81 protein-coding genes, 5 tRNA genes, 1 pseudogene and 1 riboswitch (2 of these 88 cut by a window edge) are annotated in these 115,343 nt (G+C 72.5%); of the genes and pseudogenes, 25 read left to right on the forward strand and 62 right to left on the reverse strand.

Annotation, left to right across the window (positions count from 1 at the left end; all coding sequences use genetic code 11):
- Window positions 1-143: the 5' portion of a hypothetical protein gene (locus HNR25_RS05665; RefSeq protein WP_184633670.1), read on the reverse strand. The gene continues 22 nt to the left of window position 1, outside the view; the window shows 143 of its 165 coding nt (coding positions 1-143); it begins with the start codon at window positions 141-143; its stop codon lies off the left edge, out of view.
- 256 nt (window positions 144-399) lie between these two features.
- Here HNR25_RS05665 and HNR25_RS05670 point away from each other — a divergent pair, with 256 nt between their 5' ends.
- Together HNR25_RS05670 and HNR25_RS05675 are read left to right on the forward strand one after the other, a co-directional pair.
- Complete coding sequence (locus HNR25_RS05670) at window positions 400-2,406, forward strand: hypothetical protein (RefSeq protein ID WP_184633671.1); 2,007 nt, start codon at window positions 400-402, stop codon at window positions 2,404-2,406.
- 212 nt (window positions 2,407-2,618) lie between these two features.
- Entirely contained in the window at window positions 2,619-3,869 is a 1,251-nt protein-coding gene (locus tag HNR25_RS05675) for a hypothetical protein (protein ID WP_184633672.1), read from the forward strand.
- Between the two features lie 120 nt (window positions 3,870-3,989).
- Here the strand turns inward: HNR25_RS05675 and HNR25_RS05680 are convergent, their stop codons facing one another.
- The gene (locus HNR25_RS05680; RefSeq protein ID WP_184638876.1) at window positions 3,990-5,135 is read right to left on the reverse strand and encodes a UDP-N-acetylglucosamine--N-acetylmuramyl-(pentapeptide) pyrophosphoryl-undecaprenol N-acetylglucosamine transferase; all 1,146 of its coding nucleotides are present in this window, start codon (window positions 5,133-5,135) and stop codon (window positions 3,990-3,992) included.
- A 294-nt stretch (window positions 5,136-5,429) separates the two neighbouring features.
- Here HNR25_RS05680 and HNR25_RS05685 point away from each other — a divergent pair, with 294 nt between their 5' ends.
- The 3 genes from HNR25_RS05685 to HNR25_RS05695 all read left to right on the forward strand — a co-directional run bounded on the left by HNR25_RS05685 (window position 5,430) and on the right by HNR25_RS05695 (window position 7,181).
- Window positions 5,430-6,068, forward strand: a complete 639-nt coding sequence (locus tag HNR25_RS05685) for a DUF6879 family protein (RefSeq protein WP_184633673.1) — start codon at window positions 5,430-5,432, stop codon at window positions 6,066-6,068.
- Between the two features lie 60 nt (window positions 6,069-6,128).
- A complete protein-coding gene (locus tag HNR25_RS05690; RefSeq protein ID WP_184633674.1) occupies window positions 6,129-6,398 on the forward strand; it encodes a hypothetical protein in 270 nt (89 codons plus the stop codon).
- A gap of 318 nt (window positions 6,399-6,716) precedes the next feature.
- Complete coding sequence (locus tag HNR25_RS05695) at window positions 6,717-7,181, forward strand: hypothetical protein (protein WP_184633675.1); 465 nt, start codon at window positions 6,717-6,719, stop codon at window positions 7,179-7,181.
- 154 nt (window positions 7,182-7,335) lie between these two features.
- Here the strand turns inward: HNR25_RS05695 and HNR25_RS05700 are convergent.
- The 14 genes from HNR25_RS05700 to HNR25_RS05765 form a co-directional block, all read right to left on the reverse strand.
- A tRNA-Lys gene (locus tag HNR25_RS05700) sits at window positions 7,336-7,408 on the reverse strand.
- Between the two features lie 162 nt (window positions 7,409-7,570).
- Entirely contained in the window at window positions 7,571-10,864 is a 3,294-nt protein-coding gene (locus tag HNR25_RS05705; protein ID WP_312862382.1) for an AfsR/SARP family transcriptional regulator, read from the reverse strand.
- A 488-nt stretch (window positions 10,865-11,352) separates the two neighbouring features.
- On the reverse strand, window positions 11,353-12,327 hold the full coding sequence (locus tag HNR25_RS05710; RefSeq protein WP_184633676.1) for a putative endonuclease domain-containing protein: 975 nt from the start codon (window positions 12,325-12,327) through the stop codon (window positions 11,353-11,355).
- Between the two features lie 174 nt (window positions 12,328-12,501).
- Window positions 12,502-13,299, reverse strand: a complete 798-nt coding sequence (locus HNR25_RS05715) for a cupin domain-containing protein (protein WP_184633677.1) — start codon at window positions 13,297-13,299, stop codon at window positions 12,502-12,504.
- Window positions 13,296-14,354 (reverse strand): DUF6807 domain-containing protein, encoded by a 1,059-nt coding sequence (locus HNR25_RS05720; RefSeq protein ID WP_184633678.1) that lies wholly within the window; start codon window positions 14,352-14,354, stop codon window positions 13,296-13,298. Before HNR25_RS05720 ends, HNR25_RS05715 begins: the two co-directional genes overlap by 4 nt.
- Window positions 14,355-14,509: 155 nt before the next feature.
- Window positions 14,510-16,474 (reverse strand): ABC transporter substrate-binding protein, encoded by a 1,965-nt coding sequence (locus tag HNR25_RS05725; RefSeq protein ID WP_184633679.1) that lies wholly within the window; start codon window positions 16,472-16,474, stop codon window positions 14,510-14,512.
- Between the two features lie 50 nt (window positions 16,475-16,524).
- Window positions 16,525-17,595, reverse strand: coding sequence for an ABC transporter ATP-binding protein (locus HNR25_RS05730; protein WP_184633680.1), 1,071 nt, complete (start codon window positions 17,593-17,595; stop codon window positions 16,525-16,527).
- Window positions 17,579-18,760: an ABC transporter ATP-binding protein gene (locus tag HNR25_RS05735; RefSeq protein WP_184633681.1), complete on the reverse strand. Its 1,182-nt coding sequence runs from the start codon at window positions 18,758-18,760 to the stop codon at window positions 17,579-17,581. The genes HNR25_RS05730 and HNR25_RS05735 overlap by 17 nt, the downstream gene beginning before the upstream one ends.
- Window positions 18,761-18,773: 13 nt before the next feature.
- Window positions 18,774-19,937, reverse strand: coding sequence for an ABC transporter permease (locus tag HNR25_RS05740; RefSeq protein ID WP_184633682.1), 1,164 nt, complete (start codon window positions 19,935-19,937; stop codon window positions 18,774-18,776).
- 3 nt (window positions 19,938-19,940) lie between these two features.
- Window positions 19,941-20,942, reverse strand: coding sequence for an ABC transporter permease (locus HNR25_RS05745; RefSeq protein WP_184633683.1), 1,002 nt, complete (start codon window positions 20,940-20,942; stop codon window positions 19,941-19,943).
- 166 nt (window positions 20,943-21,108) lie between these two features.
- Window positions 21,109-22,224 carry a Gfo/Idh/MocA family protein gene (locus HNR25_RS05750; RefSeq protein WP_184633684.1) on the reverse strand — a complete coding sequence of 372 codons (1,116 nt, stop codon included), beginning with the start codon at window positions 22,222-22,224 and terminating at the stop codon, window positions 21,109-21,111.
- Between the two features lie 665 nt (window positions 22,225-22,889).
- A tRNA-Lys gene (locus tag HNR25_RS05755) sits at window positions 22,890-22,962 on the reverse strand.
- 175 nt (window positions 22,963-23,137) lie between these two features.
- Complete coding sequence (locus HNR25_RS05760; RefSeq protein ID WP_184633685.1) at window positions 23,138-23,326, reverse strand: hypothetical protein; 189 nt, start codon at window positions 23,324-23,326, stop codon at window positions 23,138-23,140.
- Between the two features lie 103 nt (window positions 23,327-23,429).
- The gene (locus tag HNR25_RS05765; protein WP_184633686.1) at window positions 23,430-24,410 is read right to left on the reverse strand and encodes an N-acetylglucosamine kinase; all 981 of its coding nucleotides are present in this window, start codon (window positions 24,408-24,410) and stop codon (window positions 23,430-23,432) included.
- Between the two features lie 823 nt (window positions 24,411-25,233).
- On the opposite strand from HNR25_RS05765, the gene HNR25_RS05770 reads away from it, so the two are divergent.
- The 3 genes from HNR25_RS05770 (at window position 25,234) to HNR25_RS05780 (ending at window position 28,356) form a co-directional block, all read left to right on the forward strand.
- Window positions 25,234-26,292: a MurR/RpiR family transcriptional regulator gene (locus HNR25_RS05770; protein ID WP_184633687.1), complete on the forward strand. Its 1,059-nt coding sequence runs from the start codon at window positions 25,234-25,236 to the stop codon at window positions 26,290-26,292.
- Window positions 26,289-27,266, forward strand: a complete 978-nt coding sequence (locus tag HNR25_RS05775) for an N-acetylmuramic acid 6-phosphate etherase (RefSeq protein WP_184633688.1) — start codon at window positions 26,289-26,291, stop codon at window positions 27,264-27,266. The genes HNR25_RS05770 and HNR25_RS05775 overlap by 4 nt, the downstream gene beginning before the upstream one ends.
- Before the next feature lie 304 nt (window positions 27,267-27,570).
- Window positions 27,571-28,356: a SanA/YdcF family protein gene (locus HNR25_RS05780; RefSeq protein ID WP_312862383.1), complete on the forward strand. Its 786-nt coding sequence runs from the start codon at window positions 27,571-27,573 to the stop codon at window positions 28,354-28,356.
- A gap of 7 nt (window positions 28,357-28,363) precedes the next feature.
- On the opposite strand, the gene HNR25_RS05785 is transcribed toward HNR25_RS05780, so the two are convergent.
- The 3 genes from HNR25_RS05785 to HNR25_RS05795 form a co-directional block, all read right to left on the reverse strand.
- The gene (locus HNR25_RS05785; protein WP_184633689.1) at window positions 28,364-29,842 is read right to left on the reverse strand and encodes a hypothetical protein; all 1,479 of its coding nucleotides are present in this window, start codon (window positions 29,840-29,842) and stop codon (window positions 28,364-28,366) included.
- Between the two features lie 96 nt (window positions 29,843-29,938).
- Complete coding sequence (locus tag HNR25_RS05790; protein ID WP_184633690.1) at window positions 29,939-30,574, reverse strand: SanA/YdcF family protein; 636 nt, start codon at window positions 30,572-30,574, stop codon at window positions 29,939-29,941.
- 129 nt (window positions 30,575-30,703) lie between these two features.
- Entirely contained in the window at window positions 30,704-34,321 is a 3,618-nt protein-coding gene (locus tag HNR25_RS05795; protein WP_184633691.1) for an NB-ARC domain-containing protein, read from the reverse strand.
- Window positions 34,322-34,678: 357 nt separating this feature from the next.
- On the opposite strand from HNR25_RS05795, the gene HNR25_RS05800 reads away from it, so the two are divergent.
- Window positions 34,679-36,949 (forward strand): UvrD-helicase domain-containing protein, encoded by a 2,271-nt coding sequence (locus HNR25_RS05800; RefSeq protein ID WP_184633692.1) that lies wholly within the window; start codon window positions 34,679-34,681, stop codon window positions 36,947-36,949.
- 21 nt (window positions 36,950-36,970) lie between these two features.
- Here the strand turns inward: HNR25_RS05800 and HNR25_RS05805 are convergent, their stop codons facing one another.
- Window positions 36,971-37,573 (reverse strand): YdeI/OmpD-associated family protein, encoded by a 603-nt coding sequence (locus HNR25_RS05805; RefSeq protein ID WP_184633693.1) that lies wholly within the window; start codon window positions 37,571-37,573, stop codon window positions 36,971-36,973.
- Window positions 37,574-37,801: 228 nt separating this feature from the next.
- Here HNR25_RS05805 and HNR25_RS05810 point away from each other — a divergent pair, with 228 nt between their 5' ends.
- Together HNR25_RS05810 and HNR25_RS26765 are read left to right on the forward strand one after the other, a co-directional pair.
- On the forward strand, window positions 37,802-38,629 hold the full coding sequence (locus HNR25_RS05810; protein ID WP_184633694.1) for an EI24 domain-containing protein: 828 nt from the start codon (window positions 37,802-37,804) through the stop codon (window positions 38,627-38,629).
- 337 nt (window positions 38,630-38,966) lie between these two features.
- Window positions 38,967-40,289: a lytic polysaccharide monooxygenase gene (locus tag HNR25_RS26765; RefSeq protein ID WP_312862384.1), complete on the forward strand. Its 1,323-nt coding sequence runs from the start codon at window positions 38,967-38,969 to the stop codon at window positions 40,287-40,289.
- A 132-nt stretch (window positions 40,290-40,421) separates the two neighbouring features.
- Here HNR25_RS26765 and HNR25_RS05820 read toward each other — a convergent pair whose 3' ends face one another.
- From HNR25_RS05820 to HNR25_RS05835, 4 genes are all read right to left on the reverse strand, one after another.
- Window positions 40,422-41,534 carry a D-alanine--D-alanine ligase family protein gene (locus HNR25_RS05820; protein ID WP_184633696.1) on the reverse strand — a complete coding sequence of 371 codons (1,113 nt, stop codon included), beginning with the start codon at window positions 41,532-41,534 and terminating at the stop codon, window positions 40,422-40,424.
- Window positions 41,535-41,687: 153 nt separating this feature from the next.
- Complete coding sequence (locus HNR25_RS05825; protein WP_184633697.1) at window positions 41,688-42,893, reverse strand: trans-sulfuration enzyme family protein; 1,206 nt, start codon at window positions 42,891-42,893, stop codon at window positions 41,688-41,690.
- Between the two features lie 70 nt (window positions 42,894-42,963).
- The gene (locus HNR25_RS05830) at window positions 42,964-43,974 is read right to left on the reverse strand and encodes an NAD(P)H-dependent glycerol-3-phosphate dehydrogenase (RefSeq protein WP_184633698.1); all 1,011 of its coding nucleotides are present in this window, start codon (window positions 43,972-43,974) and stop codon (window positions 42,964-42,966) included.
- 31 nt (window positions 43,975-44,005) lie between these two features.
- Window positions 44,006-44,896: a lysophospholipid acyltransferase family protein gene (locus tag HNR25_RS05835; protein WP_184638882.1), complete on the reverse strand. Its 891-nt coding sequence runs from the start codon at window positions 44,894-44,896 to the stop codon at window positions 44,006-44,008.
- 222 nt (window positions 44,897-45,118) lie between these two features.
- Between HNR25_RS05835 and cofC the strand changes: the two genes are divergently transcribed.
- Complete coding sequence (gene cofC, locus HNR25_RS05840; protein ID WP_184633699.1) at window positions 45,119-45,766, forward strand: 2-phospho-L-lactate guanylyltransferase; 648 nt, start codon at window positions 45,119-45,121, stop codon at window positions 45,764-45,766.
- A gap of 103 nt (window positions 45,767-45,869) precedes the next feature.
- Here cofC and HNR25_RS05845 read toward each other — a convergent pair whose 3' ends face one another.
- From HNR25_RS05845 to leuC, 3 genes are all read right to left on the reverse strand, one after another.
- On the reverse strand, window positions 45,870-46,148 hold the full coding sequence (locus HNR25_RS05845) for an HU family DNA-binding protein (protein WP_184633700.1): 279 nt from the start codon (window positions 46,146-46,148) through the stop codon (window positions 45,870-45,872).
- Window positions 46,149-46,445: 297 nt separating this feature from the next.
- Window positions 46,446-47,036, reverse strand: a complete 591-nt coding sequence (leuD, locus tag HNR25_RS05850) for a 3-isopropylmalate dehydratase small subunit (RefSeq protein WP_184633701.1) — start codon at window positions 47,034-47,036, stop codon at window positions 46,446-46,448.
- 42 nt (window positions 47,037-47,078) lie between these two features.
- On the reverse strand, window positions 47,079-48,476 hold the full coding sequence (gene leuC / locus HNR25_RS05855) for a 3-isopropylmalate dehydratase large subunit (RefSeq protein ID WP_184633702.1): 1,398 nt from the start codon (window positions 48,474-48,476) through the stop codon (window positions 47,079-47,081).
- Between the two features lie 205 nt (window positions 48,477-48,681).
- On the opposite strand from leuC, the gene HNR25_RS05860 reads away from it, so the two are divergent.
- Window positions 48,682-49,371 (forward strand): IclR family transcriptional regulator, encoded by a 690-nt coding sequence (locus tag HNR25_RS05860; protein ID WP_281387668.1) that lies wholly within the window; start codon window positions 48,682-48,684, stop codon window positions 49,369-49,371.
- 905 nt (window positions 49,372-50,276) lie between these two features.
- Here the strand turns inward: HNR25_RS05860 and HNR25_RS05865 are convergent.
- Complete coding sequence (locus HNR25_RS05865) at window positions 50,277-51,449, reverse strand: PQQ-dependent sugar dehydrogenase (RefSeq protein ID WP_184633704.1); 1,173 nt, start codon at window positions 51,447-51,449, stop codon at window positions 50,277-50,279.
- 124 nt (window positions 51,450-51,573) lie between these two features.
- Window positions 51,574-52,641 carry a TlpA disulfide reductase family protein gene (locus HNR25_RS05870; RefSeq protein WP_184633705.1) on the reverse strand — a complete coding sequence of 356 codons (1,068 nt, stop codon included), beginning with the start codon at window positions 52,639-52,641 and terminating at the stop codon, window positions 51,574-51,576.
- A 100-nt stretch (window positions 52,642-52,741) separates the two neighbouring features.
- On the opposite strand from HNR25_RS05870, the gene HNR25_RS05875 reads away from it, so the two are divergent.
- The gene (locus HNR25_RS05875; protein ID WP_184633706.1) at window positions 52,742-53,440 is read left to right on the forward strand and encodes a MerR family transcriptional regulator; all 699 of its coding nucleotides are present in this window, start codon (window positions 52,742-52,744) and stop codon (window positions 53,438-53,440) included.
- Between the two features lie 78 nt (window positions 53,441-53,518).
- Here HNR25_RS05875 and HNR25_RS05880 read toward each other — a convergent pair.
- The 4 genes from HNR25_RS05880 to gltX form a co-directional block, all read right to left on the reverse strand.
- A tRNA-Glu gene (locus tag HNR25_RS05880) sits at window positions 53,519-53,591 on the reverse strand.
- Window positions 53,592-53,668: 77 nt separating this feature from the next.
- Window positions 53,669-53,741, reverse strand: a tRNA-Glu gene (locus tag HNR25_RS05885).
- A gap of 67 nt (window positions 53,742-53,808) precedes the next feature.
- Window positions 53,809-53,880, reverse strand: a tRNA-Gln gene (locus HNR25_RS05890).
- A 274-nt stretch (window positions 53,881-54,154) separates the two neighbouring features.
- A complete protein-coding gene (gene gltX / locus HNR25_RS05895) occupies window positions 54,155-55,609 on the reverse strand; it encodes a glutamate--tRNA ligase (protein WP_184633707.1) in 1,455 nt (484 codons plus the stop codon).
- 430 nt (window positions 55,610-56,039) lie between these two features.
- On the opposite strand from gltX, the gene HNR25_RS05900 reads away from it, so the two are divergent.
- On the forward strand, window positions 56,040-56,693 hold the full coding sequence (locus tag HNR25_RS05900) for a hypothetical protein (RefSeq protein ID WP_184633708.1): 654 nt from the start codon (window positions 56,040-56,042) through the stop codon (window positions 56,691-56,693).
- A 214-nt stretch (window positions 56,694-56,907) separates the two neighbouring features.
- On the opposite strand, the gene HNR25_RS05905 is transcribed toward HNR25_RS05900, so the two are convergent.
- Entirely contained in the window at window positions 56,908-57,708 is an 801-nt protein-coding gene (locus HNR25_RS05905) for a fumarylacetoacetate hydrolase family protein (protein WP_184633709.1), read from the reverse strand.
- A gap of 257 nt (window positions 57,709-57,965) precedes the next feature.
- Between HNR25_RS05905 and HNR25_RS05910 the strand changes: the two genes are divergently transcribed.
- Window positions 57,966-58,916 (forward strand): DUF3152 domain-containing protein, encoded by a 951-nt coding sequence (locus tag HNR25_RS05910; protein ID WP_246463526.1) that lies wholly within the window; start codon window positions 57,966-57,968, stop codon window positions 58,914-58,916.
- A gap of 51 nt (window positions 58,917-58,967) precedes the next feature.
- On the opposite strand, the gene cimA is transcribed toward HNR25_RS05910, so the two are convergent.
- From cimA to gatB, 9 genes are all read right to left on the reverse strand, one after another.
- Entirely contained in the window at window positions 58,968-60,560 is a 1,593-nt protein-coding gene (gene cimA, locus HNR25_RS05915) for a citramalate synthase (protein ID WP_184633711.1), read from the reverse strand.
- Between the two features lie 332 nt (window positions 60,561-60,892).
- Window positions 60,893-62,011 carry a branched-chain amino acid aminotransferase gene (locus HNR25_RS05920; protein WP_184633712.1) on the reverse strand — a complete coding sequence of 373 codons (1,119 nt, stop codon included), beginning with the start codon at window positions 62,009-62,011 and terminating at the stop codon, window positions 60,893-60,895.
- A gap of 280 nt (window positions 62,012-62,291) precedes the next feature.
- A complete protein-coding gene (locus HNR25_RS05925) occupies window positions 62,292-63,359 on the reverse strand; it encodes a 3-isopropylmalate dehydrogenase (protein ID WP_184633713.1) in 1,068 nt (355 codons plus the stop codon).
- A 723-nt stretch (window positions 63,360-64,082) separates the two neighbouring features.
- Complete coding sequence (gene serA / locus HNR25_RS05930; protein WP_184633714.1) at window positions 64,083-65,675, reverse strand: phosphoglycerate dehydrogenase; 1,593 nt, start codon at window positions 65,673-65,675, stop codon at window positions 64,083-64,085.
- 322 nt (window positions 65,676-65,997) lie between these two features.
- Window positions 65,998-66,993, reverse strand: coding sequence for a ketol-acid reductoisomerase (gene ilvC, locus HNR25_RS05935; RefSeq protein ID WP_184633715.1), 996 nt, complete (start codon window positions 66,991-66,993; stop codon window positions 65,998-66,000).
- 136 nt (window positions 66,994-67,129) lie between these two features.
- Entirely contained in the window at window positions 67,130-67,654 is a 525-nt protein-coding gene (gene ilvN / locus HNR25_RS05940) for an acetolactate synthase small subunit (protein ID WP_184633716.1), read from the reverse strand.
- 47 nt (window positions 67,655-67,701) lie between these two features.
- Entirely contained in the window at window positions 67,702-69,558 is a 1,857-nt protein-coding gene (locus tag HNR25_RS05945; protein WP_312862713.1) for an acetolactate synthase large subunit, read from the reverse strand.
- Window positions 69,559-69,926: 368 nt separating this feature from the next.
- A complete protein-coding gene (locus HNR25_RS05950) occupies window positions 69,927-72,629 on the reverse strand; it encodes a putative bifunctional diguanylate cyclase/phosphodiesterase (RefSeq protein WP_184633718.1) in 2,703 nt (900 codons plus the stop codon).
- A gap of 1,093 nt (window positions 72,630-73,722) precedes the next feature.
- Window positions 73,723-75,273, reverse strand: a complete 1,551-nt coding sequence (gatB, locus tag HNR25_RS05955; RefSeq protein ID WP_184633719.1) for an Asp-tRNA(Asn)/Glu-tRNA(Gln) amidotransferase subunit GatB — start codon at window positions 75,271-75,273, stop codon at window positions 73,723-73,725.
- A gap of 772 nt (window positions 75,274-76,045) precedes the next feature.
- Between gatB and HNR25_RS05960 the strand changes: the two genes are divergently transcribed.
- Both HNR25_RS05960 and HNR25_RS05965 read left to right on the forward strand, forming a co-directional pair.
- Window positions 76,046-77,269: a Cys-Gln thioester bond-forming surface protein gene (locus tag HNR25_RS05960; protein WP_184633720.1), complete on the forward strand. Its 1,224-nt coding sequence runs from the start codon at window positions 76,046-76,048 to the stop codon at window positions 77,267-77,269.
- A 479-nt stretch (window positions 77,270-77,748) separates the two neighbouring features.
- A complete protein-coding gene (locus tag HNR25_RS05965; protein WP_246463527.1) occupies window positions 77,749-78,963 on the forward strand; it encodes a thioester domain-containing protein in 1,215 nt (404 codons plus the stop codon).
- A 214-nt stretch (window positions 78,964-79,177) separates the two neighbouring features.
- Here the strand turns inward: HNR25_RS05965 and gatA are convergent, their stop codons facing one another.
- The 7 genes from gatA to mnmA all read right to left on the reverse strand — a co-directional run bounded on the left by gatA (window position 79,178) and on the right by mnmA (window position 88,810).
- Window positions 79,178-80,680, reverse strand: coding sequence for an Asp-tRNA(Asn)/Glu-tRNA(Gln) amidotransferase subunit GatA (gene gatA, locus HNR25_RS05970; RefSeq protein ID WP_184633721.1), 1,503 nt, complete (start codon window positions 80,678-80,680; stop codon window positions 79,178-79,180).
- The gene (gene gatC, locus HNR25_RS05975) at window positions 80,677-80,976 is read right to left on the reverse strand and encodes an Asp-tRNA(Asn)/Glu-tRNA(Gln) amidotransferase subunit GatC (RefSeq protein WP_184633722.1); all 300 of its coding nucleotides are present in this window, start codon (window positions 80,974-80,976) and stop codon (window positions 80,677-80,679) included. Before gatC ends, gatA begins: the two co-directional genes overlap by 4 nt.
- 230 nt (window positions 80,977-81,206) lie before the next feature.
- A complete protein-coding gene (locus HNR25_RS05980; protein ID WP_184633723.1) occupies window positions 81,207-83,288 on the reverse strand; it encodes a putative bifunctional diguanylate cyclase/phosphodiesterase in 2,082 nt (693 codons plus the stop codon).
- A gap of 364 nt (window positions 83,289-83,652) precedes the next feature.
- Complete coding sequence (gene ligA / locus HNR25_RS05985) at window positions 83,653-85,830, reverse strand: NAD-dependent DNA ligase LigA (RefSeq protein ID WP_184633724.1); 2,178 nt, start codon at window positions 85,828-85,830, stop codon at window positions 83,653-83,655.
- Between the two features lie 21 nt (window positions 85,831-85,851).
- A complete protein-coding gene (locus HNR25_RS05990) occupies window positions 85,852-86,874 on the reverse strand; it encodes a methionine synthase (RefSeq protein ID WP_184633725.1) in 1,023 nt (340 codons plus the stop codon).
- Window positions 86,875-87,023: 149 nt separating this feature from the next.
- Window positions 87,024-87,572, reverse strand: coding sequence for a DedA family protein (locus tag HNR25_RS05995; RefSeq protein ID WP_184633726.1), 549 nt, complete (start codon window positions 87,570-87,572; stop codon window positions 87,024-87,026).
- A gap of 152 nt (window positions 87,573-87,724) precedes the next feature.
- The gene (mnmA, locus tag HNR25_RS06000; RefSeq protein WP_184633727.1) at window positions 87,725-88,810 is read right to left on the reverse strand and encodes a tRNA 2-thiouridine(34) synthase MnmA; all 1,086 of its coding nucleotides are present in this window, start codon (window positions 88,808-88,810) and stop codon (window positions 87,725-87,727) included.
- A 129-nt stretch (window positions 88,811-88,939) separates the two neighbouring features.
- On the opposite strand from mnmA, the gene HNR25_RS06005 reads away from it, so the two are divergent.
- Window positions 88,940-90,124, forward strand: a complete 1,185-nt coding sequence (locus tag HNR25_RS06005) for a DUF695 domain-containing protein (protein ID WP_184633728.1) — start codon at window positions 88,940-88,942, stop codon at window positions 90,122-90,124.
- A 26-nt stretch (window positions 90,125-90,150) separates the two neighbouring features.
- Here HNR25_RS06005 and HNR25_RS06010 read toward each other — a convergent pair whose 3' ends face one another.
- The 10 genes from HNR25_RS06010 to glgP form a co-directional block, all read right to left on the reverse strand.
- Window positions 90,151-91,326, reverse strand: a complete 1,176-nt coding sequence (locus HNR25_RS06010) for a cysteine desulfurase family protein (protein WP_184633729.1) — start codon at window positions 91,324-91,326, stop codon at window positions 90,151-90,153.
- 132 nt (window positions 91,327-91,458) lie between these two features.
- The gene (locus HNR25_RS06015; RefSeq protein WP_184633730.1) at window positions 91,459-92,403 is read right to left on the reverse strand and encodes an electron transfer flavoprotein subunit alpha/FixB family protein; all 945 of its coding nucleotides are present in this window, start codon (window positions 92,401-92,403) and stop codon (window positions 91,459-91,461) included.
- A 30-nt stretch (window positions 92,404-92,433) separates the two neighbouring features.
- Window positions 92,434-93,213, reverse strand: coding sequence for an electron transfer flavoprotein subunit beta/FixA family protein (locus HNR25_RS06020; protein ID WP_184633731.1), 780 nt, complete (start codon window positions 93,211-93,213; stop codon window positions 92,434-92,436).
- Window positions 93,214-93,454: 241 nt separating this feature from the next.
- On the reverse strand, window positions 93,455-95,479 hold the full coding sequence (locus tag HNR25_RS06025) for a serine/threonine-protein kinase (RefSeq protein ID WP_246463528.1): 2,025 nt from the start codon (window positions 95,477-95,479) through the stop codon (window positions 93,455-93,457).
- A 399-nt stretch (window positions 95,480-95,878) separates the two neighbouring features.
- The gene (locus HNR25_RS06030) at window positions 95,879-96,415 is read right to left on the reverse strand and encodes a YbaK/EbsC family protein (protein ID WP_184633732.1); all 537 of its coding nucleotides are present in this window, start codon (window positions 96,413-96,415) and stop codon (window positions 95,879-95,881) included.
- An 80-nt stretch (window positions 96,416-96,495) separates the two neighbouring features.
- Complete coding sequence (locus HNR25_RS06035; protein WP_184633733.1) at window positions 96,496-97,305, reverse strand: enoyl-CoA hydratase/isomerase family protein; 810 nt, start codon at window positions 97,303-97,305, stop codon at window positions 96,496-96,498.
- 175 nt (window positions 97,306-97,480) lie between these two features.
- Window positions 97,481-98,326 (reverse strand): energy-coupling factor transporter transmembrane component T family protein, encoded by an 846-nt coding sequence (locus HNR25_RS06040; protein WP_184633734.1) that lies wholly within the window; start codon window positions 98,324-98,326, stop codon window positions 97,481-97,483.
- The gene (locus tag HNR25_RS06045; RefSeq protein ID WP_184633735.1) at window positions 98,323-99,996 is read right to left on the reverse strand and encodes an ABC transporter ATP-binding protein; all 1,674 of its coding nucleotides are present in this window, start codon (window positions 99,994-99,996) and stop codon (window positions 98,323-98,325) included. Before HNR25_RS06045 ends, HNR25_RS06040 begins: the two co-directional genes overlap by 4 nt.
- Window positions 99,993-100,586 (reverse strand): ECF transporter S component, encoded by a 594-nt coding sequence (locus HNR25_RS06050; protein ID WP_184638888.1) that lies wholly within the window; start codon window positions 100,584-100,586, stop codon window positions 99,993-99,995. The genes HNR25_RS06045 and HNR25_RS06050 overlap by 4 nt, the downstream gene beginning before the upstream one ends.
- A gap of 131 nt (window positions 100,587-100,717) precedes the next feature.
- A riboswitch (TPP riboswitch) is annotated at window positions 100,718-100,824 on the reverse strand.
- Window positions 100,825-101,007: 183 nt separating this feature from the next.
- Window positions 101,008-103,662: an alpha-glucan family phosphorylase gene (glgP, locus tag HNR25_RS06055; protein ID WP_184633736.1), complete on the reverse strand. Its 2,655-nt coding sequence runs from the start codon at window positions 103,660-103,662 to the stop codon at window positions 101,008-101,010.
- A 576-nt stretch (window positions 103,663-104,238) separates the two neighbouring features.
- On the opposite strand from glgP, the gene HNR25_RS06060 reads away from it, so the two are divergent.
- The 4 genes from HNR25_RS06060 to glgB all read left to right on the forward strand — a co-directional run bounded on the left by HNR25_RS06060 (window position 104,239) and on the right by glgB (window position 112,163).
- Window positions 104,239-106,212 (forward strand): alpha-1,4-glucan--maltose-1-phosphate maltosyltransferase, encoded by a 1,974-nt coding sequence (locus HNR25_RS06060; RefSeq protein ID WP_184633737.1) that lies wholly within the window; start codon window positions 104,239-104,241, stop codon window positions 106,210-106,212.
- Between the two features lie 101 nt (window positions 106,213-106,313).
- Window positions 106,314-108,215, forward strand: a complete 1,902-nt coding sequence (treS, locus tag HNR25_RS06065) for a maltose alpha-D-glucosyltransferase (protein ID WP_376767471.1) — start codon at window positions 106,314-106,316, stop codon at window positions 108,213-108,215.
- 20 nt (window positions 108,216-108,235) lie between these two features.
- A complete protein-coding gene (locus HNR25_RS06070; protein WP_184633738.1) occupies window positions 108,236-109,663 on the forward strand; it encodes a maltokinase N-terminal cap-like domain-containing protein in 1,428 nt (475 codons plus the stop codon).
- Between the two features lie 307 nt (window positions 109,664-109,970).
- A complete protein-coding gene (gene glgB, locus HNR25_RS06075; protein WP_184633739.1) occupies window positions 109,971-112,163 on the forward strand; it encodes a 1,4-alpha-glucan branching protein GlgB in 2,193 nt (730 codons plus the stop codon).
- A gap of 70 nt (window positions 112,164-112,233) precedes the next feature.
- Here glgB and HNR25_RS06080 read toward each other — a convergent pair whose 3' ends face one another.
- Entirely contained in the window at window positions 112,234-112,911 is a 678-nt protein-coding gene (locus HNR25_RS06080; protein ID WP_184633740.1) for a hypothetical protein, read from the reverse strand.
- Between the two features lie 526 nt (window positions 112,912-113,437).
- Between HNR25_RS06080 and HNR25_RS27205 the strand changes: the two are divergent.
- Together HNR25_RS27205 and HNR25_RS25695 are read left to right on the forward strand one after the other, a co-directional pair.
- A pseudogene (locus tag HNR25_RS27205) lies at window positions 113,438-114,091 on the forward strand (Tn3 family transposase); the annotation flags it as partial.
- Window positions 114,092-114,104: 13 nt separating this feature from the next.
- Window positions 114,105-114,290, forward strand: coding sequence for a transposase (locus tag HNR25_RS25695; protein WP_246464736.1), 186 nt, complete (start codon window positions 114,105-114,107; stop codon window positions 114,288-114,290).
- 256 nt (window positions 114,291-114,546) lie between these two features.
- Here HNR25_RS25695 and HNR25_RS06090 read toward each other — a convergent pair whose 3' ends face one another.
- On the reverse strand, window positions 114,547-115,343 hold the 3' portion of the coding sequence (locus tag HNR25_RS06090) for a CPBP family intramembrane glutamic endopeptidase (protein ID WP_184633741.1). It continues 175 nt past the right edge of the window; the window shows 797 of its 972 coding nt (coding positions 176-972); its start codon lies beyond the right edge, outside the window; the stop codon is at window positions 114,547-114,549.

Genomic DNA, 115,343 nt, shown 5'->3' on the forward strand with positions numbered 1-115,343 from the left:
AGCCCCGCCGCCCCGGCGACGAACAGCAGCGTCGCGAGTGCCCGCTGCCGGGCGGAGGCGGGTTCGCCCTTGGACGCGCGGGACCGCATCGCCACCAGGACAGCTGCGAAGGCCAGCAGCGCAACCGCGGTCAGAAAACCCATCCGTCCTCCGCCCTCCGTTCGTGGGCGGGCCGGAGACCTGCCCGGCTCCCGGTACGGGAACCGCGGCCGGCCCGCGTCGGGAGGTTAGCACCACCCGGAATCGGGGCGACCGACGGAGAGTGAACCGTCTGCGACGGTGCGGCGGTGGGAACCGCCCGGCGTTCCGGCGCGGACGGGTGTGAGCACACGTACTCATCCGCGGGCCGCCCGGCCGGCCCACACCGGTGGCCGAACCCGGTCAGGAAGGAGCAGCCCCATGCCCGAGCCGGCGCGACGGTCCCAGATGGGGCGGGTCGCGACGAGCGGCTACAATACCCCGGTGATCGACGCCACCCCCTCCTTCAGGCGGCTGGTTGCCCTGCCCGCTCTGCTCGTGCTCGCCGTGCTCGCTTTTCTGCCGAGTGAGGCGCGGGCCGACGTCGAGCCGCCCGCCACCCCGGCCCAGCATTACGCCGACCGGCTCGCCGAGGAGCCGGAGGGGGCCGCGGTCGTGGTCGACCAGGCCTCCGGCGGACCGCTGACGCCTGCGGAGATGACCGAGGGGCTGCACACCGCCTTCGGCGAGCTGGGGCTGCCCTACTACGTCGTGGTGACCCCGTTCCTCGAGGTCGGCTCGGAGATCGCCCCTGCGCTGCACGACCGGCTGGGCGCCGACGGGGTGTATGCGGTACTCGAACCGCAGGGAACCGTACGGGAAGTCGAGTCCTACGGGACCGACGCCGACACGGGCAGCGCCCGGCACGTGGCGCTCACCGACCCCGATCTCGACTACAACACCCCCGCGACCGAGGTGGCCGAGGTGCTCGTCGCGGCGCTGAAGGATCCCTCGGCCGCCGAGCAGCTGCAAGCCGAACGCGAGCGGCCGTGGCCGTTCCGCACCGACGCCTTCGCGGGGCTGGACCCCAGTCGGCGTGGCGGCCCCGAATCCCTCGGCTTCCTGCTCGGAGCCGTCGGCGGGACCGTCGTGGCCGTCGGCGTGTGCTGGGGTGTGCGGTCGGCACGCCGCGGCCGGCTGCGTCCGGCGGTGGTGGTGGGGGCCGGTTCCGTGCTCGTCGCCGCGGTCGTGGTGAGCGCCCCCGCGATGTGGGTGGCAGCGGCTCCCACCGGTGACCACGAGAAGCCCGACGCCCAAGAGCTGGCCCGGATGCAGGAGCCCTACGTGCTCTCCACCGGGCGCGTGGAACATATCGTCGAGACGCTCGGCGACGATCCCCTGTACGTCGATCCGCTGGTCGGACTGCCGCGCGAGGGCCTGGACGGCGCCGCAGATGAGTTCGGCGGCGCGCCGGTACCGGTCTACGCGGCGGTGGTACCTCTGGCTCAGGAAGACGAGTCCGGTGGCGACCACGAGGTGCTCGCAGCCGCGCTGGCCGCGGTGGCACAACGCGAAGGCGTCTACCTCGTCGCCGGCAGCGTCAGCGGCGACACCACCCGTGTCGGGGCCGCCACATACGGCCTGGGCGCCGGCTTCTCCTTCGACTTCGCGATGCGGGAGGCCGAGGCCGCAGCCCCGGCCGACGCCTTGAGCCGGGCCGTCACCGCGCTCGACGATGTCGAGCTGACACCGGGCGGTTCGTACACCCCGGGGTTCGCCGACCGGGAGCCGAGCGTTCCGGCACCGCGCATGGAACGCTACTGGAGCGAAGGGGTGGCGCCCGGATTCCTGGTGTTCGGTCTGCTCGTGGCGCCCGCCGCCATCGGCCTGGGCATTGTGCTGCTGTACGCCCGCCGGGTGTGGCGCGGCGGCGGCACCGTCGTCGGCGACCGCGTCCTGCGCCGCCTTGCCGGGCGCGAAACCGCACGGCTGCGCGCTCTTCTGGCCCGGGGTGAAGATGCGCTTCCCGAGGCACTGCTCCCTCAGGCCGACGCCGCCCTGCTGACCGCCGAAGCCCGACCCCGGACCCTGGACCTGCTGGGGGTGGTGGTGCTGGCGCGGCGGACGCTGGCCGAAGCCGAGGATCCCCGCGCCGCCCCGTTCGAGCCGTGCGGGGTGAACCCGCTCCACCCGTGGGCCACCGAGCGAACGCGGACCCCGGTCGGCCGCAGCGGCAAGGGCGAGGTGTGCGCGCGCTGCTCGGAACTCAGCCCGGGGGCGCGTTCCGCGCGCGTGCTGCGGTTGCGGTCCGGCGGCACCGCGCACGCCTATGACGCCGATCCGGACGACCCGTGGATCCGCCACGGTTTCGGCGCCGACGACCCCGCCGCACTGGTCGGGGAACTGCTGAAGGAACGTCCCGATGGAGACGTCGAACAGCCGAGGTGACGGGGGTCGAACCCTGGTGGGGCGCACCTTCGCGAGACACGGCCCGCAGCACGCTGATCCGCCGGCGCGGGAGTCGCGTCGCGGCGGGGTGCCGGGCGGCCCGGCTCCGTGAGCCGTCGGGGGCTCCACCGCGGCAGCCGTACCCGGCGCTTGCGGGGCGCCTCCAACCCGACGAACGGCCGGATCCGATCCACGAAGAAGGGGAGAGCACCATGTCAGCTAGAACCGTAGCCGTCTCCGTGCTGGCCTTGCTGGCGGTGCTGTTCGAACCGGTTGCAGCCACCGCTGCGGCCTCCCCGGACGCAGAAGCCGGCGACTCGGCTCTCACCCCGGCCGAGGAGGTGGCCGAGTCCTTGGCCGAGTCCCCGGTCCACGTGGACCCGGCCTACGACACGGCGTTTCCCGAGCAGGAGCGCGAGCGCATCGCCGGACGAATCGAGGAGGGGCCGCTCGACCTGTACGTCATCGTGATCCCGTTGGCCCCGGGCGACGCCTGGGACGGTGATCCCGAAGCGCTGCTGAGTGCTGTGAACGATCGCATGGGCCGGGGTACGCGTCACATGCTGGCCTACGAGCAGGTCCTCGACGGCCGACTGGTCGGCGCGGACTTCGGCACGCAGGCCGCGGACGAGGCCCTTTACGGCGCCATGACCTCCGATACCGTCCATCGGCCGGACGAGGGGGTCTCGATCGCCGACCGGGTGGATTCGGCCCTGGATGCGGCCCGCTCCGAGGACCCCGCAGCCGCCTACGAGGAGGCAACGGCCGACGACGACCCCCCGCCCGCGACCGGGCGGGTGGGACTGCCGCTGTGGGTGCTGTGGGCCGGCCTCGCCGCCCTAGGGCTCCTCCTGGCGGCGATGGCCATCATCGGGCTCTTCGTGCTGCGGCGCCGCGGCGCCTCGGCGGCGGTTCCCCAGCACGCCGCCTTCGACAATGCCGACCGCGCCCGGCTCCAATCCCTGGTGGAGCGCGGCGAACGCGACCTCATCGAGTTCGGCGAGCGGCTCAGCGCTGCGACCGGCGTGTCCGAGAGCCACCTGTCGCGCGCGCTGGACGCGCGGGACGCCGCCGCGCGGGTCCACGACCGGATGAAGGCCCAGGGGCCCGCACTGGCCGACGCGGCCGGCGTACTCGTGCTGCTGGATCTGGCCGAAGACGCGCTGGCGGGGCGCGACAAGCCGCGCCGGCCCTGCTATGCCAACCCGCTGCACGGCAACGGCACGCGGTCGGTGCAGTGGCGGGAGTTCGGCGGCAGCCGCACCGTCGAGGTCCCGCTGTGCACCGCGTGCGCCCGCGCGGTCAACAAGCGGGGCCGGCCGAGCGTGCTGCCCGCCGAGCACGACGGCCGCACGGTGCCCTATTACGAGGTACCCGCAGAGGAAAGCGTGTGGGCGGCGACCGGCTTCGGCGCACTGACCGACGACCTCGTGAACCGGATCCTCAGCGGCCGACCCGGGTGAATCCCGCTCGGCGGCGGCGCGGGGCCGCGTGAACACACGCGTCGAGGGTGTCTGCGGGGACGCTTTCGACGTCGAGGGTGTCTTCGCCGACACCCTCGACGCGGACATCCCCCCGCCGGGTCAGCGGCCCGCCGCCGCGAGGACGACGTCCACCAGGCGGTCTGCGGCGTCCGGTCGGCCGTGCCCGCGCGCCTTCGCGGCGACGTCGGCGCGGCGCTTTGGATCGGTGAGCAGCGGCTCCAGCTTCCCGCGGAGCGCATCCGCCGACACCTCCTCCAGCAGCGCGAGCGCGGCGCCCGCCTCCTGCAGGTGGCGGGCGTTGTGCCGCTGCTCGTCACCGGCCGACGACGCCAGCGGAACGAACACCGCGGCCTTGCCCAGCGCGGTCAGCTCGGCGATCGTCCCGGCGCCGCTGCGGGAGATCACCACGTCGGCCATCGCCAGCACGTCGGGCAGTTCCGATCCGACGAACGCGGTCACATGGTGGCGCGCAGCCAGCGTCGGATCCAGGTCGCGGGTGGCCGCACGCAGGTCGTCGACGTTGGCTTCGCCGCACTGGTGCACGACGTTGGCGCGCTCCAGCAGCCACGGCAGCACGTCGCGGACCGTGGTGTTGATCTGCACCGACCCCTGCGCACCGCCCGTGACGTAAACCGTGGGCAGGTCCGGGTCGTAGCCGTCGAAACCCAGTTCCTCTGCGGCCCGGTCGGCCTGTCCCTCCAGCACCGCCGGACGCACCGGGTTTCCGGTCACCACCGCGTTCGCGCGGGCCGAGTCGGGCAGCAGCTTCAGCGTGGACTCGGAGGTGACCGCCATCCGGGCGCCCGCGCGTGCAAGTACCTTGTTGGCCAGCCCCAGCAGCACGGTCTGCTCGTGCACGACCAGCGGCCGGCGGGCCATGCGGGCGGCCAGGCCCACGGGAATCGCGACATAGCCGCCGGTGGCGAGCACGGCGTCCGGGCGGAAACCGGAGACGACCCGGCGGGACTGGAAGACGCCGCGCAGCGCCTTGCCCATGTCGCGGATGTTCTCCGCCGACGCGAGCTTCAGCGGGTTCTTCGACCGGCGGACCTTGCCCGTGTCGACCGCCTGGAACGGGATGTCGTTGCCGGCGGCCACCCGGCCCTCCAGGCTGTCCCCGGCGCCCACCCACAGCACCTCCAGGCTCCGGCCCTGCGCCTGAAGCCGCGCACGCAGCGCGTTCACGGCGGTCAGCGCGGGGTAGGTATGGCCCCCGGTACCCCCGCCGGTGACGATCAGACGCATCACGCGCGGGGAATCGGTGTCGTTCACACTGGTCCTCTCTAGCTGGTGCTGTGCCCGCAGCCCTTCGACGACTCGCGCCGATGCCCCGTTGATCGCGGGTGTGGTCGTCGTCGGCGCTGAACTCGGTCGACGGTTCGCGTTCGACGAGCAAGGGCCGCGTCGGCGGGCGGGAGATCCCCCGATAGCGCGCACGCCCGATTCACCCTGTGCGATGATCATTGCGCGAACGGTGATTCGCGCTGGCTTCTCACACCGGGCAACCCGGTCTCCCCCGACCCTTTCCGGACGCAATCTATGAGCCATAGCATCTTCGATCGAATCCGGGCGGCCGACGGCACGGTACTCGACCGGCCGACCTTCCACGCCGACAGCGACCGGGCGGAGGAGAAACTCGACGGCGGCGTGATCTGGAAACTGGAACGCGCGCAGTACTTCAACGAGCTCGACGACCCGGCGTGGGACGCCTTCGTGGCCGACGACTGGGCCCGAGCACTAGGGATCTTCGCAGGCGAACGCGACTGGATCCGTGCGGACGTCGCCCGCTACTCCCACCAAGGGCTGGTATTCCGCCGACTGCGGATCGTGGAGGAGCCACCGACGCCCTACGTGCAGTGGGAATCGCACAGCCACCGGATCTTCGTGGAGTGCGGGCATTCGATCCGGGCGTTGGACGCCGCGGAAGTGGCATACCTGGAGTCGTCCGCCGCGCTGCCGGAGCTGATGGTCTACGGCGAGCAGGTGCTCTACCAGGTGCGCTACGACGAGACGTGGACTCCCATAGGCGCGAAGCGTGTCGACGACGCCGAGCTGGTGGCAAACGCGGCCGAAGCCCTCGCCGGGCTATGGAAACGCGGCGAGCCCTTCCGCGACTATTTCCGCCGGGAGATTGCGCCGCTGCCTCCGCCGGAGGGCGGCCACCAGGAAACCGTGTAGGGATCTCGCATGAAGGGGAGGTTGGGCCTGGCCCGAATCACCCATTCTGAGGAGACTTCCATGGATCGCCCCTGGGACGTCGACCCCTCGGCCACGTTCGAGCGACGGTTGGGCAAGACCGCCGCCGAAGTGGGCGCCAGCCGCGTCGGCAAGGACTGCCCCGAGTTCTGGGAACTCGACAACGGCGACGTCGCGATCATCGGCCGCGACGCCACCGATACCCTCGGAGGTCGGCTACCGGAGGGCGTCGGCATGGCGGAGGACGAGCGAATCGTAGTCGTACCCGGCGCGCAGTTCCGCTCGACGGTGCCGGACGTCGTGGAGGAGTGATGCCCTTCCGGCCCTCGACGCGGGCCGCCGATCTGGACGAGCCCGCGCCGGGACCGGTGAGGGGCCGCCTGACGGTGCGGGTGCGCTCGGTGGCGAGCAGGCTCGGCCGCTCGGGCCGGAAGGTGCGCTGCGGTGCGGCCGGGGCCGGGCAGCGTGTCCGCAGGGCCGCTGTCGACCTCTACCGTGACCGCAGAACCACCGCCGGCCTACCCGGAAACCGGTGCTAACCCCGATTCGCCGCGCGATCACGCCGTATAGCTTCGGGTGGACCGGTGGCCGGTACGGCCGCCGCAGCGCCGAACGAGCGAGGTGGGTCTGATGCGAAGCGCGGTACACACGGGTGCGGCGACGGCGGCGCTCATGGCGGGCGTCGCGCTGGCGGCGGGGTGCGCGGCCGACGACGGCGGCGGAGGCGACGGCGGGGCTTCGGACGCACCGTCCCAGGAGCAGGGCGCCGGCCAGGGGCCCTCACCCGAGTCGGCTGCCGAAGGCGGGATGGACGGCGTCTGGGAGTCCACCGTGGACGACAGCGACTACACCACCCTGACCGTCCTCGGCGAGGACGTCCGCACCGACGGCGACGCGGCCTGCTCCGGCACCCTCGACCCGGCGGACTCCGGCCCCGCCGCCACGATCGAGCTGGACTGCCCCGATACCGAGTCCCGGTCGGGCTCGGCGGAGCTGAACGCCGAGGGTGACCACCTCATCGTGAACTGGGACGGCACCGACGGTTTCCCCGAGGCCTTCGCCCGCACCGACGAGGAGCCCGTCATCGAGGGGTGACCGGACCGGGACCGGTCGCGGCGCTCGGGCGGTCCAGCGCGAGGGTTTCGCCGGGCCGGCAGACCCCGGGGCCCGCGCTGCCGCGCTCCGCCCCGGAAAAGCGAAAGCCCGTGCGGAGGCGGCGCGGAGGCCGCCGGCCGCACGGGCCGGGATGTGCGCCATCAAGGACTCGAACCTTGAGCCCACTGATTAAGAGTCAGTTGCTCTGCCACTTGAGCTAATGGCGCTAAAGCGGCGGCCCGCAGGCCGCCGATGCGGGGGGATCGCGCCCCCTCTGCGTTTCCCAGTTTACCCGATCCCGCAGGTGCCTCCTTCCAGGGCGGCGTGCCGTCTGCGTCACACGGGCGCGGCCCACGCCCGCGCGCCCCGGGATCCGCCCCTACTCCGCCCTACTCCGCCGGTGCGGTGCCCGACGCGGCGTCCGGTACCGCCTCGGGTGAATCGGCGCCGATCTCGTCGGCCTCGGCTCGGGCCCGGGCGGCCGCCGCGTCCTCACCCACCGCCTCGTAGGCCCGCGCCAAACCGCTCAGCCCTTCGGCGAGGAACGCCGGCCAGCCGCGCGTGCGCCAGACCTCCACCGACTCCTCCAGCGCCTCGACCGCCTCCTGCGCCCGGCCCGCATCCAGCAGTGCGCGTCCCTGCAGCCCCAGCGCGTCGGCCAGGTGGTGGTTCATGCTGTAGCGCCGGCTCAGGTCGACAGTCCCGGCGGCGGTGGCCAGAGCCTGCGGATCGCCGACCGCCAAGTGCAGGCGCGCCAGGTAAAGCAGGGAGAAACCCTCGGCGTAGCGGTCGCCCAGCGCCCGCGTCATCGCCAGCGACCGCTCCAGGTTGGCCCGGCCCCGCTCCAGGTCGCCCGCCTCGCACTGCGCGGCTCCGAGGAACTGCATCGCGGTGGACTCGAACCGCGGATTGCCCAGCAGCCGCGCCAACTCCAGCGCCCGCTCCAGGTGGGCCACCGCCTGCGCCGGATCCCCCAGACCGTGCGCGGCCACCGCCATGACCTGGTACGCGCGCGCCCGGCCGCCCGTGTAGCCCTCCCCCTCGGCCAGTTCCAGAGCCTCCTCGGCCGAACGCACCGCCCGACGCGCCGCCCCCTGGGAGACCTGCGCCCACGTGCGCATCACCAGCGCGTCGGACATCCCGCGCCGGTCCCCCAGCCGCTCGAACAGCTCCCAGACCCGTTCTGCCTGCTCGGTCATGGTGCCCATCGCCGTACCCGAACCGTCCCCGCTCTGGCGGGCCCAGGTGGCCACGTCGGCGAATCCGCGGCGCAGGACGGCTTCGCCGCGGATGTCGCCCGCCGCCCGGCAGGCCGCGATGGCCGCCTCGTGGGTGCGCCGCCAGTCGGCGAAGCGCCCGCGCACTCCGAAGTACTTCTCCATACACCCGGCGAGGTCCCAGGCGGCCTCGTGCCGGCCCAGGCGGCAGGCCTGCTCCACCGCCGCCACCATCGCCGCCGACTCGGCCTCGAACCACGCCATGGGCTCGCTGAGCAGCTGCGCCGCCTCGGCCGCCGACAAGGGCCACCGCAGCGCGGGGCTGTGCATCGTGACGTAGCAGGGCCCGGTGATGTACTCGGTGGCCTGCTCGGCCAGCCACAGCCACGCGCCCAGCGCCCGCTGCAGCGCCGCGGCACGCTCCGTGGGCGCGTCCTCCTCCTCGCAGCGCTCGCGGGCGTAAAGCCGCACCAGGTCGTGCATGCGGTAGCGCAACTGCCCGGTGCTGTCGGCGCCGGCCACCGCCAGCAGCTGCGCGTCGACCAGGTCCTCGACGGCGGCCTCGGCTTCCGCCGACCCGATTCCGGCCAGGGCGCCGGCCGTCCACGCGGCCACATCGCCGGTCTCGAGCGTGCCCAGCAGCCGGAAGAGGCGGCGGGCGGGCTCGGCCAGTCCCGCGTAGCTGAGCGCGAAGCTCGCGCGCACACCCAGATCGCCGACGGCCAACTCGTACAGCCGCCGCCGCTCGTCGCCGAGCATCCGCACCAGGTGCGACAGCGGCCACCGCGGGCGGGCCCTCAGCCGCGCTCCGGCGATGCGCACCGCCAGCGGCGCGTGCCCGCACAGCCGCGCGATCTCCGCGGCGGCCTCGGGCTCGGCGGCGACACGCTCCCCGCCTACGATGCGCGCGAGCAACTCCACAGCCTGGCCGGGGTCGAAGACGTCCAGGTCCACGATGTCGGCGCCTTCCAGCCCGGTCAGCCGGATGCGGCCGGTGATCAGCACCGCGCAGCCCGGCGCGCCCGGCAGCAGCGGGCGGACCTGCCGTTCGGAGCCGGCGTCGTCGAGCACGATCAGCATGCGGCGCCCGGCCAGCATGCTGCGGAACAGGGCCGAGCGCTCCTCCAGCGGCTCGGGCAGCGCCGCGCCCTCCACACCCACGGCGTGCAGGAAGCCCGCCAGTACCTGGGCGGGATCGGCAGGCTCCTGCTGGGCGCCGCGCAGGCCGGCGTACAGCTGCCCGTCGCCGAAGTCCGCGGCGCAGGCGTGGGCGGCCCGCAGGGCGAGCGCGGTCTTGCCGATCCCACCCATGCCGGAGACCGCCGAGACCGCGACAGGGCGGGGCGCGCTGCCGGGTTCGGCCTGCTCGCCGATGCGGGCGCGCAGCTGCGCCACCTGCTCGTGGCGTCCCGTGAAGTCGGCGATGTCGGGCGGGAGCTGCGCGGGCGCCGGCCGCGGCGACGACGGCGCGCCCTCGGGCGCGGCTTCCCCGATCTCGCCCGCCGGCGCCGACGCCTCGGGCGCGCCGCGCTCGGACTCGGCCCCCGCTTCGCCCGTTCGGGGCGCCGGAGCGCTCGACGACGGGCCGGCGCCCGCACTCTGCGGCCCGGCCGGCGCGTCCAGCTCCGGGTCGTTGCGCAGGATCGCCTGCTCCAGTGCGGCCAGGTCGCGTCCGGGCTCCAGGCCCAGCTCCTCGACGAGCAGGTCCCGGCCTTCCCGGAAGGCTCTCAGCGCCTCACTGGAGCGCCCTGTGCGGTGGTAGGCGAGCATGAGCTGGGCGCGCAACCGATCGCGGAAGGGGTACTGGGCCACCAGCGCGGTGAGCTCGGCGACCACGGCGCCGTGGCGCCCCAGCCCCAGCTCGGTGTCGAACCGCATCTCAGCGACGCGCTGGCGCAGCTCGTTGAGCCGGGCCGCCTCCTCGCGGACCAGCGGCAGCGCCTCGTGCCCGGCGAACGCAGGGCCGCGCCACAGCCCCAAGGACTCGCCCAGCAGCCGGGCGGCTTCCCGGGGGCGGCCGCACTCCAGCGCGTGCTCGCCCTGCCCGGCCAGCTGCTCGAAGCACAGCGCGTCGACGCGCACCGGGTCCACGACCATCCGGTATCCCTGGGCCGCGCGCTCGATCGGGAATTCCTCCCCCAGGCTCTGGCGGAGGTGGTGGATGTAGACCTGGAGGCTCTTGGTGGCCGAGCGCGGCGGGGCCTCGGGCCATAGCGCGTCGATCAGCTGCTCGGCGGCGACCACCACGCCCGGCCTGCTCAGCAGCGCGGCGAGCAGGTCGGTCTGCTTGGGCGCCAGGCGCAGGTGGCCGCCGTCCTCCCGGACCTGCACAGGGCCGAGAACCTCGAAGTCCATATCCAACTCCTCTACGGCCGACGCGGACGCCGCAGGGCCGCCGCCCGCCAACCGGGTCGTCGCGCACGCCCCGCGGGACCACGCCGCCGACAGCAGCGGCGCTGGGATCACGCTGACCGGCACCTCAACCGCATCCCAACCGGTTCCCAGCCGCGCATCACCAGGCTGTGCAGCAGCCGGGGCGAAGCCGCAGGTCGCCTCGCCCGGCTGCGCTCGGGCCCGCGGCCGTCACGACCGGCGGGTGCGGGCACAGAATCAGGCACTGCGGCGGCTGACCGGCGAGGGAGTCGCCGCACGCCTTCCGAGGACGGCGGTCGGGCACGGCCCGGCCGGGAAGGCGGAGGTGTCGGACCGGCGGCCGTCCCATGATCACCGGGGCGTGGACGATCATGGGGCGGCTCGCCGCTGCGTTCAGGGGGCGTTCCGCCGCAACCCTAGCGCCTCACCGGACCGTCGCGGGGCCCCATCGGCGCCGATCTTGTAGCTAACGACACGGGAAAACGGTTTCACGCACCGTAGCTACAAGATCGACGGGAAGTGGGGGGGGTTCCGGGCAGTGGGCGGGGCGGGGCCACCGGAGACGGACGGGACGGCGACGGTCAGCGGCGGGCGGTGCCGACGACTGCGGCGCGGATGTAGGCGGGGTTGTAGAGGTCCTGCCAGGTGAACCGGACGATACGCGCTCCGGGGTAACGGGCCTGCAGGGCGTTCTGGCGCTTGCGGTCATAGGCGAGCGTCGCGGCCTGCCCATGAGGCCCGATCCCGTCGCACTCGCCGATGACCTGCAGTTCCTCCCACCACAGATCCGCGACGGCGAAAACCCGTCCGTCGGTGTCGGCGAACGGGTGCTGAAGGGCGCTGGGCGCCAGTCCTCCGTCGACGCAGATGAGCCGGACCCGGGTCTCCAGCGGGCTCTGCGCTCGTTCGTCGGCCAGTGCCCACCAGTCGGCCACGCGGCGGCACCCCCTGCGGCCGCGGTTGCGGGCGTGGAGTTCGGGTAGATCGGTGCGGCGGACGAGCCCGCGGTTGAGCGCGGAATCGGTCAGGCAGACGCCGGTGTCGCGGTCGACGTGCAGGAGCGTGTCGCGCAAGGTGCGGCCCGGTGTGGTCAGGCGGATCCCGGATCCGGTGGCGGTGACCTCGTCTTCGCCGGTGTCCCACGTGTGCAGGGTGATGCCGCGTACGTGCCGCTGGGCGCCCAGGGCGGGTATGACCATGTGCATCTCGTGCCCGTCCCACGGGGGAAACCCGTGCATGCCCCAAAGGCGGGCTGCGGTCGCACCGCCGGCGAACGCGGCGGGGCCGAGCGAAAGCTGGGCGGCCATGACCCGCTGACGGAATCGCTCGCTGTCGTCGGCGGCCTCGTACGCGCCCCGGACGGCGTACACCCGCGGATGCACTTTCTCCCAGTGCTGTCCGCGCAGGAGCCGCCGGATGAGGCCGTCGTCGACACCGCAGGCCGAGGCCTGGTGCCAGGTGATGGAACCGTACTGGCGCGCGGCCAGCGCCGCAGCGCGGTGAGCGGCGGCGGGCAGAGCGGCGGCGCCGGACGCGGGCCGAGGAGGAGTGCGCATACCGTCGAGGCTGCCGGGCCGCCCCACCCGGACTCCACTCGGATCTTCCCCCTGTGGAAACCGCACGTGTCAGCCCCGCCCCTCCCATCGATCTTGTAGCTACCGTCACTAGAAACCGGTTTCACGCACCGTAGCTACAAGATCAACGGGAAGTGGGGGTGGTGGTGGCGGCACTCAGCCCACCGGGTGGGCTCCGTCCAGGTCCCAGACCTTGAGCATGCCGCACATGCCGGTGCGGCGCGGGCCCGCCGCAGTGTCGGCGGTGTAGACGGCCGAGTCGCCCAGGTGGGCGCCGTCGCCCCCGGCGAGGCCGGCGATGTGCGCGCGGGTGGCCTCGGCCTGGCGGTGCGGGCCGCGCTCCCAGTGGTGGTGCCATCCGGCCGCCTTGTCGCGGACCAGCCCCACCGCCGCCGCATACAGCTCGTCCAGCGCCCCGGGCCCGTGCCGGCGCACCCGTTCGCGCAGCCGCAGGTAGCCCTCGATGGCCAGGTCGCGGCGCTGCCGGGCGGCCGCGGCCATGGCGGCGTGCGCCGAAGCGGCGTCGGGGAAACCGGTCCAGGGCGGGATGGCCGTCGCACGCGCGTAGGCGTCGGGGTCGGCCAGGATGTCGGGCGGGTAGGTCAGCACCGCGTCGCCGGCCTCGGGCAGCCCGGCGTTCTGCATGACCACCAGCAGCTCCAGGTCGCCGCTGCCGTTGACCAGCCGGTGCACCGTGCCCGGCGTGAACCACAGCAGGGTGCCCGGCGCCAGCGGGGTGCGGGAGTAGCCGGCGCCGCTGAGGGTCTCCAGCGTCCCTTCGCCGTGCACGACCACATACCCCTCGGTGGAGGCGGTGTGCAGGTGCGGGGAGCCGCCGGCCAGCCCGTCGGGGGTGGGCCAGTCGTAGACGTGCAGGTGGGAGACGGCGGTGCCGCCGGGGAAGCCGGGGATCGCGCCGGCGTGGCCGGTATCGGCCGCTTCGGATGCGGTCATCGGGCGCCCACCCCGGCCGTGCCCTCGCCCGGCGCCGCAGCAGCAGCGTCGGCGCCGCGGGCGGCGAGGCCCGGACGGCCCAGCTCGGCCAGGGCCGACTCGGCCAGTTCCGCGCTGCCCTCCCGCTCGCGGTCGCCGTCGGCGACGACCACGGCGTAGCGGTAGGACAGCGGCACGCCGGGCGGGGCCGCGACCTCCTCGTCGAAGAACGGCGCCGGGCACACGGTGGCGAAGATGCCGCTGCGCACGAACCACTTGACGGGGTGGCCCGGGTTGTCGGGCGCGTCCGCGAACACCAGGGTCGAGGCGCCGTCGTACTCGTCGTGGCGGCCGGCGAAACCCATCCAGGGCGCGCGCACGCCCATCATGTCGTCGCCGCCTTCCTGCTCGGGGGTGTAGACGCGCCCGCCGCTGAAGGACCGGGGTCCGCGCCAGAACAGGCCGCCGTAGCCGGCGTTCTCGCGGCCTTCGGTGGTGGGGCTGCCGATCAGCACCGCCTCGTCGGTGCGGTTGGTGAACTCGGTTTCGAAGACCAGGGTCCAGGCCGAGCGGGCGGGGTCGGCGCTGACGCGGAACCCGCGGCGCTCGGTGAACCAGGTGTCGCCCTGCTCGGTGATCCACGCCAGCCGCTCGGCCACAGCGGCCTCTCCGCCGGCGGTGCTGATCAGGTCGAAGCCGGTGTGGCTCATGGAGCCGTCGTTGGGCAGCTGCCGGTATCCGCGGTCGCGCAGGTAGGTGGGGCCGCCCCAGAAGTTGGCGGGGCCGACGTTGGGCAGCGACCAGGCGATGCCCTTGTGCCAGACGTGGTCGTGGGGCCGGTACAGGCTGACGGCGTCGCCGCCGAGTGTGTGCAGCGGGTGGAAGTAGGGGCGCGGCGACTCCAGTTGGGCGTCCCAAGGCCGGTAGACGTAGCGCAGAAGCTGGGATCCGTCGTAGGTCACGCGCAGCGAGCGGTCGTGCTCGTGGACCAGGCCCAGCCCGCGGGCTGCGGGTTCGGCCCCGCTCGCGGACGCCTGCTGCGCCGGGGTCGCGGCGTCTGGGTGCTCGGTGGTCATCGCCCCTCCGGAAGGATCGGTCGTTCGTGCGGTTCGGGTGCGGTCGGTCGGTGCCGCAGGCGGCCCGCCCCGGTGGGCGGTCCCGCTGCGGCATTGGGGCCCGCGCGCACGGGCGGTCCGGGCGGGTCCGGCCCGTGCGCGCGGCGCCGATGCGGCTACTGCTCGATGAAGAACTGCTCCGGGTTGGCCGGAGCCGGGGTGTTGTACACGGAGGCTTCGGGCAGCTGCTCGGGGACGTTGCGGAAGTCGGTGGACACGATGCCGTAGCCGGGCTGGGTCAGGCCGATGCCCATGGCGTAGAACCGCTCCCGGCTCTCGGCCAGGAAGTCGACCATGAGCTCCTCCCGCTTGCTCGGGTCGGGCTCGGCCTGCAGCTCGTCGTACATCTCGAGGTGGTCCTTGATTTCCTGCGGCGGCTCCTGGGCGCGGGGGTCCGCGCCGTCGGAGGCGTACCACTGGGCCCACGGGATCGCGAAGTTGGATTCGCCGGAGTGCAGGGGCGCGTACCAGCGCGGGTCGTACATGGCGTCCAGCAGGCCGGCGTCGCCGGACCACACGTTGACCTCGTGCTCGTTGTTCTCCCGGCTGTCCTGCCAGGAGGAGCGCTCCTCGACGTCGAGTTCGACGTCGACGTCCAGCTCCTTCCAGGTGTCGACGACCATCTCCATGGAGTCGATGATGTCGGGCCGGTAGTCGCCGGGGGCCGAGAGGGTGAAGCTCAGCGGGGTGCCGTCCTCGCTGACGCGGACGCCGTCGCCGTTGCGTTCGCCGTAGCCGGCGTCGTCGAGGATGTCGCCGGCCTTGTCCAGGTCGAATTCGGTGTACTGCTTGGCCAGGTCCTCGTTGAAGAAGGGGGTGTCGCGGCGCGGCGCACCCTGCCAGGGTTCGCCCTGGCCCTGGTAGACGACGTCGATGATGTCCTGGCGGTTGATGCCGTGCGACATCGCGATGCGGAACCGCTTGTCGCGGAAGATCTCCCGCAGGCCGTCGTCGTCGACGGTCTGGTTGAAGGAGATCATGTTGGTGTTCATCTCCGAGACGTCGAGGTCGATGAACTCGTAGCCGCCGGATTCCCGGTTCTCCGCCAGCACCGGCCGGTTCTCGGCGGTGTTGAAGTGGCGGGTGTGGAAGTCGAAGTCGCCGTTGAGGGCGCGGGTCAGCATGACCTCCTCGTCCTGCATGATCTCGAATTCGACGCTGTCGAGGTAGGGCAGCTGGTTGCCGGCGCTGTCGACCTTCCAGTAGTAGGGGTTGCGCTCCAGCACCATGCGGCCCGAGTCGGCCAGCGGCTCGACGACCTCCCACGGGTACAGCGTGGGCAGATCCGGGTTCTGCCAGGTCAGGGCGGAGTCGGTGACGCCGGCCTTGACGTCGAACATCTCCGTCCAGCTGTCGAAGCCCTCTTCCTCGGCGAGCTCGTCGGCGTTCTCGTTGTGGTCGATGTGGAACTCGCCGAGGTAGTGCACGGGCTTGTTGACGAGCTGGTACTGGATGAAGTCGTGCGCGGCCCACAGCGCGTCGGGGTCGTCCAGGGTGATCTCGACCGTGTAGTCGTCGATCTTCTCGGCCGTGGGCGGGTTCTGGTTGGCCATCGGGGTGAGGTCGGCGTTGTTGAAGACGTCGTTGGCGGCGAAGACGATGTCGTCGGCGGTGAAGTCGTCGCCGTCGGACCACTTCATGCCTTCGCGCAGGTCGTAGGTGACCGTCGTGGCGTCGTCGCTGTACTCGAAGTCTTCGGCGATGTTGGGGACGGTCTCGGTCCACTCGGTGTTCCACCGGGTGAGGTTCTCGTAGCCGACCGTGCGGCCCAGCCACGGCCAGTCGCCGATCCCCAGGGTGGCGGTGTTCCAGGTGCCGCCGTAGTTGCCGACTTCCTCGACGGGCTCGACCGTCACCGGGTTCTCGGGCAGGCGCTCCTGCAGGGGCGGAAGGTCGCCGGATTCGACCCGCTCGGCGAGTTCGGGCGCCTGGCCGTCGGCCTCGCTCCGGCCGCCGTCCTCCTCGCCGGGGTCGAGGTCGAAGAAGTCGCAGCCGCTCAGGCCGAGGGCGAGGGCGGCCGCGGCGGCGGGGACGGCGAGGGCTCGCCTCCGCGGCAGCAGCCGGGGTTCGCGTACGCGCATTGCGGTTCTCCGTTCCTGTGGGGGATGTCCGGGGGTGGGATGGCCAGGGGTCAGCCGACCCCCGAGAGTGCGAGGTCGTCGGCGTGGTGGCAGGCGGCCATGCGGCCGGGGGACACCTCGCGCAGCGGGGGGATCTCGGTGGCGCACCGGTCGGTGGCGTAGGCGCAGCGGGTGTGGAAGGGGCAGCCCGCGGGCGGGTCGGCGGGGTCGGGGAGTTCGCCGCGCAGGCGGATGCGGTCGCGGCTGCCGCGCACCCGCGGGTCGGGCACGGGCACGGCCGAGATCAGCGCTTCGGTGTAGGGGTGCTGCGGGCGGGCGTAGATCTGCGCGGTGGAGCCGGACTCGACGATGCGGCCCAGGTACATCACCGCCACCCGGTCGCACACGTGCTCGACCACCGACAGGTCGTGGGACACGAACAGATAGGTCAGTCCCATCTCGTCCTGGAGGTCCTGCAGCAGGTTCAGGATCTGCGACCGCACCGACACGTCCAGGGCGCTGACGGCCTCGTCGGCCACCACCAGGCGGGGTTCGCACACCAGAGCGCGGGCGATGCTGACGCGCTGGCGCTCGCCGCCGGAGAACGCGTGCGGGTAGCGGCGCAGATGGTCGGGGCGCAGGCCCACCCGGCGCAGGACGGCGGTGACGCGGTCCTCCAGCTCGCTGCCGCCGATGCCCATCAGTACGCGCAGCGGTTCGCCGATGATGTCGAGCAGGGTCATCCGGGGGTTGAGGGAGGAGTGGGGGTCCTGGAAGACCATGCGCACCTCGCGCCGGTAAGCGGCCAGGTCGGCGCCGTCGGCCCGGGACGCCTCCAGGACGCGGCCGCCGGAGGAGCGGTAGCGGACCTCGCCTCGGGCTTCGGGGCGTACGCCCATGACGGCCGCGCCCAGGGTGCTCTTGCCGCAGCCGGACTCGCCGACCAGGCCGAGGGTTTCGCCCTGTTCGACGCGCAGGTCGACCCCGTCGACGGCCTTGACGACGCCGGCTTCGCTGCGCCGGCTGCGTTTGCGCAGGTTGAAGTGCACCCGTAGGTCGCGGGTCTGCAGCAGCGGCGCGGTGTCGGTACCGCCTGCGTTGTCGCCGGCGGCGGCCGGGCCGGCGTCAGTCGGTGTCGGCATCGGCGGCGTCCTTTCCGGTGCGGGGGGTGGGGCGGGCGTCGCCTCCGGTACCGCCGGCCTGTGCGCCGTCCTGCTCACCGGTGGTCCGGTCGCCGGCGCCGCCGTAGAGCAGGCAGCTCACTCGGCGGCCGCCGCCGACGTCGATCGGCGGCGGGTCGACGGTGTCGCACAGCCCCGGCATGGCCGAGTCGCAGCGGTCGCGGAACACGCACCCGGTGGGGCGGTGCGCGGGGTCGGGGACGGTGCCGCGGATGGCGGGCAGGCGGTCGCGGCGCGGGCCGCCCATGCGCGGGATCGACTCCAGCAGCGCGCGGGTGTAGGGGTGCTTGGGCGCGTGGAAGACGTCGTCGACGGTGCCGCGCTCCACGACGTTTCCCAGGTACATCACGGCGACGTCGTCGGCGATCTCGGCGACCACGCCCATGTCGTGGGTGATGAACATCATCCCCATGCCGCGCCGTTCCTGCAGGTCGGCGAGGAGGTCGAGGATCTGGGCCTGGGTGGTGACGTCCAGCGCCGTGGTCGGCTCGTCGGCGATGAGCAGCCGCGGCCGGCACGACAGCGCCATGGCGATCATGACGCGCTGGCGCATCCCGCCCGACAGCTGGAAGGGGTAGGCGTCGACGAGTCGTTCGGGGTTGGGGATGCCGACCTGGCCGAGCAGGCCGACGCTCATCGTGCGGGCCTCCTTCTTGCTTACGGGGGTGTGCACGCGGATCGCCTCGCCGATCTGGTTGCCGACGCGGTGCACCAGCGACAGCGAGGCCATCGGCTCCTGGAAGATCATGGAGACGTCGCGGCCGCGCACTCGCCGGATCCGCGTGCCCTTGGGGCCGAGCGAGGCCAGGTCGAGCGGTTCTGCGGTGACCGGCGGCGCGGTTCGCGGGGCGTGGCCATCCCCGGTGTCCGCGCCGCCGGCGTCTGGATCGGGGTGCAGCAGCACCCGCCCGCCGGTGATGCGTCCCGGCGGCTCGACGAGCTGGAGGATGGAGCGGGCGGTGACGCTTTTGCCGCAGCCGCTCTCGCCGACGACGCACAGGGTGCGCCCGCGGCGCAGGGTCAGATCCACGCCGTTGACGGCCGGGACCTCGCCGTGGTCGGTGCGGAACCGCGTGCGCAGGCCCCGCACCTGCAGAAGCACGTCCTGGTCGGTACCAGTGGCCATTTCTCGCACCTGCTTACTGGTAGGGGTCGGCGGAGTCGCGGATTCCGTCGCCGATGAAGTTCAGCGCCAGCACCGCCACCGTCACGGCGACGCCGGGCAGCAGCGTCCAGGGGGCGCCGGCGATCGAGTGGATGTTCTGCGCCTCCTGCATCAGCACGCCCCAGCTGACGACCGGGGGCTGCAGGCCCAGGCCGAGGAAGGACAGCGCGCTTTCGGCCAGGATCATCAGCGGGATGGACAGTGTCAGCGACGCGACGATGTGGCTGGTGAAGGACGGCAGCATGTGCCGGCGGATGACGCGGGAGCGGCCGCAGCCGTCCAGCCGGGCGGCCAGCACGAAGTCCTCTTCGCGTAACGAGAGGAAGCGGCCGCGCACGACGCGGGCGAGATCGGTCCAGCCGATCAGGGACAGGATCACCGTGATCGCGAAGTAGGTGGTCAGCGGCCCCCACTCGCGCGGAACCGCCGCCGACAGGCCCATCCACAGCGGGATGGTGGGGATGGACATGGTGAACTCGATCAGGCGCTGGATGAGGTTGTCGGTGCGCCCGCCGAGGTAGCCGGAGACGCCGCCGAGGACGACGCCCAGCACGAACGACAGCGCGACGCCGAGCAGGCCGATCGACAGCGAGACCCGGGCGCCGTAGACGATGCGGGAGAGCATGTCGCGGCCGTTGCGGTCGGCGCCCAGCAGATACACCCGCTCGTCGGGGTCCTTCGTGCCGAACAGGTGGGTGTCGGCGGGGATCACGCCCCACATCTCGTAGGGGGTGCCTTCGACGAAGAATCCGAGTTCGACCTTGTCGGAGGTGTCGACGGTGTATTCGCGGGCGAGGGTCTCCTCGTCGCGCACGGAGTCGTAGCCGTAGACGTAGGGCCCCAGGTCGAGGCCTCCGCCGGAGGTGTCGACGACGTGCACCCGCTGGGGCGGGGCGTGGGTGTGGGCGGCGCTGTAGTCACCGGAGGTGGTGGGGGCGACGAATTCGCAGAAGGCGCCGATCAGAGCCAGGAGGCACACGAGGGCGGCGCTGGCCATGGCCAGGCGGTGCCGGCGCAGCCGCAGCCCGATCAGCCGCCACTGCGAGGCGGCGCCCAGGGCGTCGGCGGGGGCGCTGTCGGCGGTTTCGGCCGTGTCGCCGGAGGTGCCGCGGCGTTTCAGGGGCGGGGTGAAACCCATGGGTCAGGCCTCCTCGGCTTGGGCGTGCCGGATGCGCGGGTCCCACCAGGCCAGGAGCAGGTCCGAGATGAGCGTCCCGACCAGCGTCAGCACGCCCAGGACGAGGATGAACGCCCCGGCCAGGTACATGTCCTGGTTGCGCAGCGCCTGCAGCAGCAGCGGACCGGTGGTTTCGAGGCTGAGCACGATGGAGACCATGACCTCGCCGCCGACGATGGTGGGAAGCACCCACCCGATCGTGGAGATGAAGGGGCTCAGGGCCATGCGCACGGGGTACTTCAGGATCACCCGCCACTCGGGCAGGCCTTTGGCGCGGGCGGTGACGACGTAGGGTTTGCGCAGCTCGTCGAGCAGGTTGGCGCGCAGCACGCGGATGAGCACGGCCGTTCCCGCGGTACCGATGATGAGGACCGGCGCCCACAGGTTGGAGACCACGTCGAGGATCTTGCCGAGGTTCCACGCGGAGTCGGCGAATTCGGGCGAGACGATGCCTCCTACGCTCTCGCCGAAGTAGGCGAATGCGATCCACACGAACAGCAGGGCGAGCATGAAGTTCGGGGTGGCCAGGCCGATGAATCCGAGGAAGGTGAAGACGTAGTCGCCGAGGGAGTGCTGGCGCACCGCCGAGTAGATGCCGATCGGGATGGCCAGCCCCCAGCTGACGACGATCGTGGCCAGCGCCAGGGCGACGCTGATGCCCACGCGGTCCCAGATGAGGTCGGAGACGTCGCGCTGGTACTGGAAGGACTGGCCGAAGTCGCCGTGCAGAACGATGCCGCCGATCCAGCGGAGGTACTGCACGAACATCGGGTCGTCGAGTCCGTAGCGCTGCTCCAGCGCGCGGATCTGGGTCTGGTCGACCGACTGGCCGCGCGCGGAGAGCTCGGCGATGTAGGTGGTCAGGTAGTTGCCCGGGGGCAGCTGGATGATCAGGAACGCCACCAGCGAGATGGCGAACATGGTCGGGACCATGTAGAAGAGCCGGCGGATCACCAGTGCGCGCATGCCGCCTCCTTCCCGGGCAGGGGCGCACGTGTGCCGAAGGGGCTCCGCTCCCGACGGATAGCGCTTACCGAACGCACCGGCGCGCGCTCTCCGCCGGGAGCGCCCGCGTGCGCCCGCCGGAGCGGCGCGGGAGGCCCCGGTGCCCGCCCGGACGTGCGGATAGCGCTTACCATGGCGTGCCGCCTCCGTGCATGCGGTCGTAGAAGCGGCTGCCCTGGCGGAGCTCGCCGGCGCTGATCGCGCGATGCTGGGCGGCCGAGGCGTAGATGCCGGCCACCAGCCGCATGGTGCGCAGCGACTCGGCGGAGGTGACCGGCGGGGCCTCCTTGGCCTTCAGCGCCGAGAGCACGTGGGCGATCTGGGCGGAGTGGCCGCTGTTCACACCGGACTCGCCGGCCTCCCACGCTGCCGTGACCTCGTCCTCGCAGCCCGGCGCCGGCGTGACGGTCCAGTCGTCGTCGCCGTAGCCGTAGAGGTGGCTCAGTTCGACGGTGGCGCGCTCGAAGTCGATGCGCACATAGCTCTCCTCGCGCGGGGAGAGCACGCTGTTGATGATTCCGGCCACCGCGCCGTTGGCGAAGCTGACATGGCCGACCGAGAGGTCCTCGGTCTCCATCGACCGGGCCTGGCGCTGAGCGGTCGCCGAGACCTCGCTCCAGTCGCCCAGCAGCGCCAGGAGCAGATCCATCTGGTGAATGCCGTGGCCCATCGTCGGTCCGCCGCCCTCGGTGTCCCACCGGCCGCGCCAGGGAACGTCGAAGTAGGCCTGATCGCGGTACCACAGCGTGTGGCACACCGCCACGAGCGGGCGCCCCAGCACGCCGTCCCCGGCCATCGCCCGCACGCGCCGCGCACCCGAACCGAACCGGTGCTGGAAGAGAGTCGCGAACCACGGACCGCGGCCGGGCGGCCCCTCCGCGGCGGCCATCTCCTCCATCTCCGCCAGGCTCAGCGCCGGGGGCTTCTCCACCACGGCGCTGGCACCGGCCCGCAGGCAGGCCAGGACCTGGCCGTGGTGCGTTCCGGGGGGCGTGCATACGTGCACCAGATCGGGCTGGACTTCGCGCAGCATCCGCTCCAGATCGCTGTAGCGCTGCGGGATGCCGTAGCGGTCGGTGAACAGCGCGAGGTTGTCGGGATCGACGTCGACGGCCGCGACCAGAGCGGCCTGCTCCGGCAGCGACTGCAGCGCCTCGACGTGGAACCTGGCGATGTTGCCCGTACCGACGACGGCCACGCGCAGGCGGTCGGGCGCCTCGGCCGTCTGGTCGGGTATGTGCATTGCTCTCCTCCAGGGGGTGGACCGAGGGGATCCGATCCGCCGCCGCGGGTCACCTCGGCCGGGATGCGGCAGGGGCGCTTCGGCGGCTCGTGGGGCGGTCGGGGCCGGGGGATCAGGGCTGGACCGGGAATCGATGTGGATACCGAAACTATCGAAGATAGTGTCGCAATCTCTGGCGATCGAATTTACGGACACGGCCCATCGTGGTCAATACCTCAGTGAGAGCTGAGTCACGAGAGAGCTGGAAGGGCAGCGCATCACGCCGAGACGTGGCGCCCCCGCACCGTCCACCTGAGCGTCACCACGATCCTGAGTCGACAGGCATGCCCGAATGAATCGATAGTTTCGGGCAGGAATGGCGTAGGCATGGCCGAGGAATCGCATCGCGGGGCGTGTCCACCGGTCGGCCCGCCGCGCGGCGGGCCGGAGGGGCGATCCGCCCGGCGGCCGGTTGAGGGGATTCGACGTCGTCCGGTGGGAGGGGTGATGCCGGTACACGGCATCATGTCGGATCGCGGTGATCGGACATGCGACGACGGAGCGCCTGCCGGAGGTCGCCGACCAGCACGGGCAGACTCACGGGGCCCCGGGGGTCGCCCCCCGGAACAACACAACGGCCCGCGGGGAAGGCGACCGGAGGCCGCCGACCAACACGGGCCAGCGCGTGCGCCATCCAGGACTCGAACCTGGAACCCACTGATTAAGAGTCAGTTGCTCTGCCGCTTGAGCTAATGGCGCGTTCCGTAGAGGCGGGGATCGCGGTTTCCCGCCTGTCCCGGCTTGCGACGAGTTAAACCTTAGCAGCCTCTCGGGCCGCTCGCGAACCGAATACACCGCGCACGGCCGCGCGGCCCCCGCGCCGCAGCGACCGGTGGGTGAGGGCCGCGGACCGGCGTCGGGCGGCGGCCGGCACTCAGGACCACGTGATGACCACGCCGACGATGATGCCGATGGCCAGGAGTGCACCTACCCCCGCGAGGACGTAGGGGGTGACCGACCGCTTGGGAGCGGCGTCGGGCTCCTTGTTGTCCGTCACGAACCGGCGGAACATCATGGTCGATCCGGTCGGGTCGCCCTGCTCTTCGTTGCTGTTGTCAGACATGGCAACGACCTTAGCGACTCGCGGGCACCGCTGACGCCCCCAACGGACGAAATTTCCGGTTTGACCCGACCGGGATTTTCACCGTGGGTCACCGGACGGCGGCCTAGGGGACGGGACGCGGACCGCTCCGGCCGTCGGCCGCTGCCGCGCGCCGCAGCAGCGCGGCGTGGGCGCCGCGGGGCGCTCCGGAAGCGCGCAGGGCCAGCCCCGCCGCGCCGAACGCGCCGTCGACCGCGCGCAGGGGTGCGCCGGCGCCGCGCTCCCGCAGGCCGGCGCGGACGGCGTCGGCGACCGGCCCGCCCTCCAGAATCGACCCGGCCAGCACGACCGGCCCGTCGGCCGCGTCCGGCGCGGCCGCGGCGAGCGAACACAGCAGGCGCTGGGCGGCGTCGGCGACGATCCGCTCCGCGGCGGCGTCTCCCTCACCGGCGGCGGCCGTCACCGCGGGCGCCAGCTCCCCGAGTTCGGCGGGGCGGCACGTGTGGGCGGCCCGCACCAGCGCCGCGGAGTCGCCGGCGGGCACCTCCAGCCGGGCGGCGATCCGCGTGTGCAGCGACGTGGGCCCGCCGCGCCCGTCGAGGGCGGCCAGGCCCGCGCGCAGCCCTTCCAGAGCCAGCCACACCGCCGATCCCTCGTCTCCCAGGAGCCAGCCGTGGCCGTCGCACCGGGACTGCACGGCGCCGCCGGTGACGCGAGCCGCGACCGCCCCGGTACCCGCGATGAGCACGGCGCCGGTGCCGCCGGAGGTGCCGGACGCGAAGGCCACGGCGATGTCGTCGGTGACGACGGGGCCGCCCGGCAGTCCGATGCGGTCCCAGGCCGCCTGCGCGATCCCGGCGGCCCGGGCGCCCCCGCCTGTGGAAGCTCCCGCCAGGCCGAACACCGCGTGTGCGACGTCGGCGGAGTCCAGGCCCGCCAGCGCGCCGCGCAGCGCCTGTTCGAGCGCCGCGGCGGGATCGTCGCCGGAGAAGGTGTTGGCGCCGGGCGCCCGGCCGTAGCCGAGCGCGGCGCCGTCGGCAGACACCGCCGCACACCGGGTGGAGGTCCCGCCGGCGTCGAGGCCGAGGACGACTCGCTGTGCCATGGCGCCGATCCTAGCGCCGGCGTCGCAGGGGGTCCCGGCGGCGGGCCGGGCGCGTGCGGCGCAGGGGCGGCGGTGCGGGCGTCGTCCGGGGCCCGGGGCGGCTGAAAGCGGGCGGCGGGCGGGTGAAAGCGAATCGCCAGTGTGCTGAAAGCCGGAGGCGTCACGGTGGTGGGTACAGGCGGTCCCGGCTGGTACTTCCCCGCTACCGGTACACGCCTCGGGTTCGAGCCGGGACCGCTGGGGGCGTCTCGGCTCCCAGGGGCCGGAGGACGGCCGGCTCGTGGGTGGACGCGGTTCCTTCGGGAACCGCCGTGCCTGGTGGGACGAACCGGGGAGGGTTGACTCCCGCCAGGCACACTCCGCACCCGGTGCCGGATCGGTGCGGCCTCTCCGGATACCGGCCCGGGTGCGGGCCCGTCCTGCGACCGGTCGCCGCGGACGCCCGCCGTCCCGGCGTCCCGGCTCGTCTCAGCACGGCATCGGCGCCGCCGGGCCGGAGAGCGCTCGGCTCTCGCCGCGACGAGGGGCGCGGCGAGAGCCGAGCGCGCGCTTTCCGACGCTGCGCGACCCGCCGTTCACGCACCGGACTCCTTGCAGGTGGACGCGCCTACCGGCCCGCGCCCCGCTCCTCCGGAATCCACAGACCTGCGGCGCCCCCTGCCCCCAGGCGCGTACGTAAGCGATCATGGTGTGGAGAATCGCACGGCACGACGCCGCGGGAGCTCGGCCGTTCGCACGCCGGGCGCCTGCGACCGGGGAGAACGCGAGGATTCCCCGGATCCCGCATTGACGGCAGCAGTCGACCCGAAAGAAACGTTGCAACATGGCGAAAACGGCGAAGCCGACTGATTCGGACGGCGGGACGCCCCTGGACGGCACCTCCACCGGCCGGTCCGGACACGGCGACTCACCGGCGCCCACCACGGTGCTGCGCATCCGCTCCCTCCTGCCCTCCCTCGCGCCCGCCGAGCAGCGTGTCGCCCAGCGCATCGTCGACGGCCCCGAACACGTCGCCGCCTCCTCCATCACCCAGCTGGCCAAGGACTGCGGGACCTCCGAAGCCACGGTCATCCGGTTCTGCCGCACCATCGACTTCACCGGCTACCGCGAGCTCCGGCTGGCGCTGGCCACCGAAGCCGGTCAGGCGCGCGGCGCCGGCACCGGCACCCGTGACGTCGCCGGCGACATCGACCCCGACGACACCCTCGTCACCGTCGTCGAGAAGATCGCCGCCACCGACGCCCGCGCGGTCGAGGACACCGCCGCCCAACTCGACACCGGGGTCCTGCAGACGGTCGTGGACCGCATGGCCGCGGCGCGCCGCGTCGACATCTACGGAGTCGGCGCCAGCGCCTTCGTCGCCGCCGACCTGCAGCAGAAGCTGCACCGCATCGGGGTGACGTCGTTCGCCTGGTCCGACACGCACGTGATGATCACCAGCGCGGCCCTCCTCGGCGAAGGCGACGTCGCCCTGGCGGTCTCCCACACCGGCTCGACCATCGACACCATCAACGCGCTCGCCGAAGCGCGCCGCCGCGGCGCCACCGCCGTGGCCGTCACCAACTTCCCCCGCTCCCCCATCAGCGAGGCCTCCGACCACATCCTGACCACCGCGGCACGTGAAACCACCTTCCGTTCCGGCGCCACGGCCAGCCGGCTCGCCCAGCTCACCGTGATCGACTGCCTGTTCGTCGGGCTGGCCCAGTCGCGCTACGCCGACAGCCGCACCGCCCTGGCCACCACCTACGACGCCGTGCGCGGTCTGCGGGTGGGCGAGACCCACCGGCGTCCGGGGCAGCGCGCGGCGGGCGGTCCCGCTGAGAGCGCGGGCGCCGCGGGACACGGCGCGGCCCACGATCCCCGAAACGGGACCCGGCCGTGACGCCCCGGCGCGGCACCGCCGAGGGCGGCGGTGCCGCCGCGCCGCGGGGGCCCCGGGAGATCGTGCGGGCGCCGACCGAGCGGCGCAACGGTGCCACGTACGACATCGACCGGCTGCCGACCCTGGAGATCCTGCGCGAGATCAACGCCGAGGACGCCACTGTGCCGAGCGCGGTGTCGGCCGCCCTGCCCCGCCTCGCACAGGCGGTCGACCTCGGTGTCGAGGCGCTGCGCAGCGGCGGCCGCATCCACTACTTCGGTGCGGGTACACCCGGCCGCATCGCCACCATGGACGCCGCCGAACTGCCGCCCACGTTCGACGCCGACCCCGCGACGGTGCTGGCCCACCACGCCGGCGGCGCCGCGACCCTCGGGCAGGCGGCCGAAGGGGTCGAAGACGACGAGGAGCTGGGCCGCTCCGACGCGACCGGTGTCGGTGCGGGCGAGCTGGCGGTGGGGATCACCGCGAGCGGACGCACACCCTATGTGGCCGGAGCCCTGCGCGCGGCGCGGCGGGCGGGGGCGGCCGCCGTGCTCGTCAGCGCCGACCCCGATGCGCCGCTGGCCCGCGACGTCGACGTGCACGTGTGCGTCGACACCGGAGCCGAGGTGATCGCGGGCTCCACCCGGATGAAGGCGGGAACGGCGCAGAAACTGGTGCTCAACGCGTTCTCCACGGCCGTGATGGTGCGTCTGGGGCGCACCTACTCCAACCTGATGGTGGGGGTCGACGCCACCAACGCCAAGCTGCGCGGCCGTGCGGTCACCGTCCTGGCCGAGGCCAGCGGCACGGACGAAGACGCCTGCGCCGCGGCTCTCGACAGCGCCGGCGGTGACACCCGCACGGCCCTGGTCGCGCTGCTGTCCGGGGTCTCCACGCCGCGCGCCGCCGCCGAACTCGCCGCCTGCGAGGGCCGCGTCCGGGACGCTCTGGAGCGCATCGGCGCCGGATCCGCGGGTGCACCGGAGACGTAGGACCGACGGGTGCGCGGTGCGGCCCGATGCGCACGGTGGACCCGGCCAGGCGACTCGGCAACCGGTCGCGTCCGGCTTCGGCCCGCTCGGACCACCGCGGCAGGTCGACGCCGAGAGCCTCGTCGGCGCCCACCAGCCGCGCCAGGGCGTCGGCGCCCGGGGCGGCGTCGCTCCGGCCCGCCTCCTCCGCGGTCTCCAGGTGGGTTCCGGGACCTACCGGCGCCGGGGCCCGGCGTGCAGGCGCCGCCGGAGCTTTCCGGCGCCCGCGGGGAACCCCGGCCGCCGCTCGGGCGTCGGTCGGGGTGTGAGCGATGAGCGCGGGGAATCCGCAGGAGCCGAGCCGCCGGGGGTGCCGGAGGGGCCGGAGGCACGGGACGAGTCGACGACGGTGGAGGGGGGAGCTGCGCGCCGGCGCCGGCGCGCCCTCCGGCGGCGGATGCCGGGGGTGCGCGGCTGGGCGGTGCTGTTCGCGGTGGCGGCCCTGGTCGGGGCCGCGCCCTGCGCCTGGATGAATGCGGCGACGTCGGCGCAGCGCGCGGATCCGGTGGCGGCGGAGTCCGCACCGGTGGCGCTCGTACTCGGCGCGGGCCTGCGCGCGGACGGGACGCCGACGACGCTGCTGGCCCGGCGCCTGGACGCGGCCGCGCAGCTCTATGCGACCGAGCGGGTCGAGGCGGTGCTGGTCAGTGGCGACAACAGCGTGTCCGGCTACAACGAGCCCGACGCCATGCGGGCCTATCTGACGGCGGCCGGGGTTCCGCGCGGCAAGGTCGCCGCCGACTATGCGGGGTTCAGCACCTGGGAGTCGTGCGTGCGGGCGCGGCGGATCTTCGGTGTGCGGTCCGCGTCGGTCGTCACGCAGAACTTCCACCTGCCGCGCGCGGTCACGCTGTGCTCCCGCGCCGGGATCGACACCCAGGGGGTCGGCGACGCCAGCTACCGCGCGCGGACGTTCGCGACGGTCTACGGCTACGTGCGCGAGTTCCCTGCGGCGTTCATGGGCGCCTACCAGGCCCTTGTGCGACCGGAGCCGCAGTTCCTGGGCCCCGCGGAGCCGGGTGTCCGCGAGGCCCTGGCGGAGTCGCGTTAGACCGCGGTCAGCGGGCACCGCCGAAGAGGCGGGAGAGGATACCGCCCTGCTGGGGCTGCTGCGGCGAGCCCGCGTCCTGCGGGGCGTCGCCGGCCGTAGCGGCCGATCCGTCCTCGGAGTCGGCCTCGGGCTCGTCCGCCCCGGTGAAGGCGCGGAACTCGTCGCGGTTGTCGGGCAGTCCCCAGGCCGCGACGGTCTCGCCCAGGGCGGCGCCTTCCCAGCCCTGTTCGGGTACTTCGGCGAGCTCCCACAGCACCTGGAGGGTCTCCTCGTCCAGCTCGGCCGTGAGGTCGACGGTGTCCTCGGCAGACGTGCGCGGCCCCAGGACGGTCTCCAGCGCGGCGCCGGCGACCGCCGCGAGCGTGGCGCCTTCGGAACCCGCCAGCGCCGCCGGCAGCGCCCCGATGCGTTCGTCGGTGCCGCGGGCGCCGGCGCGGCCCAGCGCCAGGAAGCCCAGCGCCTCGGGCGGGGTCTCGCCGCAATGCGGCCACCCGTCGCCGAACAGGCCGCGGTATCCGGGCCGGGTGCGCCCGCCGTTGGCGATCCGGGTGAAGCACTCCTCAGGAGCCTTCTCGCCGTGGATCTGCACCGTCGCCACGGCCGCGGTGAAGGAGTTGTACAGGTGTCCCGACGCCATCTCGTGGGCGAGGGCGACGGTCGCGGCGGGATCGTCGGCGGCGCCGAGCATGCCCAGGGCGAAGATCTCGGCGGAGAGCAGGTCGCTGGAGGGGGTGGCGGCGGCCGAGGCCGCGGCCAGCGGACCGGCCGGGGCGGTGGGGGCGGAGTCGCGGACGAGGTCGGCGGGCTTGCCCATGCGCTGGAGCAGGACGGGGCAGACCTCGGCGGCGGCGCCGGGCAGGAACGCGAGGACGTAGCAGGCCCACTCGGCCGGCGGGTCGATGCCGCGTCGGTTGTCGCGGCCGTCGAGCAGGGTCAGCAGGTCGCCGGCGCGCGCCAGGACCGCGTCGTAGACGTCGAGCTCGGCCTGCAGCAGTGCCGCGCCTTCGTCGCGGGCGACGGCGTCCAGCCGCACCCGCATCCGCCGGAACCGCTGCTCGTCGGGGGCCTCGTGGACCCAGGTGCGGTACTGCTCGCGGACCTTTTCGAGGTCGGTGCCCGCGGCCCAGGCCACCTCGTCGCGCCAGAGGGCGTCGTCGGTGCGCTCGGGAACGTCGGCGGTGGCGGCGGGCACCAGGAGTTCGAGCAGCAGGCTGAGCGGGCGGGAGCGCCAGTCGGGCGGGGTGTCGGGGTGGCAGGCGAGGGAGACGAGGAAGTCGGCCGCCCGCGGGGCGGCGGTGTAGCCGGCCCCGGGGAAGCGGAGGAGGTCGAACAGGGCGGCCACCGCGTCGTCGACGCCGCGCTGGGCGTCCTCGCCTCCGGCGATGTCGCGCAGCAGGCCCGGGATCTCGCCTCCGCGCGGAGCGAGCCCGCTCCAGTCGATGTCGTCCAGTCCGTGCAGGGGTCCGGAATCCGTCGTCGCGTCCATGCCCCGCATTATCGCGCCCACGGCGCCCTCACCGCCAATCCGGCGTGCCAGCCTGTGGACGGTGCGCCCGGAAAGGCGCCGGGGGCGGGTTCCGGGTCACGACAGCGCGTCGCGCAGGTCGGTGCGCAGCGGTTCGGATGCGGCGGGCGCGGGCTGCAGGACGGAGTCGCCCATGGCGCGGGCGTTGGCTCCGGCTTCGCGCAAGTAGCCCACCGCCGTCGAACGCGGGCGCCGCCGGAAACTGGGGTCGCCGACCCCGTAGGCGTCGATCCCCGCGGCCCGGAACAGGGCGACGGAGCGCGGCAGGTGGAAGTTCTGGGTGACGACGATGGCGCGGTCCACGCCGAAGGTGGCGCGCGCCCGCACGGCGGAGTCCCAGGTGCGGTAACCGTGCGGATCGGCCACGATCCGGTCTTTGGACACGCCGCGTTCGGCGAGCGCGGCGACCATGGTGTCGGTCTCGTTGCCGGCGTCGGCGCTGTTGTCGCCGGAGACCAGCACCGCCCGCACGGTGCCGTCGCGGAACAGCGTCGCCGCCAGTTCCAGCCGCCCCTCCAGCAGCGGCGAGGGACCGCTGGGCCACACGGCGGCACCGAGCACGATCGCGACCGGCCGGATGGGCACCGCGCCGGGCCGCCCCCGGCGTCCGGCGCTGGCCATGCGCGCCCACGCGGTGGGCGTCAGCGCGGCCGCGCCCACGGCGGCCGCGGACGTCCAGATACCCGGTCTCATGTCGGCACCCCTCCCTGTCGTCCGGCCAGCACGACCCTAACGCCTCCCCGGCTGCATGGGGGCATCGCCGGTGAAGCCCGCTGATCTCGCGTTTCGGGCCGTGTGGTCAGCCGGACGGGATCGGCGCGGTTACGGCGGATCGTCGGCCGCTGATTCGGTTTCGGGGGCCGCGCCGGCGCCGGTGCCGTCGCCGGAACGCTGCCGCGGGGGGCGGTCGGCCTGTCCGTCGGGGTCGGGTCCGGGGTCGACCGGTCCCTCGCCGGCCTCGCGGTCCTCGCGGGTCTGCCCGGAACCTCCGGAATCGCGGGCCGTCTCGGGCTGCCCGGATCCGCCCAGCGCCGGCGCGGCGGCATCGGAGCCGGAGCCGGGCTCACCGGCCCCCTCCCCCTGCTGCACGGGGATCGTCCGTCCCGCGGGCGGAGCCCCCGGGGCGGGGCGGTTCCGGGGGAAGAGCGGTTTCTGCGCACGCGGGCCGCCCTGGATGCGGGCCAGGAGGTGGTCGGCCTCGCGGGTGTGCCCGACGAGGCCTTCGTCGTCGGCCGCGTCGCGCGCGGCGGTGAGATGGCCGACCGCGTCGGCCGTATTGCCGGTCTCGTCGAGGATGCGCCCGTAGAGCACCTGAGCGCCGACGCGCCCGATCCGGTCGCCGAGGCGCTGGAAGGCCGTGTAGGCGCGCTCGGCGTCGACCAGCGCATGGCGGGGGTGGCCGCTCGCCGCCAGTGCCTCGGCCGCCGCGCGGTGGGAGCGGGCGTGCCAGAGCTGATCACCGAGCTCGCCGAAGCCCTCGGCGGCGGCGCGCATGGTCCGGGCGCACACGTCGACGTCCTGGCCCGCGTACAGCCGCACGCGCCCCAGCGCGAGCTCGCTGCGGTGCTTGCCCCAGGTGTCGCCCATGCCGCCCAGCGCCTCGGAGGCCTCCGTGAGCATCGTGATGCGCCGCTGCACCGACCACTCGCGCCGCTGCCGGGCCGCGGCGCGCAGGCTTTCGCGCCCGTAGAGCGGCAGGGCGGCGAACCAGTCGCGCTGGGCGGCGTGGTACTCGCCCAGATAGGGCGGGGCCCACTCCTCCAGTTCGCGCCAGCCGTAGTTGCGCAGCACCCAGTGGTAATGCATCTCCTTCGGCTTGACGCTGAAGGCCTCCTTGGTGACGTAGCCCTCGACCCACTGCCGGCGCTTCTCGGAGTGGGTGTGGCTGAACACGAATTCGACGACTGCGTACTGCTCGTCCAGGCGCCGGGTGTCCAGCTCGGCCATGGCGCGCTGGCAGCGCGCGGTGTACCAGTGCTCGTCGGCCTGCAGATAGTGCCGGCGGATCTCGTCGAGCATGAACCAGGCGTTGAGTTCGCGTCCGCGGGCCGCCAGGGTCTCCGCGAGCGCGATGCGGGCGTTGCTGTACTCCTCCCAGTCGCCCTCGTACCGGAAGATCATGCAGGCCAGGCGCAGCAGCGCCTGGGCACGGCGGTGCTGGTGGTCGTCGTGCGGGGGCTCGGGCCGCTGCGGCGCGCGGGCGGGGGCGCGGTCGCGCGGGTAGTGGTCGCTGCGGCGCCGGCCCCACTGGGCGTGCACTTCGGCGAGGTCGCGCAGCACCCGCGCGCGCCACCAGTCGTCGCCCTGCTCGACGAAGGTGCGCTCGGCCTTGTTGAGCGATTCGGCGCCGGCGTCGAGGTGGCCGCGGCGCTGCAGGTTCACGCCGAGGGAGCGCCAGGCGCGCGCCCTCCAGTGCGGAGGGTTGCCGCCGCCGGCGGTGCCGCCGCCCTGCCCGCCGATCTGCTCGAAGACGCGCTGGGCGGTCTCGGCGTCGTCGATGCCGGCCTCGTAGTCGCCCATCTTGCCCGCGATCTCGGCGCGGTCCAGGTGTGCGAGCCCGCCGGCCAGGCGGTCGCCCACCCGGTAGGCCATGCGCAGCTCGGTGCAGGTCGCCTCGTCCCAGTCGGCCCAGTACACCTGCCACACCTGGCACAGCGCGGCGAAGGCGTGGGCCAGCCGCCACCCCAGTTCGGGCAGGTCGTGGTCTTCGGCCAGCCGCATGCACATCATCAGCGACTCGCGCTCTTGGGACAGCCACTGGCGGGGACGGCCGGCGGGCACGAGCCGCAGTTCGCGCGGCGGGGTGAGGTCGGTGCTCTCCGCGAGCACCGCGGGGTCGTGGGTGCGGGTGACCTCGGCGGCGGCCTGCTCGGCAAGCCAGGTGTAGGCCGACACCAGGCGCCGCGCCACCTCGCGGTCGCCGGTCTCGCCCCAGTTGTCGCGCTCCCACTGCGTGAGGTCGAACTCGCGGGCGTCGATCATCCGCAGCGTCTCGCGCACGAGATCGTGGACGCGGTAGGTGCTCTCGCCGGTCTCGTTGCTTTCGGTGGGCAGCAGCAGGTAGCGGCGGACCAGGCCGTCGATCAGCCCGCCGGCGGTGTCGCGGGGCACGCCCAGCAGCACCGCCGCCGACCAGTCGCTGAACTTGTCGAGGTCGGAGTCGGCGATGCGTTTGAGCAGCAGCCGCTGCTGGGGCTCGCACAGCTGCAGGCTGAACGCGAAAGAGGAGGCGAACCCGTGGCGTCCGCCCAGCAGCGGGCTGCGGGCGATGTCGTCGAGCTCGGCCAGGACCTCGCGCGGGCTGGGGTCGGCGAGGTCGAGCAGCCGACCGCCGCACAGCCGGATGGCCAGCGGCAGCCCGCCGCAGCGGCGGACGATGGCGGCGCGGTCCCGGATGATGCGCGCGGCCTCTTCCGGGCTCTCGCCCAGGTCGGGCTCTGCGATGCGGTCCAGGAGCTCCTCGCCTTCGCTCTGGCTGAGCTCACCGAGTTCGTAGGCTTCGTACTCGAAGTCGGCGCGGCTGAGCGTGCGCCGCGAGGTGATGATCACGGCACAGCCCGAACCGCTGGGGATGAGCGGCTCGACCTGGGCGGCGTCCTTGGCGTTGTCCAGGACGATGAGGATCCGCTTGCCGTAGATCAGCCCGCGCCAGGTGCGGGAGAGCTCCTCGAGTGTGGCGCCGGAGGGGATGCGGCCCTGCATGGAGTGCACCAGCGACTCCAGGACCTTCTCGGTCGACCGGGGAGCGCTCTTGGGCAGCCGGGGCGCGGACCGCTCGACGGGTTCGCTGTCGGCGCGCTGGGTGCCGAAGCCGAAGAGGTTCTGCAGCCGCTTGCCGATCTCCCGGGCGAGGCCGGGGTCGGTGGCCTCGGGCGCGCCCGCGTCGGCGGAGTCCTGGTAGCCCGACAGTTCCACCCAGCGGACGCCGTCGGGGAAGCGGTCGACGACATCGTGGGCGATCTGGATCGCGACCTGGGTCTTGCCGGTGCCGGGGATCCCGTTGATCACGATCACCAGCGGAGTGCTGCGCGCGGCCCGGCCGCCGATACGGGCGGGCAGGTCGAGGACGGCGCGCACGCCGCTGCGCGGGAAGGCGCGGAAGCGGCGGCGCAGCCGGCTCATGAGGGCGCTGTGGCCCGTGAAGCGCAGGCTCTTGGGCGGCAGTTCGATCGGCGGGGGCTTGTACGCGGCGGCGACGGGCCTGCGGCCCCGGTTGAGCAGCGGCTCCAGGAAGACGGTGACGGCCGCGGTGGCCAGCGCCCCGGCGATCGACAGCCCCCATACGACCCTGCGGGGGAAATCGTCCAGCAAGTCGGGTGCCATCTGCAGCAGCAGGGCACCGGCGATGAAGACGACGGGCGCGACGACTCCCGTCAGTCCCCGCAGAAGCGGCCGGCGGGCCGAACCGGCCTGCGGCTGGCGCGCCCTCTCCTGCTGCATTTCGACAGCCCACCTCTGCGGTTTGCCGGTTGCGCCCTTTCGGTCTTCGGTGCAGCGACCGGAAGGTGTCCGAACCCAACACCGTACCGCGCCGCCCCGGGCTCGGCCGGAGCCGTGCCCGGATTCCGCGGTGGTGACGATCCGGTACCGGCACAGCGAGGAAGGTGCGGCGGCGGGGCGAGGACGGGGCGCGGTCCGGGGCGGTGCGGGCGGGATCCGGCCGTCCCGGCCGGACGCGGAAGCCGCGGGAATTGCGCGAATGCGGCAGCAATGTCACAAGCGTCGGATACGAAAACGAGGGAAAGGCATCGAACGCGCGGGATTCACCGCCCGGATACGTCTGCGAAAGGGAGGCCCATGCCGCAGTTGGCGATCGACGCGACGTGTCTTCCGCAGTACGACAAGCTCGACAAACCCACCCGCGAGCGCCTGCTCGCGGCGACGCGCACATTCCGCGAACTCTCGCTCGGCGCCCTGCTCACCCACCCCGACCTGCGGATCCGCTCGCTCCCCGAGGGCCAGGACCCGCGTATCCGCACATTCCGCATCAGCGACTCCTGGACGGGGGTGATGCTGGCTCCGGAGTCGGGCGAGACGTTCCTGCTCGTCCATCTGCTTCCGCGCAACGGTGCCGAAAACTGGGCCGCCGACCAGCGCCACGACGTCAACCCCGTCATGGGCACCCTGGAGCGCCGCGACGCGGCGGCGCTGGAGCGGGCGCCGGGCACGCCGCCCAGCGGCGGGCCGGTCGCCGGCGGCCGCTCACCCGCCCCCGCTTCCGCGGATCCGGCGGCGGCTGCGGACGGCCCCGCAACCCGCGCCCCTTCCTCCCGGCCCTCCCCCGGTTCGGCCCCCGTGCCCGCCGGCGCCGCCCCGCCCTCTCCCCGTTCCTCCTCCGGCGCCCTCCTCTTCGACCGCGTCCGCGACCGCGACCTGGAGCGCCTGGGCGTCGACCCCGAGATCCGCGACTTCTGCCGCAGCATCACCACCCCCGACGAGCTGCACGGCTGGGCCCCGGCGCTGCCCCAGGACCAGTACGAGGTACTGCGGGCCCTCGCCGAGGGCCATTCCGTGCAGCGGGTGCGCGACGAGGTCGTCGTGCCGCGCCGCCCCGCTGTCGGCACCGTCGCCGCCGACGACTACGACACCGCCATCCGCCGCACCCGCGAACGCGTCATCGTCGTCAGCGACAACCACGAGATCGAGGACGTCCTCGCCGGCGAGTTCGACGCCTGGCGTATCTACCTGCACCCCGTGCAGCGGGAACTCGCCTACCGGCCGCGGTTCAACGGCCCCGCCAAGGTGTCGGGCGGCCCCGGCACGGGCAAGACGGTCGTCGCGCTGCACCGGGTCAAGCACCTGGCCGAGCACCTGCCGCTGGGCGGGCGGGTGCTGCTGACCAGCTTCACCAACGCGCTGGTGGAGTCGCTCAAGCGCAACCTCGCGATGCTGCTGCCGCCCGAGGTGGCCGCGGACGTCGACGTCGTCACCACCGACAAGCTCGCCCTGGACACGGTCAAACAGGTCCACCCCGACGTACGGCTGCGCACCGACACCCGCGGGGTGTTCGCCAACTACGCCAAGCAGAACCGGCTTCCCTGGCCCGTCGACTTTCTGTTCTCCGAATACCGGCACGTGGTCACCGCGCACGGGATCACCACGCTGGAGGGCTACCTCGACCCCGATGCGCGGGCCGGGCGCACCACGCCGCTCAACGCCGACCAGCGCCGCGACGTCTGGCACGCGATCAGCAGCGTGCGCGCCGCGATGCGCACCAGCCGCCGGCTGCCCGCAGAGGACCTGCACGCCGAAGCCGTCCGCATTCTCGGCGAGGGCTCCGAGCCGCCCTACACCAACGTGGTCGTCGACGAGGCCCAGGATCTGCATCCCGCGCAGTGGCGCACCCTGCGCGCCGCCGTCGCCCGCGGGCCCGACGACATGTTCATCGCCGGCGACAACCGCCAGCGCATCTACGACAACGCGGTATCGTTCAGGCGGTTGGGGATCGAGATCGTGGGGCGGTCGTTCCCGCTGCGGGTCAACTACCGCACCACCCGGCAGATCCTCGTCTGGGCCGACGGCATCCTGCGCGACGGCCCGGTCACCGAGCTCGGCGAATCCGCGCCCGAACCCGGCGGTGCGGCACGCTGCGTACTCAGCGGACCCGAGCCCGAGCTGTTCGGCGCGCCCGACGAACCCGCGGAGCTGGACGCTCTGGCGGAACGGGTGCGGATATGGCTGGCCGACGGCATCGCGCCCGCCGACATCTGCGTCACGGCGCGCACCAACAAGCTGCGCGACTCGGTGGCCTCGCACCTGCGGGCGCGGTCCCTGCCTGCGGCGGCCTTCAACCCCAGCAGCCAGTCCGTCGCCGACGGCGGGCAGAGCGTGCGGGTGACCACGATGCACGGGGTCAAGGGACTGGAGTTCCGCGCGATCGCGGTGTTCGCGGCGACAGCCGCGGCGCTGCCCCAGCTCGACCGGGTGACCAGCCCCGCTCTGGACGAGAACCAGCACCGGGCCGACCTGGACGCTCAGCGGTCACTGCTGTACGTGGCCTGCACACGGGCCCGGGAGCGCCTCTACGTGAGCTGGCACGGCGCGCCGAGCCCGTTCCTGCCGCTGTGACCCGGCAGGCGCGGCGGCCGATCAGCCGCCCTCGGGCTTTTTGCGCGGGGGCGGCCGGGGCGGGTCGCCGGCGGCGAGGCGCGCCGCGTAGTCCGCGATCTTGTGCGCGCGGGTCCGGGGCCGCTTGACCTTCTGCAGCGAGTACAGGATGTGGTACTTGCCGCGCTTGTCCAGAGCGGCGTAGGCGCGCGCGGCCGCAGGGTCGGCGTCGAGGGCGGCCTGCAGGTCGTCGGGCACCCGAGCGGTGCTCGGCGGCTCGTAGGCCGCCTCCCACCGGCCGTCGGCCTTGGCCCGCTGCACGTGTTCGAGTCCGGCCGGGCGCATGTGCCCGGCGGCGATCAGCTCCTCGGCCCGGTCGCGGTTGATTCGGGACCAAGCGCTGCGCGGCCGGCGCGGCGTGAAGCGCTGCGCCCACCAGCCCTCCGGTGCGCGGGCCGAACTGGTCTGCCCGTCGATCCACCCGAAGCACAGGGCGATGTCCAGGGCCTGGGCCCGGGTGACCGAGGCGGCGCCGGTGCCCTTCTTGGGCATGGCGAGCCAGATGCTGCTCGCGCTGTGGTGGTGCTCGTCGAGCCAGTCCGCGAAATCCTCGGCGGTGGCGAACACCCGGGGTTCGTCGGTCATCCGGCGCGATCCCTCCTTCGGGGGCGGTTCCGGGGCCGCGGTACACGCGCCGCGGCGCTGCGGCCGAGTCTGCCCCGGCCCGACGACATCGCCGCCGGCCCCGGCCCGGGCGTCCGCACGCGCCGAGCCCCGTTCGCGCCCGCGCCGGTGACTCGGACCGGCCGCGGTCCGGGCGCCGGGCCCCACGCGAGGTGCGGGGCCCGGCGGCGACGGACTATCGTCTGGCGCGTGAGTTCTCCCCTCCGTGACTTCTTCTCCGGTGTCGGCGTCCTGTTCCAGGGTGCGGGCGTGGTCCTGCGCAATCCGCGCCTGTTCGTGTTGGGCATCGTCCCGCCCCTGATCACGTCGCTGCTGTTCGCGGCCGCGCTGGTCGCGCTGCTGTTCGGCGTCGAGGACCTGAGCGTGTGGCTGACCCCGTTCGCCGCGGAATGGGATCCGGGCGTGCAGACGGCCGTGCGCGTGCTCGCGGGCGTGCTGCTGGTGGGCGGTGCGGTACTGGTCATGGTCGTGGCGTTCACCGGGCTGACGCTCGCGCTGGGGGCTCCGCTCTACGACAGGATCGCCGAGAAGGTCGAGGACGATCTCGGCGATGCCCCGCCGGAGCCCGACGAGCCGCTCACCGTCTCGGTGATGCGGTCGGTGCGGCAGTCGCTGGGGCTGATCGCGGTCTCGGCCCTGGTCGCCGTTCCGCTGTTCGCGGCCGGTTTCGTCCCCTTCGTGGGCCAGACGGTGATTCCGGTGGTCGCGGCGATGTTCGGCGGGTGGATGCTCACCATCGAGCTGCTCGGCGCGGGCTTCGAGCGGCGCGGGATGCGCCGGATCAAGGACCGCCGGCGGGTGATGGGCCGGCGGCGGATGCTCGTTCTCGGGTTCGGGATCCCCGGATACGTGCTGCTGGCCGTGCCGTTCCTGGCGATCGTGGTGTTCCCGGCGGCCGCCGCGGGCGGCACGATCCTCACCCGGCGGCTGCTGGCCGCGTCCCCGCAGGACGGCCCCGGATCCGGGCCGGTTCCGCCGCATGCGGCCCCGGAGCGCTCCGCCGGTCCGCCGCGCTGACGTCGCCCCGGGGCGCACCGCCGCTCCCGGAACCGGTGCCGCCCGCAACCCGCGCCTCTCCGGTCGCGCATATGGCGTTGAGGTGACGGTCCTATTACCTAGTGTTGCGGATCCCTGTGGCACACGCCACGCTGGGGATCGCCTCTGGGATAGTTCGGCGCGCTGTGGGAGCGCTCCCAAGATCTGGGGGTGCTCCCACCTCCGCACAACCGCTCCGGAGAAGCCAGACAGACGCGAAAGCGACACCATCCACCCCATCCCGGCCTCTGAATCCCCCACCCGGATTCCGGCGAGCGCCCCGCGCGACCACCGGGATACGAACAAGAGGAGTGCAACGGTGAACCTTGCACGCAGATCCGCCCTGATCGGCGGGGCCGCGACCCTCGCCGCCGGCTTCGTCGTGGCGCTGCCCACCGACTCGGCCGAGGCCCACGGCGGCTTCACCTTCCCCGCCACCCGCACCTACGCCTGCTATCAGGACGCCATCGACGGCGGCAGCGGCGGCAGCCTGAACCCGCAGAATCCCATGTGCCAGCAGGCCCTCGACCAGAACGACTACCCCTTCTGGAACTGGTTCGGCAACCTGATCAGCGACGCCGGCGACCGGCACCGCGAGATCATCGCCGACGGCGAGCTGTGCGGTCCCAGCGACGACTTCGACGCGTTCAACGCCCCCGGCGACTGGCCCGCAAGCGAGGTCCAGTCCGGGCAGACGGTGACCTTCGAGCACAACGCGTGGGCACGCCACCCCGGGACCTTCAGCCAGTACGTCACCAAGGACGACTGGGACCCGAGCCAGCCGCTGGGCTGGGACGACCTGGAGCCGGCGCCCTTCGACGAGGTCACCAACCCGCCCCTGCGCGACGGCGGCGTCGAGGGCCCCGAGTACTACTGGGACGCCACGCTCCCGGACAAGAGCGGCCGCCACGTCGTCTACTCGATCTGGGAGCGCTCGGACAGCCCCGAGGCCTTCTACAACTGCTCCGACGTGATCTTCGACGGCGCCTCCGGCGGCGGGGACGACGGGGACGGCGCCGACGACGACACGCAGGCGCCCACCGCGCCCGGCACACCCACCGCCGGCTCCGTCAGCGGCGACGCCGTGGAGCTGAGCTGGAGCGCCGCCTCCGACGACGTGGGCGTGACCCGCTACGAGGTCTACGACGCCGCCACCGGCGAGGTCGTGGCCACCACGTCCGGCGGCACCTCCGCGACGGTCGGCGACCTGTCCGCCGAGACCGACTACAGCTTCTCCGTAGTCGCCCTGGACGCCGCGGGCAACGAGTCGGACTCCTCGGCCGAGGTATCGGTGACCACCGACAGCGCCGACAACACCAGCGGCCAGTGCACCGTCGACTACAGCATCGCCAACGAGTGGTCGGGCGGCTACACGGCCGAGGTCGAGCTGACCAACGACGGCGACACCGCGATCGACGGCTGGTCCCTGCACTGGCACCTGGGCGACGGCGCCACCCTCACCAACGGCTGGTCGGCGGACTTCCAGGAACAGGAGGGGCACGTGACCGCCTCCGGCTCCGACTGGAACGGCGACGTACCGGCCGGCGGATCGGTGACCTTCGGCTACAACGCCGAGGCCGAGGGATCCGTCGAGGAGCCGACCGAGTTCGAGCTGAACGGGGCGCCCTGCTCGACGTCCTGACCCGCAATAACCAGCCCCGATGATCCTGCGGCCGGGGACGGCAGGGCCCGGCCGCGGGATTCCCCGGGCGGGAAGGCGAAGGTGCGTCGGGGCACCGCCTTCCCGCCCACCCTTCATACCGGGGGCGAGCCGCTAGCCCGCCTGGGGACCGCGGTCCAGGGCCGCGCGGATCATCCGGTCGACCAGGGACGGGTAGTCCAGTCCCGCCTCCGCCCACATCTGCGGGAACGCCGACGAGGGCGTGAACCCCGGCATCGTGTTGATCTCGTTGACGTAGACGCGCCCGTCGTCTGCGTAGAAGAAGTCCACCCGGGCCAGCCCCGCACAGCCCAGCGCCTCGAAGGTGCGGGCGGCCTCGCGGCGGATCTCGGCGACGACCTCGGCGGGAAGCGCAGCCGGGATGGTCAGGCTGCTCGACGACAGGTACTTGGCTTCGAAATCGTAGAAGTCGTAGCCGTCGGCGACGTGGATCTCGGCGGGCTGGGAGACGTCCGGGGCACCGCCGTCCGGGGACTCCAGCACCCCGCACTCGACCTCGCGCCCGGACACGGCCGCCTCGACGATGACCTTGGTGTCGTGCCGGCGGGCCTCCTCCACGGCGGCGGTGACGGCCTCGGGGTCGGCCGCCTCGCCCACCTTGCTGATGCCCACGCTGCTTCCGCCGCGCGCGGGTTTCACGAACACCGTCCCGTCCAGCTCCGCGATGTCGTCGAGGACGCGCTTGCGCTCGGTGCGCCACGCCCGGTCGGGCACCGCGACGTAGGAGCCGGTGGGGATCCCGTGCCCGGTGAACAGCGTCTTGGTGAAGACCTTGTCCATCGACGCGGCACTGGCGAACACGCCCGCACCCACGTAGGGGATGCCCATCATCTCGAACAGGCCCTGGACGGTGCCGTCCTCGCCCAGCGGGCCGTGCAGCAGCGGCAGGGCGACGTCGATGCCGCCCAGCCGCCGCGGGCCGTCGCCGTCGTCGACGAGGAGGTCGCCGCCGCCGTCGAAGGGCACGGACACCTCGGAACCGGAGGCGTCGACCTCGGGCAGGCGTCCGTCGACGATCGCGAGTTGCGCGGGGTCGGCCGAGTACAGCACCCACGAGCCGTCGCGGGCGATCCCGACGGGCACGATTTCGTAGCGGTCGGTGTCGATCGCCGAAATCACGCCCCCGGCGGTGACACAGGAGATCTCGTGCTCGGGGCTGCGTCCGCCGAAGATCACGGCGACCCGGATTTTACGCTGCTCGGCCATGCTGTCAGACCCTATCTCGCGCTCGTCGGACTGCGGAACCGATCGGTCCCGGTTGCACCTGGTCGTTCCCTGCCGCCGCACGGACCTCCGCGCGGTTCCCGGTTCCCGCCGCAGGCCCGGGGCCCCCTCCCGGCGGCCCCGGCGGCGCCGGCCTCACCGCCGGGCGCAGGCGTCCAGGGCGGCGAGGGCGTCGGATACGAGGTCGTCCGGGTCTTCCAGTCCGATGGAGAACCGCACGGCCGCGGGACCGATGCCGGCCGCCTGCAGCGCCGCGTCGCTCATCTGGCGGTGGGTGGTGGAGCCGACGTGGCCGGCGAGGGTGTGGGTGCCGCCCAGCGACGCCGCGATGGTGGCGGTGTCCAGTGCGTCGGCGAAGGCCATGCCGGCCTCCCGGCCGCCCTGCGGGGTCACGGTCACCACGGCGCCGTAGCGGCCCTCGTCGAACAGGCGGCCGGCGAGCGCGTGGCCGGGGTGGCCGGGCAGGCCGGGGTAGTCCACCCGTTCGACCGCGGGGTGTTCGGCCACCGCCGCGGCGAAGACGGCGGCGCTCGCGCACTGGCGGGCGACGCGCAGCGGCAGCGTCTCCAGGCCGCGGTGCAGCAGGAAGGCCTCGTCCGGGGCCAGGCAGGGGCCCAGGTCGATGCGGGCGGAGCGCACCTTCGCCATCGGCTCGGTCCCGCCGACGGCCACACCGCCGGTCGCGTCGCTGTGCCCGCCGATGTACTTGGTCGCCGAATGCACGACGACGTCGGCGCCGTGCTCCAGGGGACGGCACACCGCAGGCGTGGCGAAGGTGGAGTCGACCACGAGGACGGCGCCGGCCTCGGCGGCGATACCGGCCAGTTCGGGCAGGTCGGCCACCGTCATGGCCGGGTTGGCCAGGGTCTCGGTGAACACGACCGCGGTTTCGGGGCGAACGGCGGCGCGCACGGCGTCGGCGTCGGTGATGTCGACGAAGTCGGTCTGCACGCCGAAGCGGCGCAGCAGGCCCTCCAGCAGCGAGTAGGTGTTTCCGTAGATCGAGCGGGAGGCGACGACGTGCGCGCCGGCCCCGGTCAGCGCGAGCAGCGTGGTGCTGACAGCGCCCATGCCCGAGGAGAAGGCCTCGCCGCGCACCTCGCGGCCGCATCCGGCGCCCTCCAGCGCCGCCGTCGCCGACGCGAAGGCGGTCGCCGTGGGGTTGTCGATACGGGCATAGGAGTAGCCGGGCGCTTCTCCGGCCAGGACGTCGGCGTAGTCCTGCGAGGCGGCGAACTCGTAGGTGGTGCTGCGGTGCACCGGCGCGCGCAGCGGACGCTGCGGCGGGGCGGGTTCGGCGGGCAGGCCGAGCGCGCGGGTGTTCTCCCCCTGCTGATGCATGGTGTGGCGGCTTCCGTTGTCGGGCGGCTGGGGACGGGTGTGTCGGACGGGCGCGGCTGCCGGACAGGGCTCACATCCCGTAGCGCTCCGGTTTGGCCGTGCGCGACATGAACGCCGCCAGCGCCTCGGCGGGCGAGAGGTCGTGGTGCATCATCGCCACGACGGCCTCGGTGATGGGCATCTCCACGTCGGCGCTGCGGGCCAGTTCGGACACCGACTCCGAGGACTTCACACCTTCGGCGGTCTGCGAGGTTTCGGCGGCGACCTGTTCCAGCGTCATGCCCGAACCGAGCTTCTCGCCGAAGGTGCGGTTGCGCGAGAGGGGCGAGCCGCAGGTGGCCACCAGGTCGCCGAGCCCGGCGAGCCCGGCCAGCGTGTGCTCGTCGGCGCCCAGCGCCACGGCCAGCCGCACGGTCTCGGCCAGTCCGCGGGTGATCAGCGCGGCCTTGGCGTTGTCTCCGAAGCCCATTCCCACGGCTACGCCTACGGCGACGGCGATGATGTTCTTGACGGCGCCGCCCAGCTCCACGCCGATCACGTCGGTGGCGGTGTAGGGCCGGAAGTAGGCGGATTTGCACAGGTGCTGCAACCGCACGGCGGTGGGCTCGTGCGGGCAGGCCATCACGGCGGTGGCGGGCTGGCGCTCGGCGATCTCGCGGGCGAGGTTGGGGCCGGAGACCGCCGCCACCCGGTCGGCGGGCACGCCCAGGACCTCGCGCACGACCTCGCTCATCCGCCGGCAGGTGCCCAGTTCGACACCTTTCATCAGGCTGACCAGGACCGCGTCGGGTTCGATGTGCTCGTACCACTCGGCGAGGTTGCCGCGCAGCGTCTGGGACGGCACGGCCAGCACGACGTACGCGGCCCCGTGCAGCGCCTTGGCGGCGTCGGTGGTGGCCGTCAGGGCGGGGTTGAGGGCTATGCCGGGGAAGTAATCGGGGTTCTCGTGGCGCTGGTTGACGGCGTCGACGACGTCGGTGCGCCGCCCGTGGACCACGACGTCGGCGGCGCCCGCGTCCGCCACCACGTTGGCGAATGCGGTCCCCCAGGATCCGCTGCCCATCACCGCGACCTTGGTCATCTGCTACTCCCCCGTTTCGTCGCGCCGCCGCTCACCGGCGGGGCGTGCCCTCGCCGTCGGAGCCGTGCTCGCCGGCGCCGCCGTCGCCGGCCGCCTTCGCGCCGTCCTCGCCTGCGGGGCCGGCCGCTGCAGGGCCGGCGGCGGCGGGGTCGGCGGGGTCGGCCGCAGCGGAGACCTCGGGTGTCGTGGAGCCGGCTGCGGCGGTCCGGCGCCCCTTCTTCATGTCGTAGGGCTCTGCGGGCGGCACTTCGCCGCGCAGCCCGGCCTGCAGGTCGGTGATGGCGCGCATGATCTCGCCCGTTGCCTCCCGGAGCACGGTGGCGGTCATCGGTCGTCCGCGGTAGGCCGACAGGTCCACCGGGGGCCCTGCGGCCATCTGAACGCGCTTGCGGGGGAAGGGCCGCAGCTTGGCGGTGCCGTAGCGCAGCAGGTGCTGCTCGCCCCAGTGGGCCAGCGGGACGACGGGAACGCCGGCGGTCAGCGCGAGGCGGGCCACGCCGGTGCGCGCGGCCATCGGCCACAGGTCGGGGTCGCGGGTGCAGGTGCCCTCGGGGTAGAAGATCACCGAGGAGCCGTCGCGGGTGAGGGCGGTCTCGGCCTCCTGCAGCGCCTTGATGGCGTCGGTGCTGCCGCGTTTGACCGGAATCTGGCCGGTGCTGCGGGCCACGGCGCCGACCACGGGAATGCGGAAGACGCCCTCCTTGGCGGTGAAGGTCGGCCAGCGCCGCCCGGCGACGTAGAGATAGTGGGAGATGGTCAGGGGGTCGGCCATCGACAGGTGGTTGGCGGCGAGGATCACGCCGCCTTCACGCGGGATGTTGTCCTCGCCCTGCCACTCGCTCCTGGTGACCGCTCCCAGGACGGGGCGGACGATCGAGGCCACGACCGCCTTGACCCACCGGGATTCGCGCTGCTTTGCCACGGACTCCTCCGATTCGACCTTCATCGCCGCTTCCGCGCCGGCCCGACCCGCGTCGGCGAATCCGGCGGGGGCCGGCGGCCGGGTGCGGCCGGTCCAGTCTAGGCGGCCGGGAAGATGGCCCACGTCGCGCCCGTTGCAACCGGCGAGCGGGCGGGGCGGCACCCGGCGCGGGCAGCGGCCGCCGCGGGAGTGCCGAGCGATCCGCGAGCCGAGGGAGGGACGATGTCGCTACGGGACCCGGACCGGCCCTGGTCGCTGGTGATTCCGGTGAAGCGCCTGGAGCGCGCCAAGTCCCGACTGGCGGGCGCCGCTGACCTGCCGCGCTGCGAGCTCGCGCTGGCGGTGGCCTGCGACACGGTGATGGCGGCTGTGGCGGCGGAGCGGGTGGGCGCGGTGTTCGCCGTCACCGAGGACGGGCGGGCCGCGGCGGCGCTGGAGGCGCTGGGTGCGCGGGCGGTCGGCGGCGAGCCGGGCACGGGGCTCAACCCCGCGCTGGAGTACGGCGCCGCCGAGGCCGGGCGGGCGAACCCCGGGTGGGGGCGTTGCGCTCTGTCGGCCGACCTGCCCGCGCTGCGGCCGGGCGAGCTCGACGGCGTGCTCGCGCTGACGCAGGAGGCCGGGCACGCGTTCCTCAGCGACACGCCGGGGGTGGGCACCACGCTGTATGCGGCGCGGGCCGGGGCGCGATTCGCCCCGGCGTTCGAGGGCGGCTCGCGGCTGCGGCACCTCGCGGGCGGGGCGGCCGAACTGGACGGGTCGGCGGCGCCGAGTGTGCGGCGCGACGTGGACACCCCCGCCGATCTGCGCGAGGCCGCCCGGCTGGGCGTGGGGCCGCACACGGCCAAGCTGCTCGCCGGTGCCGGATGGTGAGGTCCCGCGGGCCGGAGCGGGACCGCTGCGCACGCAGAAGCGCCCGGCCCCACTGCGGGGATCCGGGCGCGACTGCGTCCTCAAGCCTCGGCTGTGCCGGGGATCACTGCTCTCCGTTCACCAGGGCCTTGAAATCGGACCCCGGGCGGAACTTCGGCACGTAGCTCGCCGGGACGTCGATAGTCGCCCCGGTAGCGGGGTTGCGGGCCTCACGAGCGGCCCGTTCGCCCCTCTCGAAGACCCCGAAGCCGGTTACGGCGACTTTCTCGCCGGATGCCACGGTCGACTGGATCGTGTCCAGCACCGCGTTGACGGCCTCGGTGGCGGTCTTCTTGTCGCCCATACGGTCAGAGATCGCGTCGATCAGGTCACGCTTGTTCATTGGTTCCTCCGGTTCCCCCTTGCTCGCACGAAATTAGGGGACAGCATGCCCTGGACACAAACACAAACGCCCCTGAATTCAGCGTGTCGGGGGGTCTTCGACCTGCGGAACGTTCTCGCGCGTCATCCGGAGGAGCCGTTCGGAGGCGCAGACAGGATCCCTTTTGACCCCTTCCGTGAAGCCCAGAAGCCTACGTATGGCGGGAATCCGGACATCCGGCGGCGGAGAGCCGGCGGCCCGTGGAGCACCGTCCGCAACCGGCGTGTCGAATCAAGGTAAAATTCCGGGATCGGCGGCCTACTGCGTGGCGGGAAGCCAAGCGTGGCGCTGCTTCTCGAACGCGTCGACGTCGTCGGTGTGACGCAGCGTGAGCGCGATGTCGTCCAGGCCCTCCATCAGCCGCCAGCGGGTGTAGTCGTCGAGCTCGAACGGCTGGACGACGTCGCCGGCGCGGACTTCGCGCTCCTGGAGGTCGACGGTCACCTGCGTGGCGGGGTCGGCCTCCACCGCCTCCCACAGCCGCTCGATGACCTCGTAGGGCAGCACGACCGCCAGCAGGCCGCCCTTGAGGGCGTTGCCGCGGAAGATGTCGCCGAAGCGCGGCGCGAGCACCGCTTTGAAGCCGTAGTCCTGCAGCGCCCAGACGGCGTGCTCGCGCGAGGAGCCGGTGCCGAAGTCGGTGTCGGCGATGAGGACGCTGCCCTGGGAGAACTCCGGCTTGTTCAGCACGAACCCGGGATCGTTGGCCCGCCAGGCGGCGAAGAGGCCGTCTTCGAACCCGGTGCGGGCGACCCGCTTGAGGTAGACGGCGGGGATGATCTGGTCGGTGTCCACGTTGCTGTGGCGCAGCGGCACGGCGCTGCCGGTGTGGACGGTGAACTTCTCCATGTGCGCTGTCAGCTCTTTCGTGCCTGTGGTTGTGCGGGCGGGCTACAGGTCGGCGGGCGAGGACAGGGTGCCCTGCACTGCGGTCGCGGCGGCCACCAGCGGCGAGACGAGGTGGGTGCGGCCGCCCTTGCCCTGGCGGCCCTCGAAGTTGCGGTTGGAGGTCGAGGCGCTGCGCTCGCCCGGCTGGAGCTGGTCGGGGTTCATCCCCAGGCACATCGAGCAGCCGGCCTCGCGCCACTCCGCGCCGGCGGCGGTGAAGACCTCGCCCAGGCCCTCGGCGTTCGCCTGCTCCTTGACCCGCATGGAGCCGGGTACGACCAGCATGCGGACACCGTCGGCGACCGTGCGGCCCTCGATGACCTCGGCGGCGGCGCGCAGGTCTTCGATGCGCCCGTTGGTGCAGGAGCCCAGGAAGACGGTGTCGATCCCGATGTCGCGCATCCGCGTGCCCGCTTCGAGGCCCATATAGGCCAGGGCCTTCTCGGCGGCGGCGCGCTCGGCGGGGTCGGCGAAGTCCTCCGGCGCGGGAACGGCGCTGTCCAGCTGCACGCCCTGTCCGGGGTTGGTACCCCAGGTGACGAACGGGCTCAGCGCGGCGGCGTCGAGGACGACCTCCTTGTCGAAGACCGCGTCCTCGTCGGTGCGCAGGCTCCTCCAGTGCTCGACGGCGGCGTCCCAGTCGGCGCCCTGGGGCGCGTGCGGGCGGCCCTGCACATAGTCGAACGTGGTCTCGTCCGGGGCGATCATCCCGGCGCGGGCGCCCGCCTCGATGGACATGTTGCAGACGGTCATCCGGGCCTCCATGGACAGCTCCCGGACGGCCCGGCCGCGGTACTCGATGACGTAGCCCTGGCCGCCGCCGGTGCCGATCTCGGCGATGACGGCGAGGATGATGTCCTTGGCCGTCACGCCGGCCGGCAGCGAGCCGTCCACGGTGACGGCCATGGTCTTGAAGGGCGGCATCGGCAGGGTCTGGGTGGCCAGGACGTGCTCGACCTGGCTGGTGCCGATCCCGAAGGCCAGTGCGCCGAAGGCGCCGTGGGTGCTGGTGTGGCTGTCGCCGCAGACCACGGTCGTACCCGGCTGGGTCAGCCCCAGCTGCGGACCGACGACGTGCACGATGCCCTGGTCGAGGTCGCCCATGGGGAACAGGCGGACCCCGAAGTCCGACGCGTTCTTGCGCAGCGTCTCGATCTGGGTGCGCGACACCTTGTCGGCGATGGGGCCGAGGATGTTCTCCGTGGGGACGTTGTGGTCCTCGGTGGCGATGGTCAGATCCGGACGCCGCACGCGCCGACCGGCCAGGCGGAGCCCTTCGAACGCCTGCGGACTGGTGACCTCGTGGACGAGGTGCAGGTCGATGTAGAGCAGGTCGGGCTCTCCGTCGGCACGCCGGACGACGTGCTCCTCCCATACCTTTTCGGCCATCGTGCGAGCCATGTGCGACGCCTCCTCGCGTCTCGTCACTTCACTGGAGGGTCCCTCTCGCCGCCGCGGGCCGCCGCAGCTCCGGCGGCGGCATCGCACCGGTTCGCGCGGCGGAACGCAGCACGTCGGACGATTTGCATTCCAAATAGCGAGACGGCAATATCAAGCCATGGACAACTCTAACCCATCCAGCGGCGTCGGCGTGCTCGATAAGACGATGTCGGTGCTCGACGCGCTGGAATCGGGCCCGGCTTCGCTGGCCCAGCTCGTCCGGACCACCGGCCTGGCCCGCCCCACCGCCCACCGGCTCGCCGTCGCCCTGGAGCGCCACCGCATGGTCACCCGGGACAGCCAAGGCCGGTTCGTGCTGGGGCCGCGGCTGGGCGAGCTGTCCATCGCCACCGGCGAGGACCGGCTGCTGGCGGTCGCTTCGCCCGTGCTGGTGCAGTTGCGCGACCTCACCGGCGAAAGCGCCCAGCTCTACCGCCGCCAGGGCGACGTGCGCGTGTGCGTGGCGGCCGCCGAGCGCACCAGCGGGCTGCGCGACACGGTTCCGGTGGGCAGCGAACTGCCGATGGCCGCCGGGTCGGCGGCCCAGGTACTGCTGGCGTGGGAGGACAGCGAACGCATCCGGCGCGTTCTGGTCAGCGCCAAATTCACCGGCAACAGTCTGGCGCAGGTGCGCCGCCGCCGGTGGGCGCAGAGTGTGGGCGAACGCGAGCAGGGTGTGGCTTCGGTGTCGGCACCGATCTCCGGGCCCGGCGGGCGGGTGATCGCGGCGGTGTCGGTATCGGGGCCCATAGAGCGGCTCACGCGCGCGCCCGGGCGACTGCACGCCCAGGCGGTCGCCTCGGCGGCGGAGAAGATCAACGAGGCCCTGCACGCCCAGGACTCGGTTCCCAAATGACGGGAACGGGAAAATGCGACGCGTTTCACGGTGTCCGTTTTCGGACAATCGCCCTCGCCTCGCAGTAGCCGAACCGCTGCCGCGCCGCTCTCGTGGCGCGGCGGGGCCTCCTGCTACCTCGTACGGATACGCCGAATTCCCCGTTTCCGTTCGTTCGCCGTTGCCGCTGGGCGGCCGCCGCATACGCGACGCCGCCCCGGCTCGCACGTACGTTCCGCGATGGGGCAGACGAGCGCGAAGCGGGAGGCGTCACGCTCTATTCGGTCGAGGTGGCGTCGGCGGAGAACCGACTGAGCAGAAAGAACTCCCCCTCGGCGCACACCCGATCGCCCGCGACTGCGGGCGCCCCTGCCACACCGGCAGCGGAACCGGCGACGGCGAAGACGTCCGGTGGACGGTCACCGAGGGCGATCGCCTGCACGTGCTGGAGCGCAGAACGCGCAACGCCGATGGCTGCATGATCCCGTACTACGGCGACGACGAGATCATCGTGCCCTGCGGAATCAGCGCAGAAATCAGCAGGTCACAACTTTCGGATCTCCGCATGGATCGGGTCCTCGACTGCGAACTCCAGGCCACCCGGAATCCCGGCGGCCTGGATCGCCGAGAACCACAGCGACAACAGCGAATCCGTCGCCTTCCAGGTTTCTCCGAAACGGGAATTCTCCGACGTGCGGAGCATCGTGTCGCCGGGCGGTGGCCGGCACGGGCAGCCCGGGTTCGGACGCCGTCTTCGTCGCCAAGAAGGCGACGGCCGCGGGCGAGGCGGCCCCTCTCTCCGGCGGAGAACCGCCGGCGGAGCTGTTCGAGGCCGATACGATCCTCGGCCTCTACGGGCCGGATCCCTCACCGGGCCGCTACGTCGAGCTGTCCCGACGAAGCACGGGGCCGCGACGGCGGCGTTCTCACCCCTCCAGCGGGATGCGCAGGATGCGGTCGTCCTCCTCTGCGGGGTCGCCGCGGGAGTCGCGGTTGCTGGTGCTGACCAGCAGATCGCCGCCGCCGGAGACCGGGGTGACGGTGCGCAGCCGACCGTAGTCGCCCGTGAACAGCGCCTCCGGCTCGCCCGCGGGGTCGCCCTCGGATCCGGTGAGCGGAACGCGCCAGATGCGCTCTCCGCGCAGCGCCGCCACCCACAGGGAGTTTCCCGCGATCGCCGCGCCGCTGGGCGAGGCCTCCTCGACGCTCCAGGTGACGACGGGGTCGATGAACTCGTCCGGCGCGTTGTCGCCGCCGGTTCCCTCGACCTCGGGCCAGCCGTAGTTGCCCCCCGCCTCGATGACGTTGACCTCGTCCACACGGTCCTGGCCGAACTCCGTCGCGAACAGGGTTCCGTCGGCATCCCAGGCCAGGCCCTGGACGTTGCGGTGGCCGTAGCTGTAGACGAGGTCGTCGAACGGGTTTCCGTCGACCGGATCCCCGTCGGGGGTCATGCGCAGGATCTTGCCGCCGAGGCTGTCGGTGTCCTGGGATCGGGTGCCGTCGCCGGCGTCGCCGGTGGCGGCGAAGAGCATCCCGTCGGGACCGAAGGCGATCCTGCCGCCGTTGTGGAAGGCCGCGCTGGGGATACCCTCGACCAGCGTCCGGGACTCGCCGAGCGAAGGCGGACCGCCGCCGGAGCGGTCCAGCGCGAACCGGGCGATGCGGTTGCCGGAGTCGGCGGTGAAGTAGGCGAACAGTTCCTCGGGCCGCTCCTGACCGGGGCGCACGGCGATGCCCAGCAGGCCGCCCTCACCCTGTCCGCTCGCCGCGCCGACCGTGCCGACCTCGGCGGTCGCGCCGTCGGGGCTCATCCGCAGGATGCGGCCGGAGTCGCGCTCGGAGACCAGGGCGCCTCCGCCCGGAAGCGCCGCCACTCCCCACGGGACCTCCAGGCCGGTGGCCACGGTCTCCGGTTCGCCGGGCGGGACCATGCGCGTCGAGGCCTCCCCCTCCCCACTCGGCGGCGCCCCGCCGCCGTACCCGCCGGGACCGCCGTCGCCGTCGCAGGCGCCGGCGGCGAGCAGGACGGCGGCGGCGCAGGCCCGGGCGCGCAACCGGCGCCGCCCACAGCCGGGCGGATTCCGCGCGTGTTCCATACTGCGTTACTGCCCATCCGCGGCCGCACTCCAACGGACCGCAATCGACCGCCTGCGGCTGCCGCTCGCCGGCGCCGACGCCGACAGAGGAATCCTTCCGGCACCCCCGGGCGGTTCGCGGCGGTCATACCTGCGCTCGGTCGGCCGCAAGGGGCCGGTGGATCGGGATTCCGGCGGCATCGAGCTCGTCGCGCAGGGCGAAGTAGGCGTCCCCGAACGGGTCCTCGCCACGCAGGCCCATCAGGCCGCGGCGGACGGCGACGTCGTGCGGAGCCAGTTCGGCGGCACGGGTGTAGTGGCGGTCGGCGGCGCCGGAGGCACCGCGCCGGTGCAGCTCGACGGCGAGGCGGGCGTGGGCGCGGGCGCGCCCGCCCTCGTCCCCGGGAACGCGGAAGCCGGGAGCGGTGCCGGCCCCGCCGAGGCCGGTTTCGTCCTCGTGCACCCAGCGGCGCAGCGCACCCAGGGACGCCTCGGCGCTGAGACCGTTCATCTCCTGGAACAGGTCGGTGGCGACCTGGCTGTCCTGCGGTCGGGCGACGGCGCCGGCCTCGTCGATCCACACCACGGTGGGCACGTTGACGACGTCGTAGAGCGCGGCCGCCTCCCCCTCGGTGTCGACGAGGGCGGGGTGGTCGGGCGCGGCCTCGTCGATCCACGGGCGGGCGTCGCCGGCGTCGCGGTCCATGGCGACGGTGACGACGGTCAGTCCGTGCGGGGAGAGTTCGCTGTGGCGCTCCTGCCAGGCCGGAAGGTCGTAGCGGCAGCCGCACCAGGACGCCCACATCACCAGGGCGACCTTGCGGCCGCGGTAGTCGCTGAGGCGGTGGGCCCTGCCGTCGCGATCGCGGAGTTCGACGTCGGGTGCCGCACCCGCGTGCGCGGGGGTCCGGGGCATGGGCACCACGGCCAGCAGCCCGTGGTCGTGGTCGGCTACCGCGAGGCGCCCCTGCAGCTTCGCGAAGGCGCCGACGTCGACGCGGTCGGCGTGCTCGACGCCGGCGGCCGCTGCGGCCGGGATGCAGGCGTCGCCGCGGCACCAGCCGCGGGGGCGGCGCTCCCAGCCGAGTACGGGCCGGTCCAGCGGTGCGAACAGGCGCCGCTCGGCGCTCGGTGCCGTTCCGGCGGCTATCGGCTCCGGTTCGGCCTCCAGTACATCGGCGCTGTCGCCGCCGAGGACCGTGTAGTGCTGCATGCCGCCTCCCGTGGGCCCGCATTCGGATAGTGCAACTCTCCAATATTGGAGAGTAGTACTATCCAATGGAGTCGACAAGAGGCGGGAGAACACGGCAGGGATGCGGATCTCCGAGTTGAGCGAGCGCAGCGGCGTCCCCGTGGCGACGGTCAAGTACTACCTGCGCGAGGAGCTGCTACCCAAGGGCGAAGCGGTATCGGCCACGCAGGCGCGCTACACCGAGGAGCACCTCAAGCGGCTGCGCCTGGTGCGGGCGCTGGCGGAGGTGGCCGAGATCCCGCTCGGACGCATCCGCGCCGTCCTCCAGGCGGTCGACGACCCCGAGCTGGACCTGCACACCTTGCTGGGCGTCGCCCAGTACGCCTTCACACGGCCGGCGGCGGAGCCCGCCGCCGACGACCCCGCCTGGCAGCGCGCCGAGCGCCGCACCGCCGAACTGCTGGCCGAGCTCGGATGGCAGGCCGGCGACGCTTCCCCCGCGCGCGGGCGCCTCGTCCGGGCCGTCGCGGCACTGGAGCGGCTGGACGCCCCGCCGTCCCCGGAGACGCTGCACGGCTACGCGGCCGCCGCGCACCGCACCGCCGAGCTGGACTTGGATCGCGTCGACCCGGTGATGCCGCGCGACGAGACCGTGCAGAGGGTGGTGACGACGTCGGCGCTGATGGAGCAGACCCTGTCCGCACTTCGCCTGCTCGCTCAGGAGGACGAGTCGGCACGCAGATTCGGCGGTACCCCGGGCCGCGGTTCCCGGCCGCAGGGCCGGGGCGCCCCCGACGACGGCGGCGCGGACGGGGACTGAAGGCGCCGGCTCGGCGGCGCGCGTCGGCCCGGAAACACAAAACGGCCCCCGCCCGCAGGCGGAGGCCGTTCCGATCTGTACCCCTGAGCGGATTCGAACCGCCGTTACCGCCTTGAGAGGGCGGCGTCCTAGGCCACTAGACGACAGGGGCTCCGGTCGCACAGAACCGTGCAGTCCTGCTTTCCGCAGTAAAAAAGCCCCCGCATAGCGGGAGCTTATCCCTCTGCGTACCCCCGAGCGGATTCGAACCGCCGTTACCGCCTTGAGAGGGCGGCGTCCTAGGCCACTAGACGACGGGGGCCTGGATCGCTCTATGGCGACCGGACCGAGAACGGTCCGTCACGGCGTCCGCTCAGCGGATGCCACTGCTGGGGTACCAGGACTCGAACCTAGACTAACTGAACCAGAATCAGTCGTGCTGCCGATTACACCATACCCCAGTGCTTTCGGAGGCGGGGATCCGTTCGCCGGTCCCTTTCCCCCTCGGCGCAGGAAATACTCTAGCGGACATCGGGAGTGCTCGCGAATCGGTGGTCGAACCCGGGGGCCGCGGCACCACACACCCTGCGTCATCCCAGGTCATCGCATCACACGGAAACCGGTTCGACCCCGCGCGGGCCCGCACGCGCCGCCGAGGCGGCCGTGCGGGCCCGTGTGACCGTGCCCACGCTCGTGGTCGCAGCGCACGCCGGCGCGATCCGGGCGCCGCGGCGCTCACTCCGCCGCCGCAGCCGTCCCCGCCTCTTCGGCGCGCACGCGCTCCAGCGCCGCGTCGATGCGCACCAGAGTGCGCTCGCGGCCCAGCGCCTGCAGCGACTCGAACAGCGGCAGGCCCACGGTGCGCCCGGTGACCGCCACCCGCACCGGCGCCTGGGCCTTGCCGAGTTTGAGGCCCAGCTCGGTGCCCGCCGCCTCCAGTTCGGCGCGCAGCGCCTCGGGCTCCCAGGGCAGGGCCGGGTCGGCCAACCGCTCGCGGGCGGCGGCCAGCATCGGCGCCGCGGTCTCCGGCTTCATCGCCTTGGACCAGCTCTTGGCGTCCTCCACCGGCTCGTCCAGGAACAGGAAGTCGACGTTGGCCGTGATCTCGCCGAGCACGGCCACCCGGCTCTGGGCCAGCGGGGCGATGGCGCGGAAGGCGTCCTCGTCGTAGTTCTCCTGCGGCCACGGCGCCGCCTCGGGGTCCAGCCACGGCCGGCAGCGGTCGACGAAGTCCTCGACCTCCAGCGCGCGGATGTATTCGCCGTTGAAGGCGCGCAGCTTCTTCTCGTCGAAGAACGCGCTCGCGCTGTTGACGTCGGAGACCGCGAACAGCGGCTCCATCTCGGACCACGGCATGATCTCGCGGTCCTCACCGGGCGACCACCCCAGCAGCATCAGGTAGTTGACCATCGCCTCGGGCAGGAAGCCTTCGTCCCGGTAGGTCTCCAGGGCCACCTTGTCGCGGCGCTTGGACAGCTTCTGGCGCTTCTCGTTCACGATCACCGGCAGGTGCGCCCACGCCGGCGCGGTGTGGCCCAGCGCCTGCCACAGCAACTGCTGCTTGGGGGTATTGGACAGGTGCTCCTCGCCCCGGATGACCCGGTTGATACCCATTTCGACGTCGTCGACGACGTTGGCCAGCACGAACAGCGGGGATCCGTCGGCACGCGCGACGACGAAGTCCTCGATCGAGGCGTGGTCGAACTCCACCCGGCCGCGGATCGCGTCATCGACCACCGTCGGCCCGCCCTCGGGCACCCGGAACCGCAGCGCCCGGCCCGGGCCGGGCTCCAGGGCGCGGTCGCGGCAGAAGCCGTCGTAGCCCAGGTTGGGGTTGTCGCGCCGGGCCTGCACCTGTTCGCGGGTGCAATCGCAGTAGTAGGCGCGCCCCTCCTGATAGAGCCGCTCGGCGGTCTCGCGGTGCTTTCCGGCGTAGTCCGACTGGAAGTAGGGGCCTTCGAAGTGCGGATCGGCGTCGCCGATACCCAGCCAGGCCAGCGCCTGGAGGATGCCCTCGGTCCATTCCGGCTTGTTGCGTGCGGCATCGGTGTCCTCGATGCGCAGCACGAACCTGCCCTCGTCCTGCTGCCGGGCCAGCGCCCAGTTGAACAGCGCAGACCGCGCCCCGCCGACGTGGAACATCCCCGTCGGCGACGGTGCGAAGCGCACGCGAATCGGATTCTCAGTCACACGTCCCAGCGTATCGGGGACGCCGGTGAGCCGCGGCGGCGTGCAGGATCGGGGGCGGGGTCCGGGAACCACGCCTCGGATGCGGTCGGCAGAACCCGGCGTCGAAGACGCATCCGGCCGGTCCTCGTCGACCGGTAGGGGCGGCCGAGGCCACGCGTCGGAATCCGGTGAAGAAACTCGGCACCCGTTTCGGGCACGCACGCGCTTCATGGATTCCGGCAGCCACGATTCGGCACGCCGCTCCTCCAGCATGACCGTTCACGGGTGTGTCTCGGATTCAGGAATAACAGGCGTGTCCACAGCATCCGGAAAACCCCAGCGGTCCCCTTTTCGGGCCGGGAACGGCAGGCTCCGGCGGCCTATCCCCGCGACCTCGCTCCCGACCGCCGGTGCCACCAGCATCCAGCCCTCATACGGTTAGGGTTCTTCCATGGAGGAACCGACCCCCCATCCGCTCCACCGCAGACTCGTGCGGATGCAGCTTGGATTCCAGAGTCGGCCGCTGCGAACGGCCCTGGTCGCCGGCGTCCTCAGCGGAGTCCTGTTCGGTGCCGCCACCGGACTGCTCGAGGGAACCGGCCAGATGACACCGTCGGTCGAGGGTGGGGCTGAGCTCGCCTGGTCGGCGTGGGCCGTGGGCACGGTCGGCGGGGTGTGCTTCGGCGTGTTGATGACCGTCTTCTACTGGCGGTCCGCCCGCCGGCTCGACGCCGCACCCTTGCCGCCGGAGACCGACCCCGACGCACTCATCGCTGCGCGCCGGCGGCTGCGCCAAGGGCGTCGTAGCCACGCCCCGGAGGTCGACGGGCTCGTCGTCCATCTGGCCGCGCAGATGAGCGCGGCCAAACGCTGGTCCGATCCGCGGTGGCTCGCCTGGTTCTGCGGCGTCACCTTCACCCTCGGGCTCGGCTCCAACATCGCCGCGATCCTGCTCGCTCCGCAGGACGTGCAATGGGTGCATGTTGTCGGCGCAATCCTGTTCGGATCGCATTTGTGCGCCCTGCCGTGGGCGGTGCGCTCGGCACGGCGAGCGCGCTCGCTCGCTGAGAGCATCGGGGGATCCGAACGCACCGACGAGCGGTGAGGGCCTGTCGGAGCGACAACGCGCACCGGCGGGCCGCCCCTTGGACAGGTACGCGGTGTAGGAGCCGTCAGTCAGCCGCCTGCGTGCCGGTCACGTCCGGGCGACTGCCGTCAATCGCACTGCGGCGGTAGCCGCCCCCACGCCCCAGGGCCCCGACCGGCGGTGCAGCCGTCGGCCAGGCAGCCCCGGATCGAGAACACCGGGCCACTGCCGATCACTCCCGGGTGATCACCCGGTTGGACAGCTCGCCGACGCGCTCGACCGCGACGCTCATCTCGGAACCGACCTCCACCGGACCGACGCCGGCGGGGGTGCCGGTGAGCAGGACGTCGCCCGGCAGCAGGGTCATGAACGAGCTGACGTAGGAGATCACCGCGGGGATGTCGTGGATGAACCGCGAGGTGCGGCCGTCCTGGCGGACCTCCCCGTCGACGGTAGTGGTCACCCGCAGGTCGCTCGCCTCTTCCAGGGAGAGTCCGGTCTCGATCCACGGGCCGATCGGGCAGAACGAGTCGAAGCCCTTGCCGCGGGTCCACTGCTTGTCGGACTTCTGCAGATCGCGCGCCGTGACGTCGTTGGCCACGGTGTAGCCGAAGACGACCTCCGCGGCACGCTCGCGCGGAACCTCGCGGCACGGGCGGGAGATCACCACGGCGAGCTCGCCTTCGAAGTCCACCCGCTGGGAGATCGGCGGGTAGAACACCGGGTCGCCCGGACCGGTGACCGCCGTCGAGGGCTTGAGGAAGACCACCGGCTCCTCGGTGCTCTCACCGGTGATGTCGCTCATCTCGGCGACGTGGTCGGCGTAGTTCTTGCCGATGCACACCACCTTGCTCGGCAGCACCGGCGACAGCAGCCGCACGTCCTCGACCTTGGCGCGTTCCCCCGTGAGCTGGATCTGCCCCATCAGCGGATGCCCGCTGATCCGCGACACGTACTCCTGGCCGTTCTCCTCGTCGGTGTCGATCAAGCCGTACCCGACATCGTCGCTCACGGAGAATCTTGCGATGCGCACGTCTGCTGCCTGCCTGTTCTTGCCGATTCGACAGTCCTTCGTCCGCGACCAGCGTACCCAGGTGCGCGGCGGGCGGCGGCGTATCCGGACCCCGGAGGGACTCCGCAAGACGGGACGGCACGCGCTTTTCAGTCACAATGGACACGACATGGTTTCCTCGCCGCTTCTGCGATCCTGGAACCGCTTCCGGAAGCCGCCGCCGCGCCGCCCGGAGCCGCCTCGGTCTACCGCCGTCCACCCGCAGAAAGGCCCACCGCTTGTCCCCGTCCTCTGGGAACTCCGACCGCAGCCTCCGCGAATCGCGTAGCCGGCGGCGCACCGGACTCGCGCTGCTGCTCGGCCTGGTCGTGCTCGCCGCCGGAACCGGCCTGCTCGTCGTGGACCGGCAGGCGCCGCAGGTGCTGACGGGAGACGATGCCGGCAGCGCCACCGGCGGCGCGCAATCCGGCGGCTCCGGTTCCGGCTCCGCATCGGCCACCGCCACGGCGCCGCAGCCGTCCGGGGACGGCGACGCGCCGGATTCCGGTGGCACCGGCGGCGGATCCGGCGGCGGCGACGCGTCGACCGCCACGCCGGCCGAGGAGCGGACCGGCGGGCAGCCGGAGGAAGAGGGAACGGATACGCCCGCACCGCAGGACCGCCCCTCCGACGAGGAGCTTCCCGCGGTGATGGGCTCGGTCGAGGACGAAGTCGACGAAGCCGGCGGCGAACTGGAAGTCGTCCCCGGCGAAAGCGACCCCGCCGGCGAGGGGCCGCGGACGCGCTACACCGTCGAGGTCGAGGAGGGCCTGCCCGGCGACGCGGCCGACTTCGCCGCCGCCGTCGAGCAGATCCTGGCCGACGAGCGCGGCTGGCGCGGCGAGGACGGGATCTCGATGCAGCGCGTGGACGGGGAGCACCCCGACTTCCGGGTGGCGCTGGCCGCCCCCGAGACCGTCGACCGGATGTGCGCCCCGCTGCAGACCATGGGCCGTGTCTCCTGCACCACGAACGACCGGGCGATCATCAACCAGAACCGGTGGGTCTCGGGCGTGGAGCACTTCGACGGCGACCTGCGCACCTACCGGATCTACGTGATCAACCACGAGGTCGGCCACGCACTGGGCCGCGGCCACGTCTCCTGCCCCGGGCCGGGTGAACCGGCGCCGGTCATGCAGCAGCAGACCTTCGGCCTGCAGGGCTGCGAGCCCAACGGCTGGGTGCAGTGAAGCCCCGGTCCCGCGCCGGGCCTGCGGCCGCCGGTCGAAGCCGCGCCGGGGTCAGTCCTGCGGGTAGCCCTGGCGCAGCAGGCCGTAGGACATCGCGTCCTTGAGCGCGATCCAGGAGGCGTCGATGACGTTCTCCCCGACCCCGACCGTGGTCCACTCGCCGCGGCCGTCGCCGAAGGTCACCAGGATGCGGGTGACCGCGCCGGTACCGGAGTTGCCTTCGAGGATGCGCACCTTGTAATCGGTCAGCTCCAACCCCGCCAGCGCCGTGTAGACGCCTTCCATCGCGCTGCGCAGCGCCCGGTCCAGCGCGTTGACCGGACCGTTGCCTTCGGCGGTGGCGATCACGCGCTCGCCCTTGACCTGCAGCTTCACGGTGGCTTCGCTGACCGCCTCGCCGGCGCGGTCGCCGCCGCGGCGCTCAGAGATCACCCGCCAGGACTCGGCCTCGAAGTAGCGCACCGGGCTGTCCAGCTCCTCGCGCAGCAGCAGCTCCAGGGACGCGTCGGCCGCCTCGAAGCTGTAGCCGCTCTGCTCCAGCTCCTTGATCCGGTCCACCAGCCGCCCCAGCAGTTCGCGGTCGCCGGACAGGTCGAAGCCCAGTTCCCGGGCCTTGAGCTCGATGGAGGCGCGCCCGGCCATGTCCGAGACCAGCATCCGCATGTCGTTGCCCACCAGCGCCGGGTCGGTGTGCTGGTAGAGGTCGGGGTCGACCTTGATGGCCGAGGCGTGCAGCCCGGCCTTGTGCGCGAAGGCCGAGATCCCCACGTAGGGCTGGTGGGTCGACGGCGAGATGTTGACGATCTCGGCGACGGCCTGGGAAACGCGGGTCATCCGCGCCAGGCAGCCTTCCGGGAGGACGTCGCGGCCCTGCTTCAGCGCCAGCGCCCCCACGACCGAGAACAGGTTGGCGTTGCCCACCCGCTCGCCGTAGCCGTTGGCGGTGCACTGCACGTGCGTGGCGCCGGCTTCGACGGCGGCCAGCGTGTTGGCCACGGCGCAGCCGGTGTCGTCCTGAGCGTGGATGCCCAGCCGCGCGCCGGAGGCCGCGGCGACCTCGCCGACGATGCGGGTGATGTCGGCGGGCAGCATCCCGCCGTTGGTGTCGCAGAGCACGACGACGTCGACGCCGGCCTCGGCGGCGGCGCGCACGACGCTGACGGCGTAGTCGGGGTCGTAGAGGTAGCCGTCGAAGAAGTGCTCGCAGTCGAGGAAGACGCGCCTTCCGTGCTCGCGCAGATGGCCGACGGTGTCGGCGATCATCGCGAGGTTCTCCTCACCGGTGGTGCGCAGCGCGCGCTCCACGTGGCGGATGTCGCTTTTGGCGACCAGGGTGACCACGGGAGCGCCCGAGTCGCGCAGCGCGGCGACCTGAGGGTCGTCGGCCGCCTGCACGCCCGCCCGGCGGGTCGCGCCGAACGCGCACAGCTGCGCGTGCTCCAGGTCGAGCTCGTGTGAAGCCCGCTGGAAGAACTCGGTGTCCTTGGGGTTCGCCCCCGGCCATCCGCCTTCGATGAAGCGCACGCCGAACTCGTCGAGCAGCGAGGCGATGGCGAGCTTGTCGGCGACGGTCAGGTTGACGCCCTCGCGCTGGGCCCCGTCGCGCAGCGTCGTGTCGAAGACGTGGAAACTGTCGTCAGGCATGGGTGCGAACTCCCGGGTGTGTGCTGTCGTTGTCGCGGCCCCGCCGGCGGCAATAAAAAAGACCCCTCGTGGACACGAGAGGTCGGCGCGCTGGCGGGGGTCCGTTTTCAGCCAGCGCGCCTCACGATAATGATCACCTGAGACGGCACGTTCGCCAGTCTGCCACAGGTGCGCGCCGGAGTCCGAATAATCGACAGATACGTCTCAGGGAATGAGACATCGCGGTGTCGTAGCCGGTATGCGGCGGGATGTCTGCGTGAGCGGAATCCGTATGCGTAGGGGCAGCGGCCTCCGGGGCGGGCCGACTCGTGCGCCCGCCCCGGGGCGGCGCGCTATGCGAACGTGCGGACCCAGCCGTGGGTGTCGGCGCGCGTCCCGTACTGCAGGGCGACGAGTTCCTCGCGCAGGCCCATGGTGACCGGGCCCGCCTGGCCGTCGCCGACGGTGAACTCGGTTCCGCGGCCCTTGACGTGGCCGACGGGGGTGATCACCGCGGCCGTTCCGCACGCGAAGACCTCGGTGAGCTCGCCGCTCAGGGCGGCCCGGCGCCACTCGTCGGTGGAGACGGCGCCCTCCTCGGCGGGGAAGCCCAGTTCGGGGCCGAGAGTCAGCAGCGAGTCGCGGGTGATGCCCGGCAGCAGCGTCCCGGTCAGCGCGGGTGTCACCATCCGCGCCTCGTCGCCCGACCCGAAGACGAAGAACAGGTTCATCCCGCCCATCTCCTCGACCCAGCGGTGCTCCTTGGCGTCGAGCCACACCACCTGGTCGCAGCCCTGCTGCACGGCCTGGGACTGGGCCACGAAGCTGGAGGCGTAGTTGCCGGCGAACTTGGCCTCGCCGGTTCCGCCGGGCGCCGCGCGGGTGTAGTCGTCGCTCAGCCACACCGAGACCGGCTTGATGCCGCCGCTGAAGTAGGGCCCCGAAGGCGAGGCGATGAGCACGAACCGGTAGCTGCGCGAAGGGTGGTTGACCCCGAGGCCGACGTCGGTGGCGAACATGAACGGCCGCAGGTACAGGCTGCTGTTGGGCTGGGAGGGGATCCACTCGGAGTCGTGGCGCAGCAGGGTCTCGATCGCGCCGAGGAACAGTTCCTCGGGCAGTTCGGGCATCGCCATGCGGCGCGCGCTGCGGTTGAGCCGCGCGGCGTTGGCCTCCGGGCGGAAGCAGGCGACCTCGCCGCCGGGGTGGCGGTAGGCCTTCAGGCCTTCGAAGATCTCCTGGGCGTAGTGCAGGGAAGCGGTGGCCGGATCGAGCGTCAGCGGACCGTAGGGCTCCAGACGCGGGGCGTACCAGCCGTTGCCCTCCATGTAGTCGATGGTGACCATGTGATCGGTGAACACGGTCCCGAACCCGGGATCGCCCAGCAGTCGCTCGCGCTCCTGCGGGGTCTTCCGCTGGGCCGAGAGCCGGACGTCGAACGTCAACCCGCTTGTGGTGGTGCTGCTGTTCATTGGGTCAGGTCCTCTCCGTACATCGGGGCGGCCGCACTGCCGCCCCGGATTCCAGTGTGACGGAAACGACGCACCCGCGGCCATAGGACCCCGCAGGCCGCCGCGCGGCCGGGGGCCGGCCCAGGCGGGGCCGGCGGGCATCCGGCGGTGCGGCGGAGCGGACGAACGGCGACGGCGGGCGCGCCGGTCGATCGGCACGCCCGCCGCGTGGAACCCTTCCGGGGCCTGCGCACCCGGCCGTGCCGATCGCCGAATCAGCAGGGCCGAGGCGCGGCGCGGCTCAGCCCTGCCCGGCTACTCGCTTGGCGATGTCATCGCCGACGGCCGACGTGGAGCGCTCGTCGGCGGCTCCCTCGGCGCGCACACGCAGGTCCGCGGACACGGCCTCCTCGACCTTGCGGGCGGCGGCGTCCAGGCCGAGGTGGTCGAGCATGATGACCGCCGACAGCACGGTGGCGGTGGGGTCGGCCTTGCCCTGCCCCGCGATGTCCGGCGCCGAGCCGTGCACGGGCTCGAACATGCTCGGGAAGTCGTCCTCGGGGTTGATGTTGCCGCTGGCGGCCATCCCGATGCCGCCGGCCACGGCCGCCCCGAGGTCGGTGATGATGTCGCCGAAGAGATTGTCGGTGACCACCACGTCGAAGCGCTGCGGCTGGGAGACGAAGAACATCGCGGCGGCGTCGACGTGGGTGTAGTCGACCGAGACCGCGGGGAAGTCCGGGGCGACCTCGCGCACGACGCGCTGCCACAGTTCGCCGGCGTAGGTCAGCACGTTGTCCTTGTGCACCAGTGTGAGCTTCTTGCGCGGGCGCTGGGCGGCCTTGGCGAAGGCGTAGCGCACCACTCGCTCCACTCCCAGGCGGGTGTTGACGCTGTCCTGGGTGGCGATCTCGTCGGGCGTGCCCTTGCGCAGGACGCCGCCCATGCCGGCGTAGGGGCCCTCGGTGCCTTCGCGCACGACGAGCATGTCCATGTCTTCGGGGCGCACGCCCGCCAGCGGGGTATCCACGCCGGGGTACAGCCGCACCGGCCGCAGGTTGACGTAGTGCGAGAAAGCGAAGCGCAGCCGCAGCAGCAGGCCGCGCTCCAGCACGCCGCTGGGCACACTGGGGTCGCCCACCGCGCCCAGGAGGACGGCGTCGTGGCCGCGCAGTTCCTCTTCGACCGAGTCGGGCAGCGTCTCGCCGGTCGCGTGCCACCGGCGGGCGCCGAGCTCGTACTCGGTGGTTTCGACGGCGATGTCGTGCTCGGAAGCGGCGGCGGTGAGGACCTTGAGTCCCTCCGCCACCACCTCGGGGCCGATCCCGTCGCCGGGGATGACGGCCAGATTCACGGTGCGCGCAGCCATTAGCAGCCCAGCCCCTACTCAGCTCTTCGGTCTCGTCGGAACGGTCCCGGCACGGGGCGGCCCGGGTCGGCGCGAACCCGAGCTCCTCTCACATGCTGAGACCCCAGACAACGTCTGGTGAGACAAGACTAGCGCCCCGAGGGACCTCCGTTGTCGCGGCGGTCCAATGCGACCTGGACCGCCTCGGCGGCGTCGGCGGAATCGGTGTCGGCGGGTGCGGGCGTGGTGTCGTACACGGCTCTCCTCCACACGGATGCGTCCGCGGCCCGGCGGGACCGCGGTACAGAGCTGGTCCCGATCACCGGCGGATCCGGCGCGGGACCCGGGGCGCCGGTGCGCACGGCACGGGCGGCGGATCACCGAACGGGTGGATCGGTCGGTCCGGGACCGCAGACTTCCGCGGCGGGCGTCGGCGCGGACAGCGGACGAGGAGCGCACATGTCCCCGGCGCGGGTGGTGCCGAGCGGCCGCGGTCCCCGGTGTCGTGGGCCGGCCGTGCGCGGGGCGTCGGCGGCGATCTCGCCGCGCGCCCATCTCTTAGGACGACAGACTATCGGACGTCCGAACAACCCGCCAGCCCGCATCGGCCGGGCACGGACCGGCGGAGAGTCCGCGGCACCGGACCGGGGCCCGAAAAACGCTGAGGGCCGTCCGCGCACGCGCGGACGGCCCTCAGCGCACTCGCGGCGCCCCCGGCTCAATCGGGGCGCCGCGGGGCCGGTATCAGTCCTCCAGGTTGACCTGGCGGGTCTGCGACGCCTGGATCTCGCCGGAGATCTCCTCCAGGATCGGGCCGGGGACCTCGGAGTCGACGGTCAGCGTAATCAGCGCCGTCCCTCCCTCGGTGTCCCGGCTGACCTGCATGCCGGCGATGTTGACCTGAGCCTCGCCCAGCAGCGCGCCGACCTTGCCGACGATGCCGGGGCGATCGTGGTAGGAGAGGAACGCCATGTGCTCGTTGACGGGGATCTCCATGCTGTAACCGTTGATCTCCACGAGCTTCTCGTGGTGGCGCGGACCGGTCAGCGTGCCCGAGGCCGACACCTTCTGGCCGTCGGGCAGCACCCCGCGCACGGTGATCAGGTTGCGCCAGTCGGAGTTGTCGTCGCTGGTGACCAGGTTCACCTCGACGCCGCGCTCCTTGGCCAGCAGCGGCGCGTTGACGAAGGTCACCGATTCCTCGACCACGTCGCCGAAGACGCCCTTGAGGGCCGCGAGCTCCAGCACCTTGACGTCGTGGGCGGCGATCTCGCCGCGGACCTCGATGTCGATGCGGTCGGCGACCCCGCGGGCCAGCGACGTGAAGATGCGGCCGAGCTTCTCGGTCAGCGGCAGGCCCGGCTTGACGTCCTCGGCAACAGCGCCGCCCTGCACGTTGACGGCGTCGGGCACGAACTCGCCGGACAGCGCCAGCTTCACCGAGCGGACGACCTGGGTGCCCGCCTTCTCCTGGGCCTCGGCGGTGCTGGCACCCAGGTGGGGCGCCACCACGACGTCGTCCTCGAACTCGAACAACGGACTGTCGGTGCAGGGCTCGGAGGCCCACACGTCGATGCCGGCGCCGGCTACGCGGCCTTCCTTGAGGGCGCGGTAGAGCGCGTCCTCGTTCAGGATGCCGCCGCGCGCGGCGTTGATGATGCGCACGTCCGGCTTGACCTTGGCCAGCGCCTCGTCGCCGATGAGACCGATGGTCTCCTTGTTCTTGGGCAGGTGGATCGTGATGTAGTCGCTGCGCCGCAGCAGTTCGTCGAGGCTGACGAGCTCGACGCCCATCTGCGCGGCGCGGGAGGGCTGCACGAACGGGTCGTAGGCGACGATGTGGGTGCCGAAGGCCGCGAGCCGCTGGGCGACCAGCTGGCCGATACGGCCCAGGCCGACCACGCCCACGGTCTTGTCGTAGACCTCGACGCCGGTGTATTTGGAACGCTTCCACTCGCCGTTGATCAGCGCGTTGTGCGCGGGCGCGGTGTTGCGCGACGTCGCCAGCAGCAGGTTGATGGCCTGCTCGGCGGCGCTGATGATGTTGGACGTGGGGGCGTTGACGACGAGGACTCCGGCCTTGGTCGCCGCGTCGACGTCGACGTTGTCCAGCCCCACCCCGGCGCGCGCCACGACCTTGAGCCGGGGGGCGGCGGCCAGCGCCTCGGCGTCGACCTGCGTCGCGCTGCGGACGATCAGAGCGTCGACGTCTTCGAGGGCGGGCAGCAGCTCGGACCGGTCGGCGCCGTTGGCGTGGCGGACCTCGAAGTCGCCTTCCAGCAGCGCGAGACCGGCGGGGGAGAGTTCTTCCGCGACGAGAACGGAGGGCTTAGACACAGCTTGCATCCTTATTCGGGTTGCGGCGTGGCCGCGTTTTCGCGGCTGGTCCTTTCCCACTTCGGTGGGCTCGTTCGGTTGTGACGGCCACGAAAAGTCTAGTGCGCCGGTGGGTTTCGCTCGGGAAAGGGGGTACCGCAACGCCCCGGAAAAGCGCCGTGACCAGGGATGGCGAGCGGCCCTGAGGCGGCCGCGCGGCGCCGGGGCCGCCGTAGCGGGCCACCCGGTGGCGGCCCGTCCTCCGCACGGGCGGGCCGCTCCCGCGCCCCGCCCGTGCGGAGGCGGGGCGGCGGGAGCGGCCGGTCGTCGAGGCGGCCCGGGATCAGCCCTGCAGCCAGCTCATCAGCGGGCGCAGTTCGGCGCCGACCTTCTCGATCGGCTCGCTCTGCTCGGCCTCGCGGCGCTTGAGGAACGCGGGCCGGCCGGCGTCGAACTCGGCGACCATCTCCCGGGCGTAGCTGCCGTCCTGGATCTCCGAGAGCACGCGGCGCATCTCTTCGCGGGTCTGCTCGGTGACGATGCGCGGGCCGCGGGTGTAGCCGCCGTACTCGGCGTTGTCGGAGACCGACCAGTTCATCTTGGAGATGCCGCCCTCGTACATGAGGTCGACGATGAGCTTGACCTCGTGCAGGCACTCGAAGTACGCGACCTCGGGCTGGTACCCGGCCTCGGTCAGCGTGGAGAATCCGGCCTTGATCAGCTCGGACAGGCCGCCGCAGAGCACGGTCTGCTCGCCGAAGAGGTCGGTTTCGGTCTCCTCGGTGAAGGTGGTCTTCAGCGCGCCGGCGCGGGTGCCGCCGATGCCCTTGGCGTAGGACAGCGCCAGGTCCCAGGCCGAACCGGTGGAGTCCTGCTCCACCGCCACCAGCACCGGCACGCCGCGCCCTTCCTCGAACTGGCGGCGCACCAGGTGCCCGGGGCCCTTGGGGGCGATCATGGCGACGTCGACGTCGGAGGGCGGCTGGACGAGGCCGTAGCGGATGCTGAAGCCGTGGCCGAAGAACAGCGCGTCGCCGGCCGTGAGGTGGGGCGCGATCTCGTCGTTGTAGAGGTCGCGGTGGATGTGGTCGGGCACCAGCACCACGATGAGGTCGGCTTCCTCGGCGGCCTGGGCCGGAGTCACCACGCGCAGGCCGGCCTCTTCGGCCTTCTGGCGGCTCTGGGAGCCTTCGGCGAGGCCGATGCGCACGTCCACGCCGGAGTCCCGCAGCGACAGCGCATGCGCGTGCCCCTGGCTGCCGTACCCGATCACGGCGACGGTGCGCCCTTGGATGACGCTGAGATCGGCGGCGTCGTCGTAGTACATCTCTGCTGCCACTTCGGCCTACTCCTTGTGTGTATGGAAAACGTGTGTCGTGCGGTTTCGGGCGGGATCCGCCGCGCACCGGGACGCGCGGCGGGTGCGGAACCACGTCCGGCGGGCCGCGCCTTGTGGGTGCGGGCCGTGCCGGGGCTCACGCGCTGCGTTCTACCGCGCGCAGCGAGCGGTCGGTGATGGACCGGGGGCCGCGGCCCAGCGCGACCAGACCCGATTTCACCAGTTCCTTGATGCCGAACGGTTCGAGGTTGCGCACCAGCGCGTCGAGCTTCTCCGGTTTGCCGGTCGCCTCAAGCACCACGACGTCGGGTCCGACGTCGACGATGTTGGCGCGGAACAGCTCTGCCGTCTGGATGACGGCGGTACGGTTGGCGGCGTCGGCCTTGACCTTGGCCAGCAGGAGCTCCCTGCGGACCGAGGCGTCGTTGTCCATCTCGACGATCTTGATGACGTTGACCAGCTTGTTGAGCTGCTTGGTCACCTGCTCCAAGGGGTGGTGGTCGCAGTTGACCACGATCGTCATGCGGGACAGGCCCTCGTATTCGGTGGTGCTGACGCTGAGCGAGTCGATGTTGAACCCGCGCCGCGAGAACAGCGCCGAAGTCCGGGCGAGTATGCCGGGGGTGTCTTCCACGAGGACGGAAAGGGTGTGCTGGCTCATGGTGAAATCGTCGCCTCTTTCGTGAACCTGACCGGTACCCGGTCCTTCTAGTCCTCGTCGTCGTCCCAGTCGGGCGCCATGTCGCGCGCGTACTGGATGTTGTCGTTGCTGGTTCCGGGACCGACCATGGGCCAGACCATCGCGTCGTGGTTGACGGAGAAGTCCACGACCGCCGGCGCGTCCTCGACGGCCATCGCCTTGTCGATCGCGGCGTCGACGTCCTCGGCCCGCTCGCAGCGCAGCCCGACACAACCGTACGCTTCGGCCAGGCGCACGAAGTCGGGAACGCGGACCTTCTCGTCGCGCGGCGCGGTCTGCAGGTCGGTGTTGGAGTAGCGGCTCTCGTAGTAGAGGGTCTGCCACTGGCGGACCATGCCGAGATTGCCGTTGTTGACGACGGCGACCTTGATCGGGATCTGCTCGATAGCGGCGGTGGCCAGCTCCTGACTGGTCATCTGGAAGCAGCCGTCGCCGTCGACGGCCCACACGGTGCGGTCGGGGTCGCCGACCTTGGCGCCGATCGCGGCGGGCACGGAGAAGCCCATGGTGCCCAGGCCGCCGGAGTTGACGAATGTGCCGGGCTTCTCGTAGCCGATGAACTGGGCGGCCCACATCTGGTGCTGGCCGACGCCGGCGACGTAGGTCGCGTCGGAGCCGACGTTCGCGCCGAGGCGCTCGATGACCTGCTGCGGGGAGAGGGTGCCGTCGTCGGGCGCGTCGTAGCCCAGCGGGTAGACCTCGCGCAGCCGGTCCAGCTGCGACCACCAGGCCTCGTACTCGCCCTGGAGGCCGGAGGCCTGGTCGTTGCGCACCGCCACGACCAGGTCGGCGATGACCTCGCGGCAGTCGCCGACGATGGGCACGTCGGCGTGGCGGTTCTTGGAGATCTCGGCGGGGTCGATGTCGGCGTGGACGATCTTGGCGTCGGGGGCGAAACTGTCGAGCCGCCCGGTGACGCGGTCGTCGAAGCGGGCTCCCAGAGCGACGATCAGGTCGGCCCTCTGCAGCGCCCCCACGCCCGCGACGGTGCCGTGCATCCCCGGCATGCCGACGTTCTGCGGATGGCTGTCGGGGAAGACGCCGCGCGCCATGAGCGTGGTGGTGACCGGAGCCCCGGTCAGCTCGGCCAGCACGCGCAGCTCCTGTGCGGCGCCCGACCGCACCACGCCGCCGCCGACGTAGAAGACGGGCCGGTGTGCCTCGGCGATCATCCGGGCGGCTTCGCGCACCTGCTTTCCGTGCGGCTTGGTGACCGGCCGGTACCCGGGCATGTCCAGCTTCTGCGGCCAGGCGAACCCGGTGGTGGCCTGCAGCGCGTCCTTGGCGATGTCGACGAGGACGGGTCCGGGGCGCCCGGAGGAGGCGATGTGGAAGGCCTCGGCGATGGTGCGCGGTATGTCCTCGGCGCGCTTGACCAGGAAGTTGTGCTTGGTGATGGGCATCGTGATGCCGCAGATGTCGGCTTCCTGGAATCCGTCGGTGCCGATCATCGGGGTAGCCACCTGCCCGGTGATGGCGACCATGGGCACCGAGTCCATGTGGGCGTCGGCGAGAGGGGTCACGAGGTTGGTCGCACCGGGGCCGCTGGTGGCCATGCAGACACCGGGGCGCCCGGTGGCGTAGGCGTAGCCCTCGGCTGCGTGGCCGGCCCCCTGCTCATGGCGCATGAGGATGTGCCGCACGTTGGCCGAGTCGTAAAGGGGGTCGTAGGCGGGGAGGATCGCCCCGCCGGGGATCCCGAAAACCACGTCGACACCGGCATGCTCCAGTGACCTGATGAGCGATTGCGCTCCGGTCATCTGCTCGGTCATCACAAGATCCTTCGGAGAGGGCTCGTCGTCGGGAGGTGCTTGAGCAACAAAAAACCCCCCACCGCCAGTGCGGTTGGAGGGCGCGCGCAGCAGGAGACTCGGTCAGCTGGCTGCGCGCCGACCAAGTACGAGAATGAAGAAGAAGTCGCTCTGCACGGTCACAACAATGGCCGAGCGGACATACGCCCGTCAACTGAAACGCAAACTTATCTCACCATACGAGACATCCGGATCATCATACGAGTGCGACCCAGGTCACAGGCATGCCTGTGCGCAGCGGGAATCGATCCGGGGGCATCGGAATTCCACTATTCGGCACCCCGCGGGCATTGTGCATGATTCTTCGGGATCGCCCGAAGGTTCCCCGCGGGCCCCGCCGCCGGTGTCCGCCGCCACGCGCGGCGGACACCGGCGGCGGTACGCGCCGCACGGAACCGCACAGCGCCGCACCGGCGGAAGCCCTACAGCGGTATACCCGCCTCGCCGCCCACGAGAGCCTCCACGCCCTCGGCCACCATGGGGCGGGCCACCAGGAAGCCCTGACCGTACCCGCAGCCCATCGTGCGCAGCTGCTCCAGCTGCTCGCTGCGTTCGATGCCCTCGGCGACCACCTGGACGCCCAGGTCCTGGCCGAGCCGGATGATGGTGTGGGTCAGCAGGGTGACGGTGCCGTCGTCGCCCAAGTCCCGGATGAACGACGGGTCGATCTTGATGGTGTCCACCCGCAGCTCGCGCAGATGCGCCAGCGACGCGTACCCCATCCCGAAGTCGTCGATGGCCAGGCGCACGCCCAGCCGCCGCAGCTCGGCAAGCCGCTCCACGGCCTCGCCCTGGCCCTCCAGCACGACCTCCTCGTCGACCTCCATGGTCAGCACCTCGGCGGGCAGCCCGCTGTCGGCGAGCACCCCGGCGACCGTCTCGACGAACCGCGGCGCCAGGACCTGCTTCACCGACAGGTTCACCGACAGCGTGATGTCCCACTCCGAGGCGCGCCACAGCGCGACCTTCGCGCAGGCCTCACGCAGGATCCACTCCCCCAGCGGCGCTATCAGCCCCGATTCCTCGGCCGGACCGATGAACCCCTCCGGAAGCACCCGCTCGCCGCCGTGCTGCCAGCGCACCAGCGCCTCCACGCCGGTCACCTGGGAACTCTCCAGATCCACCACCGGCTGGTACTCCAGCAGGAACTCCCCGTTGGCCAGCGCCTGGCGCAGCTGCGTCTGCAGCTCCAGCCGGCCCACCACCTTGGCGTGCATGTCGGCGGCGTAGATCTCCAAACGGCCGCCGCCGCCCAGCTCCTTGGCCCGGGCCAGCGCCATGTCGGCGTTGCGCAGCAGCTCGCCGCTCTCCGTACCCGGCTCGGCGAACGCCACCCCCGCGCTCGCCGACAGCACCACCTCGCGGTCGGCCACCTGGAACGGGTCGGCGCTGATCGCCCGCACCAGCCGCTCGGCGAAATCCACGATGTGCTGTGCGGTGGAGCTGTGCTCGATCAGCACGGCGAACTCGTCGCCGCCCCACCGCGCCAGAGTGAACCCGGAGTCGGTGGTGGCGCGCAGCCGCCGCCCCGCCTGGGCGAGCAGGTAGTCGCCGAACGTGTGCCCGGCGGAGTCGTTGACCGCGGTGAACCCGTCCAGGTCGAGGAAAACCGCCGCGATCTCCCCGCCGCCCTGGCCGCGCTCGCGGCGCACCAGCACCTCGCGCGCACGCTCCTCCAGGTAGGCGCGGTTGGGCAGGCCGGTGATCCCGTCGTGGAAGGTGAGGTGGTTGACCTGGTCCTCCAGCGCCACCTGGGTGCTGATGTCGCGCGTGGTCACCAGCAGCCGGTCGGGCTCGCCGGGCTGCTCGTACAGCGAGGCGGTGGACTCGGTGTGCCGCCAGGTGCCGTCGCCGGCGCGCACCCGCAGCCGCAGGTGGATGCCCTCGCCGCCGCTGCGGTCGAACGACGCCATCGTCCGCTCGACCCGCGGCAGGTCCTCCGGGTGCACGATCGACGTGACGGGGTCGGTGAGCACGTCGTCGAGCCGATAACCGAACGCCTCGGCCGCCCCCGGGCTCACGTAGAAGATCCGGCCGTCGAAGTCGAGGATCAGGATGACGTCGCCGCTGTTCTTGGCGAGCTCGTGGAAGTGCTGTTCGCGAGTGTGCACCATCCGCGACAGCGTCGCGTTCTCCTCCAGCAGCCCGCTCATCCGCACCAGCAGCACCACCACCGCCGAACCGGCAGCCAGCGGCAGCACCGCCGCCAATCCGTCGACGCGCAGCGCCCCGATGGTCAGCACCACCGCGGCCACGAACAGCGCGCCGAACGCGGCGATCTCGGGGGCGAAGCGGTAGAGCCCGCGCCCGGTGATCGTGCGCGGGCGGGCTCCGGCGCGATCACGGACCAGCCACGGCAGGCTGCCCAGCAGGGCGAAGCCCAGGAACCGCACCGGGTACTCGATGCCGCCCGCGGGCAGCATCCCGGTCAGCCGCGTCACCGCGCCGATGAGGTCGGCGCCGCAGATGATCACGAACGCGCCGATCGCCAGCAGTACCGCGCGGCGGGTGCTGTGCGGCGACGTGAACACCAGCGGAGCCAGCAGGCACAGCACGACGATGTCGGCCACCGGGTAGACCAGCGCGAAGGCGAGGAACCCCCCGCTTTGACCCAGCTCGCTGTACAGGGGCGCGAACAGCAGCAGCCACACGATCGAGAACAGGGCCGCGGCGCACACGTAGCTGTCGGTGACGTGGCGGATGACCGGCCGGAAACCGCGCGGCAGCGGCGCGAAGCGGGTGAACCCCGCGACGAACAGCGGCAGGGCGACCAGCGAGAACAGGTCGCCCAAGCTCAGCGAGACCGCCGCGTCGGTACTCAGCAGGCCGGTGACGGCGTAGACGAGCGCGCCGGCGCTCCAGGCCGCCGCGGCGAACCCGAGCAGGCGCAGCGCCCCCGCGCCGTCGGCGCCCTCGGAGTCGGCCTCGCTGTCGGCATCCGTGATCGTCCTGCGGCGCGACGCGTACAGCAGTGAAACGGCGGCGCCCGCCGCCGCGACGGCGGGGGGCCACGACCCCAGCCATGCGGTCAGTGTGGTCTCGCCGACGCCGACGAGCGCGCCCAGCGCGTAGACGAGCGCGAGGACGACGATGGCTCCCAGCCAGATGCGCGAATCGGCCTTCATCGCAGCGCTCCCGAACATGCGCTGAAGGCCGGGTGGGCGGCGGGTCCCACCGCGGCAACCGTGATCATCACTGGTAGGGCGCCTCGTTCGCGGCTTGCGGGCCGCGGCGAAGGCACCCGCCTCCTTCCGGAATGCGTGCCCTGTACGAGTCGTGCGGACCGTCTCGGCCCTGCAGGGCGGATCTGGGGGATGACCGGGGGCGCACCCCCGGAGGACGCCGCAGCGGCCTGCGCGTGCGGCCGGTCGTGTGCCGCCGCGCACCGGGCCCGTGCCCGGCCCGCCCCGCAGGGCAGGAGGTGCGGTAAGGGCGCCCGGATGCCGGCGCGTTCGGCGAAGCGGTCAACGAAGGGCTCCTCCTCCCGCACGGCCGGCGCGCGACAGCCGGGTCCGGCCCGCGGGGCCGGGCCGCGGTCTCGGGGCCCGCCCTGTCCGGCGCCGGGGCGTCGACGGCGGGAACCGGCGATGTCGCCCCGGGCCGCCCGCTCCGCGACGGGGAGCGGCTCGGGCACGCCGCCGGGACGCCGAATCGCCGACCGCGCGACCGCCGGTGCCTCCGGTTCCCGCGCAGTCAGGCTAGTCACCCAAGGTCACGATGAGGTAGAGATGCAGCAGAGACACGGCGACAACCCGGTCACCGTCCGTGATACACCCACGTCGCGCGGCAGACACGCGCCCACCGCCGCGGCACTCCCCGTGTTCAACGGCTCCCCCTGGTTTCCCGCAACCGTGCACAGCTCGGCGGCTCCCCCGAACCGGTCGTCCTACCGCGTCCGCCGCGTAGCGGGCTCGCGTGAAACCGGCACGCCGCCGACGCGGTCGGCCGTCCGGCCCCGCCCGGGCGGACGCTACCGCTCCCGCGACGCGGATGCGACTTCCGCCACCGGCCCCGGGCGGACGGACACACCCCCGGCCTCTCTAGGACGCGGACACGGCCGCCGGCATCCCCCACCCGCGGCCCCGGAGACGAGGCCGTGTCGACCGCGTGCCGCGGACGTGCAGCCGAACCTGGGCGCCCACCTCCGCCGCCGCTCCCGGAAGGCCGGGCAACGGCGGCGTGCACCGCATGCGGTGCACGCCGCCGGGTTCGGCACCGTCACTGGGCGCCGAGGCGCTCCAGGATCAGTTCACGGGCGCGACCGGCGTCGGCCTGCCCCTTCGTCGCCTTCATCACCGCGCCGACGAGCGCGCCGGCCGCCGCGACCTTCCCACCGCGGACCTTGTCGGCGGCGTCGGGGTTGTCGGCGACGGCCTGGTCGACGGCGGCCCCCAGCGCGGAATCGTCGCTGACGACCTTCAGACCGCGCGCCTCGACCACCGCGTCGGGATCACCCTCGCCGGCGAGCACACCTTCGACCACCTGGCGGGCGAGCTTGTCGTTGAGCGCGCCCTCAGCCACCAGAGCCGCCACACGGGCCACCTGGCCGGGCGTGATCGCCAGCGCCGCCAACTCGACCTCGGCCTCCGTGGCACGGCGGGACAGCTCGTTGAGCCACCACTTGCGTGCCTCGTCCGGGGTGGCCCCGGCATCGACCGTGGCGGCGACGAGGTCGATCGCCCCGGCGTTGACCAGGTCGCGCAGCTCCTCGTCGGCGAGGCTCCACTCGGCCTTGACCCGGGCGCGCTTGGCGGCGGGCAGCTCGGGCAGCCCCGCGCGCAGCCGCTCGATCCACTCGCCACCGGGGGCGACCGGCACGAGGTCGGGATCGGGGAAGTAGCGGTAGTCCTGAGCCTCCTCCTTGCTTCGGCCCGATACGGAGCCTCCGGTGTTCTCCTGGAAGTGCCGGGTCTCCTGCACGACCCGCTCGCCCGCACCGAGGACGCCCGCCTGGCGCTCGATCTCCGAGCGCACCGCGCGCTCCACCGAGCGCAGCGAGTTGACGTTCTTGGTCTCGCTGCGCGTGCCCCACGCGTCGGCGCCGCGCGGCATCAGCGAGACGTTGACGTCGCAGCGCAGGGACCCCTCCTCCATGCGCACGTCGGAGATGCCCAGCGAGCGCACCAGGTCGCGCAACTCGGTGGCGTAAGCGCGGGCCGCCTCCGGGGCGAGGTCGCCGGTGTCCTCGATCGGCTTGGTGACGATCTCCAGCAGCGGGATGCCCGCACGGTTGTAATCGACGATGGAGTAGTCGGCACCGTGGATGCGGCCGGTCGCGCCGCCCATGTGGGCGGTCTTGCCGGTGTCCTCCTCCATGTGCACACGCTCGATCTCCACCCGGATCTCGCGCGGGCCGTCGGGCGTGTCGACGGTGACGTCGAGGTAGCCGTCGGTGCACAGCGGCTCGTCGTACTGGGAGATCTGGTAGTTCTTCGGCATGTCGGGGTAGTAATAGTTCTTCCGCGCGAAGCGGCACCACGACGCCACCGAGCAGTTCAGCGCCAACCCCAGCCGGATCGCGCTCTCCACCGCGGTCCCGTTGACCACCGGCAGCGCCCCGGGCAACGCCAGGCACACCGGGCAGACCTGGGTATTGGGTTCGGCGCCGAAGGTCGTGGAGCAGGAGCAGAACATCTTCGAGGCCGTGCCCAGCTCGACATGGGTCTCCAGCCCCAACACCGGCTCATAGGAGCGCATCGCGTCGTCGAAGGCCACGGGGGCCGGACCGGCACCGCTCGTGGCAGGGCTACTCGTTACCGCGCCAACCATCGCCGCAACCCGTTTCCTTATCCGAAATCCGTATCCGTAGGGGTCCGCACCGGCGGCCCCGGACGGGACCGCCCCGCAACCCGCGCGTCGCGGTCCCGCGGCGGCACAACCGCCGAGAGGTGCGCCGTGCCCGCCTGCGAGCAGGCCGCGGACCGCCCCTTGCAGCCTACCGATGCACGCGGAGGAGCGGGGACACGCCCGCCCGTCACCCACCACCACCCTTCGCACGAGACGCTCCGCGCCACCCCCACACCGGTCACCCACCACCACCCTTCGCAGGAGACGCTCCGCGCCACCCCCACACCGGTCACCCACCACCACCCTTCGCAGGAGACGCTCCGCGCCACCCCCACACCGGTCACCCACCACCACCCTTCGCAGGAGACGCTCCGCGCCACCCCCACACCGGTCACCCACCACCACCCTTCGCACGAGACGCTCCGCGCCACCCCCACACCGGTCACCCACCACCACCCTTCGCACGAGACGCTCCGCGCCACCCCCACACCGGTCACCCACCACCACCCTTCGCACGAGACGCTCCGCGGTCCGCCCGTTCCCGCTGAGCGATCGGCCGGACACGCACACGGGCCGCGATGTCACGGCCTGCGCACGATTCGACGTCACCTCGTCGCACATCCCCGGGCCGAGAGCCGGGACGCGGTTAATCTGAATGCGCTCGCGCAGGTCCGCCGGTATCCGGCGGCGCTCTGCACGCCCGTGCCCGCCCCGGTCCCGCACCGGCCCGCTCCTCGGGGAGGGATCGCGCCCCATGCCCGGACTCGTGCGGCGATTCCTCGCCGCGGCCACCGCGGCGCTCGCCGTCGCGGCAGGCGTGCCCGCTCCGGCCACGGCCCAGGACCTGTCGCGTGTGGCGCCCGAGACCGAAAAGGGCGCCACACTCCGGCTCGACGGAGGCGAAGCCGCCACGACGTCGCTGTACCGGCTGACCGTGGACGGCGACGGCTCGGTCCAGGCCTACTGCGCCGACATCAGCACCAGCGTGAACAGCCAGGCGGCCTATGCCGAGGCCGAATGGGGCTCCGGCACGGCGCCGCAGGCCGACTCCTCCACACCGGGAGCGGTCGCCTGGATCACCGAGAACTCCTACCCGAACGTGGGGATGGAGCGGCTGCGCGAGGAGAGCGGTGTACGCGGCATCGGCCGGCGCCAGGCGATCGCCGCGACCCAAGCCGCGATCTGGCACCGCACGAACGGCGTCGAGCTCAAGCGCGGCTCCGAACGCGGGCCCGGAAACGCCGCGCAGATCACCGGGCTCTACGACTACCTGGTGCGGGGGGCGCGGGCGCACACCGGCGAGGTACCGGCGTCCGCGCTGGAACTCGCGCCCGGCCGGATCGAGGGCGCCGACCCGGACGCGCCGATCGGGCCGCTGACCGTGCACACCACCTCGCCCGGCCCGGTGGCGGTATGGGTGCAGGGCGCCGACGACGGACAGCTCACCGGCGCCGGGGGCCGCGCCCTCGACCTCGTCCAGGACGGCGAGGAGTTCTTCCTGGCGCTTCCCTCGGAGGCGCCGGCGGGCGTGGCCACCGTCTACGCGAAAGTGACCGACGCCCGGATTCGGCCGGGCCGGCTGTTCGGCGGCAAGGACGGGGTCGAGACCCAGCCGCTGGTGACCGCCGGCTCCGCCGTATCCACGGCCACGGCCGCGGTCAAGGTCGACTGGGCGGCCCACACCGGCGCGACCGACGCGCAACCGGATCCCGCTCCCTCCGCGTCGGTACCCGCCACCGCCGCTGCGCCCGGTGTCGGCGGGTCCGCCTCGGCCGCGCCTTCGGCTCCGCCGACGCCGACGCCGACACCGCAGGCGTCGGCGTCGCCCAGCGGGGTGGTCGTCGCCGAGGACCGCCGCCCCGACGGACACCTCGCGCATACGGGCACGTGGCTGGGGCCCGTGATCGCCGCCGGGCTGATCCTCGTGGCCGCCGGCGCCGCGGGGCTGTATCTGGCTCGGCGGCGCCGCACGATGTGACGTTCGGCGTCGTTCCGGGAGTGGTTTCGGATGACAGAGTGGCCACCTGCGGCCAATGTTTCTCCGATTCCCGACGGTCGGATGGCCGGTCGTCCTACCTGTTCCGCGCTCCGGCGGACCGGCGCCGAACACGAACACACAGGTCCCGGGCGGTACACGGGCCCTCGACGACCTCCGATACCCACGAACGCCCGGATAACGGACAGGGCAAAACAACTCCACTATCCCTGACGGAACGGGTTGGAAGACCCGAACCGGGTCGCTAGGATCAGCCCTGCGGTAGACGAGAAATCGCCGTCGCGGCCCCCGCTACCGTCCTCGGCGATCGACGCACCACGCCCCACGGCGTCCGATCCACGTCGGCCGAACACCGCACCAGCCGTCGGCGTCGACGCGCCCCTGGTCGGCCGAACACCGTTCGCATCGCGAAGCGCGAACGCCGCATAGTCCGGTTTCCCCTATATCCACCGGGACACGATTTGAGCGTAACGAGTCACCTCCTGCCCGACACGCGCAGCAGCCGCGCGGTCACCAAAGCCGCCGCCACCGTCGCGGCCGCCACCCTCGCCCTCGGCCTCACCGCCGCCCCGGCCGCCGCTGAAGGCGTCGAGGGTGAATACGTCGGCAACGCCGAAGGTGGCCACAACGTGGCGACCAAGGGCGGCGCCGAGATCGGCACCAAACTCTTCAAGCTGGAGCTCGACGACGGCACGGTCCTGCGGACCTACTGCATCGACTTCGAGACCGGGATCGTCGGCGGTGCCAAGTACGAAGAGGACGCCTGGGACAACTACCCCGGCAAGGGCGACTTCGCCGCGCCGGCCAAGGTCCACTGGGTGCTGCAGAACAGTTTCCCGAAGGTCGACGTGGCCACTCTGGCAGACGAGTCCGAGGTCGACGGGCTCACCGAGAAGGACGCCGTGGCCGGCACTCAGGCCGCCATCTGGCACTTCAGCAACGACGTCGACTTCGGCGACAAGGGCAACGACCCCGAGGTCAAGGCGCTCTACGACTACCTCGTCGGCGACGCCCAGGACGAGGCCCAGAGCCAAGAGCCCGAGATGTCGCTGAGCATCACGCCGCAGCAGGCCGAGGGCACGGCCGGCGAAACCGTCGGCGAGTTCCTGCTGGAGACCAGCGCCGACGGCGTCCAGGTCGACCTGGACAGCCCTGAGGACGTCGCATTGGTCGACCTCGACAACGGCGAGCCGATCGAGGGTGCCTTCACCGACGGCACCGAGTTCGGTGTGCAGGTTCCCGAGGACGCCGATGCCGGCGCCGCTGAGCTTTCCGCCTCGATCTCCACCGAGCTGCACATGGGGCGCCTGTTCAAGGGGTCCGAGCAGGAGACCCAGACCCTCATCTCGGCCGAGCAGAAGACCGTCTCCGCCGACACCGCGGCGGCGGCCAGCTGGAGCGCAGCCAGCGAGCCCAGCCCGAGCCCGTCGCCCAGCGAGAGCACCGAGCCGCCCTCGAGCCCGTCGCCCTCGGAGACCCCGGACGACAAGCCCACCCCGTCGGAGTCCGCCGAGGCCCCGCCTGAGGACGACGAGGACGACGACGAGGCGGACGGCGGCCTGCCGGTCACCGGTGCCGCGCTCGGCGGCCTGGTCGCCGCAGCCGTCGCCGCTCTGGGTGCCGGTGCCGCGGTCATGTACCTGAGCCGCAAGCGCCGCACCTCCTCCATCGGCTAAGACCGGCCCCGACCGGTTCCGACGGATCCGGCCCCGTCCCCGGAGTCCCGGGGTCGGGGCCGGAGGCGCCCGTCGCCGCGACCACGCGGCGGCGGGCGCTTCGCATGGGCGGGACCGGGCCCCGCCCCGGTCCCGCCGCCGCACGGCGAAGGGCGCCCGGTTCCTGCGGGAACCGGGCGCCCTTCGCGCCACGAGCCGGGACGGGCTCCGGCGGCTACACCGCCAGCGCGTCCTGCGACAGCAGCGGGCCGCCGCGCCGCTCGCCGAGGGCCGCCTCGACCGCCGCACCCACGCGGTAGGTGCGGTCGTCGGCCAGAGCGGGAGCCATGATCTGCAGCCCGACCGGAAGGCCGTCCTCCGGCGCGAGGCCGCAGGGCACCGACAGCGCGGCGTTGCCCGCCAGGTTCGTCGGGATGGTGCACAGGTCGGCCAGGTACATCGCCATCGGGTCGTCGGCGCGCTCGCCGATGGGGAAGGCCGTGGTGGGCGCCGTGGGCGAGACCAGCACGTCGACGTTGTCGAACGCGGCGTCGAAGTCGCGCTTGATCAGGGTGCGCACCTGCTGGGCGGAGCCGTAGTAGGCGTCGTAGTAACCGCTGGACAGCGCGTAGGTGCCCAGCATGATACGCCGCTTGACCTCGGGGCCGAACCCTTCGGCGCGGGTCAGCGACATGACCTCTTCGGCGCTGCGGTTGCCGTCGTCGCCCACGCGCAGGCCGTAGCGCATGGCGTCGAAGCGGGCCAGGTTGGAGGAGCACTCGCTGGGCGCGATCAGGTAGTAGGCCGAAAGCGCTGCGTCGAAACTCGGGCAGGAGACGTCGACGACCTTGGCGCCCAGCGACTCCAGCAGCTCCACCGACTCCTGGAAGCGCTGCCGGACGCCCGCCTGGTAGCCCTCGCCGCCCAGCTCCCGGACCACGCCCACCCGCAGGCCGTCCACGTCGGCCCGGCGGGCCGCCTCGACCACGGGCGGCACGGGGGCGTCGACCGAGGTGGAGTCGTGCGGGTCGTGTCCGGAGAACGCCTCGTGCAGCAGCGCGGCGTCCAGCACGGTACGGGCGATCGGGCCCGGCGTGTCCAGGGACGACGCGAAAGCGATCAGCCCGTGGCGCGACGAGCCGCCGTAGGTCGGCTTGGCGCCGACCAGGCCGCACACCGCCGCCGGCTGGCGGATGGATCCGCCCGTGTCGGTCCCGGTGGCGAAGGGCGCCTCGTAGGCGGCGACCGCCGCCGAAGAGCCGCCCGAGGAGCCGCCGGGGATGCGGTCGAGGTCCCAGGGGTTCCGGGTGGCGCCGAACGCGGAGTTCTCCGTGGAGGAACCCATGGCGAACTCGTCCATGTTGGTTTTGCCCAGGATCACCATGCCGGCCTCCCGCAGGCGCGCGGTGACCGTGGCGTCGTAGGGCGGGTGCCAGTCTTCGAGGATCCGGGAGGCCGCCGTGGTGGGCATGTCCACGGTGGTGAAGACGTCCTTGTGGGCCACCGGCACGCCCGCCAGGGGGCCGGGGTCCTCGCCGGCCGCGATCCGCTCGTCGACGTCGCGGGCCCGGTCCAGCGCGGCCTCGCGGTCCAGGTGGAGGTAGGCGTGCACGTCGCCCTCGACGTCGGCGATGCGGTCGAGGTAGGCGGTCGCGGCCTCGACCGCGGTGGTCGCACCGGAGCGGACGGCCTCACCCAGCTCCGCGGCGCTCTTGTGCAGCAGGTCGGTGGCGCTCACTGCTCCTCCCCCAGGATCTGCGGAACGCGGAAGCGCTGGTCCTCCACCGCGGGCGCACCCGCCAGCGCCTGGTCGGGCGTGAGCCCGGGGAGGTCCTCGTCGGGGCGGTAGACGTTGGTCAGCGGCAGGGCGTGCGAGGTCGGCGGGATGTCGCCCTGGGCGACCTCCTGCACCTTGGCCACGGACGAGATGATCTCGTCGAGCTGGGCGGCGAGCTGGTCCAGCTCGTCCTCGCGCAGCGCCAGCCGCGACAACCGGGCGAGGTGCGCGACCTCATCGCGGGTGATGGCGGACATGTAGGCAAACCGTTTCTTCGGCGGAATCGGACGTGTCGGCTCCGCAGAGCCGCCGGGTGGGGCCGCGCACCGCGGCGCGGACCGGTGGCCGGGCGGCTCGGTGGATTCGGACAGCTCAATCCTATTGCCGCTGGAACGGCGCCGGGCGCGCTCCGGGCCACGCGCCTCATCCGGCGCGGGACGCCCCGGAGGCTGCGGCGACCGGATTCGGATGGTTCCCGGAGGACGCCTCACGCCGAGCGGGTGTGCTCTTCGCTGGAGGCGGGGGCGATGTAGCTCGCGGGCGGTTCCAGACCGCCGTGTTCGACCAGCCAGCCGACCACGTCGCCGGCCTGCAGCGGAGCGGCGAAGTAGCGGCCCTGAGCGGCGTAGCAGCCCATGGAGCGCATGTCGTCGACCACACCCTGGGACTCGACCCCCTCGGCGACGGCGCGCATGCCGAGGGTGCCCACCAGGTCCACCGCCGACTGCACGATCAGGTGGCCGTCGGGGTCGGCGAGGCTGCGCCGGACGAAGGACTCGTCCATCTTGATCTCGTCGACGGGCAGGCCGTTGAGGCGCGCGAGGGTGAAGTAGCCGGTGCCGAAGTCGTCCAGCACCAGCGCGACGCCCAAGTCGGCCAGCGCCAGCATGGTGGGCGTGATCGCGTCGGCTTCGGCGACCATCACGCGTTCGCTGATCTCCAGGCGCAGGGCCCGAGGGGCCACGCCGTGCCGGCGCAGGGCGGCGGCGACGATGTCGGGCAGGGTGGGGTCGAGCAGTTCGCGCGCGGACAGGTTCACCGCCACGGGCAGCCGCACGCCCTCGTCCCACCAGCGGGCGATCTGGGGCAGCGTGCGTTCCAGGACCTCGTGGGTGAAGCTGCGCATCAGGTAGGACTGCTCGACCAGTGGGACGAAGTCCTCGGGATTCAGCACGCCGCGCTGGGGGTGGTTCCAGCGCACCAGCGCCTCCAGCCCGACGGCGCGCTGATCGGCCAGTCCCATCTTGGGCTGGTAGTGCATCAGCAGCTCGTCGTCGACCAGGGCGCGGCGCAGCTCGCCGAAGAGGCTGAGACGGGCCGTGGAGTTGCGGTCCTTATCGGGCTCGTACAGCTCGACGCCGGTGCGGCGCTCCTTGGCGACGTACATCGCGACGTCGGCCCGCTGCATCAGCAACTCGAAGTCGGGTGCGTGGTTGGGGTAGAGGGCGATGCCGACGCTGGCTTCGAGGTCGAAGTCCATTCCGTCCAGGCGCATGGGCTCGGCCAGTGAGACCCGCAGGCGCGCGGCGACCTCGCGGGCGGAGGCGGCGTCGCGCACCTGCGGCAGCAGCACCGCGAACTCGTCGCCGCCCAACCGGGCCACCAGATCGCCGGGCCGCACGCTGTGCGTGAGCCGGCGCGCCACCGTCTGCAGCAACCGGTCGCCGGTGGGGTGGCCCAGCGTGTCGTTGACCTCCTTGAAGCGGTCGAGGTCCAGCAGCAGCAGGCCCACGCGGTTGCGCCGCTGCTGGGCCTCGGTGAGCGCCTCCTGGGTGCGCAGGATGAGCAGCTTGCGGTTGGCCAGACCGGTCAGTTCGTCGTGGTTGGCCTGGTGCTCGCGCTTCACCGACAGGGTGGCGCTGGTGTAGAGGGCGGCCAGCGGGAAGAAGAACAGCGGCACGAGCCAGATCTCGTGGGTCATCGACACCGACACGAGCGGGGCGAGGCTGAGCAGTACCCCGTGGACGAACAGGCGCTGGGTGAGGTCCTTGCGCAGGGTCGCCGCCATGGGGACGCGCTCGTGGACGGCCACGGCGGAGTCGACCAGTGCGAGGTTGCACACGAAGTAGACGGCACCGGCGAGGCCGACACCGGCCAGATCGGCGCCCGAAACCGGGCGGGGCGCGGCGGCCTCCTGCGACACCAGCAGGCTCAGCACCGCTTGGGCGACGCCGAAGCTGAGGACGTACTGGGCGATGTTGAACGCGACGCGGTGCGGGGCCTGGCCCCGGGCGACCCCGGCGATGACCGAAGCCACGGCCTGCACGAGGGCGGCGACGGGCAGGCCGAAGGAGACCAGCAGCGCGAACGAGAACGGCAGCGAGGTCGGGGCGCCCTGGTCGGGTGTACGGCGCGGCGACGCGATGGGGCGCAGCTCGCCGATCACCACCATGCACAGCATCAGCCAGACCAGCGGCATGGTGCTCAACTGCTGCAGCCGGTCCAGCCCGTAGAGGTAGAGCGAGGCACCCAGGAGCCCGCCTCCCGCCGTGGTGACGACGGCGAGGTAGAGCCACAGCGGCGTCCCGGTCCGGGGTCCGACGTCCCGGGTGCTGTTGGGATCCAACATAGACGTCCTCAGGGGGATTCACGGTGCCCGGCGCCGAGCTTGATCCCCCCGCGGCGCCGCGGCTTTCGGGTCGAAATCTGTCAACTCCTCCGGAGGGCGGTCCCCCATGACCGACCCGGTCGTTGCGTCTGCGATGCACAGTTACACCCGATCGATTCCGTTTTCAGCTTACGACCTTTCATAACCAGGTGTCGCCGACCGGGAACTTTCGGTAAAACGGGCGCCGCCTGGGACGATCGCCCGATTCACCCCGAAATACTGCGACACGTAGCCTAATGACAACGGATCGTAGACGCCACTACCTGCACGAACGCCGCCTACCGGCACAGGCGCGCGGACGCGCCGGACAGCGCTCTGCGTACGCTCAATCCGTATTCAGCCGGTGTTTCATGGCCGCATCCGGCCCGTCCCCGAGCAGTACGCGGAAACCGTCCTCGTCGAGGATCGGGACCGCCGCTTGCACCGCCTTGTCGTATTTGCTCCCCGGGTTGTCGCCGACCACGACGAACCCGGTCTTCTTGGACACCGAACCCGTCACCCGGCCGCCCCGCTCGGCGATGGCCTCCTTGGCCTCGTCACGGCTGAAACCGTCCAGCGACCCGGTAACCACCACCGTGGTGCTGTCGAGCGGCCGCGGCCCGCCGGCGCCCTCTTCTTCCATGCGCACCCCGGCCTCGCGCCATTTGCGGACGATCTCGCGGTGCCAGTCGACGTCGAACCACTCCCGCAGGGAGGCCACGATCGCCGGGCCGATCCCCTCGACCGCCGAAAGCTCCTCCTCGGAGGCTTCGGCGATCGCCTCGATCGAGCGGAAGTGGCGCGCCAGGTCCTCGGCGGCGCGCGGCCCCACGTGCCGGATCGACAGCGCCACCAGCACCCGCCACAGCGGACGCTGTTTGGCCTGCTCCAACTCCTCGAAGAGCTTTTCGACGGCCTTCTTCGGCTCGCCCTCCTTGTTGGCGAAGAAGGTCACGACCTTCGGTTCGCCGGTCTCGGGATCGCGTTTGGGCTCGGTGGTGTCGGGATCGAGGACCAGCGACCGGATCGGCAGCAGGTCCTCGACCGTCAGGTCGAACAGGTCGCCTTCGTCGCGCAGCGGCGGGGTCGCGGGCTCCAGCGGCTGGGTGAGCGCGGTGGCCGCCACATAGCCCAGTGCCTCGATGTCGAAAGCCTTGCGACTGGCGATGTAGGAAAGGCGCTCGCGGCGCTGGCCCGGACAGTCGCGGGCGTTGGGACAGCGCAGATCGACGTCGCCCTCCTTCTGCCGCCCCAGCGCGGTACCGCACTCCGGGCAGGCCCGGGGCATGGCGAACTCGTACTCGGAGCCGTCGCGCAGATCGGGCACCGGCCCCAGGATCTCGGGGATGACGTCGCCCGCCTTGCGCAGCACGACCGTGTCGCCGATGAGCACGCCCTTGCGGACGACCTCCTGCTCGTTGTGCAGGGTGGCGAACTCGACCTCGGAACCGGCCACCCGGACCGGTTCCATCACGCCGTAGGGGGTCACGCGGCCGGTACGCCCGACGTTGACCCGGATGTCGGTCAGGCGGGTGGTGACCTCCTCGGGCGGGTACTTGTAGGCGATCGCCCAGCGCGGGGCGCGGCTGGTGGAGCCGAGCCGGCGCTGCAGCGAGACGTCGTCGACCTTGATGACCACGCCGTCGATCTCGTACTCGGGGTCGTGGCGGTGCTCGGTGTAGTAGTCGATGTAGTCGCGGACCCCGCCGCGGGTGGACAGCACCCGGTAGCGGTCGCTGACCGGCAGCCCCCACTCGCGCAGCAGGTCGTAGACGTGGGACTGGTGGGTGAACTCCACACCGGCGTGGGCTCCCACGCCGTGCACGAGCATGCGCAGCGGGCGGGTTGCCGTGATGCGCGGGTCCTTCTGCCGCAGGGAGCCGGCGGCGCCGTTGCGGGGGTTGGCGAAGGGGGCCTTGCCCTCGTCGGCGAGCCGGGCGTTGAGCTCGTCGAACTCCGCGCCGGGCAGGAACACCTCGCCGCGGACCTCCAGCAGCTCAGGAGCGGCGCGCGCGGAGGTGCCGATCCGCTCGGGGATGCCGGCGATGGTGCGGACGTTGAGGGTGATGTCCTCGCCCACGCGCCCGTCGCCGCGGGTGGCGGCGCGCACCAGGCGCCCCTGCTCGTAGACGAGGTCGACGGCCAGGCCGTCGATCTTGAGCTCGCACAGGTAGGCGTCGATGGGGGCTTCGGCCTCGACGCGCTGCACCCAGGCCTCGAACTCCTCGGCCGAGAACGCGTTGTCGAGGCTCTGCATCCGCTCCAGGTGCTCGACCGGTGCGAAGTCGACGCTGACGGGCGCGCCGACCTTCTGCGTCGGCGAGTCCCGGGTGATCAGCGAGGGGTAGTGCGCCTCGATGCCGCTCAGCTCGCGCATGAGCGTGTCGTACTCGGCGTCGGAGACGATCGGCCTGCCCATGTAGTACCGGTAGCTGTGGTCGTCCAGCTCCTGACACAGCTGAGTGTGGCGCTCGCGCACCTCGGCGGGGACCCGGTCGTCAGCCGTCGGTTCCTGTGCGCTCACCCTCGGCCGTCCTTTCCGCTGTCACTGGCGCCGCGGCTCTTCGCGCAGCACTCGGGCCCCCTGGCGGCACGCCGCGAGCGCGGCGCGCGCGTAGTCGGGCGCGGCCCGACCCAGCCCGCAGGCGGGCGTGGCGACCACGGCGCGGGAGAGCGACTCGGGCGCGAACCCGATGCGGCTCCACAGGTCACGTACAGGGTCGACGTTAGCGCCCGGGTCGGACACATCACCGTCGGCACTCGCCACGACCCCCGCGAAAAGTCCCACACCGCTCTCGACCGCCGTGCCCACGTCGTCGTCGAGCGAGCGGCCGATCGCCGCGGTGTCCAGGCCCACGAAGCGGGCGCCCGAGCGCCGCAGGAGATCCACGGGCACGTCGGGGGCGCAGCAGTGGGCGCCGGGAACGGCGCCGGCCCCGGTCAGGGCGCCGAACAGCTCGCGCAGCCGCGCCTCGACGGTGACGCGGTCGGGCGCGGGCAACCGCCCGTAACCGCTGGCGGTGGGCACCGAGCCCGCCAGGACAGCGGGCAGTGACGGCTCGTCGACCTGGACGATCAGCTCGGCGCCGGGCACCCGCTTGCCCACTTCGCCGACGTGGGCGAGCACGCCCTCCAGGTGGGAGGCGGCAAGGTCGGCGACGGCGCCGGAGTCGGCCAGCAGCTTCTCGCCCGAGCGCAGCTCCACGGAAGCGGCCAGCGTCCACAGTCCGGCGGCCTGGATCTTCAACGGCCCCTCGAACCCCTGGGAGCACTCCTCCAGCGCGTCCAGGTCGCGGGAGAGGAGGCTGCGCGCCCGCTGCACGTCCCGGCCGGGCCGCTGGACCGCCCGCCATCCGGAAGGCCGGACCTCCAGCGGCAGATCCACCAGCATCCCGCCGGTGCGGCCGACCGTCTCCGCGCCGACGCCCCGCTCGGGCAGTTCGGGCAGGTGCGGCAGGTCGGGCAGCTCGCCGAACACGGTCCGCGCCGCCTCGTCGGGATCGGTGCCCGGGACGGACCCGACACCGGTGTAGCTCGCCTCCGGCCAGGGGTATCGCTGCTCAGTCACGCCCCCAGGCTACGGGGAACAGCGCGGGCGGCGGGCGGCCGCGCCGCCCCGGGCCCGCCCGGCCCGGTCGCCGCGGCCCGGGCGGCGGGTGTGCGGACGGTTCCCGGCGGGTGGTGCCGGCCGGAGCGGGAGCCGGCGGGCCGACGGGCTCAGGCCGATGCGTCGGGCGCGGTCGGGGCCGGAGCGGAATTCCCGGGGGCGTCGGCTGCGTCGGCACCGGCCGCGGGACTCCGCCGGCGCCGTCGGCGGACCAAGGCGGCGGAGGAGGCCGCCGTTGCGGCGGCGAGGACGACGGCGGCCGCAGCGAGGAAGGGCGAGCGCAGGAAGAGCTCCCACCACACGGCGATCACGGCGAGGCCGCCGAAGCTGTAGATGGCCGCCCATCCCGCGCAGCCGGGCAGCATGGCGGCCAGGTAGCGCCAGTAGGACATGCGCATGGCCCCGGCGGCCAGGTGGATGGCCGACTGGACGCCCACGGTGGCGTAGGAGGCGGTGACCACGGGCGGGCCGAAGCGGTTGATCATGCGCTCGGCGCGCGTGAGGCGGTCGCCGATGCGGTCGGCCGTCCGGGACCGGTGCAGGCCCGCCCCCACCCCGCGGCCGATCCAGTAGATGGTCTGCGTGCGCGCGAAGGCGATGGCGAACAGCGCGGCGTAGACGATCCAGAAGGGGCGGCCGTCCAGGAACCCGTAGTCCATCGCATCCCTCCGTCGCCTCGCCGTACCGACGCACGGAACTATGCTATGCCTAACCTAACTTCCGACGACAGGGCCGGGGAGGCGGTGTGGCCGAGGCCGCCCTCGGCGCGGGCGCCGGGCGGTGCCCGGGGCCGGGCCGAGGGCGCGGGTCCTCAGGAGGCCGGGACGGGCTCGCCGCTGTGCGCAGTGGCCGCGATGGTGCCCGAACCCAGGACGGTGTCGCCGTCGTAGAGCACCGCCGCCTGGCCCGCGGCCACGCCCGTGGCGGGCTCGTCGAGGCGGACCGCGAGCTCGCCGTCGCGCTGCACCGCGGTACAGGAGTACACCTCGCCGTGGGCACGCAGCTGCACCGTGCAGGCCGTGGGCTCGGCGAAGGGCTCACTGCCGCTCCACACCGGGCGTTCGGCGGTGATCTCGTCGACCTGCAGCGCATCGCGCGGACCCACCGTGACCGTGTTCTCCACCGGCTCGATGGACAGCACGTAGCGGCGCTCGGCGGCCCCGCCGAGGTTGAGCCCCTTGCGCTGGCCGACCGTGTAGGTGTGCGCACCCTGGTGCGTGCCCAGCACCTCGCCGGACTCGTCCTTGATCGGGCCGGGCTCCCCGCCCAGCCGGTCGTTGAGGAACCCCGCGGTGTCGCCGTCGGCGATGAAGCAGATGTCGTGGCTGTCGGGCTTGTCGGCCACCGCCAGCCCGCGGTCGTCGGCCTCGGCGCGGACCTCGTCCTTGGTGCAGTCGCCCAGCGGGAACATGGCGTGGGACACCTGCTCGCGGTCGAGCACGCCCAGCACGTAGGACTGGTCCTTGTCGGGGTCGACGCTGCGGCGCAGGCGTCCGTCGGCCTTGCGCACGTGGTGGCCGGTGCACACGGCGTCGAAGCCCAGCGCGACCGCGCGGTCCAGCACCGCCTCGAACTTGATCTTCTCGTTGCAGCGCAAGCACGGGTTGGGGGTGCGCCCCGCCGCGTACTCCGCCACGAAGTCCTGCACGACGTCGCGGTCGAACTCCTCGGCCATATCCCACACGTAGAACGGGATGCCGATGATGTCGGCGGCCCGCCGGGCGTCGCGGGAGTCCTCGGCCGTGCAGCAGCCGCGCGCGCCGGTGCGGTAGGACTGGGGATTCTTGGAGAGGGCCAGGTGCACGCCGGTGACGTCGTGGCCGGCCTCGGCGGCCCTGGCCGCGGCGACCGCGGAGTCGACGCCGCCGGACATGGCGGCCAGTACACGCAAAGTCATAGCGCCTCCCAGACTATGCGCCCGCACGCCCTCGTCTCGACCAGCGTTCCCGCGGCCCGGCGCGCGCACCCGGGCGGCACACCCGGCTGAGTGGCGCGGCACCCCTCGGGCTCTGCGAAAATCACTGCCATGGCTCTGTTCCGTCGCCGCCGCTCAACGCAGTCCGACTCCGCCGTCGCCGTCGACGGTTTCTGGCATCAGTGGCCCGAGTTCCGGGCGCCCTTGGCCGCTCTCGTCGACAACGGCGTTCCGCTGCCCGAAGACGTCGCCGAGCGGATCGGCGAGGCCGTCCGGCGTATCCACTCCGGCCTTACGTGGGAAGTGGGCCGGGCACCGCAGGAAGGCGGCAGCGGCCTGGGCGACACGGGCGACCTCGACCTGGACGAGGAGAGCGACCCCGGACAGCTGCTGGAGCGCCTGGCGGCGCTGGACGACCCGCTGGCCTCGCTGGAAGGCGGGGGCGACTACGCGCTCACGCTCAGCGCCGGCCCCGACGACCAGGCGCGGGTGCTGACCGAGCGCTGGGCCCGCGCGGCGCCGCAGGAGCCGGGCTGGCGGTTCTTCCCCGCCTTCCCCCGCGACCACGACCGGCTGGGCCGGCCGGTCGAATGGGAAGGCCACGAGCTGGACCTGTCCCACTGCACCGTCGCGATGCGCGTCGACCAGCAGCGCAGCAAGATGGAGATCGGCGTCTACCACCCCGATTTCATGTTCCTGTCCGACGAGGTCCGCAACGGCGTCAGCGACCACGTGGCGATGCTCGCCCTGGGCGAGGACGACTACGTGCGCTGGATCTCCAAGGTCGAGCCGCTGGTGGAGAAGCCGCTGGACCCGCTTCCTCCCGCATCCATGCCCTCGGTCGTGGAGCAGCTCGCGAGCACGATGGGAAGCGGCGGCTGGGTGACCTTGCAGGGCCGGGTACCGCTGCGCGGCATCATCGAGATCGCGGCGCGCCACCCCCTGCACCGGCGCGCCTTTCCCGCGCTGACCCTGTACGTGCACGTCGCACTGCCCTATGCCAACAGCGACAGCGACCGGCTGCCGGCCGAGCCCTCGACCACGGCGCTGGACGAGTTCGCCGCCGGCCTGCGCGCCCTGCTGGGCGACAACGGCGCACTGCTGGCCCAGCAGACCGCGGGCGGACAGCGCCAGTTCTACTTCTACCTCGACCCCGACTCGGGCGTGCTGAGCGACTTCGAGGCCGCGGTACGCGAGTGGAGCGAGGGCCAGCCCACGCTGCAGAGCCGACTGGACCCCGACTGGCAGACCATCGACCAGCTGATGCGCCCGATCCGCCGCCAAATGGGCGGCTGAGCGGGCGCACCGGCGGTGACCGGTGTTCAGGCCGCGCGGCGTTTGCGGCGGGCGGCGCGGGCGCGTTCGACGACGGGCCCGATGGCGTCGGCCAGCGCGTCGACGTCGGCGCGGGTGGATCCGCGGCCCAGCGAGAACCGCAGGGAGCTGCGCGCGGTCTCGGAGTCGGCGCCCATGGCCAGCAGGACGTGGCTCGCCTGGGACACCCCCGCCGAGCACGCCGAACCGGTGGAGCACTCGATGCCGCGGGCGTCCAGCAGCATCAGCAGCGCGTCTCCTTCGCAGCCGGGGAAGGACAGGTGGGCGTTGCCGGGCAGGCGCAGCTCGGGGTGGCCGTTGAGGACGGCGTCGGGGACGCGCTCGCGCACAGCGGCTACCAGGTCGTCGCGCAGCCCGGCGAGCCGGCGGACGTGCTCCTCGCGCTCCTCCGACGCCAGGCGCAGCGCCGTGGCGAAGCCGCGCAGCAGCGGAGTCATCAGCGTGCCCGAGCGCACTTCGCGCTCCTGGCCGCCGCCGTGCAGCACGGGCACCGGGTCGGTACCGCGGGCCAGCAGCAGCGCGCCCACCCCCACGGGACCGCCGATCTTGTGCCCGGTCAGCGTCAGCGCCGAGGCGCCGCTGGCGGAGAAGTCCACGGGTTCGCTGCCCACCGCCTGCACGGCGTCGGTGTGGAACGGCACACCGTATTCCCGGGCCACGTCGGCGAGATCGCCGACGGGCTGCACGGTGCCGACCTCGTTGTTGGCCCACATCACCGAGACCAGTGCGACGTCGGCGGGGTCGCGGGCGATGGCGGCGCTCAGGTCGGCGGGCGAGACGCGGCCGTGGGCGTCGACGGGGAGCTCCTCGCAGACCGCGCCCTGGGACCCGGCCAGCCAGTGCACCGGGTCGAGTACGGCGTGGTGCTCGGCCGCGCCGACGAGGATGCGCCGGCGGACGGGATCGGCGCGGGTGCGCGACCAGAACAGGCCTTTGAGCGCGAGGTTGTCGGATTCGGTTCCGCCCCCGGTGAACACCACCTCGTTGGGGGTGCAGCCGAGCGACTCGGCGATGCTTTCGCGCGCCTCCTCGACGGCGCGGCGGGCGCGGCGGCCGGCCCCGTGCAGGGAGGAGGGGTTTCCGAGGCGCCCGAACTCCTCGGTCATGTCCGCGACCGCTTCGGGCCGGACGGCGGTCGTGGCGGCGTGATCCAGGTACACCATGGCGCTTTCCAGGATACGGCGGCGCTGCGGTCCGCCGTGCCGGGCCCCGGGCTCTCGGGCGCGGAACGGCACGCGTGCGGCCCCGGGCGGGCGCCCGGGGCCGCGTCGCCGGTCCGCCTCGGCGGCGGTCGGCTACTTGCGCTTGTCGACCTCGTCGGTGAGCTGCGGCGCAACCGTGTGCAGGTCGCCGACCACGCCGAAGTCCGACAGCTCGAAGATCGGCGCCTCGGGGTCCTTGTTGACCGCGACGATGTTCTTCGAGGTCTGCATACCGGCCCGGTGCTGGATCGCGCCGGAGATGCCCAGGGCGACGTAGAGGTTGGGGCTGACCGTCTTGCCGGTCTGGCCCACCTGGAACTGGTTGGGGTACCAGCCGGAGTCGACCGCGGCGCGGGATGCGCCGACGGCGGCACCCAGCGAGTCGGCCAAGGCCTCGACGGCCGAGAAGTCGTCGGAGCCGACGCCGCGGCCGCCGGAGACCACGATCGCGGCCTCGGTCAGCTCGGGGCGGGCGCCCTTCTCCTCCACGACGCGCTCGACGACCTTGGCGCCCGTCGCGGCCTCGGACAGCTCGACCGCGGCCTCCTCCAGCTCGGCGGAGCCCGGGGCGGGCTCGGCCGGAACGGAGTTGGGCCGCACGGCCACCACCGGCACACCCGAGCGCACCCGGGAGTGGGTCACGGTGGCGCCGCCGAAGACGCTGTGCTCGGCGACCGCCTCACCGGTGATGTCGACCACGTCGGTGAGCACGCCCGAGCCCAGCTTGGCGGCGGTCCGCCCGGCGATCTCCTTGTTCTCGGGGGTCGCCGAGACGAGCACGGCCGCGGCCGACTTCTCGCCGGCCAGCTTGGCCAGCAGCTCGGCCTTGGGCGCGACCACGTAGTCGTTCAGCTCGGCCGGGGCCGAGTACACCTTCCGGGCGCCGTACTCGGCCAGCTTCTCCGTGCCGGACTCGGCGCCGTCGCCGACCCACACGGCCGCGGGCTCGCCGATGCGGCGAGCGGCGGTCAGCAGCTCGGTGGTGACCTTCTTGACCTCTCCGTCGACCTGGTCGACGAGGACGAGGACCTCAGCCATCTGTCAATCCTTCCTTCGTCTCCGCCGGACCTAAACGAACTTCTTCTCGGCGAGGAACTCCGCGGCCTTGCTGCCGCCGTCGCCCTCGTCCTTGACGACGGTGCCGGCGGCCCGCGGCGGAGCCGGCGCGAAGTCGGAGGTCTCGGTGGCGGCATCGGACAGCCCGACCTGCGCGGCGTCGATACCGGCGTCGGCGATCGACAGCTTCTCCACCGGCTTCTTCTTCGCCTGCATGATCAGCTTGAACGAGGGGTAGCGCGGTTCGTTGATCTTCTCGACGACCGAGACGACCGCGGGCAGCTGCGCATCGACGACGTCGTAGCCGTAGTCGGTGGCGCGCTGGATGCGGATGGCCGAGCCGTCGACGTCGACCTTGCCGGCGAGGGTGAGCTGCGGCAGGCCGAGGTACTCGGCCAGCGCCGCGCCGACCACGCCGGTACGGGCGTCGGTGGATTCCGAACCGAGCACGACGAGGTCGAATTCGACCGTGCCCAGCGCCTTCGACAGCGCGTAGGCGGTCTGCAGCGCGTCGGAGCCGTGCAGCTCGTCGTCGACGAGGTGCACGGCCTTGTCGGCGCCCATGGACAGCGCCTTGCGGATCGAGTCGGTGGCCTGGTCGGGTCCCATCGTCAGGACGGTGACCTCGCCGCCGTGCTTCTCCTTGAGGAGCAGCGCCTCCTCGATGGCGTACTCGTCGAGTTCGTTGATGACGCCGTCCGACGCCGCGCGGTCCAGCGTGTTGTCGTCGGACGAGAGTTTGCGCTCGGTCGCCGTGTCGGGGACCTGCTTGACCAATACGACAATATTCATGGCCGGTGGCCGACCTCCCTGCACTCCCATGCGTCGCCCACTCGGACGGCGCGGACGCCTGGCGCGCCCGTGGCCCCTTGACGGTGCCAGATGCACTGTTGCCATCGGGTGGCGGGCCGCGTTCCCGTCACGCTTCCCGCCTGCGGATATCGCTCTACCACTCCGATGTTACTGGCTAGTAGCCCCTGCGGCGAACGCGCCCCCGGTCCGACCGGACCGGGCTGCCGGCGACGCCGGCGGCTCAGCCGCCGAAGAGCGCCCAGCCGGAGGGCCCGCTGCCCATCAGCCACCACGACGGCGCCGATCCGATGCCGTACGAGAGCACCAGCATCGCCAGCAGGACCGACGCCACGATCACACCCCAGTAGACATAGGGGTTGCGGATCGTGGCGGAGTCGACGGCGGCGCGCGCCTGGCGCACCGCCCCGCGCCCGTTGGGCCCCAGGAAGCTCAGCACCACGACCAGGGTGAAGGCGTAGGAGCCCACGAAGTTGGGGGTGTTGGTGCCGTCGCCGGTCAGCATCGTGATCGCGATGCCGACCACGATCCCCACCAGCAGATAGCCCAACCCGTAGAGCACGTGCGTGCCCAGCGTGCGCACCAGCGCCCAGGGCATGCTCAGCGCGACGACCATCGTGTCGGAGCTGCGCGGCCCCCGGGTCTGCAGCCGCCGGGCGTGCTCCGCCTTGACCGTGTCGAGCGCCCCCAGCAGGCTCGCTGTGAACAGTCCCACGATCAGGCCCAGCGGCGGCACGGCCAAGCAGATGCCGGCGAGGAACACCAGAACCGGGATGAGCACCAGCCACGGCAGCGGGCGGCCCTCGGGCTCGGCGTCGTAATAGCCGCCGTCGTGGTCCCCCTTGCCCTGGGAGTCGAAGTAGTCGTCGAGGCGGTCGCCGCCCGACCCGCGGAACCGGTCGAACAGACCGCCGCCGGATTCCTCGGCCTGGCCCGAGCCCCGCCCGGCGGGCCGCTCGTCGACCGGGGTGAGGATGTCCCGGAAATCCTCGGGCCGCAGCGTGGAGTTGAAGTACCGGGTGGAGGGGCCCGCGCTCTCGTCTGCCTCGTAGCTGCCGAGCATGCCGGTCTGCTGCGGGTCCCGGGCCTCAGGGCTCGCGCTCTGCTCGGCACCGCCGACCCGGGTCCGGTCGGCACCCGACTCCGCCCCGGCCACGTAGGTCTGATCGGCACCGCCGCCGACCCGGGTCCGGTCGGCACCCGGCTCCGCCCCGGCCGCGAAAGTGCGGTCCGCGCCCGAATCGGCGCCGGGGCCGTCGCCGCTCGCGGCCGCAGCGCCCGCCGCGCCCGCGGCCACGGCTCCCGGGGCGCCGCCGGAGGCCGCGCGGTCCTCCCGGCCGGACTCGGCGGTGGGTGCCTGCACCGTGTGGTTGCCGGTCAGTCCGCTGCTGACGTAGGTGGCGACGTCCTCGTCCAGCGGCAGGTCCAGGTTGAGCCGGCTGGTCTGGGCGACGAGGTCGGCGGCCGAGGGGCGCGCGGACATGTCGCGCGAAACCGCGGCCTGGACCAGCGGCTTGAGCCGGTCGGGCATCCCGTCGAGGGCGATCTCGCCGTTGAGGATGCGGAAGAAGATGACCTCGAAGGACCCCGCGCCGTAGGGCGGGTTTCCCGTCGAGGCGAAGGCGACCGTGCCGCCCCAGGCGTGGACGTCGGTGGCCGGGCCGAGGTCGGTGCCCTCGATGACCTCCGGGGACAGGTAGCTGGGAGTGCCGACGAACGTGCCGGTCTGGGTGAGCTTGGCGCCGTCGACGGCGTGGGCGATACCGAAGTCGATGACGATCGGCTCGCCGTTGGAGATGATGACGTTTCCGGGCTTGAGGTCGCGGTGGACGACGTCGGCGGCGTGGATGTCCTCGATCGCGCGCGCCAGGCCCGCCACGTACCGGCTCAGCGCCCGGCCGCGCAGCGGGCCGTGGTCGGTGACGGTGGAGTCGAGCGTGGGGCCGGGGATGTACTCGGTGACCACCCAGGGAAGCTCGGCGTCGGTGTCGGCGTCGATGACTTCGGCGACGTTGGTGCTGTGCACCCGGCGCATGGTCGCGACCTCGCGCGCCAGCCGCGCGCGGGCGATGTGGTCGCCGGCGACCTCGGAGCGCAGCACCTTGATCGCGACGAGCCGGTCCTGCCGGGGGTCGACGGCTTGATACACGACGCCCATCCCGCCCTGGCCGATCCGGCGGCGGATCACGTACGGGCCGACGCGCTCCGGCAGCTCCTCTCCCTCGGGGAAACCTGCCGACATTGCCATTGCGAATTCATCCCCTCAAACCTGGCACACCACGACATCAAGCCTATCCGCTGGGAATGGCCGGACCGGCAGGGCGGGACCCGCCCGGCGGGCCGAACAGCCGCCTTCCCCGCCGCACGACGGTCACGTCCCCCGGCGCCGCGGCGGAAGGCTCCGATCCGCGGGCGGCTCCCCGAAGAAAAGCCGACCGGGCCGGGCCGGCGCGGGAGGACCGCGGCGGCGACGGGGCCGCACAGGTCCCGAACGTCCAAGCGACCACACGAGTATGACGCACGTTTCGCGCGCGTGGTTCCCCTGCGGCGCACCGGCTCCGGCAACCGGCCGGAGCCGGTCGGGTGGCGGGTTCCGGGTGCGGCGATCCGGCGTGCGCCGGCGGACCGCGAACCCGGATCATTCGGCTCAGTCCGTGGGCACCCCCAGGCCCGCGATCGGCTCGGCGCCGGGCAGCTCACCCAGATCGGCGCCGGGCAGCACCAGCTTGGCGGACCGCAGCCCGCTGCCGATCACCACGGGGCCCGCCTCCAGCACCGCCGGGTCGACCAGGACCGGCCAGTCCTCCGGCAGGCCGAGCGGGGTGATCCCGCCGTACTCCATCCCCGTAGCGGCGACCGCCTCGCCCTGGGGCGCGAAGGACGCCTTGCGCGCCCCCAGATGGCGCCGCACGACGCCGTTGACGTCGGCGCGGGCGGTGGCCGGCACCATGCACGCCGCCATACGCACCTGCCCCGCCCGTTTAGCCGCGATCACCACGCAGTTGGCCGAGCTGCCCAGCGGGATGCCGTAGGCGGCGGCGCACTCGGCGGTATCGGCGAAGTCGGGGTCGATGGGCGCCGCCAGCACCCGCTCGGCCGGCTCCCAGCCTTCGAGCCCGGCGGCGACCGGGGCCGCCAGCAGGTCGGGTCGCTCCCGGGCCGGTTCCGTCGTCAATCCCCACATGTGCCTGTCTCTCCTCCTGCGCGTACGTGGCGGGCCCGCCGCGGGGCCGGCGGGTCCCGCGGCGGCGGAGCCGGGAAGGCCTAGCGGCCCGAGAAGCGGGCTTTGCCGGGGCCCTCCTCGACGAAACTGCGCATGCCCGCCTTCTGGTCCTCGGTGGCGAACAGCCCGGCGAAGTGCATCCGCTCGATCTCCAACCCGGTGGCCAGGTCGGTCTCCAGACCGCCGTCGATCGCCTGCTTGGCGGCCCGAAGGGCGAGCGCGGGGCCGCCTGCGTAGCTGGCGGCCATGGCGATCGCCCGGTCGTAGACCTCCGACGGTGCGACGACGGCGTCGACGAGACCGATGGACAGCGCCTCCTCGGCCGCGGCGTGGCGCCCGGTGTAGATCAGATCCTTGGCCCGGGACGGGCCGACCAGCCGCGCGAGGCGCTGGGTGCCGCCCGCGCCGGGGATCACGCCCAGGCGGATCTCGGGCTGGCCGAGCCGGGCGTCCTCGGCGGCCACCCGGAAATCGGCGCACAGCGCCAGCTCGCAGCCGCCGCCGAGCGCGAACCCGGTGATGGCGGCGATGACCGGCTTGGGGATGCCCGCCACAGCTGTCATCGCTTCCTGCAGGCCGCGCGCGTGGTCCGAGATCTCGGCGAAGCCCATCTCCGCCATCTCCGTGACGTCGGCGCCGGCGGCGAAGACCCGTTCCCCGCCGTAGACGACCACCGCCCGCACGTCGTCGTCGGCGCCGACGCGCTCGGCCGCGGCTCTGATCTCCCGCTGCATCCGCGCGTCGAGGGCGTTCATCTTCGGCCGGTCCAACCGGAGCACGGCCACCGCCGGGTGCTCGGCGTCGCGCTCCACCCGCACGGACCCGCCCGTGCCCTCGTCCAGCGTCGTCATAGGCCCCTCTCCCGCCATCGGCTGCCCCGCCGCGGTCCGGCCGGACCGGCTGCGCCGTCCGGCGCCCGCGCCCGGCCGCGCGACGCTCGCCCACCAATACCTACCACTGCCCACCCGGCGGACCGCCACCCCGGCGAGGCCGTCGTCGGCGCGGCCTCCCGGGATCCGGACGGCGTCAGAAGGTGAGGGGAGTCCAGGTGCCGGCGGCGAGGGAGACGGCGTGGGCGGCGGCGACCAGGACGACGGTGCCGGCGACGAGCGCGGTGTCGGTCCCGCGCCAGACGCTCACGCGGGCGTGGCTGCGCGGACCGCCCGCGAATCCCCGGGCGTCCATCGCCATGGCCAGCAGCGTCCCGGTACGGATGGCGCGCACCAGTAGCGCGAAGATCTTGCCTGTGAAGATCGCGACCGCGCGCGCCGGGTTTCCGCCGGCGTCCAGGCCGCGGGCGCGGCGGGCGCGGCCCAGCGTGCGCCACTGCTCCACCAGCAGCGGTACCAGGCGCAGCGCGGCGAGCACCGCGATGGCCGGGCGCTCCGGTACCCGCAGCCGCTGCACGAGGGAGTCGGCCATGTCGGTGGGGTCGCTGGTGATCGCCGCGAGCAGGCTCGGCAGCGCGATCGCCAGCAGCCGCACCGCGGCACCGAGCGCCCCCATCGGCCCCTCTTCCCCGAAGACCAGGTTGACCAAGCCGATCGAGGCGCCCATCAGCAGCAGCGGCACGCTCAGGGTGAGCAGCCGCGCCCGGTCCAGCCCGGCGAAGGCGACCAGCACCAGCCCGGCGGCCAGAACGATCCCGGGGGTCACCGGGTCGACGACGGGTACCAGCCCCGCCACGATGAGCACGGCGGCCAGCAGTTTGCCCGCGGGGTCGGCCCGCGGCAGCCACGCCCGCCGCGCGGGCCGGGTCGCGCCGGTGGCGGCGGCACCGGCGGCACCGGCGGCACCGGCGGCACCGGCGGCACCCGGACGGTCGGGCCCGGGTACGGGCTGCGCACCCCGGCGGGTCCCGGCGGCGCTCATCGGGTCCCCCTCTGCCCGCGGTGACGGTCGTTCCCCTCGGCGTCTGCGGGGCCGCCACCCGCGTCGCCGCCCGGAGCACCGTCGGCGACCGCCTCCGCGCCCGCGTCGGTGCGGGCCTCCGGCGCACGGGTGCAACCGCCGATCAGAGGTATCTCGACATCGGCGAAGCGGTCCAGCAACACGGCGTCGTGGGTGGCGGCGACGACGGCGCGGCCCTCGGCCCGCAGGTCCGACAGCAGCTCCACCAGCTCCTGCCAGGTGCGCATGTCCTGGCCGAACGTCGGCTCGTCCAGCAGCAGCGCATCGGGGGCGTGGGAGGCGCCTGAGCTCAGCGCCGTCGCCACCGAGAGCCGCCGCTTCTCCCCGCCCGACAGGGTGAAAGGGTGCACGTCGGCGAGGTCGGCCAGCCGCAACCGCTCCAGGAGTTCGCCGACCCGGCTGCGGATCTCGCGCGGCCCCATCCCGGCCCGGCGCGGTGCGAATGCGAGCTCGTCGCGGACGCTGCCGGTGACGAACTGGTCCTCGGCGTGCTGGAACACGGTGCCGACATGGCGCGCCAACCGGCGGGCCGGCCACGCCGCCAACGGGCGCGTGCTGACCTCGGCCAGGCGGCCGTGCGGCGCGACGGTTCCGGACTCGGGCGCGTCCAGCCCGGCGAGCAGGCCCAGCAGCGTCGACTTGCCCGCACCGTTGGGCCCGGTCAGGGCGGTCGCGGTACCCGAGCGCACCACGGCGTCGGCCCCGTGCAGCACCCGGCCGCCCGCGGAATCCAGCAGCCCGATCCCGCCGGGTGCCCGGGCCGTGCAGCCGGCGGCCTCGATCACGGCCGGACCCGGAACACCCGGCCGCACCCGCGGGCACGGCTCGCGGCCCGGCACCCATACGCCCCGCTCGGCCAGACGGCGGCCGTGGTCGGCGAAAACCGCACCGGGCGCACCGTCGGCGACCACCCCTCCCCCGGGTTCGACCACCACGACCCGGTCGACCAGCTCGGCCACCGCGTCCTCGGCTTCACCCGCGCTCGCGGCGTCGCCGACGACCTCGGCCACGCGGTGCTCGACGAGGACCATGGTGGCTTCGCTCCTGCGCAGCAGCCTCTCCAGCACACGCCGGACGCGGGCGGCGCCGGCGCGGTCGAGGTTGGCGGTGGGTTCGTCGAGCAGCAGCAGGCGCGGGCGCATCGCCAGCGCCCCCGCCAGTACCAGCCGCTGCTTCTCCCCACCCGACAGCGCCGCTGTCGGCCGTTCGGGCCCGTAACCGAAGCCGACCTCGTCCAGAGCGCCGCGCACGCGCTCCCGGATCTGCGCGCGCTCCAGTCCGAGGTTCTCCGGGCCGAAGGCGACGTCGTCGCCGGAGCGGGCCATGACGAGCTGGGTATCGGGGTCTTGGCTGACCAGGGACAGGGACCCGCGCGTCGCCTCGGCGGGGCCGCCGTCGACGCGCAGCCGCCCCTCCTCGTCGCCGGAGACGGCGCCGGAGGGGCCGGTCAGCCCGGCCATGGCGTGCAGCAGCGTGCTCTTTCCCGCCCCGGAGGCGCCGAGCAGCAGGACCCGCTCGCCCGGCTCGACGGCGAGGTCGACGCCGCGCAGCGACCATCCGCTGCGGCCGGAGTGGCGCCAGCCCCAGCCGGCCAGCTCGACCCGCGCCCCGCCGGTGCCGGCGGTGCTCATCCGCGTGCCGAGGGGAACGCCGAGAGCGCACCGGCGCGGGCCAGGGCCGAAGTCAGCAGCCGGGCGCCCGCGCCGGCGACGACAGCGGCGCTGACCACGACGAGGACCCCGAAGGTGAGCTGGAAGGACAGCGGCCAGGTGGGGTAATACCGGACGTTGTCCCATACGGCGGGGGCGATACCGGCGGCCGCTCCGGCCAGGACCGAGACCGCCGCGCCCCAGCGGCGGTAGCGTCCGGCGGCGAAGACCAGCTCGGGCAGCAGGCCTTGGACGAACCCGGCCAGGACGGCCTCCACGCCCCAGGGGGTGCCCAGCATCATGGACACGAACGCCGCAGCGGTGGAGGTCAGTACGGCGGCGCCGGGTTTGCGGACGACGAGTGCACCCAGGACTCCGGGCAGCAGCCACACGCCGTAGATGAGGGCTTGGGCGGGCGGGAAGAAGGCGAACAGCGGGGCGGACACCTGCCACAGCAGGTTCCACGCCCAGAAGACGACGCCGAAGGCCACACCCAGTACCGCGGGCACGACGATGTCCACGGTGCGGTAGCGCGCGGGTCCGCCGGCGGCCGCGGTCGACGCGGCGCTCATGTCGTGGATCGGCCGCTTCTGTTCACTCACAGGACGTCCCTTCGCAGTCGGCGCGAGGGAGACCAGGCCAAGAGCGCCGGCCCGGCTCCGCGTGCCCCGCGTCGAACGGGATACACGGCCGCGCCGAACCGGCGGACGGGTTCACGACTCCCTGCGCTGGCATTACCCAGATCAGGTGTGTGAGGGTCTGCGGTCGCGGCCGCACTCTCAGCGCCTCAGCGCTCCCCTGTCGGTTTCGCCTCCATTATGGGGACCGGTGCATGCCGGGGGTCAAGGCGGGCCGGGCCCGCGCAGCCCGCACGGCCGCCGGACCCGCCGGACCCGCCGCTGCCGCCGCCGGTTCCCGCGTCGATCTTGTAGCTACGGTGAGTGAAAGCGATTTCCCGTAACGTTAGCTACAAGATCGACGCGGCTTCGGGGGTCAGCGCAGGACCATGGCTCCGCTGCCGCCGTCCGGGGACTCGGGAACGGCGACCAGGCCCATTTCGGCGCAGTCGCCGAGCAGGCCGTGGTCCGGCAGCACCCGCACCGTGAAACCGCAGCTGCCCGCGCGCCGCAGCGGCACCGATCCGTAGTAGCAGCGCGGCCCTCCGCCGGCGCCGTCCGCGCCGTCCGCGCCGTCCGCGCCGTCCGCGCCGCCGTTCGCCGGCGACAGCGCGGCCGCGACCGGATCCACCAGGGACTCGGCGTCGGAGACCCGCCCGACGGCCACTTCGACCCGGACGTCCTCGGGACTCAGCCCGCCCAACTCGACCGACGCCCGCACCCGCAGGTCGCCGCCGACCAGCGGCGGCCCTTCGCTTCCGGTCATCTCGACGTGGTCCACCCGCACCCCCGGCCAGGCCTCGCGCACCCGCCGCTTCCAGTCGGCCAGTTCGCGCGCACCGCGCATGTCCCCGGCCGCCAGCGCACGCGAGGAGTCGGCGGCACCCTGGTAGAGGCGGGTGACGTAGTCGCGCACCATCCGGGTGGCCAGCACCTTGGGGCCCAGTGAGACCAGCGTGTGCTTGACCATCTCCAGCCACCGCTTGGGCAGTCCGCGGTCGTCGAAGTCGTAGAACTGCGGCACGACCTGCTGCTCGATGATGTCGTACAGCGCCGCCGCCTCGATGGCGTCGCGCCGGTCGGGGTCCTCGACGCCTTCGGCGGTGGGGATGGACCAGCCGTTGGAGCCGTCGTGCCACTCCTCCCACCAGCCGTCGCGCACCGACAGGTTCAGCCCGCCGTTGAGGGCCGACTTCATGCCGGAGGTCCCGCAGGCCTCCAGCGGGCGCAGCGGGTTGTTCAGCCACACGTCGCAGCCCTGCACCAGGGACCGCGCCAGCGCCATGTCGTAGTCGGGCAGGAACACGATCCGGTGGCGTACCCGCGGGTCGTCGCAGAAGCGCACGATCTCCTGGATGAGCCGCTTGCCGCCCTCGTCGGCGGGGTGGGCCTTGCCGGCGACGACGATCTGCAGCGGCCGGTCGGGATCCAGCAGCATCGAAGCCAGGCGCTCGCGGTCGCGCAGCATCAGGGTGAGCCGCTTGTAGGAAGGCACCCGGCGGGCGAAGCCGACGGTGAGGACGCCGGGGTCGAGCACGTCGTCGACCCAGCCGAGTTCGGCTTCGCTGGCCCCGCGGCGGCGCCAGGACTCGCGCAGGCGCGCCCGGACGTCGGTGACCAGGCGTTCGCGCAGAGTGCGGCGCATCTGCCACAGTTCGGCTTCGGAGGCCCCGGTGACTTTGCGCCAGCCTTCGGCGTCGGCGAACTCGCCCGAGTCGGGCACCGTCCGGCGGGCCAGTTCCTGGGCCTCCTCGGCCACCCAGGTACGGGCGTGCACACCGTTGGTGACGGCCGTGATGGGCACTTCGGCGGTGTCGAAACCGGGCCACAGGCCGCGGAACATCTCGCGGCTGACCGCGCCGTGCAGACGGCTGACCCCGTTGACGCGCTGGGCCGTCCGCATGCCCATGACCGCCATGTTGAACACGGCGGGGTCGCCTCCGGAGAAGTCCTCGGCGCCCAGCGCGAGGACGTCCTCGCCGTCCAGCCCCGGCGCCACGGAGTCGCCGACGGCGAAATGGCGGCCGACCAGGTCGCGGTCGAACCGGTCGATTCCGGCGTCCACCGGTGTGTGGGTGGTGAAGACGGTGCCGGCGCGGGCGGCCTCGGCCGCCTGGGTGAAGGACAGCCCGCGGTCGACGAGTTCGCGTACGCGCTCGACGCCGAGGAAGCCGGCGTGGCCTTCGTTCATGTGGAAGACCTCGGGCTCGGGGTGGCCCGTCACCCGGCAGTAGGCGCGCACGGCGCGCACACCGCCCACGCCCAGCAGCAGCTCCTGGCGCAGGCGGTGCTCCTGGCTGCCGCCGTAGAGGCGGTCGGTGACCCCGCGCAGGTCGGCGGGGCTGTCCTCGTGGGCGGCGTCCAGCAGCAGCAGTGGTACGCGTCCGGCCCGCGCCACCCAGACGCGCGCGCTCAGCCGCCGCCCGCCGGGCAGGTCCAGGCCGATACCGACGGGTGCGCCGTCCGCGTCGCGCAGTTGGCACACCGGGAGTCCGCGCGGGTCGACTTCGGGGTAGTCCTCCAATTGCCAGCCTTCGGGCGACAGCGCCTGGGTGAAGTAGCCGTGCTGGTAGAGCAACCCGACCCCGATGACGGGCACGCCCAGGTCGCTGGCGCTTTTGAGGTGGTCGCCGGCCAGGATGCCCAGGCCGCCGGAGTATTGCGGCAGCGCGGCGGTGAGGCCGTATTCGGCGGAGAAGTAGGCGACGGCGGCGGGGGCGTCGTGTTCGCGGCCGTAGTGCTGGTACCAGCGATCGCCTTCGAGGTAGGCGGCCAGGTCGGCGTCGGCGGCCCGCAGCCGGGCGAGGAACTCCTCGTCGGCGGCGAGTTCGGCGAAGCGGTCGGCGGGGACCTCGCCGAGCATGCGGAAGGGGTCCTGGCCGCAGCGCTGCCAGACGGCGGCGTCGACCGAGGCGAAGACGTCGCGTGTGGGGGCGTGCCAGGCCCAGCGGAGGTTGGCGGCGAGCCGTTCCAACGGCGCCAGGTCGTCGGGAAGGGCGGTGCGGACGGTGAACCTGCGAATGGCTTTCACGCGGGGTGAGGCTACTCAATCCGCGGCCCGCGGCGCGACCTGCGACTCCCGTTTTACGGCAGATCGCGGAAACTCTTCGTTGCCCCCCGGTTTCGGGCCTCCACATCTCCGATAGAACCGGCGGAAAAAGGATTGCAGTCACCTTCTGGGGCAATCTTTGACACCCGCCCCTGCAGCAGCACTGTCGGACTTGTGTAACCCGTTCTCCCACACCCGAAACCCCTGGTGCGCGAGTTGCGCCACCCCGAAAGATACCCTTTGCCCGGTTTGCCGACGCCGTGGTGCCACGGAATCCCCGCAGGTCAGGGGAACATCAACAGAGTGTGATGACAATCACAAAAAATGCCCGCCTCGGGTTGTCGGCGCAGCCCGTGTTCCGGGCTGACGATAGACAGAGGAGCAGGACCGGACCGAAATCCCCGATGCCGATCGAACGGCCATTCGGGAGAACCGGGCTCCCGAAACGGGCTCGGGCGTGTCGCGCGGACACCGCGGCACCCGCGACCCGCACGATCTACGCGGAAAATCCGACAAACCCGACTGAAGCTCGGGCATGACGACAATGATGGTGCATCTGTGATTGGACGTATTCCCGTTCTCGGCGTCTCCCCGGTCCTGGACTACGGCACCGCCAAGGCGGCCGCCGGCGAGACCCTTCCCGTCCGGGCCACGGTGATCCGCGAGGGCCACGCCGCCCTGGGCGCCGCCGTGGTCCTCTACGACCCGCGCGGCCGCCGGCACTCGCTGACCCCGATGCGCGAAACCGAACCCGGGACCGACCGCTACGGCGCCGACGTCACCGTCGGCCACGAAGGCCGGTGGAGCTTCAGCGTCGAGTCCTGGTGCGACCCCATCGCCACCTGGTGCCGCGATGCCGCCGTCAAGGTCCCCCTGGGCCAGGACGTCGAACCGGTTCTGGAGGAGGGCGCCCGCCTGTTCGACCGCGCCGCCCGCCGCGTACCGCGCCGCCCCGAGCCGGCCCGCGCCGCGGCCCTGCTGCGCGATACGGCGCGCACCCCCGAGCAGCGCCTGGCCGCCGCCTGGTCCCCCGAGATCACCGCCCGGCTGGAGGCCGCGCCGCTGCGCGACCAGGTCACCCGGACCCGCCGCTTCCCTCTGGCCGTGCACCGCCGCCGCGCACTGGTCGGCTCCTGGTACGAGTTCTTCCCGCGCTCGGAGGGCGCGGTCATGGACGGCGAGGACGGCTCCTGGCGCTCGGGGACCTTCGCCACCGCCGCCAAGCGGCTTCCGGCCATCGCGGAGATGGGCTTCGACGTCGTCTACCTGCCGCCGATCCACCCGGTCGGCCGCTCCCACCGCAAAGGGCCCGACAACACGCTCGGTGCCGGTCCGGGCGATCCCGGCTCGGTCTGGGCGATCGGCTCCGACGCGGGCGGGCACGACGCCGTCCACCCCGACCTGGGCACCGTCTCCGACTTCGAGGAGTTCGTGTCCGAAGCCGCCGAACACGGAATGGAGATCGCGCTGGACCTGGCGCTGCAGTGCTCGCCCGACCACCCCTGGGTACGCGAGCACCCCGAGTGGTTCACCCGCCGCCCCGACGGCTCCATCGCCTACGCCGAGAACCCGCCCAAGAAGTACCAGGACATCTACCCGCTGAACTTCGACGGCGACCCCGAGGGGATCTACGCCGCGGTACTGGGGGTGGTGCGGTTCTGGATGGAGCGCGGTGTGCGGATCTTCCGCGTGGACAACCCGCACACCAAGCCCGTGGCCTTCTGGGAGCGGCTGCTGGGCGAGATCGCCGCCACCGACCCCGACGTCGTCTTCCTCGCGGAGGCCTTCACCCGCCCGGCGATGATGGCGGCGCTGGCCAGAGCCGGCTTCCACCAGTCCTACACCTATTTCACCTGGCGCAATTCCAAAGACGAGCTGGAGGACTACCTCACCGAGCTCTCCCGGGACTCCGCGCCCTACATGCGCCCGAACCTCTTCACCAACACCCCCGACATCCTCTCGGGCTACCTCCAGCAGGGCGGGCGGCCCGCCTTCGAGGTTCGGGCGGTGATCGCCGCACTCGCGTCCCCGGCGTGGGGCGTCTACTCCGGATACGAACTCTGCGAGAATACCCCTCTAAAGCCCGGCAGCGAGGAATACCTCGCTTCGGAGAAATTCCAGTACCGACCCCGCGACTGGGCCGCGGCCGAATCGGCTGGAAATACCATCGCGCCCCTGCTGCGCAAGCTAAACTCGCTCAGGCGCGAACACCCTGCCCTTCAGGAACTGCGCAACCTGCGGTTCCACCATGCCGACCGGCCGGAGCTCATCTGCTTTTCGAAACGGCTGGCGGGGGCAGGCGACTGCGGGCGCGACGACATCGTGATCGCCGTCGTAAACCTCGACCCGCACCACGCGCATGAGGCTACGGTGCGGCTCGACCTGCCCGCTCTCGGGTTCGAACCCGACTCCCGGATCACCGTCACCGACCAGATCTCGGGCGATTCATACACCTGGGGAGAGGCGAATTATGTCCGCCTTGACCCGCGTTTTCAGTCCGCACACATATTCACAGCAGGCCCCGCCGAATAAGGCTCGTACAAAAGGGCTCAGCCTTCCTTGGGCGCACCGCTCTTCGCGTACCGGGCCGTTGACGCGGCAGGCGCTGGAAAGCCAACTCGTGGAGTAGCCTCGTGACGACACAAGAGCCGGTGCCCGGCACCGATCACACGCCCTTCGCGGCCGTGCCCGATACCTTCACCCACGAGAATCCCAGCGACCCGTACTGGTACAAGCACGCGGTCTTCTACGAAGTGCTCGTCCGCGGTTTCCACGACTCCAACGGCGACGGCACCGGCGATCTGCGCGGGCTGATCGACAAGCTCGACTACCTCGAATGGCTGGGTATCGACTGCATCTGGCTGCTGCCCCTGTACGAGTCGCCGCTGCGCGACGGCGGCTACGACATCTCCGACTACATGAAGATCCTGCCGGAGTTCGGCCACATCGCCGACTTCGTGGACCTGGTCGACCAGGCGCACCGCCGCGGCATCCGGGTCGTCGCCGACCTGGTGATGAACCACACCAGCGACCAGCACCCGTGGTTCACCGCCTCACGCGAGGATCCGCAGGGGCCCTACGGCGACTTCTACGTCTGGTCCGACAGCACCGAGCGCTACAGCGACGCCCGCATCATCTTCGTCGACACCGAGCAGTCCAACTGGAGCTACGACGAGGTCCGGGGGCAGTACTACTGGCACCGGTTCTTCTCCCACCAGCCCGACCTCAACTTCGAGAACCCGGCGGTGCAGGAGGCGATCCTGGAGGTGCTGCGCTTCTGGCTGGACCTGGGCATCGACGGGTTCCGGCTCGACGCGGTGCCCTACCTCTACGAGCGCGAAGGCACCGACTGCGAGAACCTCAAAGAGACCCACGAGTTCCTCAAGCGGGTCCGCTCCGAAGTCGACCGCCTCTACCCCGACCGGGTGCTGCTCAGCGAGGCCAACCAGTGGCCCGCCGACGTCGTCGACTACTTCGGCGACTTCGAGTCCGGCGGCGACGAGTGCCACATGAACTTCCACTTCCCGCTGATGCCGCGCATGTTCATGGCCGTGCGCCGCGAGCAGCGCTACCCCATCTCCGAGATCCTCGCTCAGACACCGCGCATCCCGCGCAACTGCCAGTGGGCGATCTTCCTGCGCAACCACGACGAACTGACATTGGAGATGGTCACCGACGAAGAACGCGACTACATGTACGCCGAATACGCCAAAGACCCGCGGATGCGGGCCAACGTCGGGATCCGCCGGCGCCTGGCCCCCTTGCTGGACAACGACAAGAACCAGATCGAGCTGTTCACAGCCCTGCTGCTGTCGCTGCCCGGTTCGCCGGTCCTCTACTACGGCGACGAGATCGGCATGGGCGACAACATCTGGCTGGGCGACCGCGACGCCGTACGCACTCCGATGCAGTGGACCTCCGACCGCAACGCCGGGTTCTCCCGCTGCGACCCGGCACGGCTGTACCTGCCGCTGGTCATGGACCCCATCCACGGCTACCAAGCGCTCAACGTCGAAGCCCAGCGCGACGACCCCGGCTCGCTGCTGAACTGGACCCGCAAGATGATCCAGATCCGCAAGCGGCACCCCGTCTTCGGCACCGGCGACTTCACCGAACTCTACGCCAGCAACCCCAGCGTGCTCGCCTTCGTCCGCGAATACGGCGACGACCGGATGCTGTGCATCAACAACCTGTCGCGGTTCCCGCAACCGGTCGAGCTCGACCTGCGCCGATTCGAGAACGTCACGCCCATCGAGTGCATGGGCGGGGTGCACTTCCCCGCGATCGGGGAGCTGCCCTACCTGCTGACGCTGCCGGGCCACGGTTTCTACTGGTTCCAACTGCCCCCGGTAGACGAGAACGACGGCCCGGCCCCCGACGACCGCAACCGACAAGCGCGAACGACACCGCGGCCTGGTAAGGCGACCGCTCGGCAGCAGCCGGCGGCCGCGACCGGCGGTGCGGGCACCGCGGCGGCCCACGGGCCCGCCGGCGGCGCCTCGGCCGCCCCGGGCCCCTCCCAGCCGCGGCGATAAGCGGAAGAGGACTCTCGCAGATGACTCAGCTTGAGGAGCTCCTGGCCGACTGGATCCCCCAACAGCGGTGGTTCGCCGGAAAGGGAGCGCCGATCGATACCGTCACGGTCCACGCCCAGCATCCGCTGGTCTGCGGCGACCCGGGCCTGCGCGTCCTGATCGTCGAAGTCGCCCAGCGGGACGGTGTTTCCCGGTACCAGGTGCTCCTCGGGCTCCGCCCGGCGGGGACGCTGCGCGCGGAGCTGGCACACGCCGCCATCGGAGTGTGCCGCATCGACGGCGTCACCCGCACGGTCTACGACGCCTCGCACGACCCCGAACTGACCGCACTGCTGCTGGAGCGCCTCGCCGCCGCCGACGGATCCGGGCCCGACGCCGTCGGCGGTCCCGCCCGGGGCGGGACCGCCGACGGCGCACCTCCGGCACCCGTGCGGTTCCGCCGCCTGGACGACGCCGACGTGCACTCCGGGCACCGCCGCAGCCTGGTGCTCAGCGGGGAGCAGTCCAACACCTCCCTGGTCTACGGCGAGGACTACGTACTGAAGTTCTTCCGCCGGCTGTGGCCCGGCCTCAACCCCGACCTGGAACTGACCGCCGCCCTGGCCGACTCCGACTATGTGGCCCGCCCCCACGCCTGGATCGAAACCGACGTGCGCCAGGACGGCCGGCCCGTTCCCACCACCCTGGCGATGCTGCAGGAGTTCATGCGCAGCGCCACCGACGGCTGGGTGCTGGCCGCCACCAGCGTGCGCGACCTCTACGACGCCCCCGGCCTCGCTCCCGGCGACGCCGGCGGCGACTTCGCCGGCGAAGCCGAGCGGCTGGGGGCGGCCACCGCGGCCGTGCACCGCGCGCTCGCCCGCGAACTTCCCACCGACGTGCTCTCCTCCCACGCGCTGCAGGATCTCGCCCGGTCGATGCTGGACCGGTTGCACCGGGCCGCCACCGAGGTGCCCGAACTGCAGCCCTACGCCGGCGTGCTGCGCAGCGCCTACGAGGACCTGGCCCGGGTGGACGAGCCGCTGCCGATACAGCGCGTGCACGGCGACTTCCACCTGGGCCAGGTGGTGCGCACCGACGGCGGGTGGGTGCTGCTCGACTTCGAGGGCGAGCCCGCCGCACCCGTCGAGGAGCGCCGGCGCCCCTCCAGCCCGCTGCGCGACGTGGCCGGGATGCTGCGCTCGTTCGACTACGCCGCCCGCTACCAACTCGTGGGCTCCGCCGACGCCGCGGACCTGGCCCCCGCCGCCCACGCCTGGGCCCAGCGCAACCGGGACGCCTTCTGCGCGGGCTACGCCTACGGCGGCGGCGTCGACCCCGAGAAGCACCAGACCGTGCTGCGCGCCTTCGAATACGACAAAGCCGTCTACGAGGTGCTCTACGAAGCGCACAACCGCCCTTCGTGGCTGCGCATCCCGCTGGACTCCATCGCGGCGCTGGCCGCGTGAACCGACCGACCCGCCCCGACAGGAACGGGCTCCCCGCCTGCGCACGCCCCGCACCGAGGCGTTCGCCGGGGCCGCCGCAGGCGACCCCCGCCGCGCCGCCGCGCCCGCGGACGGGAACGCCGGTCCCCGCACCGGCCGGGCCGCGGTGCGGTCCGGCGGCGTTCACCACCACCGCCGCGGCACCGTGAACGACATCCGCCGCCACGTCCGCCTCCTCCGACGGGGAGGCGGTTACGGCTACACCAACCGAGAGGAGGGAGCGGCTTCCTCCCCGGCCTGACGACCGGGGTGTCGCCGCAGAACCCTGATGAACGTCCCCACGGCAGAACTGACAGCAGAGATCGACCGGCTGGTGGCCGGCCGGCACCACAACCCGCACGGCCTCCTCGGCGCCCACCCCGCCGCCGGCGGCACCGCCCTACGCACACTGCGCCCCTTCGCGCTGTCGGTGCACGCGGTACTGACCGACGGCACCCGCGTGGAACTGCCGCACGTCCACCAGGGCCTGTTCGCCGCGACCCTGCCCGGCACCGAACCCGGCGACTACCGGCTGGCCGTGGCCTACGGCGACGGCGACGGCGGCGCCACCGAAACGGTCGCCGACGACCCCTACCGCTACCTGCCCACGCTCGGCGACCTCGACCTGCACCTGATCCGCGAAGGCCGCCACGAGGAGCTGTGGCGGGCGCTGGGCGCCCACGTGCACACCTACCGCACCTCCATGGGCGAGGTCGGCGGGACCGGCTTCGCCGTGTGGGCGCCCGGCGCCCAGGGCGTACAGGTGATCGGCGACTTCAACCACTGGGACGGCACCGCCCACCCCATGCGCTCCCTGGGCTCCAGCGGCGTGTGGGAGCTGTTCGTGCCCGGCACCGGCGACGGGACGCAGTACAAGTTCCGGATCCTGGGCCGCGACGGCGTGTGGCGCGACAAGGCCGACCCCATGGCCTTCGCCGCCCAGCGCCCGCCGGAGACCGCCTCGGTCGTGCACACCTCCGGCTACACCTGGCGCGACGACGCGTGGCTGGCCGAGCGCAAATCCCAGGAGTGGCAGCGCCGCCCGATGAGCGTGTACGAGGTGCACCTGGGATCGTGGCAGCCGGGGCTGTCCTACCTGGAACTGGCCACCCGGTTGGTGGCCCACGTCCGCGAGATGGGGTTCACCCACGTGGAGTTCCTGCCCGTGGCCGAACACCCCTTCGGCGGGTCCTGGGGCTACCAGGTGACCTCCTACTACGCGCCCACGGCGCGCTTCGGTTCGCCCGACGACTTCCGCGCGCTCGTCGACGAGCTGCACCGGGCCGGTGTGGGTGTGCTGGTGGACTGGGTTCCGGCGCACTTCCCCAAGGACGAGTGGGCGCTGGCGCGCTTCGACGGCTCGCCCACCTACGAGCACCCCGACCCGCGCCGCGGCGAGCACCCCGACTGGGACACGCTGATCTTCGACTACGGCCGCACCGAGGTGCGCAACTTCCTCATCGCCAACGCGCTGTACTGGCTGGAGGAGTTCCACATCGACGGCCTGCGGGTGGACGCGGTCGCATCGATGCTGTACCTGGACTACTCGCGCGAAGGCGGTGACTGGGCCCCCAACGAGGACGGCGGCCGCGAGAACGGGGATGCGCTGGAGCTGCTCAAGGAGCTCAACGCGACCGCCTACCGCCGCAACCCCGGCATCATCATGGTCGCCGAGGAGTCCACCGCCTGGCCGGGCGTCTCCCGCTCCGTCGACCACGGCGGGCTCGGGTTCGGGTTCAAGTGGAACATGGGCTGGATGCACGACACCCTGGAATACGTCCAGCACGACCCCGTGCACCGGCAGTACCACCACGACGAGATCACGTTCTCGATGGTCTACGCCTACAGCGAGAACTACGTGCTGCCGCTGTCGCACGACGAAGTCGTCCACGGCAAGGGGTCGCTGCTGACCAAGCTTCCCGGCGACGAGTGGCAGCGCTTCGCCGGGCTGCGCGGGCTGCTGGGCTTCATGTGGTCGCACCCGGGCAAGCAGCTGCTGTTCATGGGCTCCGAGATCGGCCACGGCGACGAGTGGTCGCACGAAGACGGCGTGCAGTGGTGGCTACTCGACCACGCCTACCACCGCGGGGTGCGCTCGCTGGTGGCCGAGCTCAACCGGGTCTACCGCGACACTCCGGCGCTGTGGTCGCTGGACACCGAACCCGCCGGGTTCACCTGGCTGGAGGGCGGCGACGCCGCCGGCAACACCCTGGCCTACCTGCGCCACGGCGACGACGGGTCGCAGGTGGCGTGCCTGGTCAACTTCTCGCCCGCGGTGCACGAATCCCGCCGCGTGGGCCTTCCCCGCACCGGAGCGTGGCGCGAGGTGCTCAACACCGACGCCGAGGACTACTGCGGCAGCGGCGTCGCCGCCGGCTCGGCGGGAACCGTGCGGGCCGAGGCCGTCGAGTGGAACGGCCAGCCCGCGTCGGCGCACGTGACCCTCCCGCCGCTGGCGACGGTCTGGATCGCGCCGGCCTGACCGGCCCCGAAACGCTGCGGCGCGGCCGCCCCCGGGGCGGGGGCGGCCGCGCCTACGCCTACGACGGGCCTCAGTCGCGCTCGTAGTCGTCGGTGTTCATGGACTCCGCGATCTCGTCGTAGAGCGCGGCGTACTGGGCGTCGACCGACCACACGTACACGGCGATGTCGCTCTCCGGCAGGAACCACAGCCGGACCTCGAACGTGTCGCCGTTGTCGCAGGACACCTCCCACTCGCGGTGGTGGGACCGCAGACCGTCGGCGTGCTCGGTCAGCCCCTGGGGGTTGTCGACGTCGAGTTGCTCGGCGCCGGCGACGCCCGCTCCGCCCGACTCGGCGGTGCCCAGGCTGCGGCAGGCGGAGGGGTCCGAAGCCCAGCCGTCGGGGTCGTCGAACTGCTCCGCGGGCCAGGTGTTCGGGTCGTTCTCCGCCGCATGCGGGATCACCTGCACCGCGCCGTAGCCGCAGGCGTCCTGACCCGGCGGGCGCATGCACAGCAGCCCGCTGGCCTTGTCGATGCTCCAGTTCTTGGGAGCGCCGATCCTGATGCCCCCGATCTCGACCACGCTGAAGTCGTCGGTGGCCGCTGGCGGCTCGGCGGCGGCGACCACGGAACTGTAGGTCGACTGCGGGCTGGGCGCGGCGCCGGAGTCACCGGAACCGCCGCCTGCGCACCCCGACACCAGCAGAGCCAAGGCCGCGCCTGCGGCCGCGGTCCGCGGCCGCGGTGAACCGGACGTGCCGGACATGGGCTTCCCTTCTGCATCCACGCTTGACCCCACGACGATAGCGGCCCCAACCGACCGCCGCGCCACCCGATGAGGCCGGGCGGGCGTTCCGGTCCTCAGGCCGGAGACGGGGTCCGGCTACCCCGCTTGACTTCCGCTCCCCGGCCTGAAAGCCGGGGATTCCTACCACGGTCGGCTGACCGTCTCGGTGGGTTCCTGCTTCACCGCGCTGCGCCCGAACGGGTTCGGGTCTTACCTGCGCTCCCTCCCCTACTGTGCGAGCTCCGCGAACTCCGCATATTCGCCCAGCGGGGGCCCAGCGGGGGGGGCGAACCAAGTAAGCCCGAAAGGGGCAATGGCCTCGCTCACCGGTGATGTGAGCCCGTGTTGGGTTGCGGTTCGGTGAAGGCCCCGCGGCCCTGACCGGTCCCTGGCTACCGTGTCCGCGCCCCCCTACTCCCGTTCTGGAGAGGGCCGCCGGTGACCTCGATCGAGCGCACGGCCTACCCGCAGTTCAAGAAGCTGACCTCAGCGCGAATGCTGCACGGGCTCAGGCGAGTACGCCGACTGGACCGAGCACCTGCTGCCGTGGTCCGAGTGCGAGCAGAAGCTGGCCGCGTTCTGCGCCGAGGTCGGCCTGCCCGACGCCGCCGAAGGGTTCGTCGCCTACCTCAAGCACCAGCACCTGGACGCGGCCACCGCGCTGGAGGTCGGGTACGCCGACAACACCGACCTGTTCATCGACGACGGCGTGCCCCGGCTGCGCAGGCGCCGCGTCCCCGGTGCTCCGCAGGCGGTGGAGAAGCTGGCCGAGGCGATCGAGGTACGCATGCCCGAACGCTCCCTGCTGCAGATCGTGGCGCGCACCGCCTACTGGCTGGGCTGGCACCACTGCTTCGGCCCCGCCTCGGGCTCGGACCCCAAGATCCCGGACATCCTGGGCCGCTACTCGCTGGCGGTGTTCACCGGCGGCATCAACATCGGCCCCTACGAGGCGGCCAAACACATCGCCGGGGTCTCGGCGAGGGAGCTGTCGATGGTGCGCAACCGCCACATCGACCTGGCCAAGCTCAACGCCGCGATCGCGGTGGTGGTCAAGGCCTGGGGCGATGGCACCTCGGTGGCCGCCGACGGGACGCAGGTGGAGACCTACATCGACAACCTTCTCGCCGAGACCCCGATCCGCTACGGCGGGGCTGGACATCGCCGAGGTGGTGCGCGACCTGGTCAGGCAGGGGTGGACCATCACCGCCGAAGAGACCGCCGCCCTGTCCCCCTACATCCGCGCCCACATCACCCGGTTCGGCGCCTACGCCACCGACGTGCCGGGGATCGAACCGGAGGCGTTCGACCCCGCCCTGGACGAGATCGACTTCACCGTCCTGGACCTGGCCGCCTGAAGGACGGACCAGTCCCGTCACCCCTTCGGGCTCCAGGACCGAGCCGCGCGCAAGGACCGTAACCCCGAGACCGGCGAGCCGATCGAGAACGCCGTGGCCTGGGCCCGCCTGCACCTCGGACAAGAACCTCCGCGAAATGGCGGGGCGTCCCTCCGGGGCGACCGGGACCCGTAGGCAACTCCGGCCACGCGGGGGGCCGGTGTTCCCCTGGCCGCACCGCTACACCCGTTCTCGAAGGCCGCAGAATCCGCTGTCGCTACTCACGGGTTACTTGTCCCGTCGCCGGGTGTGCAGGGAGACGCCCCTCCTTCGACGGCGGGGTGGACGGGTGCCTCGCGGAAGCGAACTGTCCCGTGGCGATCAGGACGACGACGAGCGCGAGCGGCACGATCCACCCGCTCCAGCCGAGGACCGTCGCCTGCGTGGTGTCGACGTGCTCTCCCGCCGCGGCGAAAAGGAGGTGGGTCCCGCCCGCCCCGTTGAACGCGGCATGTGCCAGGGCTGCGGGCCACACGGATCCCGATCGGAGCCTCAGCCAGCCGAAGACCGCCCCGATCAGAACGCACATGGCCACCATCGCGGTCAAGCCGAGCCAGCCTGGTGCATCGGGGTAGTTGTACCCGAGGAGGATGAGCGGGGCGTGCCAAAGGCCCCAAATCACGCCAGAGACCAGGAGGGCCGGCAGAGTGCCGAGCGGCATCAGTTTCGGGAGCAGCCACCCGCGCCACCCGAGTTCCTCGCCCAGCGCCGGGATGAGGTTGATGAACGCCGCCAAGGGGAGCAGGGCGATCTGGAGGGCGATGAGCGCGCCGATCGGTATCGGGATTTGGGCCGCTCCTGCGGTGTCCGCCTGCTCGTCGAGGGCCTGCTGGAAGGCGGAGAAGTTCGTGAAGTCGGCCGGATAGACCCCCAGCAGCGCGCCGACCGGGAGCGCCACCAGGACCAGCGCGATGGACACGAAGATTCCCAGCGCCGAGTAGACGAGGAGTCTGCGCACCGGTCTCAGCGGCCACAGTCCGAGCGTCCACGCCTTCTGCTGCGGCCGCTCCACGA

It is taken from the genome of Streptomonospora salina, from assembly GCF_014204715.1.
GTDB classification, from domain to species: domain Bacteria; phylum Actinomycetota; class Actinomycetes; order Streptosporangiales; family Streptosporangiaceae; genus Streptomonospora; species Streptomonospora salina.

What these genes read in the sequence shown, in the direction of transcription:
- HNR25_RS05960 (WP_184633720.1), top strand. Translation starts at nt 76,046, where the DNA reads ATGCCCGGACTCGTGCGGCGATTCCTCGCCGCGGCCACCGCGGCGCTC.
- HNR25_RS05690 (WP_184633674.1), top strand. Translation starts at nt 6,129, where the DNA reads ATGGATCGCCCCTGGGACGTCGACCCCTCGGCCACGTTCGAGCGACGG.
- gatC (WP_184633722.1), bottom strand. Translation starts at nt 80,976, where the DNA reads ATGTCCGCCATCACCCGCGATGAGGTCGCGCACCTCGCCCGGTTGTCG.
- HNR25_RS05800 (WP_184633692.1), top strand. Translation starts at nt 34,679, where the DNA reads ATGCCGCAGTTGGCGATCGACGCGACGTGTCTTCCGCAGTACGACAAG.
- HNR25_RS05870 (WP_184633705.1), bottom strand. Translation starts at nt 52,641, where the DNA reads ATGCAGCACTACACGGTCCTCGGCGGCGACAGCGCCGATGTACTGGAG.
- HNR25_RS05720 (WP_184633678.1), bottom strand. Translation starts at nt 14,354, where the DNA reads ATGACCACCGAGCACCCAGACGCCGCGACCCCGGCGCAGCAGGCGTCC.
- HNR25_RS05685 (WP_184633673.1), top strand. Translation starts at nt 5,430, where the DNA reads ATGAGCCATAGCATCTTCGATCGAATCCGGGCGGCCGACGGCACGGTA.
- leuD (WP_184633701.1), bottom strand. Translation starts at nt 47,036, where the DNA reads ATGGAGAAGTTCACCGTCCACACCGGCAGCGCCGTGCCGCTGCGCCAC.
- HNR25_RS05995 (WP_184633726.1), bottom strand. Translation starts at nt 87,572, where the DNA reads ATGGACTACGGGTTCCTGGACGGCCGCCCCTTCTGGATCGTCTACGCC.
- HNR25_RS05860 (WP_281387668.1), top strand. Translation starts at nt 48,682, where the DNA reads ATGTCGGTGCTCGACGCGCTGGAATCGGGCCCGGCTTCGCTGGCCCAG.
- HNR25_RS05875 (WP_184633706.1), top strand. Translation starts at nt 52,742, where the DNA reads ATGCGGATCTCCGAGTTGAGCGAGCGCAGCGGCGTCCCCGTGGCGACG.
- HNR25_RS05730 (WP_184633680.1), bottom strand. Translation starts at nt 17,595, where the DNA reads ATGCCGACACCGACTGACGCCGGCCCGGCCGCCGCCGGCGACAACGCA.
- HNR25_RS05920 (WP_184633712.1), bottom strand. Translation starts at nt 62,011, where the DNA reads ATGAACAGCAGCACCACCACAAGCGGGTTGACGTTCGACGTCCGGCTC.
- HNR25_RS05865 (WP_184633704.1), bottom strand. Translation starts at nt 51,449, where the DNA reads ATGGAACACGCGCGGAATCCGCCCGGCTGTGGGCGGCGCCGGTTGCGC.
- HNR25_RS06030 (WP_184633732.1), bottom strand. Translation starts at nt 96,415, where the DNA reads ATGTGGGGATTGACGACGGAACCGGCCCGGGAGCGACCCGACCTGCTG.
- HNR25_RS06070 (WP_184633738.1), top strand. Translation starts at nt 108,236, where the DNA reads ATGACTCAGCTTGAGGAGCTCCTGGCCGACTGGATCCCCCAACAGCGG.
- HNR25_RS05710 (WP_184633676.1), bottom strand. Translation starts at nt 12,327, where the DNA reads ATGCGCACTCCTCCTCGGCCCGCGTCCGGCGCCGCCGCTCTGCCCGCC.
- HNR25_RS06045 (WP_184633735.1), bottom strand. Translation starts at nt 99,996, where the DNA reads ATGAGCACCGCCGGCACCGGCGGGGCGCGGGTCGAGCTGGCCGGCTGG.
- HNR25_RS06035 (WP_184633733.1), bottom strand. Translation starts at nt 97,305, where the DNA reads ATGACGACGCTGGACGAGGGCACGGGCGGGTCCGTGCGGGTGGAGCGC.
- HNR25_RS05715 (WP_184633677.1), bottom strand. Translation starts at nt 13,299, where the DNA reads ATGACCGCATCCGAAGCGGCCGATACCGGCCACGCCGGCGCGATCCCC.
- HNR25_RS05725 (WP_184633679.1), bottom strand. Translation starts at nt 16,474, where the DNA reads ATGCGCGTACGCGAACCCCGGCTGCTGCCGCGGAGGCGAGCCCTCGCC.
- HNR25_RS06015 (WP_184633730.1), bottom strand. Translation starts at nt 92,403, where the DNA reads ATGGCTGAGGTCCTCGTCCTCGTCGACCAGGTCGACGGAGAGGTCAAG.
- HNR25_RS06005 (WP_184633728.1), top strand. Translation starts at nt 88,940, where the DNA reads ATGGCTCTGTTCCGTCGCCGCCGCTCAACGCAGTCCGACTCCGCCGTC.
- gatB (WP_184633719.1), bottom strand. Translation starts at nt 75,273, where the DNA reads ATGGTTGGCGCGGTAACGAGTAGCCCTGCCACGAGCGGTGCCGGTCCG.
- HNR25_RS05740 (WP_184633682.1), bottom strand. Translation starts at nt 19,937, where the DNA reads ATGGGTTTCACCCCGCCCCTGAAACGCCGCGGCACCTCCGGCGACACG.
- cofC (WP_184633699.1), top strand. Translation starts at nt 45,119, where the DNA reads ATGTCGCTACGGGACCCGGACCGGCCCTGGTCGCTGGTGATTCCGGTG.
- HNR25_RS05900 (WP_184633708.1), top strand. Translation starts at nt 56,040, where the DNA reads ATGGAGGAACCGACCCCCCATCCGCTCCACCGCAGACTCGTGCGGATG.
- mnmA (WP_184633727.1), bottom strand. Translation starts at nt 88,810, where the DNA reads ATGACTTTGCGTGTACTGGCCGCCATGTCCGGCGGCGTCGACTCCGCG.
- HNR25_RS06010 (WP_184633729.1), bottom strand. Translation starts at nt 91,326, where the DNA reads ATGGTGTACCTGGATCACGCCGCCACGACCGCCGTCCGGCCCGAAGCG.
- HNR25_RS06050 (WP_184638888.1), bottom strand. Translation starts at nt 100,586, where the DNA reads ATGAGCGCCGCGTCGACCGCGGCCGCCGGCGGACCCGCGCGCTACCGC.
- HNR25_RS05765 (WP_184633686.1), bottom strand. Translation starts at nt 24,410, where the DNA reads ATGGCACAGCGAGTCGTCCTCGGCCTCGACGCCGGCGGGACCTCCACC.
- HNR25_RS05795 (WP_184633691.1), bottom strand. Translation starts at nt 34,321, where the DNA reads ATGCAGCAGGAGAGGGCGCGCCAGCCGCAGGCCGGTTCGGCCCGCCGG.
- HNR25_RS05805 (WP_184633693.1), bottom strand. Translation starts at nt 37,573, where the DNA reads ATGACCGACGAACCCCGGGTGTTCGCCACCGCCGAGGATTTCGCGGAC.
- HNR25_RS05745 (WP_184633683.1), bottom strand. Translation starts at nt 20,942, where the DNA reads ATGCGCGCACTGGTGATCCGCCGGCTCTTCTACATGGTCCCGACCATG.
- HNR25_RS05670 (WP_184633671.1), top strand. Translation starts at nt 400, where the DNA reads ATGCCCGAGCCGGCGCGACGGTCCCAGATGGGGCGGGTCGCGACGAGC.
- HNR25_RS05680 (WP_184638876.1), bottom strand. Translation starts at nt 5,135, where the DNA reads ATGCGTCTGATCGTCACCGGCGGGGGTACCGGGGGCCATACCTACCCC.
- HNR25_RS06040 (WP_184633734.1), bottom strand. Translation starts at nt 98,326, where the DNA reads ATGAGCGCCGCCGGGACCCGCCGGGGTGCGCAGCCCGTACCCGGGCCC.
- HNR25_RS06020 (WP_184633731.1), bottom strand. Translation starts at nt 93,213, where the DNA reads ATGAATATTGTCGTATTGGTCAAGCAGGTCCCCGACACGGCGACCGAG.
- HNR25_RS06025 (WP_246463528.1), bottom strand. Translation starts at nt 95,479, where the DNA reads ATGGCAATGTCGGCAGGTTTCCCCGAGGGAGAGGAGCTGCCGGAGCGC.
- HNR25_RS05845 (WP_184633700.1), bottom strand. Translation starts at nt 46,148, where the DNA reads ATGAACAAGCGTGACCTGATCGACGCGATCTCTGACCGTATGGGCGAC.
- HNR25_RS05820 (WP_184633696.1), bottom strand. Translation starts at nt 41,534, where the DNA reads ATGGCCGAGCAGCGTAAAATCCGGGTCGCCGTGATCTTCGGCGGACGC.
- HNR25_RS05825 (WP_184633697.1), bottom strand. Translation starts at nt 42,893, where the DNA reads ATGCATCAGCAGGGGGAGAACACCCGCGCGCTCGGCCTGCCCGCCGAA.
- HNR25_RS05790 (WP_184633690.1), bottom strand. Translation starts at nt 30,574, where the DNA reads ATGAGACCGGGTATCTGGACGTCCGCGGCCGCCGTGGGCGCGGCCGCG.
- HNR25_RS05735 (WP_184633681.1), bottom strand. Translation starts at nt 18,760, where the DNA reads ATGGCCACTGGTACCGACCAGGACGTGCTTCTGCAGGTGCGGGGCCTG.
- HNR25_RS06080 (WP_184633740.1), bottom strand. Translation starts at nt 112,911, where the DNA reads ATGTCCGGCACGTCCGGTTCACCGCGGCCGCGGACCGCGGCCGCAGGC.
- HNR25_RS05750 (WP_184633684.1), bottom strand. Translation starts at nt 22,224, where the DNA reads ATGCACATACCCGACCAGACGGCCGAGGCGCCCGACCGCCTGCGCGTG.
- HNR25_RS05675 (WP_184633672.1), top strand. Translation starts at nt 2,619, where the DNA reads ATGTCAGCTAGAACCGTAGCCGTCTCCGTGCTGGCCTTGCTGGCGGTG.
- HNR25_RS05925 (WP_184633713.1), bottom strand. Translation starts at nt 63,359, where the DNA reads ATGGCTGCGCGCACCGTGAATCTGGCCGTCATCCCCGGCGACGGGATC.
- glgB (WP_184633739.1), top strand. Translation starts at nt 109,971, where the DNA reads ATGAACGTCCCCACGGCAGAACTGACAGCAGAGATCGACCGGCTGGTG.
- leuC (WP_184633702.1), bottom strand. Translation starts at nt 48,476, where the DNA reads ATGGCTCGCACGATGGCCGAAAAGGTATGGGAGGAGCACGTCGTCCGG.
- ilvN (WP_184633716.1), bottom strand. Translation starts at nt 67,654, where the DNA reads ATGAGCCAGCACACCCTTTCCGTCCTCGTGGAAGACACCCCCGGCATA.
- HNR25_RS05980 (WP_184633723.1), bottom strand. Translation starts at nt 83,288, where the DNA reads ATGTTGGATCCCAACAGCACCCGGGACGTCGGACCCCGGACCGGGACG.
- HNR25_RS05950 (WP_184633718.1), bottom strand. Translation starts at nt 72,629, where the DNA reads ATGAAGGCCGATTCGCGCATCTGGCTGGGAGCCATCGTCGTCCTCGCG.
- HNR25_RS05770 (WP_184633687.1), top strand. Translation starts at nt 25,234, where the DNA reads ATGGCGAAAACGGCGAAGCCGACTGATTCGGACGGCGGGACGCCCCTG.
- HNR25_RS05695 (WP_184633675.1), top strand. Translation starts at nt 6,717, where the DNA reads ATGCGAAGCGCGGTACACACGGGTGCGGCGACGGCGGCGCTCATGGCG.
- cimA (WP_184633711.1), bottom strand. Translation starts at nt 60,560, where the DNA reads ATGCCTGACGACAGTTTCCACGTCTTCGACACGACGCTGCGCGACGGG.
- HNR25_RS05785 (WP_184633689.1), bottom strand. Translation starts at nt 29,842, where the DNA reads ATGGACGCGACGACGGATTCCGGACCCCTGCACGGACTGGACGACATC.
- HNR25_RS05760 (WP_184633685.1), bottom strand. Translation starts at nt 23,326, where the DNA reads ATGTCTGACAACAGCAACGAAGAGCAGGGCGACCCGACCGGATCGACC.
- HNR25_RS05830 (WP_184633698.1), bottom strand. Translation starts at nt 43,974, where the DNA reads ATGACCAAGGTCGCGGTGATGGGCAGCGGATCCTGGGGGACCGCATTC.